General features: G+C 62.2%; 119 protein-coding genes, 1 tRNA gene and 1 pseudogene (2 of these 121 cut by a window edge). 79 read left to right on the forward strand and 42 right to left on the reverse strand.

Going from position 1 to position 112,672, the window contains the following annotated elements; translation table 11 throughout:
- On the forward strand, positions 1–253 hold the final stretch of the coding sequence (locus F4U95_RS03155; RefSeq protein ID WP_150424538.1) for a hypothetical protein. It extends 440 nt beyond the left edge of the window; 253 of the gene's 693 nt are visible here — the last part of the coding sequence; its start codon lies off the left edge, out of view; the stop codon is at positions 251–253.
- A 124-nt stretch (positions 254–377) separates the two neighbouring features.
- On the opposite strand, the gene F4U95_RS03160 is transcribed toward F4U95_RS03155, so the two are convergent.
- The 3 genes from F4U95_RS03160 to F4U95_RS03170 form a co-directional block, all read right to left on the reverse strand.
- The gene (locus tag F4U95_RS03160) at positions 378–1,067 is read right to left on the reverse strand and encodes a pentapeptide repeat-containing protein (RefSeq protein ID WP_120251973.1); all 690 of its coding nucleotides are present in this window, start codon (positions 1,065–1,067) and stop codon (positions 378–380) included.
- A gap of 107 nt (positions 1,068–1,174) precedes the next feature.
- The gene (gene ctrA / locus F4U95_RS03165; protein ID WP_056682290.1) at positions 1,175–1,882 is read right to left on the reverse strand and encodes a response regulator transcription factor CtrA; all 708 of its coding nucleotides are present in this window, start codon (positions 1,880–1,882) and stop codon (positions 1,175–1,177) included.
- A gap of 294 nt (positions 1,883–2,176) precedes the next feature.
- Entirely contained in the window at positions 2,177–3,070 is an 894-nt protein-coding gene (locus F4U95_RS03170; RefSeq protein WP_120249625.1) for a LysR family transcriptional regulator, read from the reverse strand.
- Between the two features lie 107 nt (positions 3,071–3,177).
- Here F4U95_RS03170 and F4U95_RS03175 point away from each other — a divergent pair, with 107 nt between their 5' ends.
- The 5 genes from F4U95_RS03175 to F4U95_RS03195 all read left to right on the forward strand — a co-directional run bounded on the left by F4U95_RS03175 (position 3,178) and on the right by F4U95_RS03195 (position 7,227).
- A complete protein-coding gene (locus F4U95_RS03175) occupies positions 3,178–3,897 on the forward strand; it encodes a pirin family protein (RefSeq protein WP_150424539.1) in 720 nt (239 codons plus the stop codon).
- 116 nt (positions 3,898–4,013) lie between these two features.
- Positions 4,014–4,613, forward strand: a complete 600-nt coding sequence (gene wrbA, locus F4U95_RS03180; protein ID WP_120249623.1) for an NAD(P)H:quinone oxidoreductase — start codon at positions 4,014–4,016, stop codon at positions 4,611–4,613.
- Positions 4,614–5,345: 732 nt separating this feature from the next.
- The gene (locus tag F4U95_RS03185; protein ID WP_150424540.1) at positions 5,346–5,801 is read left to right on the forward strand and encodes a carboxymuconolactone decarboxylase family protein; all 456 of its coding nucleotides are present in this window, start codon (positions 5,346–5,348) and stop codon (positions 5,799–5,801) included.
- Positions 5,801–6,664 (forward strand): sigma-70 family RNA polymerase sigma factor, encoded by an 864-nt coding sequence (locus F4U95_RS03190; RefSeq protein WP_150424541.1) that lies wholly within the window; start codon positions 5,801–5,803, stop codon positions 6,662–6,664. The genes F4U95_RS03185 and F4U95_RS03190 overlap by 1 nt, the downstream gene beginning before the upstream one ends.
- A gap of 83 nt (positions 6,665–6,747) precedes the next feature.
- Positions 6,748–7,227, forward strand: coding sequence for a hypothetical protein (locus F4U95_RS03195; protein ID WP_120249619.1), 480 nt, complete (start codon positions 6,748–6,750; stop codon positions 7,225–7,227).
- Here the strand turns inward: F4U95_RS03195 and F4U95_RS03200 are convergent.
- The gene (locus F4U95_RS03200; protein ID WP_150424542.1) at positions 7,224–8,183 is read right to left on the reverse strand and encodes an acyltransferase family protein; all 960 of its coding nucleotides are present in this window, start codon (positions 8,181–8,183) and stop codon (positions 7,224–7,226) included. The two genes, F4U95_RS03195 and F4U95_RS03200, sit on opposite strands and share 4 nt — an antisense overlap.
- Positions 8,184–8,257: 74 nt before the next feature.
- Here F4U95_RS03200 and F4U95_RS03205 point away from each other — a divergent pair, with 74 nt between their 5' ends.
- The 5 genes from F4U95_RS03205 (at position 8,258) to F4U95_RS03225 (ending at position 12,422) form a co-directional block, all read left to right on the forward strand.
- Positions 8,258–8,935 (forward strand): RluA family pseudouridine synthase, encoded by a 678-nt coding sequence (locus F4U95_RS03205; protein ID WP_120249617.1) that lies wholly within the window; start codon positions 8,258–8,260, stop codon positions 8,933–8,935.
- Positions 8,922–9,326 (forward strand): alternative ribosome rescue aminoacyl-tRNA hydrolase ArfB, encoded by a 405-nt coding sequence (gene arfB / locus F4U95_RS03210; RefSeq protein WP_120249616.1) that lies wholly within the window; start codon positions 8,922–8,924, stop codon positions 9,324–9,326. The genes F4U95_RS03205 and arfB overlap by 14 nt, the downstream gene beginning before the upstream one ends.
- A 73-nt stretch (positions 9,327–9,399) precedes the next feature.
- On the forward strand, positions 9,400–10,611 hold the full coding sequence (locus tag F4U95_RS03215; protein WP_246171477.1) for a glycosyltransferase family 87 protein: 1,212 nt from the start codon (positions 9,400–9,402) through the stop codon (positions 10,609–10,611).
- 32 nt (positions 10,612–10,643) lie between these two features.
- Positions 10,644–11,126 carry a GAF domain-containing protein gene (locus F4U95_RS03220; RefSeq protein WP_150424543.1) on the forward strand — a complete coding sequence of 161 codons (483 nt, stop codon included), beginning with the start codon at positions 10,644–10,646 and terminating at the stop codon, positions 11,124–11,126.
- Positions 11,127–11,303: 177 nt separating this feature from the next.
- Positions 11,304–12,422: an RcnB family protein gene (locus tag F4U95_RS03225; RefSeq protein ID WP_150424544.1), complete on the forward strand. Its 1,119-nt coding sequence runs from the start codon at positions 11,304–11,306 to the stop codon at positions 12,420–12,422.
- A 32-nt stretch (positions 12,423–12,454) separates the two neighbouring features.
- Here F4U95_RS03225 and F4U95_RS03230 read toward each other — a convergent pair whose 3' ends face one another.
- The 3 genes from F4U95_RS03230 to F4U95_RS03240 all read right to left on the reverse strand — a co-directional run bounded on the left by F4U95_RS03230 (position 12,455) and on the right by F4U95_RS03240 (position 17,311).
- Complete coding sequence (locus F4U95_RS03230) at positions 12,455–14,986, reverse strand: sensor domain-containing protein (protein ID WP_150424545.1); 2,532 nt, start codon at positions 14,984–14,986, stop codon at positions 12,455–12,457.
- Positions 14,987–15,126: 140 nt separating this feature from the next.
- The gene (locus F4U95_RS03235; protein WP_120251971.1) at positions 15,127–15,945 is read right to left on the reverse strand and encodes an arginyltransferase; all 819 of its coding nucleotides are present in this window, start codon (positions 15,943–15,945) and stop codon (positions 15,127–15,129) included.
- A gap of 118 nt (positions 15,946–16,063) precedes the next feature.
- A complete protein-coding gene (locus F4U95_RS03240) occupies positions 16,064–17,311 on the reverse strand; it encodes a threonine ammonia-lyase (RefSeq protein WP_150424546.1) in 1,248 nt (415 codons plus the stop codon).
- Between the two features lie 95 nt (positions 17,312–17,406).
- On the opposite strand from F4U95_RS03240, the gene F4U95_RS03245 reads away from it, so the two are divergent.
- Positions 17,407–18,276 carry an NAD(P)-dependent oxidoreductase gene (locus F4U95_RS03245; protein WP_120249612.1) on the forward strand — a complete coding sequence of 290 codons (870 nt, stop codon included), beginning with the start codon at positions 17,407–17,409 and terminating at the stop codon, positions 18,274–18,276.
- On the forward strand, positions 18,273–19,973 hold the full coding sequence (locus F4U95_RS03250; RefSeq protein WP_150424547.1) for an amidohydrolase: 1,701 nt from the start codon (positions 18,273–18,275) through the stop codon (positions 19,971–19,973). Before F4U95_RS03245 ends, F4U95_RS03250 begins: the two co-directional genes overlap by 4 nt.
- A gap of 7 nt (positions 19,974–19,980) precedes the next feature.
- Here F4U95_RS03250 and F4U95_RS03255 read toward each other — a convergent pair whose 3' ends face one another.
- The 16 genes and pseudogenes from F4U95_RS03255 to F4U95_RS03330 all read right to left on the reverse strand — a co-directional run bounded on the left by F4U95_RS03255 (position 19,981) and on the right by F4U95_RS03330 (position 39,922).
- A complete protein-coding gene (locus F4U95_RS03255; protein ID WP_150424548.1) occupies positions 19,981–21,111 on the reverse strand; it encodes a glycosyltransferase family 2 protein in 1,131 nt (376 codons plus the stop codon).
- Between the two features lie 3 nt (positions 21,112–21,114).
- Complete coding sequence (locus F4U95_RS03260; protein WP_150424549.1) at positions 21,115–22,464, reverse strand: sugar transferase; 1,350 nt, start codon at positions 22,462–22,464, stop codon at positions 21,115–21,117.
- 63 nt (positions 22,465–22,527) lie between these two features.
- Positions 22,528–22,827, reverse strand: a complete 300-nt coding sequence (locus F4U95_RS03265; RefSeq protein WP_150424550.1) for a hypothetical protein — start codon at positions 22,825–22,827, stop codon at positions 22,528–22,530.
- Positions 22,824–24,719, reverse strand: a complete 1,896-nt coding sequence (locus F4U95_RS03270) for an XrtA/PEP-CTERM system amidotransferase (protein ID WP_150424551.1) — start codon at positions 24,717–24,719, stop codon at positions 22,824–22,826. Before F4U95_RS03270 ends, F4U95_RS03265 begins: the two co-directional genes overlap by 4 nt.
- 72 nt (positions 24,720–24,791) lie before the next feature.
- Complete coding sequence (gene xrtA / locus F4U95_RS03275; RefSeq protein WP_425505030.1) at positions 24,792–26,306, reverse strand: exosortase A; 1,515 nt, start codon at positions 26,304–26,306, stop codon at positions 24,792–24,794.
- Positions 26,307–26,323: 17 nt separating this feature from the next.
- Positions 26,324–27,550 carry a TIGR03087 family PEP-CTERM/XrtA system glycosyltransferase gene (locus F4U95_RS03280; RefSeq protein WP_150424553.1) on the reverse strand — a complete coding sequence of 409 codons (1,227 nt, stop codon included), beginning with the start codon at positions 27,548–27,550 and terminating at the stop codon, positions 26,324–26,326.
- Entirely contained in the window at positions 27,547–28,620 is a 1,074-nt protein-coding gene (locus F4U95_RS03285; RefSeq protein ID WP_150424554.1) for a FemAB family XrtA/PEP-CTERM system-associated protein, read from the reverse strand. The genes F4U95_RS03280 and F4U95_RS03285 overlap by 4 nt, the downstream gene beginning before the upstream one ends.
- 65 nt (positions 28,621–28,685) lie before the next feature.
- Entirely contained in the window at positions 28,686–29,756 is a 1,071-nt protein-coding gene (locus tag F4U95_RS03290; protein ID WP_150424555.1) for a FemAB family XrtA/PEP-CTERM system-associated protein, read from the reverse strand.
- Entirely contained in the window at positions 29,753–30,598 is an 846-nt protein-coding gene (locus tag F4U95_RS03295; RefSeq protein ID WP_150424556.1) for an XrtA system polysaccharide deacetylase, read from the reverse strand. The genes F4U95_RS03290 and F4U95_RS03295 overlap by 4 nt, the downstream gene beginning before the upstream one ends.
- A gap of 782 nt (positions 30,599–31,380) precedes the next feature.
- A pseudogene (locus tag F4U95_RS25505) lies at positions 31,381–32,299 on the reverse strand (XrtA/PEP-CTERM system-associated ATPase); the annotation flags it as partial.
- A 22-nt stretch (positions 32,300–32,321) separates the two neighbouring features.
- On the reverse strand, positions 32,322–33,866 hold the full coding sequence (locus F4U95_RS03305) for a hypothetical protein (protein WP_150424769.1): 1,545 nt from the start codon (positions 33,864–33,866) through the stop codon (positions 32,322–32,324).
- A 53-nt stretch (positions 33,867–33,919) separates the two neighbouring features.
- A complete protein-coding gene (locus tag F4U95_RS03310) occupies positions 33,920–34,867 on the reverse strand; it encodes an AAA family ATPase (protein WP_150424558.1) in 948 nt (315 codons plus the stop codon).
- Between the two features lie 14 nt (positions 34,868–34,881).
- A complete protein-coding gene (locus F4U95_RS03315) occupies positions 34,882–36,402 on the reverse strand; it encodes an XrtA system polysaccharide chain length determinant (RefSeq protein ID WP_120249600.1) in 1,521 nt (506 codons plus the stop codon).
- Positions 36,403–36,404: 2 nt separating this feature from the next.
- Positions 36,405–37,049 (reverse strand): XrtA/PEP-CTERM system exopolysaccharide export protein, encoded by a 645-nt coding sequence (locus tag F4U95_RS03320; RefSeq protein WP_120251968.1) that lies wholly within the window; start codon positions 37,047–37,049, stop codon positions 36,405–36,407.
- 132 nt (positions 37,050–37,181) lie between these two features.
- Entirely contained in the window at positions 37,182–38,414 is a 1,233-nt protein-coding gene (locus F4U95_RS03325) for a pyridoxal-dependent decarboxylase, exosortase A system-associated (protein ID WP_150424559.1), read from the reverse strand.
- The gene (locus tag F4U95_RS03330; protein WP_150424770.1) at positions 38,411–39,922 is read right to left on the reverse strand and encodes an acyl-CoA ligase (AMP-forming), exosortase A system-associated; all 1,512 of its coding nucleotides are present in this window, start codon (positions 39,920–39,922) and stop codon (positions 38,411–38,413) included. The genes F4U95_RS03325 and F4U95_RS03330 overlap by 4 nt, the downstream gene beginning before the upstream one ends.
- Before the next feature lie 121 nt (positions 39,923–40,043).
- Here F4U95_RS03330 and F4U95_RS03335 point away from each other — a divergent pair, with 121 nt between their 5' ends.
- The gene (locus F4U95_RS03335) at positions 40,044–41,012 is read left to right on the forward strand and encodes a GNAT family N-acetyltransferase (protein WP_425505031.1); all 969 of its coding nucleotides are present in this window, start codon (positions 40,044–40,046) and stop codon (positions 41,010–41,012) included.
- 28 nt (positions 41,013–41,040) lie between these two features.
- Entirely contained in the window at positions 41,041–41,328 is a 288-nt protein-coding gene (locus F4U95_RS03340) for an acyl carrier protein (protein ID WP_120249598.1), read from the forward strand.
- A gap of 25 nt (positions 41,329–41,353) precedes the next feature.
- Here the strand turns inward: F4U95_RS03340 and trxB are convergent, their stop codons facing one another.
- Positions 41,354–42,316, reverse strand: coding sequence for a thioredoxin-disulfide reductase (gene trxB / locus F4U95_RS03345; protein ID WP_120249597.1), 963 nt, complete (start codon positions 42,314–42,316; stop codon positions 41,354–41,356).
- A 633-nt stretch (positions 42,317–42,949) separates the two neighbouring features.
- On the opposite strand from trxB, the gene F4U95_RS03350 reads away from it, so the two are divergent.
- Positions 42,950–44,533: a DUF5677 domain-containing protein gene (locus F4U95_RS03350; protein ID WP_150443112.1), complete on the forward strand. Its 1,584-nt coding sequence runs from the start codon at positions 42,950–42,952 to the stop codon at positions 44,531–44,533.
- A 112-nt stretch (positions 44,534–44,645) separates the two neighbouring features.
- Here F4U95_RS03350 and F4U95_RS03355 read toward each other — a convergent pair whose 3' ends face one another.
- From F4U95_RS03355 to F4U95_RS03370, 4 genes are all read right to left on the reverse strand, one after another.
- Entirely contained in the window at positions 44,646–45,383 is a 738-nt protein-coding gene (locus F4U95_RS03355) for a proteasome-type protease (RefSeq protein WP_120249594.1), read from the reverse strand.
- A gap of 79 nt (positions 45,384–45,462) precedes the next feature.
- Positions 45,463–46,332 (reverse strand): transglutaminase family protein, encoded by an 870-nt coding sequence (locus tag F4U95_RS03360; RefSeq protein WP_150424562.1) that lies wholly within the window; start codon positions 46,330–46,332, stop codon positions 45,463–45,465.
- A 24-nt stretch (positions 46,333–46,356) separates the two neighbouring features.
- Positions 46,357–47,289, reverse strand: a complete 933-nt coding sequence (locus F4U95_RS03365) for an alpha-E domain-containing protein (protein ID WP_120249592.1) — start codon at positions 47,287–47,289, stop codon at positions 46,357–46,359.
- A gap of 175 nt (positions 47,290–47,464) precedes the next feature.
- Positions 47,465–48,874 carry a circularly permuted type 2 ATP-grasp protein gene (locus F4U95_RS03370; RefSeq protein ID WP_150424563.1) on the reverse strand — a complete coding sequence of 470 codons (1,410 nt, stop codon included), beginning with the start codon at positions 48,872–48,874 and terminating at the stop codon, positions 47,465–47,467.
- 179 nt (positions 48,875–49,053) lie between these two features.
- On the opposite strand from F4U95_RS03370, the gene F4U95_RS03375 reads away from it, so the two are divergent.
- From F4U95_RS03375 to F4U95_RS03385, 3 genes are all read left to right on the forward strand, one after another.
- A complete protein-coding gene (locus F4U95_RS03375; RefSeq protein ID WP_150424564.1) occupies positions 49,054–49,902 on the forward strand; it encodes an alpha/beta hydrolase in 849 nt (282 codons plus the stop codon).
- Positions 49,903–50,000: 98 nt separating this feature from the next.
- Positions 50,001–50,077, forward strand: a tRNA-Met gene (locus F4U95_RS03380).
- 105 nt (positions 50,078–50,182) lie between these two features.
- Entirely contained in the window at positions 50,183–50,869 is a 687-nt protein-coding gene (locus F4U95_RS03385; RefSeq protein ID WP_150424565.1) for a helix-turn-helix domain-containing protein, read from the forward strand.
- A gap of 527 nt (positions 50,870–51,396) precedes the next feature.
- On the opposite strand, the gene F4U95_RS03390 is transcribed toward F4U95_RS03385, so the two are convergent.
- The 3 genes from F4U95_RS03390 to F4U95_RS03400 all read right to left on the reverse strand — a co-directional run bounded on the left by F4U95_RS03390 (position 51,397) and on the right by F4U95_RS03400 (position 55,239).
- On the reverse strand, positions 51,397–52,200 hold the full coding sequence (locus F4U95_RS03390) for a DNA adenine methylase (RefSeq protein WP_150424566.1): 804 nt from the start codon (positions 52,198–52,200) through the stop codon (positions 51,397–51,399).
- A gap of 139 nt (positions 52,201–52,339) precedes the next feature.
- The gene (locus F4U95_RS03395; protein WP_150424567.1) at positions 52,340–53,392 is read right to left on the reverse strand and encodes a phage portal protein; all 1,053 of its coding nucleotides are present in this window, start codon (positions 53,390–53,392) and stop codon (positions 52,340–52,342) included.
- The gene (locus tag F4U95_RS03400; protein WP_150424568.1) at positions 53,389–55,239 is read right to left on the reverse strand and encodes a terminase large subunit domain-containing protein; all 1,851 of its coding nucleotides are present in this window, start codon (positions 55,237–55,239) and stop codon (positions 53,389–53,391) included. The genes F4U95_RS03395 and F4U95_RS03400 overlap by 4 nt, the downstream gene beginning before the upstream one ends.
- Positions 55,240–55,403: 164 nt before the next feature.
- On the opposite strand from F4U95_RS03400, the gene F4U95_RS03405 reads away from it, so the two are divergent.
- The 32 genes from F4U95_RS03405 (at position 55,404) to F4U95_RS03560 (ending at position 82,630) form a co-directional block, all read left to right on the forward strand.
- Positions 55,404–56,216 carry a GPO family capsid scaffolding protein gene (locus tag F4U95_RS03405; protein ID WP_246171478.1) on the forward strand — a complete coding sequence of 271 codons (813 nt, stop codon included), beginning with the start codon at positions 55,404–55,406 and terminating at the stop codon, positions 56,214–56,216.
- A 57-nt stretch (positions 56,217–56,273) separates the two neighbouring features.
- Positions 56,274–57,356 (forward strand): phage major capsid protein, P2 family, encoded by a 1,083-nt coding sequence (locus F4U95_RS03410; protein ID WP_150424569.1) that lies wholly within the window; start codon positions 56,274–56,276, stop codon positions 57,354–57,356.
- Between the two features lie 125 nt (positions 57,357–57,481).
- On the forward strand, positions 57,482–58,216 hold the full coding sequence (gene gpM, locus F4U95_RS03415) for a phage terminase small subunit (RefSeq protein ID WP_246171479.1): 735 nt from the start codon (positions 57,482–57,484) through the stop codon (positions 58,214–58,216).
- A 123-nt stretch (positions 58,217–58,339) separates the two neighbouring features.
- Entirely contained in the window at positions 58,340–58,597 is a 258-nt protein-coding gene (locus F4U95_RS03420) for a hypothetical protein (protein ID WP_150424571.1), read from the forward strand.
- Complete coding sequence (locus F4U95_RS03425; RefSeq protein ID WP_150424572.1) at positions 58,594–59,076, forward strand: head completion/stabilization protein; 483 nt, start codon at positions 58,594–58,596, stop codon at positions 59,074–59,076. The genes F4U95_RS03420 and F4U95_RS03425 overlap by 4 nt, the downstream gene beginning before the upstream one ends.
- Complete coding sequence (locus F4U95_RS03430; protein WP_343032313.1) at positions 59,073–59,300, forward strand: tail protein X; 228 nt, start codon at positions 59,073–59,075, stop codon at positions 59,298–59,300. The genes F4U95_RS03425 and F4U95_RS03430 overlap by 4 nt, the downstream gene beginning before the upstream one ends.
- A gap of 3 nt (positions 59,301–59,303) precedes the next feature.
- Positions 59,304–59,636, forward strand: coding sequence for a hypothetical protein (locus tag F4U95_RS03435; protein WP_150424573.1), 333 nt, complete (start codon positions 59,304–59,306; stop codon positions 59,634–59,636).
- A 2-nt stretch (positions 59,637–59,638) separates the two neighbouring features.
- Positions 59,639–60,091, forward strand: coding sequence for a D-Ala-D-Ala carboxypeptidase family metallohydrolase (locus F4U95_RS03440; protein WP_150424574.1), 453 nt, complete (start codon positions 59,639–59,641; stop codon positions 60,089–60,091).
- 20 nt (positions 60,092–60,111) lie between these two features.
- A complete protein-coding gene (locus F4U95_RS03445) occupies positions 60,112–60,483 on the forward strand; it encodes a hypothetical protein (protein WP_246171480.1) in 372 nt (123 codons plus the stop codon).
- 132 nt (positions 60,484–60,615) lie between these two features.
- The gene (locus F4U95_RS03455; protein ID WP_150424576.1) at positions 60,616–61,098 is read left to right on the forward strand and encodes a phage tail protein; all 483 of its coding nucleotides are present in this window, start codon (positions 60,616–60,618) and stop codon (positions 61,096–61,098) included.
- Complete coding sequence (locus F4U95_RS03460; protein ID WP_150424577.1) at positions 61,095–61,766, forward strand: phage virion morphogenesis protein; 672 nt, start codon at positions 61,095–61,097, stop codon at positions 61,764–61,766. Before F4U95_RS03455 ends, F4U95_RS03460 begins: the two co-directional genes overlap by 4 nt.
- Before the next feature lie 81 nt (positions 61,767–61,847).
- Positions 61,848–62,741 carry a baseplate assembly protein gene (locus F4U95_RS03465; protein WP_150424578.1) on the forward strand — a complete coding sequence of 298 codons (894 nt, stop codon included), beginning with the start codon at positions 61,848–61,850 and terminating at the stop codon, positions 62,739–62,741.
- Positions 62,738–63,382 (forward strand): phage tail protein I, encoded by a 645-nt coding sequence (locus tag F4U95_RS03470; protein ID WP_150424579.1) that lies wholly within the window; start codon positions 62,738–62,740, stop codon positions 63,380–63,382. The genes F4U95_RS03465 and F4U95_RS03470 overlap by 4 nt, the downstream gene beginning before the upstream one ends.
- Positions 63,382–64,326: a hypothetical protein gene (locus F4U95_RS03475; RefSeq protein ID WP_150424580.1), complete on the forward strand. Its 945-nt coding sequence runs from the start codon at positions 63,382–63,384 to the stop codon at positions 64,324–64,326. The genes F4U95_RS03470 and F4U95_RS03475 overlap by 1 nt, the downstream gene beginning before the upstream one ends.
- A 19-nt stretch (positions 64,327–64,345) precedes the next feature.
- The gene (locus F4U95_RS03480; protein ID WP_150424581.1) at positions 64,346–64,882 is read left to right on the forward strand and encodes a hypothetical protein; all 537 of its coding nucleotides are present in this window, start codon (positions 64,346–64,348) and stop codon (positions 64,880–64,882) included.
- On the forward strand, positions 64,882–67,044 hold the full coding sequence (locus F4U95_RS03485) for a hypothetical protein (RefSeq protein WP_150424582.1): 2,163 nt from the start codon (positions 64,882–64,884) through the stop codon (positions 67,042–67,044). The genes F4U95_RS03480 and F4U95_RS03485 overlap by 1 nt, the downstream gene beginning before the upstream one ends.
- Positions 67,045–67,048: 4 nt before the next feature.
- Positions 67,049–67,204: a hypothetical protein gene (locus F4U95_RS24535; protein WP_161600362.1), complete on the forward strand. Its 156-nt coding sequence runs from the start codon at positions 67,049–67,051 to the stop codon at positions 67,202–67,204.
- A complete protein-coding gene (locus F4U95_RS03490) occupies positions 67,191–68,732 on the forward strand; it encodes a glycosyl hydrolase family 28-related protein (protein ID WP_150424583.1) in 1,542 nt (513 codons plus the stop codon). The genes F4U95_RS24535 and F4U95_RS03490 overlap by 14 nt, the downstream gene beginning before the upstream one ends.
- 2 nt (positions 68,733–68,734) lie before the next feature.
- A complete protein-coding gene (locus F4U95_RS03495; RefSeq protein ID WP_150424584.1) occupies positions 68,735–68,998 on the forward strand; it encodes a hypothetical protein in 264 nt (87 codons plus the stop codon).
- 188 nt (positions 68,999–69,186) lie between these two features.
- A complete protein-coding gene (locus F4U95_RS03500) occupies positions 69,187–69,378 on the forward strand; it encodes a hypothetical protein (protein ID WP_150424585.1) in 192 nt (63 codons plus the stop codon).
- Positions 69,379–69,391: 13 nt separating this feature from the next.
- Complete coding sequence (locus F4U95_RS03505; RefSeq protein WP_150424586.1) at positions 69,392–69,718, forward strand: hypothetical protein; 327 nt, start codon at positions 69,392–69,394, stop codon at positions 69,716–69,718.
- 408 nt (positions 69,719–70,126) lie between these two features.
- The gene (locus tag F4U95_RS03510) at positions 70,127–70,699 is read left to right on the forward strand and encodes a phage baseplate assembly protein V (RefSeq protein WP_150424587.1); all 573 of its coding nucleotides are present in this window, start codon (positions 70,127–70,129) and stop codon (positions 70,697–70,699) included.
- A gap of 17 nt (positions 70,700–70,716) precedes the next feature.
- Positions 70,717–71,049, forward strand: a complete 333-nt coding sequence (locus tag F4U95_RS03515; protein WP_343032314.1) for a GPW/gp25 family protein — start codon at positions 70,717–70,719, stop codon at positions 71,047–71,049.
- 14 nt (positions 71,050–71,063) lie between these two features.
- Positions 71,064–72,239: a phage tail sheath subtilisin-like domain-containing protein gene (locus F4U95_RS03520; protein WP_150424589.1), complete on the forward strand. Its 1,176-nt coding sequence runs from the start codon at positions 71,064–71,066 to the stop codon at positions 72,237–72,239.
- Positions 72,240–72,281: 42 nt separating this feature from the next.
- Entirely contained in the window at positions 72,282–72,794 is a 513-nt protein-coding gene (locus F4U95_RS03525) for a phage major tail tube protein (RefSeq protein ID WP_150424590.1), read from the forward strand.
- Positions 72,795–72,853: 59 nt separating this feature from the next.
- Positions 72,854–73,162, forward strand: coding sequence for a phage tail assembly protein (locus F4U95_RS03530; RefSeq protein ID WP_150424591.1), 309 nt, complete (start codon positions 72,854–72,856; stop codon positions 73,160–73,162).
- An 8-nt stretch (positions 73,163–73,170) separates the two neighbouring features.
- Complete coding sequence (locus F4U95_RS03535) at positions 73,171–73,302, forward strand: GpE family phage tail protein (protein WP_150424592.1); 132 nt, start codon at positions 73,171–73,173, stop codon at positions 73,300–73,302.
- Positions 73,302–75,728 carry a phage tail tape measure protein gene (locus tag F4U95_RS03540; RefSeq protein ID WP_150424593.1) on the forward strand — a complete coding sequence of 809 codons (2,427 nt, stop codon included), beginning with the start codon at positions 73,302–73,304 and terminating at the stop codon, positions 75,726–75,728. Before F4U95_RS03535 ends, F4U95_RS03540 begins: the two co-directional genes overlap by 1 nt.
- A 4-nt stretch (positions 75,729–75,732) precedes the next feature.
- Complete coding sequence (locus F4U95_RS03545; protein ID WP_150424594.1) at positions 75,733–76,146, forward strand: phage tail protein; 414 nt, start codon at positions 75,733–75,735, stop codon at positions 76,144–76,146.
- Positions 76,147–76,304: 158 nt separating this feature from the next.
- Positions 76,305–77,150 (forward strand): contractile injection system protein, VgrG/Pvc8 family, encoded by an 846-nt coding sequence (locus F4U95_RS03550; RefSeq protein WP_343032315.1) that lies wholly within the window; start codon positions 76,305–76,307, stop codon positions 77,148–77,150.
- Positions 77,151–77,280: 130 nt separating this feature from the next.
- Positions 77,281–80,955 carry a rhamnosyltransferase WsaF family glycosyltransferase gene (locus F4U95_RS03555; protein WP_150424596.1) on the forward strand — a complete coding sequence of 1,225 codons (3,675 nt, stop codon included), beginning with the start codon at positions 77,281–77,283 and terminating at the stop codon, positions 80,953–80,955.
- A gap of 7 nt (positions 80,956–80,962) precedes the next feature.
- Entirely contained in the window at positions 80,963–82,630 is a 1,668-nt protein-coding gene (locus F4U95_RS03560; RefSeq protein ID WP_150443113.1) for a class I SAM-dependent methyltransferase, read from the forward strand.
- 301 nt (positions 82,631–82,931) lie between these two features.
- Here the strand turns inward: F4U95_RS03560 and F4U95_RS03565 are convergent, their stop codons facing one another.
- The gene (locus tag F4U95_RS03565) at positions 82,932–83,396 is read right to left on the reverse strand and encodes an XRE family transcriptional regulator (RefSeq protein WP_150424598.1); all 465 of its coding nucleotides are present in this window, start codon (positions 83,394–83,396) and stop codon (positions 82,932–82,934) included.
- 153 nt (positions 83,397–83,549) lie between these two features.
- Between F4U95_RS03565 and F4U95_RS03570 the strand changes: the two genes are divergently transcribed.
- The 13 genes from F4U95_RS03570 to F4U95_RS03625 all read left to right on the forward strand — a co-directional run bounded on the left by F4U95_RS03570 (position 83,550) and on the right by F4U95_RS03625 (position 90,271).
- Positions 83,550–83,849, forward strand: a complete 300-nt coding sequence (locus F4U95_RS03570) for a carph-isopro domain-containing protein (protein WP_150424599.1) — start codon at positions 83,550–83,552, stop codon at positions 83,847–83,849.
- Between the two features lie 75 nt (positions 83,850–83,924).
- Entirely contained in the window at positions 83,925–84,110 is a 186-nt protein-coding gene (locus tag F4U95_RS03575; RefSeq protein ID WP_150424600.1) for a hypothetical protein, read from the forward strand.
- The gene (locus F4U95_RS03580; protein WP_150424601.1) at positions 84,107–84,385 is read left to right on the forward strand and encodes a hypothetical protein; all 279 of its coding nucleotides are present in this window, start codon (positions 84,107–84,109) and stop codon (positions 84,383–84,385) included. Before F4U95_RS03575 ends, F4U95_RS03580 begins: the two co-directional genes overlap by 4 nt.
- Positions 84,382–84,696: a hypothetical protein gene (locus F4U95_RS03585; RefSeq protein WP_150424602.1), complete on the forward strand. Its 315-nt coding sequence runs from the start codon at positions 84,382–84,384 to the stop codon at positions 84,694–84,696. Before F4U95_RS03580 ends, F4U95_RS03585 begins: the two co-directional genes overlap by 4 nt.
- Complete coding sequence (locus F4U95_RS03590) at positions 84,693–85,181, forward strand: hypothetical protein (protein WP_150424603.1); 489 nt, start codon at positions 84,693–84,695, stop codon at positions 85,179–85,181. Before F4U95_RS03585 ends, F4U95_RS03590 begins: the two co-directional genes overlap by 4 nt.
- A 23-nt stretch (positions 85,182–85,204) precedes the next feature.
- The gene (locus F4U95_RS25510) at positions 85,205–85,492 is read left to right on the forward strand and encodes an ogr/Delta-like zinc finger family protein (protein WP_161600363.1); all 288 of its coding nucleotides are present in this window, start codon (positions 85,205–85,207) and stop codon (positions 85,490–85,492) included.
- A gap of 103 nt (positions 85,493–85,595) precedes the next feature.
- Entirely contained in the window at positions 85,596–85,985 is a 390-nt protein-coding gene (locus F4U95_RS03600; RefSeq protein WP_150424605.1) for a hypothetical protein, read from the forward strand.
- Between the two features lie 94 nt (positions 85,986–86,079).
- Positions 86,080–86,322 (forward strand): DUF2312 domain-containing protein, encoded by a 243-nt coding sequence (locus F4U95_RS03605; RefSeq protein ID WP_150424606.1) that lies wholly within the window; start codon positions 86,080–86,082, stop codon positions 86,320–86,322.
- An 83-nt stretch (positions 86,323–86,405) separates the two neighbouring features.
- Complete coding sequence (locus F4U95_RS24540) at positions 86,406–86,561, forward strand: hypothetical protein (RefSeq protein ID WP_161600364.1); 156 nt, start codon at positions 86,406–86,408, stop codon at positions 86,559–86,561.
- A gap of 1 nt (position 86,562) precedes the next feature.
- On the forward strand, positions 86,563–86,766 hold the full coding sequence (locus F4U95_RS03610; RefSeq protein ID WP_150424607.1) for a hypothetical protein: 204 nt from the start codon (positions 86,563–86,565) through the stop codon (positions 86,764–86,766).
- Between the two features lie 7 nt (positions 86,767–86,773).
- Entirely contained in the window at positions 86,774–87,205 is a 432-nt protein-coding gene (locus F4U95_RS03615) for a hypothetical protein (protein WP_150424608.1), read from the forward strand.
- A gap of 146 nt (positions 87,206–87,351) precedes the next feature.
- Complete coding sequence (locus F4U95_RS03620) at positions 87,352–88,917, forward strand: recombinase family protein (protein ID WP_150424609.1); 1,566 nt, start codon at positions 87,352–87,354, stop codon at positions 88,915–88,917.
- A 127-nt stretch (positions 88,918–89,044) separates the two neighbouring features.
- Entirely contained in the window at positions 89,045–90,271 is a 1,227-nt protein-coding gene (locus F4U95_RS03625; RefSeq protein WP_150424610.1) for an NAD(P)/FAD-dependent oxidoreductase, read from the forward strand.
- Positions 90,272–90,506: 235 nt separating this feature from the next.
- On the opposite strand, the gene F4U95_RS03630 is transcribed toward F4U95_RS03625, so the two are convergent.
- Entirely contained in the window at positions 90,507–91,010 is a 504-nt protein-coding gene (locus F4U95_RS03630; RefSeq protein WP_150424611.1) for a 2'-5' RNA ligase family protein, read from the reverse strand.
- A gap of 90 nt (positions 91,011–91,100) precedes the next feature.
- Here F4U95_RS03630 and F4U95_RS03635 point away from each other — a divergent pair, with 90 nt between their 5' ends.
- On the forward strand, positions 91,101–91,523 hold the full coding sequence (locus F4U95_RS03635; RefSeq protein ID WP_150424612.1) for a sugar transporter: 423 nt from the start codon (positions 91,101–91,103) through the stop codon (positions 91,521–91,523).
- 6 nt (positions 91,524–91,529) lie between these two features.
- Here the strand turns inward: F4U95_RS03635 and mltG are convergent, their stop codons facing one another.
- From mltG to F4U95_RS03650, 3 genes are all read right to left on the reverse strand, one after another.
- Positions 91,530–92,501, reverse strand: a complete 972-nt coding sequence (gene mltG / locus F4U95_RS03640; RefSeq protein WP_120249587.1) for an endolytic transglycosylase MltG — start codon at positions 92,499–92,501, stop codon at positions 91,530–91,532.
- Positions 92,502–92,626: 125 nt separating this feature from the next.
- Positions 92,627–93,886 carry a beta-ketoacyl-ACP synthase II gene (gene fabF / locus F4U95_RS03645; protein ID WP_120249586.1) on the reverse strand — a complete coding sequence of 420 codons (1,260 nt, stop codon included), beginning with the start codon at positions 93,884–93,886 and terminating at the stop codon, positions 92,627–92,629.
- Positions 93,887–94,067: 181 nt separating this feature from the next.
- Positions 94,068–94,301 (reverse strand): acyl carrier protein, encoded by a 234-nt coding sequence (locus tag F4U95_RS03650; RefSeq protein WP_007689016.1) that lies wholly within the window; start codon positions 94,299–94,301, stop codon positions 94,068–94,070.
- A 448-nt stretch (positions 94,302–94,749) separates the two neighbouring features.
- On the opposite strand from F4U95_RS03650, the gene F4U95_RS03655 reads away from it, so the two are divergent.
- Positions 94,750–95,289 (forward strand): hypothetical protein, encoded by a 540-nt coding sequence (locus F4U95_RS03655; protein ID WP_150443114.1) that lies wholly within the window; start codon positions 94,750–94,752, stop codon positions 95,287–95,289.
- A gap of 54 nt (positions 95,290–95,343) precedes the next feature.
- On the opposite strand, the gene fabG is transcribed toward F4U95_RS03655, so the two are convergent.
- Both fabG and fabD read right to left on the reverse strand, forming a co-directional pair.
- The gene (gene fabG / locus F4U95_RS03660) at positions 95,344–96,084 is read right to left on the reverse strand and encodes a 3-oxoacyl-[acyl-carrier-protein] reductase (RefSeq protein ID WP_120249584.1); all 741 of its coding nucleotides are present in this window, start codon (positions 96,082–96,084) and stop codon (positions 95,344–95,346) included.
- Positions 96,085–96,230: 146 nt separating this feature from the next.
- A complete protein-coding gene (fabD, locus tag F4U95_RS03665; protein ID WP_150424614.1) occupies positions 96,231–97,166 on the reverse strand; it encodes an ACP S-malonyltransferase in 936 nt (311 codons plus the stop codon).
- A gap of 180 nt (positions 97,167–97,346) precedes the next feature.
- Between fabD and F4U95_RS03670 the strand changes: the two genes are divergently transcribed.
- From F4U95_RS03670 to F4U95_RS03690, 6 genes are all read left to right on the forward strand, one after another.
- Entirely contained in the window at positions 97,347–98,813 is a 1,467-nt protein-coding gene (locus tag F4U95_RS03670; RefSeq protein WP_150424615.1) for an efflux transporter outer membrane subunit, read from the forward strand.
- Positions 98,803–100,338, forward strand: coding sequence for an efflux RND transporter periplasmic adaptor subunit (locus F4U95_RS03675; RefSeq protein WP_150424616.1), 1,536 nt, complete (start codon positions 98,803–98,805; stop codon positions 100,336–100,338). Before F4U95_RS03670 ends, F4U95_RS03675 begins: the two co-directional genes overlap by 11 nt.
- 20 nt (positions 100,339–100,358) lie before the next feature.
- Complete coding sequence (locus tag F4U95_RS03680) at positions 100,359–101,060, forward strand: ABC transporter ATP-binding protein (RefSeq protein ID WP_150424774.1); 702 nt, start codon at positions 100,359–100,361, stop codon at positions 101,058–101,060.
- 198 nt (positions 101,061–101,258) lie between these two features.
- Positions 101,259–102,464: an ABC transporter permease gene (locus F4U95_RS03685; RefSeq protein ID WP_120249579.1), complete on the forward strand. Its 1,206-nt coding sequence runs from the start codon at positions 101,259–101,261 to the stop codon at positions 102,462–102,464.
- Between the two features lie 351 nt (positions 102,465–102,815).
- Positions 102,816–102,983, forward strand: a complete 168-nt coding sequence (locus F4U95_RS24740) for a hypothetical protein (protein WP_170267469.1) — start codon at positions 102,816–102,818, stop codon at positions 102,981–102,983.
- Positions 102,984–103,219: 236 nt separating this feature from the next.
- Positions 103,220–103,588 carry an RcnB family protein gene (locus F4U95_RS03690; RefSeq protein WP_120249578.1) on the forward strand — a complete coding sequence of 123 codons (369 nt, stop codon included), beginning with the start codon at positions 103,220–103,222 and terminating at the stop codon, positions 103,586–103,588.
- Between the two features lie 56 nt (positions 103,589–103,644).
- Here F4U95_RS03690 and F4U95_RS03695 read toward each other — a convergent pair whose 3' ends face one another.
- Positions 103,645–105,045: a GntP family permease gene (locus tag F4U95_RS03695; RefSeq protein WP_150424617.1), complete on the reverse strand. Its 1,401-nt coding sequence runs from the start codon at positions 105,043–105,045 to the stop codon at positions 103,645–103,647.
- A gap of 294 nt (positions 105,046–105,339) precedes the next feature.
- On the opposite strand from F4U95_RS03695, the gene rpsF reads away from it, so the two are divergent.
- From rpsF to rplI, 3 genes are read left to right on the forward strand one after another with little or no spacing between them, the layout of a single operon-like run.
- Entirely contained in the window at positions 105,340–105,774 is a 435-nt protein-coding gene (gene rpsF, locus F4U95_RS03700) for a 30S ribosomal protein S6 (protein WP_120251964.1), read from the forward strand.
- Positions 105,775–105,787: 13 nt separating this feature from the next.
- Positions 105,788–106,012: a 30S ribosomal protein S18 gene (gene rpsR / locus F4U95_RS03705; protein WP_004212076.1), complete on the forward strand. Its 225-nt coding sequence runs from the start codon at positions 105,788–105,790 to the stop codon at positions 106,010–106,012.
- Between the two features lie 12 nt (positions 106,013–106,024).
- The gene (gene rplI / locus F4U95_RS03710; RefSeq protein WP_150424618.1) at positions 106,025–106,627 is read left to right on the forward strand and encodes a 50S ribosomal protein L9; all 603 of its coding nucleotides are present in this window, start codon (positions 106,025–106,027) and stop codon (positions 106,625–106,627) included.
- Between the two features lie 460 nt (positions 106,628–107,087).
- Here rplI and F4U95_RS03715 read toward each other — a convergent pair whose 3' ends face one another.
- The 3 genes from F4U95_RS03715 to F4U95_RS03725 form a co-directional block, all read right to left on the reverse strand.
- Positions 107,088–107,702 carry an outer membrane protein gene (locus F4U95_RS03715; RefSeq protein ID WP_246171481.1) on the reverse strand — a complete coding sequence of 205 codons (615 nt, stop codon included), beginning with the start codon at positions 107,700–107,702 and terminating at the stop codon, positions 107,088–107,090.
- 235 nt (positions 107,703–107,937) lie between these two features.
- A complete protein-coding gene (locus tag F4U95_RS03720; protein ID WP_150424619.1) occupies positions 107,938–110,079 on the reverse strand; it encodes a TonB-dependent siderophore receptor in 2,142 nt (713 codons plus the stop codon).
- Between the two features lie 197 nt (positions 110,080–110,276).
- Positions 110,277–110,582: a plasmid stabilization protein gene (locus tag F4U95_RS03725; RefSeq protein WP_150424620.1), complete on the reverse strand. Its 306-nt coding sequence runs from the start codon at positions 110,580–110,582 to the stop codon at positions 110,277–110,279.
- A 118-nt stretch (positions 110,583–110,700) separates the two neighbouring features.
- Here F4U95_RS03725 and F4U95_RS03730 point away from each other — a divergent pair, with 118 nt between their 5' ends.
- The 4 genes from F4U95_RS03730 to F4U95_RS03745 all read left to right on the forward strand — a co-directional run.
- The gene (locus F4U95_RS03730) at positions 110,701–111,033 is read left to right on the forward strand and encodes a hypothetical protein (RefSeq protein WP_150424621.1); all 333 of its coding nucleotides are present in this window, start codon (positions 110,701–110,703) and stop codon (positions 111,031–111,033) included.
- Entirely contained in the window at positions 111,030–111,254 is a 225-nt protein-coding gene (locus F4U95_RS03735; RefSeq protein WP_150424622.1) for a hypothetical protein, read from the forward strand. The genes F4U95_RS03730 and F4U95_RS03735 overlap by 4 nt, the downstream gene beginning before the upstream one ends.
- Before the next feature lie 87 nt (positions 111,255–111,341).
- Positions 111,342–112,271 carry a DUF808 domain-containing protein gene (locus tag F4U95_RS03740; protein ID WP_150424623.1) on the forward strand — a complete coding sequence of 310 codons (930 nt, stop codon included), beginning with the start codon at positions 111,342–111,344 and terminating at the stop codon, positions 112,269–112,271.
- A gap of 113 nt (positions 112,272–112,384) precedes the next feature.
- Positions 112,385–112,672: the beginning of an MATE family efflux transporter gene (locus F4U95_RS03745; protein ID WP_150424776.1), read on the forward strand. 1,023 nt of this gene lie beyond the right edge of the window; only the first 288 of its 1,311 coding nucleotides appear in the window; it begins with the start codon at positions 112,385–112,387; its stop codon lies off the right edge, out of view.

Consider the following 112,672-nt stretch of genomic DNA (forward strand, 5'->3'; position numbering starts at 1 on the left):
TGAAACCGCTGGTGCCGCGAGGAACCGTGCCACCGAAACCGCTGGTGCCGCCCGTGATCGGGCGACCGGCACCCTCGCCAGCGCGCGCGACCGGGCCGGTTCGGCCGCCGGCAATGCCGCAGGGCAAGCGACGGGCGCCGTCAACAACGCGGCCTCAATCGACGCCAGCGGCTCGCTGTCGGGTCAGGTCAGCGGCCAAGGCTCTTCGACCGGCGGCACCAGCAGCAACGATACCCCCGATCAGGCGGACTGATTGACCCCGCCGGGGCATGCGGACAAGCGGGCCCGTTCCACACCGCTTGGCCAAAGCCCCTCCGCCTGACGAATGGGCCGGCAGCCTTTCAGGCCGCTGGCCCATTCCCCCTTTTCAGCGTAAATTAGCGCACGTTCAGGCCCAGCTCGCCCAGCAATTGTCCGGCCTGCTCGCGCGAGATCGTCGCGCCCCGAAACAGCCCGGCATTGACCAGCCGCAACCCGCTGATGTCGGCCCCGCGCAGGTCCGCCCCATCGAACCGGCATCCGTCCAGCGTCGCGTCGCGCAGGCTGCATCCATCGAACAAGGTGCCGCGAAAATCGCATTTGGCCAGATCCGCCTGACTGAAATCCACCGCCGTCACCACCTGCTTGCGGAAGGAAAAGCCCGGCAGCCGTGCGTTGACCAGCAGCGTCTCCTTGAACTCCATGTCCAGCGCACTTGCATCGGTCAGGTCCGCGCCGGTCAGCTTGCACCGCTCGAACTTGGAACCGAACAGCTTGGCCCGCCGGAACGCGCCATTGTTGAAATCGCAGGCGGTCAATGCCGCCTCGCGCAGGTCCGCCCCGGCAAAGGTCGCAAACCCACCCCGGCAGGACATCCAGCGCGATCCGTCCAGCTTGGCGCCGGTCAGGTCGGTGCGGCGCAACTGGCACCGCTCGAACGTCCAGCGCGACAGGTCCAGCCCTGACAGGTCGGCTTCATCCAGGTCGCAATCGACCAGATGGTGGGGCAATCCCCCGACCAGCGGCGCGATATCGGCCCGGCCCAGCGTCTGTTCGCTTATGGTGCGATCGGCAAACAGGTCATCCATGCCCCCGCCATAACCGCAAGCCGGGACATGATCCAAGCCGAAACGGAAAAGGCCGGCGATCCTTTCGGACGCCGGCCTTTCCACCCCCCTGGGCAATGCGTGTCGGATCAGGCGACCTTGGCCTGCTCCTCCAGGATTTCGTCCGGATCGCGCAGCACATAGCCGCGGCCCCAGACCGTCTCGATGTAATTGTCGCCGCTGCATGCCAGCGCCAGCTTCTTGCGCAGCTTGCAGATGAACACGTCGATGATCTTGAGTTCCGGCTCGTCCATCCCGCCATACAGGTGGTTCAGGAACATTTCCTTGGTCAGCGTCGTGCCCTTGCGGAGCGAAAGCAGCTCCAGCATCGCATATTCCTTGCCGGTCAGGTGGACGCGATTGCCGTCCACTTCCACCGTCTTGGCGTCCAGATTGACCGACAGCTTGCCGGTGCGGATGACCGACTGGCTATGGCCCTTGGACCGGCGCACCACGGCGTGGATGCGGGCGATCAGCTCTTCGCGATGGAAGGGCTTGGTCACATAATCGTCCGCGCCGAAGCCGAAGGACCGGACCTTGCTGTCCATTTCCGAAATGCCCGACAGGATCAGAACCGGCGTCTGCACCTTGGCAGCGCGCAGCTTTTTCAGCACGTCATAGCCGTGCATGTCCGGCAGGTTCAGGTCCAGGCAGATGATATCATAATCATACAGCTTGCCCAGATCGAGGCCTTCCTCACCCAGGTCAGTCGTGTAGACATTAAACCCCTCGGTCGTGAGCATCAGCTCGATCGCCTTGGCGGTGGTCGGTTCGTCCTCGATCAGCAGCACGCGCATGTGAAGCCCCTTTTGCACCTTCCGGTCAGTAGCAGTCCCGTTCACCCCACCAGAACGGCTTCTGCTCCAATTCATTAACCAAAAAACTTCTGAAGGACAAAGGTTAATTTTTCGCTAACCGGCAGGAATCCACGAGTCGCGCCAATTCGAATCTATTTACAAAGGGTTGAGACCGTAACGGCCCGCCCGGAGTCAAGATGGATTCACCTGCGAAACGAGGCCTCTCGGCCCCATTCGCAGTCCCATCATGGCGCGAACATGCTGAAGGAAATCTTACCCCGGGCCTGATCCGGGTTAACAGCCGTGATGCTTGGTCAGGAAGTCCAGCAGCGCATCGACACGCGCCGGGCGCAGCCGCGACGGCGGCGTCACCAGGTGCAGGCCGAAGGGCGGCGGGCGCCAGTCGGTGAGGATTTCCTCCACCTCGCCCTTGGCCAGCGCATCACCGATGATGAAGTCGGGCAGGCGCGCCACCCCCACCCCCATGCGCAGCGCGGGCAGCATCGCCTCCCCACTGTTCACGGTAATGCGGCCGCGCACCTGCACCACCACATTCTGCTGCCCCGGACCGGCAAAGCGCCACACGTCCGGCGCGGTCGCGTTCGAATAGCAGAGGCAGTCGTGGCTCCCCAGGTCGGACGGATGCTGCGGTCGCCCACGCTCGTCCAGATAGGCGGGCGAAGCGATGACGTGCATCGTCACATCCGCCAGCCGCCGCGCGCGCAGCGAACTGTCGGGCATGTCGGCGATGCGGATCGTGGCATCCAGCCCCATCTCCACAATGTCGATCTTCGCGTCGGACAGATGCAGGTCGACATCGACCAGCGGATGTTCCTTGGTGAATTTCGCGATCAAAGGCGCGATTCGCAGCAGGCCGAACGTCATCGGCGCGCCCAGCCGCACCGTGCCGGACAGGTCCGCCGTTTCGTCGCGCGCAGCCTCTTCCGCCGCCTGCCCCTCGATCAGGATGCGCTGGGCATGATCGGCCAGCCGCTTGCCGCTTTCGGTCAGCGCCAGACGACGGCTGGTGCGGTTGAACAGGCTGGTGTCCAGATGCTCCTCCAGCCGCGTCACCGCCTTGGACACGGTCGCCTTCGACACGCTCAGCGCCTTGGCCGCGTCGGTGAAGCTGCGATGTTCCACCACGGCGGCGAACATCGCCCAGGCCTCAAAGTCAGGTAGTCGCATCGGGAAACAATCCGTTTCAAAGCTGCCGGTTTAAGAAACGACCCTGATGGCTAGATTAGTGGAAAGCAAGCGGAAGCATCTGCCTCCGCAACGAAAGGTAACGCCACATGAGCATCACGACAGCGAGCCGCATCGAGCGCCGCCCGTTCGCGTCGCTTGGCCATGCCGACCATGGCTGGCTGAACGCGCGCCACCATTTTTCCTTCGCCGATTATCATGATGAGGACCGCATCCACTGGGGCGCGATCCGGGTGTGGAATGACGATGAGATCGGCCCGCGTTCCGGCTTTCCGCCGCATCCGCATGCCGACATGGAAATCATCACCTATGTCCGCACCGGCGCGATCACGCACAAGGACAGCCTGGGCAATCAGGGTCGTACGGCGGCCGGCGATGTTCAGGTGATGTCGGCCGGCACCGGCATCCGCCACGCCGAATATAATCTGGAGGATGAAACCACCACCCTGTTCCAGATCTGGGTCATTCCCCGCACACGCGGCGGTCAGCCCTGCTGGGGTGCCAAGCCTTTCCCGAAGGACGACCGTTCGGGCGCGCTTCGGGTTCTGGCCAGCGGCTATGACGAAGACCGCGAAGCGCTGCGCATCCGCGCCGACGCCCGCCTGCTGGGCGGCACGATAAAGGCGGGTGAGAGCGTGACCTACGCGACGGAGGAAGGCCGCCACCTCTATCTGGTCCCGGCAACGGGCCGCATCGAGATTGACGGTCAGCCCTTCGAGGCGCGCGACGGCGCGGCGATCATCAGCGGCGCGCCAATCACCATCACCGCTCAGGAGGATGCCGAAATCGTCCTGGTGGACAGCATCTAACACCCCTTTGGCCCGTCCATCCCCCTCCCCTCGGACGGGCCGGGCCGCTCGCGCAATACCCCTCCCTTGGCGCGGGCGGCCATCCCTTTCCCCACCCATCGAACAGGAGACGCATCATGGCTAAGGTTCTGGTTCTCTATTATTCTTCCTACGGGCATATCGAAACCATGGCGAAGGCCGTGGCCGAAGGCGCGGCCGCTGCCGGCGCGACCGTCGACATCAAGCGCGTACCCGAAACCGTGCCGCTGGAAATCGCGCAGGGCGCGCATTTCAAGCTGGATCAGGAAGCACCGATCGCCACCGTCGCGGAATTGGCGGATTATGACGCGATCATCGTGGGCACCGGCACCCGCTTTGGCCGCATGTCCAGCCAGTTGGCGGCCTTCCTCGACCAGGCCGGCGGCCTGTGGGCGCGCGGCGCGCTGAACGGCAAGGTCGGCGGCGCCTTCACCTCGACCGCGTCGCAGCATGGCGGCCAGGAAGTCACCCTCTTCTCGATCATCACCAACCTGCTGCATTTCGGCATGACCATCGTCGGCCTCGACTATGGCTTTGCGGGCCAGATGGGCGTGGACAAGGTACGCGGCGGATCGCCCTATGGCGCGACCACGCTGGCCGACGGCGACGGCAGCCGCCAGCCCAGCGAAGAGGAACTGGATGGCGCTCGCTATCAGGGCCGCCGCATCGCCGAAACTGCGATCAAGCTGCACGGCTGACGGGCACGCACGCCGTCTAAGGCGTGCGGCATGACAAGAGCCTTGGGTCACATCAAGGCTTTGGAACAGCCGTAAGGGGCTGGCGCATCGGGACTATGCGCCAGCCCCTTTTTGCGTGTGGGGGTGACGGGATGGATGGGTGTGAAGTGGACTAGCCGCTTTTGTTAGCCCTCTCCCGCCTTCGCGGGAGAGGGTTGGGTGAGGGTCTTCCTTCTTTCTGACGTCCGGCCACTGCCTGCAAAAAGCAAGAAAGACCCTCACCGACATCGACTAGGCAGCAAGCTGCCAAGTCTCCGTAGCCTCTCCCGTGAAAACGGGAGAGGGCGAAACACGCATCTGCTCCCCACTCCAACAGCCTTCCAAAATAGGATTTCGCCTGATCTACTCCCCCCTTATGGATCAGGCCGCCCTCACCTCACGCCCCCTTCCCGCCGGCGTCGCCTGTGCGTCGCCCACCAGTCGCGGCCCGGTCGCTTTCATGGCGCGCAGGTGTCGCGCGTCTGTCGCTCCTATGTCGCCCACTTGTCGCGCCCCTGTCGCGCTGGTGGTGCGTCGGGGGCGCTTCGCGAACGTCTTGCGAGCGCTTGCCGCCCAAAAAACCCTGCAACGGTGTGAACTTCGCCCGTCGCGTCCCCAACCGCGTCACCGTCGGGCGAAAAAATCATGCTCCCATGTCACATCCGCCACCGCCATCTCGTCATGTCAGCAGACCCCAAGCGAAAGGACTGCATCATGACCGACAAGATCAACCCCTATGCCGCCGCACCGCAGCTGATGAAGAGCTGGACGGCGCTCTCCGCCACCATCGGCGACAGCCTGGAATCCAGCCTGATCGAACTGGTGAAGATCCGCGCGTCGCAGATCAACGGCTGCGCCAATTGCATCAACATGCACACATATGAAGCCCGCGCGAAGGGAGAGAGCGAACAGCGCATCTACCTCCTCTCCGCCTGGCGCGAAGCCCCCTGCTATACCGACCGCGAACGCGCCGCGCTGGCCTGGACCGAAGCGCTGACCACCCTGTCGCAGGGCCATACGCATGGCGCCGCGAAAGAAGCGCTCAACTGGGAATTTACCGAGGAGGAGCAGGTCAATCTGACCCTGATGATCAACATCATCAATGGCTGGAACCGCATCGCGATCGGCTTCGACCTCTGGTACGACATGCCGATGAAGGCAGCCGCCTGATGGAACGGGGGACGCAGATGGACGCAGCCGCCAGTTTCGACCCGCTGCGTCCCCGCCTCATCCGCGTGGCCTATCGCATGCTGGGTTCCGTCGCCGATGCCGATGATGTGGTGCAGGATGCCTTCCTCCGCTGGATGGGCACCGACCGCACCGACATCCGCGAGCCGGAAGCCTTTTTGCGCCGCACGGTGACGCGCCTCTGCCTCGATCAGCTGAAATCCGCGCGGGTGCGCCGCGAAACCTATGTCGGCCCCTGGCTGCCCGAGCCTCTGTTCGAGCAGGCGGACGAGGATGAAGAAGACGTCACCCTGCCGCTGATGCTGGCTCTGGAACGGCTGTCCCCGCTGGAGCGCGCCGCCTTCCTGCTCCACGATGTCTTCGGGCTGGGGTTTGAGGAAGTCGCGGTCACGATCCAGCGCGATCCCGCCGCCTGCCGTCAACTGGCCGCCCGCGCCCGCACCCATGTGCGCGACGCCCGGCCGCGTTTCCAAGTGGAGAAGCAGCGCGGCATGGACATCGCCACCGCCTTCTTCGCCGCCTCGCGTAGCGGCGACATGACCGGCCTGGGCGCTCTTCTCGCCGCCGACGTCAGCCTGCACAGCGATGGCGGCGGCAAGCGTCCTGCCACCGTCCGCCCGGCGCTGGGCTTTGGTCAGGTCATGCAACTGCATCGGGCGCTGGCGGTCAATTTCCGCAAACATGGATCGACGCTGCTGCGCACCTGCCTGATCAACGGCCTGCCCGGCTTCGTCACGCGGGAGGCCGATGGCGAGGTGCAGACCACTGCGCTCGATATCGCGGATGGCATGGTCCGCGCCATCTACATCATGCGCAACCCGGACAAGCTGCGACATGTCCATTAAGGCTTAACGGGGCACGAACCTTCTTCGTTGAGGGCATGGAAGGCCCCAACACGGATAAGAAAGGCGGGGACGGGAGAAATTTAATGATCGGCGCGATCGGTAACGGCCTCGGCAATGCCTGGGGACAGATAAAGAAGACGACGGAAACCACCGTGGGCGCCGTGGCGGCCACGACGCCCACGCAAAGCAGCACGACCACGCCGGCCCCCACCCCGACGCCCGGAGCGACGGAACCCGCACCCTCCACCACCAGCGCGGTCGTCATCACGGCACCGACGACGACGGAACCGCTGACCTACAGCGCACCCTCCACCGGCCCGCGACAGGTGACGGCCAGCACCGCGTCGCAAACCCCTGTCCGCGCGACGCTCGGCGATCGTCTTGCCGAAACAAATTATTATGCCTCCCCCCAGGCATCCGCCGTCGCCGATCCCATCGCCTCCGCCCAGCGGGAAAAGGATGGCGCGGCACTGACGCAGGCGCAGGTCATAGCGCAGGCCGCCTACAGCATCGTCGCCCGCGCCGGCGTGGACGATCGCATGTCGCTGATCCGGGACAGCTAAAGCAGGATACGGGTCGCGACGCGCGACCGGCGGATCAGGGCGTGGAGGCCGAAAGGCAGCGCCAGCGCCAGCGCGAGCAGCCAGGGCTTGGCCAGATAGGGCGATCCATAATGGATCAGCGCGACATGCAGGTACATGATCACCAGCGACGCCCGCCCCAGCGCCGCGACCGGTCCGGCAAAGGGCGCGATCCGGGCCGACAGGCGGAACAGCAGCAGGCATGTCGCCACCGCCGACCCGATCGACACCAATGGCCAGCCATAGTCCGCGACCTTCATGTTCAGCGTAGGCGCGATCCCCGCCAGCCCGACCAAGGCCAGCAGGGCGAGCGGCCCGATCAGGCCATTATGCCAGCGGACCCGCGGCCACACCGCACCCGCCCACAGAAGGACGAACGCCATCGGCACGCTCAGTAACCCCAGCGGCGACGCCTCCGTGAAGTGGCCCGCTGCATAGGCAAGGATGACGGTCGGCAGCAGGACGAACGCCCAGCGCCGGTCCAGCACGTCGGGCCAGCGCAGCAGTACGGCGTTGAACAACAGGCGCGCGATCAGAAGGCAGGGGACGAACCAGAAAATGGTATAAGGCCCCCGCAGCCAGAAGCCGCCCAGCAGAATCGGCACCAGATCCTCGGGCCATTGATGAAAAATGGGCCGCCCGCCTTTCAGCGGCTCGACGATCTGGTCGATCAGGATCAGCAGGGTCAGGAAAGCGGCATAGGGCCGCATCTGCCCGAATATCTGCCGCCGGGTAAAGGAAGTGATGGAATGGGGCCGGGACAACATGCCCGACAGCAGGAAGAAGAGCGGCATATGGAAACTATACATGGCGTCGCGCACGCCCCCGCGCGTCCACACATGGCCGATGACCACCGCAATGATGCCGATCCCGCGCGCCACATCGACCCAGTCGAGCCGAAATTGCGCCTTGCTTGCGTCATGCCCCCTGTTGTCCATCGTCCCCACCGCCTATAGAAAGCCGCGCGCGCGTCAATTGACCCACTCTTTTTTACTCCGATCGGATACCCCTCTTGTCCCTGTTTGACGACAAAGTCCTGTTCATTGATGGCGAGGCGCTGATCCTCGACAAACCGGCCGGCCTGCCGGTCGACGCGCCGCGCGACGGATCGCTGGCGCTGGAAAATCACCTCGCCTCGCTGACCTTCGGTTTCCAGCGCTGGCCGCTGCCGGTCCACCGGCTGGACCGCGACACCAGCGGCTGCCTGCTGCTCGCCCGCAATCCCAAGGCGCACAAGCGCTTCGCCGCCGCGTTCGAGGCCGGCACGGTCGAGAAACGCTATGTCGCCGTGGTCGATGGCGTGCCTGCGGAAGACAGCGGCACGATCGAATTGGCGCTCAAGAAGATCAGCAGCGAATCGCAGGGCTGGCGCATGATCCCGGCCAAGGCTGGCAAGAACGCCATCACCCATTGGCGCAAGATCGCGGAAAAGGATGGCCGCGCGCTCATCGCCTTCACGCCGCAGACCGGCCGCACCCACCAGATCCGCGTCCACACCCTGCACGGCCTGGGCTTCGGCATCGTCGGCGATCCGGTCTACGGCAATGGAGAGGGCAAGATGCTGCTCCACAGCCGGTTCCTGAGCATCGCGCGCGGAGACAAGCCCGCTGCGGCCGCCACGGCGCCCCTGCCCGACACTTTTACAGCGGCCGGCTTCGGCCCGGATCTGCTGGACGATGCCGGGATTTGATATTCCCGATGACGCGCTGGAGGAGCGCTTCATCACCGGCGGCGGTCCGGGCGGGCAGAATGTCAACAAGGTGGCGACGACGGTCCAACTGCGCGTCGACCTGTTCAAACTGGGCCTGCCGCCCTACGCCTATCGCAAGCTCAAGGAACTGGCGGGGTCGCGGCTGACATCGGCGAACGAGATCGTCATCCAGGCCTCCCGCTTCCGCACGCAGGAAGCGAACCGGCAGGATGCGCGCGAACGACTGAGCGATATGATCGCCAAGGCCCACATCCGCGACGCCCGCCGCATCGCGACCAAGCCAGGCAAGGCCGCCAAGGCCCGCCGCGTCGATGAAAAAAAGGCACGCAGTTCGGTGAAGCAGGGACGCGGCAGAGTGCAGATGGACTGATCCGGCTTTAACCGATTAACCATCTTTCCCACATAAAGGCGATCATCAGGACGCATTTTCGTGGGGATGTACAGTGATCGGATCAAGCCATCAGGATGCGCGTCGTACGACGATCCTGCTGCTCTGGCTGTCTGCGACGTTCCTTGGCCCCTTTCTGATCCTATCGGACCTGATGCAATTGAATGGCCTGCGCCTGACTGAGGCAAAGCTGGTCATCGGCCGCGATTTTCTGAACGTGTGGACCGGTGGGCAGCTGGCGCTGTCCAACAAGTTGGCGCTGCTATACGATTATGATGGCTACCGCTTGTGGCAAGCCGCCATTTTCGGACCGCTCGACCCCTATAATTATTCCTATCCTCCCCACAGCCTGTTTCTGGCGATGCCTTTTGGCGCATTGCCTTATCCCGTGGCGCTCATCGCCTGGACGCTGTTAGGAGCCGGCTTCTTCGCCTGGGCCGCCCGCCCCTATATGCCGCCCCAACTTTCCCTGTGGGCCAGCGTCCTCACTCCTGCCGCACTGGTCAATATCTGGGCGGGGCATTATGGCTTCGTCATCGGTGGCATGTGGCTGCTGTTCTTTTCCATGCTTGCCCGCTTCCCGGCACGGGCAGGAGCGATCGCAGGATTGTTGACGCTCAAACCGCATCTGGGGCTGCTGATCGCGGCCACATTGTTGATCCGCAACGCATGGCGCGCGATCGGCGTGGCGATATTGGTCGCCATCACACTGATATTGGCGAGCGGCGTCATTTTCGGATGGGGCATGTGGCACGACTGGATCGTCGAAACATCGTCGATACAGACGCGCATTCTTCAGGACCACAGCCAGAAATTCTACTTCTTCATGATGCCTTCGGCCTATGTGGCGCTGCGCGGGCTGCCGATCGCCTTTGCTGCGACCGCTCAGATCACCATCGCCGCCTTTGCCCTATGGTGTAGCTGGACCGCGCGGAACGTGCGCAATGAAGACATGGCTTTCATCGCGGCATCCGCAACCGCTTTGATGCTGCCCTATATTTTCAATTATGACATGACGGTCGCCAGCCTGGGCTTTGCCGTCTGTCTGTTCGGCCGATGGAAGACGCTGGGCAAGGCGGAACGCATTGCGCTCTGGCTTGGTTTTGCCGCACCGTTGCTGGTGATGGTCAATAATCTTGTGGCACCTGTCTCCATTGCCGTCGCCATGTTCGTTCAGGTGCGCTGCGCGACCGGGCAATCGCCCATAAATATAGCAGGGCTGATCCGACTGTTCCACCGCCGGGAGCCTGAGCGCGCGACGCCCTAGTCCTGCGCGATTCCGCGTCCTATATGAGCGCCATGTACGACTTTGCATCCACCGCCGCCGACAAGCCCACCCTCTACGCCGACCTGCTTTCGGCCGCCGATGCGCTGACCGCGTCGGAGCCTGATCCGGTCGCCAACATGGCCAATATATCGGCGCTGCTCTGGCAGTTCCTCCCCGACCTCAACTGGGCCGGTTTCTACCGGATGGTGGAGGATGAGCTGGTTCTTGGCCCATTTCAAGGCAAGCCGGCATGCATCCGCATTCCGGTCGGGCGCGGCGTATGCGGAACGGCAGCGGCGACGCGCGAAACCCAGTTGGTGGAGGATGTGCATACCTTCCCAGGCCATATCGCCTGCGACGCTGCCAGCGCATCGGAAATCGTCGTGCCGGTGCTGCATGACGGCCGGCTGGTCGGCGTGATCGACCTCGACAGCCCCCGCGTGGCCCGGTTCGACTCGGACGACGCGCGCGGACTCGAGGCGCTTGCTGCATGCATTGCGGCACGGATCGGCTGATCCGTTAACTCTCTTTTCCTTCGCCGCCACCTCCCGCTTCCGCTTTCCGCCCCGTTTCGGGACAGGATTTCGGGGCGGGAATCATGGATAGCGGCGGATCAGCATGCTAAATGATGCGTTAGGATTTCGGCCTGCGCACCCGGTTCGCACGCCATGCACAAACAGGGAGTGTTAACCATGCGAACGCCAACTCTTTTCCTGCTGGGGGCTGGCGCTGCATTGGCCTGTGTCACGGCACCGGCCGTTGCCGCGAGCGGTGCGGGCGCTGCGCTGCCCGTGATGGGCAAGAGCTGGAACGCCCCGCGTCCCGGTGGTGTCGTACCTCGCCCCGGCACACACGCCCCCCGGCCTGGCGCCTGGAACGGTCAGTGGAACAATGGCGGGCATCGCTGGGGACCGCGCCAGAATGGCCGCTGGTATGCCGGCTGGCGCGCGCCGGGTGGCTGGAACGGCTATCAGCGCCCGGTCTATGGCTATGTCCTGCCGCGCTATTGGGTCAGCCCTAATTATTATATCGCCAATTACGGTGCTTACGGCCTGCCCGCGCCGACTAATGGCTATGGCTGGTCGCGCTATTATGACGATGCGGTCATGACCGATCGCTATGGCCGGGTCTATGATTCCCGCAGCGATGTGGACTGGGGCCGTTACGAGGGCGGCTATGGTCCCGATAGCGACGACGGCTATTATGACGAGCCGCGCCGCGACAACGGCGTTGGTGGTGCTGCCATAGGCGCAGTAGTCGGCGGTGTCGCCGGCAACCGCATCGCCGGGCGCGGCAACCGCACGGCCGGCACGCTGATCGGCGCAGGCGTCGGCGCCGTCGCCGGCATGGCGATCGACAAGGCCGAGGATGGCCCGCGTCGCAACGCCCCGCCGCCGCCCCGCCGTCCCGGTGCCGGCTATGATTATGGCTATGGCGCGGCCGACGATGGCGTGACCACATCCAATGAATATGAAGGCCGCTGGACCGGCACCTGGACCACCGATGACGGGCGGAAGGTGAGCGGCACCTATGACGGCCGTTTCGAAGGCGATGTGCGCGGCGCCGGCGTCGACTATGACGCGCCGCTCTATGCCGGCGGCCCTCACTGGTCGGGCGGCAACGGTCCGGTGTCGGCCAGCCAGGGCGGCGGCTATATCGCCAACGGCTATTATTATCCCGCGCCGATCGTGACGACCGTGACGGTGCAACCCGCCGTCACGACCACGACGACCACCACCTATGTCACGGAAACGGTCCCCTATCGCAAAGCCGCGCGCCGTCGCGCGGTACGGAGCTGTCACTGCAAATAAGCATCGGGGCCGGACCTTCCGGGGTCCGGCCCTTATGGCTGCGAACGGGCCTTTGGCGGTGAAAAGGCGGTGACGGGCTGTGGCCGGCCAAGGTGAAATCCCTGTCCCACGATACAACCTTGGCGCAGCAGGAAATCGGCCTGCGCGGCCGTCTCCACGCCTTCGGCGACGACCTCCATGCCAAAACTGCCGCCCAGCTTGACGATCGCATCCACGATCGCCGCGTCGCCGACATCCTGCTCGATATGACTGACGAAGCTGCGGTCGATCTTCAGCACATCGACAGGATATTGCTTCAAATGGGTCAGTGAAGCGAAGCCGGTGCCGAAATCGTCCAGCGCCACCCGCACACCGGCATCGGAAAAATGTTGCAGCGTATGGCCGACCTGGTCGGCGCCGCGCCCCAGAAACACACTTTCCGTTACTTCGATCTCGAAATGCGTCGTGGGCACATTGGCGCGATCCAGCAGGCTCAGCACCCGGTCGGCGAAATCCCCGCTCGCAAAGTCCGCCGCCGCCGCATTGATCGCCACCCGCCCCGGATCGAAGCCCGACCGCAGCCAGCATTGCAGATCGACGAGCACCGCGTCCAGCATTTGCGCGGTCAATGCCACCGATATCTCGGGATGGTCGAAGGCGGCGGCTATGGTGCCGGGCAGTTGCACCCCCATCCGGGGATGATGCCAGCGCAGCAGCGCCTCATAGCCCAGCACATGCCCGCTGCGCATGTCGATGCGCGGTTGATAGAAAGGGGTGGCGAGCCGTTCGGCAACCACCTGCCGCGCCATGCGGATCATCGAACTGCGCTGCTGCGCCTGCGCGCGCAAGGTGGATTGAAACAAGGTGAGCCGCCCGCGCCCCGCCCCTTTCGAGGCGTAGAGTGCCAGATCGGCTGCCTTCAACAGATCCTCGGCCCGGTCGGCATGCACGCCGAACACCGCACCACCGATGCTGACACCGCAATCGAGCGAACGCCCCTGATGGACATGCGGCGTCCGGACATTGTCGATCAGGGCCGCACTTAGCCGCTCCAGCGCCGCGCTATCGGTCAGCGAGGGCGCGGCAAGGCCAAATTCGTCACCCCCCAGCCGCCCCAACACGGCATCCGCCGGCGCCACCGATGCCAAACGCTGCGCAAAGGCGCAGAGCAGCGCATCGCCTGCGTCATGCCCCATCGAATCATTGGTGCGCTTGAGATCGTCTATGTCGAGCAGCAGCAGGCCGAACGTCCGCCCCTCTGCCTGGGCACGCGCCGCCATTTCCTCCAGCGCCGCCTGCCACAAGGTGCGGTTGGGCAGCCGCGTCATCGGATCATGGGTCGCCGCCCAGCGGATCCGCTCGTCCGCATCATGTTCTTCGGTGACGTCGCGGAAGGTGACGATGATGCGCAAGGGGCGACCGGCATCCGAACGCGTCATCCATCCGGTACTGCGAATCCAGCGCAAAGCGCCTGTATCGGCGCGATATATACGAAGCGTCGCCTCGAAATGCGGCGGCAGCGTGCCGGCGGCGACCGCCTCCAGCATATATTTCAGCCGATCCCGGTCGCCCGGATGCACCAGCGACAGCGCCAGTTCGGCAGTCGCGGGTTGATGCTCGCCTAGCCCCAACATGCGGCGAAATTCGTTCGACCAGGTCCGGACGCCGGTGATACAATCGAGATCCCAAATGCCGAGCCGGGCCGATTGCACGGCCAGACGGAAGCGCTCCTCGCTATCAGTCAGCGCCGTTTGCGCCAAGCGTTCGGCATGAACATCCTCCAGCGTTCCGTACCAGCGCAGTATCCCACCCGAAGGATCACGCCTGGCCGATGCGCGCGCCCGCATCCATCGATAACCACCGTCGCGCAGGCGAATGCGATAATCGATATCCACCGGGGCACCACTGGCCAGATTACCGCTCCATATGGCGACCGTGCGCTGCATATCGTCGGGATGCAGCGCACCCAGCCAGCCGGTACCCAGCGCCTTTTCCGGCATCATCCCGGTCAGGTCGAACCAGCGCGGCCCGACTTCCTCGATGCTGCCCTTGGGACTGGCGGTCCAGGGCACTTGCGGGCTGAGGTCCACCGAGGATCGATAATGTTCGCGGCTTTCGGCCAGCGCCGCAGCCAGAGCGCGGGAATCCCGGTCATGCCGCTCATGCACATCCTCTACTGTGCCGTACCAGCGGGGCGGCCCTGCCCCTTCGACACAAGCCATGCGGATCATGCACCAGCGTTCCTGACCGCCCACACAGCGCAAAGACAAAGTCAGCGCTTGCGGCCTATCGCTGGAACGGGCGGCTGCAAGCAGGATGCGCCTGTCCCCGCCCGACAACAGGCCACGCCAACCAAAGCCGATCGGATCGGCCGCGAATCGGGGACGGAAGCGGCTGCTTTCCCGCTCGATCGCGATCAACCGGCCGCGATGATCCGCAACCCAGCGCAGCAGCGGGGGCGAAACCCGATCGAAAACCGGCGAAAATAGAAGGTCGTTGCGGTGCAGGAACAATTGTTGCGCGGCGAAATCGTCGCCCGGCGTCAACCGTACATCGTGAAATCGCCGATCAGCAAAGCGGTCCATGAGCCGCTCCCGATCTGATGCCTCTCTCTACGCGCATGAAGAGGGAATAGCAAAGAAAGTTAAACAAATTGACTAAAGGGCCAAAACAACACGACCAATATTAATCAATAACTTAGACCAAAGTATAATCGAGGCGATCTCTATTTCCGAAACATGCCGACCAGTTCGACCGGCAGCGGTGGTTCGTCGCGCGGCTGGACGCCGCGAATGGCCTGCGCCTGCTCGTGCGGATCGAAACGCACCCAACCGCTGCGGCTGAGTTTTTCCAGCGGACGATAGCGGACCTTATACTGCATCCGCGGCGACCCATCGACCCAATAGCCAAGATAGACATAAGGCAGTCCTGCAGCGGCGGCACGGGTGATATGGTCCAGGATGATATAATTGCCCAGGCCCGGCCGATGCTCCAGCGTCGTGTCGAAGAAGCTGTAGATCATCGACAGACCGTCACCCTGCCGATCGGTCAGGCAGGCGCCGATCAGCTTGCCGGGGCGGCCATCGACGCCGGGTTCGCGATATTCGATGATATAGCTGTCGACCGGCGTCTGCTCGACCATGTCGGCAAAGTCCATCTCGTCCATCTCGGTCATGCCGCCACCGGGGTGACGATCGACCAGATAGCGCTGAAGCAGCGCAAACTGCTCTTCGGTCGACCAGGGCTTGCACGCCGTGGCGATCAAATCGCTGTTGCGTCGGATCAGCTTGCGCTGAGTCGCATTGGGCTGAAACTCGCTGGCGACGACCCGCACCGACACGCAGGCGGAGCAGTCGGCGCAACTGGGGCGATAGGCGACATTCTGGCTGCGGCGAAAACCGATCCGCCCCAGCGCATCGTTGAGTTCAGCCGCATTGTCGCCGTTGAGTTCGGTAAACACCTTCCGCTCGCTCTTGCCCGGCAGATAGGGGCATGGGCTGGGATTGGTCACGAAGAAGCGGGGAAAACGGAATGCGGCTGTCACGCTCCAGGCTCCCATTCATGGTGACGGCGGGGTTTGCTCATGCTTCGGATATATGCCGTCACCACGCCCCTGTGAAAAGGGCGTTTACCACGAAAAAGCGGGAGCCATCGTCCCGCCCTTACGCAACCTCGATCGGCGCGACCTCATAGCCTGCTTCACCCAGCGCGGCGATCAGCCGTTGAAGGTGCGCCCGGTCCCGCGTTTCGCATTCGACGTCGAGGCTGAGGCCCTTGGCCGGCAGGTTGGTGAAGATACGCTGATGCGCCAGTTCCAGAATGTTGACCGCTTCCTGATCGAAGATGCGGGCGACATGGAACAGCGCGCCGGGACGATCCTGAAGGATGATCCGCAGACGCGCCAGACGGCCCGAGCGCGCCAGATCGCGCAGCAGCACATTGGCCAGCAACCGCGTGTCGATATTGCCGCCGGTCAGCACCAGCCCGACATTGCGACCGACAAACTGCTCGCGATAGGTCAGCAAAGCGGCGAGTCCTGCGGCGCCTGCGCCTTCGACCACCGTCTTTTCGATCTGGAGCAGCAGGCTCACCGCCTCTTCCAGCCGCCGTTCGGTGACCAGCAGGATATCGTCGGCCAGCCGCTCGACCACGCGGCGGGTGATTTCGCCGGGCTGCTTGACTGCAATGCCTTCCGCCAGCGTATCGCCGTCGCAGGCCAGGTCCGCGCCCTTGATGAAATCATACATGGACGGATAGAGTTCGGCCTGCACGCCGACCAGCCGGATATCCGGCTTCATCGCCCGCGCCGCCGTCGCCATGCCCGAAAACAGGCCGCCGCCACCGATCGGGATGACCAGCGTGTCGATTTCCGGCGCGTCTTCCAGCATTTCCAGCGCAACGGTGCCCTGTCCGGCCATGATGTCTGGCTCATCGAAGGGATGGACGAAGGTCAGGCCCTGCTCGACCTCCAGCAGACGGGCATGGGCATAGGCGTCGTCGAACTTCTCGCCATATTGCACAACGGTCGCGCCATGGCCCTGAGTCTGCGTCACCTTCACCGTGGGGGTTGTGGTGGGCATGACGATGGTGACGGGCACGCCCAGCCGCTTGCCATGATAGGCCAGCCCCTGCGCGTGATTGCCGGCCGAGGCGCCGATCACGCCTTTGGCCTTTGCCGCGTCATCCAGTTGCAGCAGACGATTGAGTGCGCCGCGCTCCTTATAGGCGGCGGTGAACTGAAGATTTTCGAATTTCAGATAGACGTTGCAACCCAACATGTTGGAAAGCGTCTGACTAATCAGCGTCGGCGTCTTGACGAGCGCACCCGAAATACGGGTCCGCGCGGCAAGTATGTCATCGACGGTGATGGGCAGCGGCAGGGCGCTTTCGATCTTTGCGAGCGTAGTCATGGCCGCGCCCCTAAACGAAAATTGCGGGCGAAGAAACTGGCACTGTCGGAAAACTGGCCCTATGGCAGGCCCTGCGCACTAAATGTACGAGGCATATGGCTAATATCGCTTTTATCGGGTTGGGCGTCATGGGCGGCCCTATGGCAGGACATCTGGCCAAGGCGGGGCATAGCCTGACCGTCTATAATCGTTCCATCGGCAAGGCGAAGCTGTGGGCGGACGCCTATGGTGGCGCTGTAGCGATCACGCCGGCCAAGGCCGCCGAGGAAGCGGATATCGTCATCAGTTGCGTCGGCAATGACGATGACCTGTCGCAAATCACGCTGGGCCGCGAGGGCGCGTTCCGCACGATGCGCGAAGGCAGCCTGTTCATCGACCATACCACCGTGTCGGCGCGGATCGCGCGGCAATTGTTCGTCGAGGGCGAAAGTCGCGGCATCCATAGCGTCGATGCGCCGGTGTCGGGCGGTCAGGCGGGCGCCGAGAACGGCAAGCTGTCGATCATGTGCGGGGGCAGCGAACCGGCGGTCGCGGCCGCCAAGCTGGTAATGCAGGCCTATGCCGCGCGGATCGTGCATGTCGGCACGGCGGGCGCGGGCCAGACCACCAAGATGGTGAACCAGATTTGCATCGGCGGCGTGTTGCAGGGCCTGTCGGAAGCATTGCGTTTCGCGCAAGCGGCCGAACTGGATCTGGACAAGGTGTTCGAAGCGATTTCCGGCGGCGCGGCACAAAGCTGGCAGATGGAAAATCGCTGGAAGACGATGGCGCAGGATAGTTTCGATTTCGGCTTTGCGGTCGATTGGATGCGCAAGGATCTGGGCCTGGCGCTGGAAGAGGCGCGCGCCAATGGCGCGACCCTGCCGGTGACGGCGCTAGTCGATCAATATTATGCCGATGTGCAGGCGCTGGGCGGCAATCGGCAGGATACCAGCGCGCTGGTACGACGGATCACCCGCGCATGAAGGCGGCATGGCTGGCGGCGATCGCCGCGATCACGCTTCCGTCTTCCGCCATGGCATTCGGCGTCATCGACAATGTGAACGGCATCGCGCTCGACGCCAATGGCAAGGTCGTGCGCTTTGTCGCCTTGCAGATCGACGATGATGGCAAGGTCGAAAAGCTGCTGACGGAGCGGTACAAGGAACCGGAATATAAGCCTAAAAAGCCTAAAAAGGGCCAGCCGTGGCCCGAACGGCCCAAGGCACCCGCGTTCAAGATGGACGCCGGCGGCAAGACGATGATCCCTGGCCTGATCGACGCGCATGGGCATGTCATGGGCTATGGCCTGTCGCTCATCACGCTCGACCTGTCGGACACGCGATCGCTGGCGGAGGCGCAGACGAAGATCCGTGCCTATGCGCAGGCCAATGACAGCCGCAAATGGATCATCGGCACCGGCTGGAATCAGGAACAATGGGGTCTGGGCCGCTTCCCCACCGCCGCCGAACTGGACGCCGCCGTCGGCGACATGCCGGTGTGGCTGGAGCGGGTCGATGGCCATGCCGGCTGGGCCAATAGCGCCGCGATCCGCGCGGCAGGCATTAGCGCGACGACCAAGGCGCCCATGGGCGGCCGGATCGAAATGGCGGGCGGGAAGCCGGCCGGCGTCTTCGTCGACAAGGCGATGGAGTTGATCCAGCGAGTCGTGCCACCCCCGGCGCCCAGGGACCGCGACACCGCACTGGAAAAGGCGCAGCGCGCGCTGCTGGCTGTGGGCATCACCGGCATTGCCGACATGGGGACCAGCATCGAGGATTGGCAGGCTTTCCGCCGGTCGGCGGATCGCGGCGCGCTGCGCGTGCGAATCATGTCCTATGCCTATGGCATCGACAATATGGTGCTGATCGCCGGGCCGGAGCCGACGCCTTGGCTCTATGACGATCATCTGCGCATGGGCGGCGTGAAGCTGCTGCTCGACGGCGCACTGGGTTCGCGCGGGGCCTGGCTGCGCGCGGACTATGCCGATGCGCCGGGCCAACGCGGCCTGCCGATGATCCCCGACACGCAGTTGCGTAATTTCATGAGCCGCGCGGCGATGGACAATTTCCAGGTCGCCGTCCACGCGATCGGCGACGCCGCCAATCATGAAGTGCTGAACGCGATTGAGGAACTGAACGACACCTATAAGGGCGACCGGCGCTGGCGTGTCGAACATGCGCAGATCATCAGCCCAAGCGACCTGCCGCGCTTCGGCCCGCTGGGCGCGATCGCGTCGATGCAGCCGGTGCATGAGGCGTCCGACTGGCGCATGGCGACCGCGCGGCTAGGTGAAGCGCGACTCGACGGTGCCTATGCGTGGAAGACCATGCTGGACAATCGCGTCCCCCTCGCCTTGGGGTCCGACGTGCCGGTGGAAAGCCCCAATCCCTTCGCCGGCATTGCCGTGGCGATGAGCCGCGAGGATGCGAAGGGCGAACCGGCCGGCGGCTGGAAACCCGAACAGCGGATCGGGTTCGACGCGGCGCTCGACGGCTTCACGCGGCAGGCGGCCTATGCCGGTTTTGCGGAGAAGAAGTTCGGCAGCTTGGTCCCCGGCCAGCGCGCCGACTTCCTGCTAATCGACCGGGATATCTCCGCTTCGCGTCCCGCCGACATTCGCCAGACGCAGGTGCTGGAAACCTGGATCGGCGGCAAGCGCGTCTATGTGAAGGGGCAATAGGCCCGGCTTAGCGTGACTGGGCGGGGTTCCACACGGTGACGGTCCGCCCCGTCATCGCTTTGGCCACGCCTTGCAACGTCGCGGCATAAGCGATCAATATATCGACCAGCGCGGCGAAGGGACCGCTCTTCGCCCGTACGCCGATCCAGATGATCAGCGCCACACCCAAAGCCCCCGCCAGATAAAGCGCAGGCGACAGCCGCATGGCCAGCGCCCCGGCCGCCACCGCGCCGATCAGGATGAACAATCCGCCGAACCAGCGCACGATCTTGCGCGAGGCATATTTGAACCGGTCGAGCGCGCCCATGCGCCGCAATTGCGGGCGCAGATGGACATGAGTGTGCCATGCGCGCGCGGCGATCCGCACCTTGCGCCGATATTCGTCCTTACGGGCAGTGACGAGGCGCTCCCGCGCGATCACATCCTTCGCCTTGACGAGCCGCTGGCCGGCGAAGACAACGGCCATGGACACGGTCAGATCGTCCAGCACGCTGTCAGGGAAGTCGGGATAAAGGCTGCGCCGGATAGAGAAGATGGAGCCATCCGCGCCCAGCACATTGCCGGTGCGCGATTCCTCGTCCTTCAGCTTCTCCTCGATCCGCCAGTAGAGCGAACCGACCGAAGCGGTCGCGCTGCCTTCCGCGCCGATATAATGGAGCGAACCCAGCACGCCGCCCACCTGCGGGTCGGCATAGCGCGCCAGCAGATTGTCGATCGCGTCCGGATCCAGCAGCACATTGGCGTCGGTGAAGATCAGCACGTCGCCACGCGCCCGCGCCGCCAGTTGCTTCATGCCATGCGCCTTACCGCTGCGGCCGGGGCCACGGATCAACGTCACGAGGCTGCCCTGCGCGGCGATCAAGTCGCCTGTACCGTCCGACGATCCATCGTCGAAGGCGAGGATTTCCAGCGTGGGATGCCGCGCCTTCAGCATCGCCAGATTGGCCAGCTTCTCCGGTATCGCCGCTGCTTCATTATAGGCGCAGAACAGCAGAGAGGCGCTCGGCACCGCTCCTTCGACAGGCGCTTCGGGCCGTGTCGATAGCAGGCGCAGGATCAGCGGATAGGAAAGAAACGGCCACGCCACCACGGTCAGGCAGAGCAGCAAAATCGCGGCAAGGGTCAGGTTGGTCGCCATCGCTCAATAGGCCTTGTGATGGACCAGAACGCCCAGCGTGGCGACGATGATCCGCAGGTCGCGCCAGATCGACCAGTCGCTGACATATTCCAGGTCGGATTGAAGCCGGTCGATCAGATCCTGATGATGATCGGTGGAGCCGCGATGGCCGCGCACCTGCGCCAAGCCGGTCATGCCCGGCTTGATGCAATGCCGCTCCCAATAGCGCGCATCCACCTCCCAATAGAGGCTGTCGCCCGCCTTGGCGGCGGCGGCATGCGGCCGCGGGCCGACGATGCTCATGTCGCCCTTCAGCACGTTGAACAGCTGCGGCAGCTCATCGATGCTGGTCTTGCGCAGGAAGGCGCCGACGCGGGTGACGCGATCATCGTCGCGCTTCGTCAGTGTAGCGGCCCTATGATCGCTCGCCTCGCTGCGCATCGACCGGAATTTGTAGATGGCGAAGGGACGGGCATCCTTGCCGATACGCGGCTGGCGGAACAGCGCCGGGCCGGGGCTGGTCAGCCGCACGGCCAGCGCCGCCCCGATCAGGATCGGCGACAGCAGGATCGTGGCGACCGTGGCGACGATCAGGTCGAACAGGCGCTTGATCAGGCGATCGCGGAAATGCAGCGGACCGCCCGCGACGATGATCGTCGGCTGGCCGTCAAACTCGTCGATCCGGGCCGGCGCGAAACGCAGCAATTCCGGCACGACAATCTCGCCCCGCGCCGACAGCGACTTGAGCGCCGCCGACCAGTCGGTCATCCGATCGAGCGGACAGGCGACGATCACCCGCTCCGCCATGCCGACCGCCGCCGCCAGCCGGGCCGCCATGTCCGCGTCATGCCGTTCGGGATGAAGGTTGGCGGCATCGGCGTCGATCACATCCATATGCGGCCCCGTCTCGATCGCAACGCCATCCAGGATGACGGCGGTCAGATGCGGCACGTCACCCAGCACAGTGACCGCCAACCGTGCGACCGCCAGCCGCACCAAGGACACCGCGACTGCACCCAGCGACAGCCCTGTGATAAAGGTCAGACGCGACAGTTGCTCGGCGATTTTGCCCAGATAGACGATTAGCAGCATCAGCAAGGCGGCCTGCGCCAGCGCCCAGAGCGCGCGCACGATGCCGCGCCGCACCCGATCGAGCGTGTTGATGCCATAGGCGCCGCCCTGCACCGCCAGCAACGCATAAAGCGGCGCGATCATGGCGAACATCACCAGGCCATGGGGCTTGCCCGGCTCACCCCACAGCGCGCCCAGCACGAACCAGTTGGCAGCCAGAAAGGCGCAGAACAGGCCCGCCATGTCCCCCGCCAGACACAGCGCATAAAGCCGCAGCCGCACGATTTCCTTGGAGACTGTCACCGTTGCGCCCTGTTAATCGTCATGCGCCCCGTTGGCACTGCGGACGATGCGTTGCAAGGGCCGCTATATACAATCGCCGGTGGAACATATCGCCATAAGCCCGATGAACGGCTGCGCCAGAATAACCATGACGGCGTAGGCCGACAGGAGGCCCAGCAGATATTTCTCGTGCAGGCGGGCAAATGGAAGGCCCAGCAGCCAGAAACCGCTCATCCCCGCCATCACCGAAAGAGCAGCCGCGATCAACGCAACGACGCCCCCACTGATGACAGGCCGCACGAGATGCGCGAAGCTGAGCCATACCAGCCACGGTGCGCCCAGCATTACGACGAACCCAAGCCCGTTGCGTGCAGCGTTGCTCATGCCCCGAACAGACGCGTCAGCGACTTGTCCAGCATCAGCAACTGCCACAGCAGCCGACCATGGTCGGAGACGCCCGACCGGTGATCGGCCGCGACCTTCGCCAGCATGGACGTATCGAACCAGCCGGTCTTGGCCAGCGCCGATCCCCCGGCGATCGCCGTCGCCTCGCCCGCCAGTGCGCCACGGAACCATGCGCTGATCGGAGTCACAAACCCCATTTTCTGGCGATAGAGTATGTCCTGCGGCAGGAACGGCTCCATCGCCTTCTTCAGCAGATATTTGCCGCTATTGCCGCGAATGCGCTGCGCCACCGGCAGGCGGGCAGCGAACTCGACCAAGCGATGATCCAGCAGCGGCTCACGCGCCTCCAGGCTGACGGCCATGCTCATCCGGTCGGTCTTGGTCAGGATGTCGCCGGGCAACCAGATACGGATATCGGCATATTGCGCCCGGTCGAGCGGGTCGCGCGCCGGGGCATCGGCCATCGCCTTGATATAGCGGTCTTCCGCCCGATAGGCGCCAAGCCGGCTCTTCATCTCCTGACTGAACAGTCGTTGGCGCAGCGGGTGCGGGGTCACGCCGACCGACGCGGCATAGGCTTCCCCGCCCTCCCCGGCCAATTCCAGAAAGGTGGATTTGGCCCGCAGCGCGCGCGGTGCCCAATCGGCCTTGGGATAATATTTGCCGAGCGTCCCGAACAAGGGCTGGCGCACCGAAGCCGGCATCAACGACCGGAAGCGCTCGCCCTGCATCTGGAAGCGATGGCGGCGATAACCGGCAAAGGCTTCGTCCGCGCCATCGCCCGACAGCGCGACCGTCACCTGCTCGCGCGCCAATTCGCACACCCGGAAAGTCGGCAGCGCGGACGCGTCCGCGAAAGGCTCGTCGAAATGGAAGGCCAGCCGGTCGATCAATCCATAATCATCCGGTGATACGATGCGGGTACGATGATCGGTGGCGAAACGGCGTGCGATGCGATCGGCAAAAGCCGTCTCGTCCAGGCTGGCGACGTCGAAGCCGATAGTGCAGGTCTTGACGGCCTGGCTGGACGCCTCCGCCATCAACGCGACGACGCTGCTGCTATCGACCCCGCCCGAAAGAAAGGCGCCCAATGGCACATCGGCGACCATGCGCGATCGCACCGCCTGCCGCATCAGCGCGACCAGTTCTTCTTCCAGCGCCTCGGGCTTCGCTTTCGTCCGGTCGGCAAAGCTGACGTCCCAATAGCGTTGCGGTTGCGGCAATGGCCGACCCCGCACCAGCCGCAACGTCTCGCCCGCGCCCAGTTTGCGCACGCCCGCCACCAAACAGGCATCGTCGGGCACATAGCCATAGGCCATATAATCCTCGACCGCCGACAGATCCGGCGCGCGCCGCAGCAGCGGATGGGCGAGCAGGCTTTTCAACTCCGATCCGAAGATCAGGCTGCCGTCCGACAGCAGGGCATAATGGAGCGGCTTGACCCCCATGCGGTCGCGCACCAGCCACAAAGCCTGCGCTCGCGCATCGAACAGCGCGAAAGCGAACATGCCGTTGAAGCGCTGCACGCAATCCTCCCCCCATTGGCGATAGCCGTGGAGAATAACTTCGGTATCGCTATGGGTGCGAAAGACATGGCCCTTCGCCTCCAGTTCGGCACGCACTTCGGCGAAATTATAGATTTCGCCGTTGAACACGACCGTCAGACTTTCATCCTCGGTCAACATCGGCTGCGCGCCGGATTCCAGGTCGATGATCGACAGGCGCAAATGGCCAAGGCCTACGCCCGGCGCGGTCCAGATACCGCTGCCGTCCGGGCCGCGATGCGGCATGACGTCCAGCATCGCGCGCACCCGTGCCGGGTCCACGGGCTTGGCCGTTTCGAGATGGAAGATGCCCGCTATGCCGCACATATTCTGGCCTTTAAAGGATCGACCGGCAAATCATACCCCGTTCGGGCTGAGCCTGACGAAGCCCCGACTTTTTCATCGGATACCCACGCTGCGGTCAGCCAAAAGCTGCACGTCGCCCAGATCGGTCAGGAAAGCGCCGATCGCGGCATCGGACGGGCGACCTTCCGCTTCCTCCGCCGACACCAGGATGGCCACGGCGCGCTGATCCTGTCCCAGCAGCCGCGCCTTCATCGTCGCCATCTTGATCGCCGGCCTGCTGCCGGTCGTGGCACCATGGCCGACGCGGTAGAAACTCACCACATGGCGCACGACCGGACCGGGCGCCGTAATCTGTTCGCCGCGCGCATCCGCCGGGGCGCGTGCAGGCGAGGACCAGACCCATTCGCTATTGGGATCGGCCGCGCCCTGGCCAAAGCCCACAAGCTTGCGATCCTCCCCCTGCGCCGCATAGGCCGCGATGGCAAGGTCCACCACCTGTCCACGCCCATTGCTATAGCGGCCGATCACGAAATGGTCGGCGCCATCGAAGCGCGGCTTCCATGGATAGGCCTGCGGCGTGGCGGTCCGCGTCCAGCCGGCGACATTGGGCATGGCCAATACAGGCGGCAACGGATCGGCAGCGGCAGCCGTAGCAGCGAGCCAAAGCGGTGCGGCGACGATCATCGCCAACGCCGTACCTGCGATCCCACCCGCCCGCGATGTACCCTTTACCGCGCCCTGCAACGCACGCGGATCGAACCAGGGATCGCCGGGCTTACGATCGAAAAACGGCCAGGCCGTCGCCATCACCACGACCATGACGATCGCGAAGAAGACCCAGCCATAGACGACATGATCGAAACCCACGGCGGCATCCACCGTCGTCAGATGCGCGACCAATATGGTGGTGAAGGCGCGCACGCCATTGGCCAGCACCGACAGGCTGAGCGCGCCGATCATGAACACCGCGCGGCGCGACCAGCTTGTGAAACAGACGTTGCAGACCAGCGTGCCATAAGCCGTCATGGCGATCAGGAATTTCGCCCCGGAACAGGCCTCCGCCACTTCGAAATAGCCGGTCGGGGTGGTGATGAAGATGCCCTCCATATGCGCCGGCACACCCGACAGGTCGAGCAGCAGCATGGCGAGGCGGGCCGTCAGCAATTGGAGCGGCGGGACGATCTCCTCGCCAAATGGCACCATGAAGAAGGCGTAGAAGAGCGGGAAGAGCAAGGCCCGCGCTACGGCCGGACCCAGCAACGCGATGGTCGCGCCCTGCAACATCAGGACCAGCGCGCCATGACGCACCATCGCCACACCCGCGGCCGCGCCCAGCAGCCAGGCGAAGGCACCCAGCCCCAACCATATCAGCCCCGGCGCCCAGGCGACCGGTTCCAACTGGCGCAGGCCCGGCATCCGCTGCTGCACCAGCCAGGCGATGAGGAAGGGGATGAACATGCAATGGCCGAAGGTGGAGGCGTTCCACCAGATCGACACCATGCTGCGCACATCGGCAAAAAATAGCGCCAATATCGCGAAGGCGACGATGCCCAGCGCGGTCAGATGACCACGCCAGCCTGCCAGATCGGTCAGTGGCAGCCGGTCCATCGGGATAGCGCGATCGGTCACGCGGCCTGCACGCCGGCGGCGGCTTGGCCGAACAGCAGGTCGGGCAGATGGGCAAGTGTGGAGGACCAGCGATAGCGCTCCTCCATCCGCGCGCGGGCGGCCAGGCCAAGGCGCTGCGCGCGCGCCGGATCGGCAAGCAGCGCGACGACTTTGGCCGCCTCTTCCGCAGGGTTGGCCGCTATCAGGAAATGTGCTTCATCCGTAGCGTCGATGCCTTCGGCGGCTTGCGGAGACGCGACCACGGGCCGACCCATCGCCATCGCCTCCAGCACCTTGTTCTGAATGCCGCGCGCGATCCGCAGCGGCGCGACGACGACATCCGCCGCCGCCAGCCAGCCCCGCACATCGGGCACGCCGCCGGTCACGATAACGCCCGGCAGCCCCCCCAATGCTTCCACCGCTTTAGCCGGATTGCGCCCGACAATGGCGAAGCGCGCATCGGCATGAACGGTACGGATCGCCGGCAGCGTCTGGCGCGCGAAACTTTCCACTGCCTCGATATTGGGGCGGTAATCCATCTGGCCGGTGAAGACGAGCAACGGCCCCGCCGCCCGTTCGACCGACGGAAAGCAGGCGGCAGGATCGAAATAGTCGAGCGCCACGCCATTCTCGATGGCGATTACTCGATCGGTGCCAAGGCCGCAGGCCTTGCGGAACAGCGCCGCCTCCGCCTCACTGACGAAGCTGCTGATATCCGCCCGTGCCGCCGTCCGCCGTTCGAAATCGAGCAGCACGCGGCCTTCGCGGCGATTGATCCAGCCCATCGGTCCACCACCTTGCGCGCCATAGCTGGCATATTTGGCGGAATCGAAATCGACGAAATCCATGAGGAAAGGTACATCAGCCGGAAGCATCGGCACGAAATGCGCCATCTGCGCCGAATAGGCGACGACGGCCCGGATCGGCCGTTCCGCGAGAGTCTGCGCCACCCAGCGATGCAGGCCGGGATGATCGAACAGGGATATGAGCAGGGATTGCCGCCTGGCTAGGCCGGTCAGCCCGGCCACGACCTTCGACCGGTTGCGCATCAGCACGCACTGGCTGGTCGTACTCTGCGCCATCTCGCCGGCAAAGCCCATGTCGCGATCGTCATCGGCGAAGCAGCCGACATGGACGGGGGCGACCTCTGCCAGGCGCTTGAGCAGATGATAGGACCGGATCTTGTCGCCCCGATCCGGGGGAAAGGGAATACGGTGGCAGAGGAAGAGGATGTCGCCGCTCATCCAAGCCCTCGCGCGATGTGCGGGCCGATGAGGTTGGCGATCGGCTCCGGCAGTTTCTTCCACAATTCGACCTTGCGCCGATATTGGGGCGAGAGCGGATTGACGTCGCGCGTTTCCTTGCCCGGCGCGGTACGCAGATGATAGCCGAGCGGCTCGCCCTCAAACCCCCATGTCTTCTTCCAGGCGGCGGGACCGGTGCCGACCTTCGACCGGCCGAAATCGAAGATGGTGCAGCCCCGCTCCCTCGCGGCGCGCATCAGGCTGAAATAGAGAAATTCGTTCGATCGCATCGCCCGCGCACCACCTGCCGCGCCATGCCAATAGGGCATGCACGCACCACGATGATAGAGGCTGATCACGGCTGACAGCGGTACGCCATCCTTCGACACCATGGCGATATCGGCATCGTCGCCGAACCGATCCATCACTTGGTCGAACAGCGCGCGGGGGAAGACCGGCGTACCCAGATTATGGACACTGTGCGCATAAAGCCGGTAGTGGATATCCCGCAACCGCTTGTCCCGACCCATTTCGAAGGTCAGGTCATTGCCGATCCCCTTGCGGATTTCGGCCCGGTGCCGCTTGGGCACGGCCTTGAGTTCGGCCTCATCGTCGGCGGACAGAGCACGGGAGAAACCGAGATAGGCGTCGGCCTTTTCCTGCCATGACGCCCCCCTTGGCGTTTCGCCGCCACGCAGTTCCAACGTGTCGCAGCCCAGCCTTTCGGCCATGATCCATGCGGCATCGGCCAATGCCGTCCCCGCCTTGCGATCGGTGGTCAATATGCCGCCATCCACGGCAAAACCGCTGCTCACGAGCGCACGACCGAACAGGGCGGAGCGGATGGATGTGAGCGGCAACAGGCCGACGATATCCTTGCCGAACAGGCGCGCGACCAGCATCTTGGCCTTCTGCCCGGTGCCGGCTTCCACACCCATGACCCAGCCGGGCCGGTGGAAGGGCGTCGAGTTCGGATGCGCCAGCACCCAGGCGTCCAGTTCCGCGACCGTCGCGCTGTCGGACAGCCGCGCTTCGTCGATGATGACGCCCAGACCGGTAATTGCATTCATGGACGTATTTCCCTTGCCACCCGTGCCTGATCCTAACGATCAGGATTGAATATTTGGTGTGTGTTTCAACCAAGACCGCGCGAGATCATCGGTCCCAACAGGTTCGCGACCGGCAGCGGCAACCGCTTCCACAGGTCGACCCGCCGTCGATATTTGGCGCTGTGCGGATTGACGTCGCGCCCTGCCCCATCCGCCGCCCAGTCATGATAGACGCGCGGCACCGGTTCGAAGCCAAAGCTTTTCTTCCAGGCCGCCTGCCCGCTGCCGGCCTTTGATCGGCCGAAGTCGAAATGGGTCATGCCGCGTGCGCGGCCATGGCCCATCAAACGATAATACATCAGTTCGTTGGAACGCAGTTGGCGTGCATCGGCAACGCCCCCGCCCCAATAGGGCATGGCCCGCCCCTGATGGTAGAGGGAGAGGACAGCCGACACCGGCCGGTCATCCTGCCACACCACCAGCAGGTCGGCATCGTCGCCGAAATGCTGCAACACCGATTTGAACAGCTTCGCCGGGAATACCGGCGTGCCCAGATTACGGACGCTTGTCGCATAAACATGATAATGATCGCGCAGCAGCCGATCGGTTCGTCCGACTTCGACGCTGAGCGAAGGATTGGCCAGCGCCTTGCGCAGTTCGGCGCGATGTTTGCGCGGTATGGCCAGCAATTCCGCCTCGTCATCGACCGCGATCGGCCGGACGAAGCCGACATATTCGCCCTCGGCACTGCTCCATTCGCCGCCCGGTGCCGGTCCGCCGCGCAATTCCACCGATATTGCGCCCTTGTCCCGCGCCAATTGGATCGCCGCAGCGGCCAGCGGTGCCAGCGCCCGGTCGTCAGTCACCAGCAGGCCGCCATCCACGGCGAAGCCGGTCGATACCAGCGCGTTCCCGAACAAGCGGCTCTTCACATGATGTAGCGGCAGCAACCCCTTGATATCGCCGGAGGGTGCCACGGCCGCCAGCAACACAGCGCGATGCCCGGTGGCAGCGGTTATGGCGCGTAGCCAGGCGGTGCGGTGAAAAGGCATACCCGCCGCGTGGCTCGCGACGAAAGCGTCCGCCGCCTGTGCCTGCGACGCATCGCCGACATCCAACGTCACGACCGCCAGATCGGCGGCATGGTCAATCATCATGACGCCCGCGCCGCTTCCGCATCGGCCAGCGCATCCACGCGGGTCCAGGCGAAATCGCTGGTCAGGCGACGCAGCTTGGCCGCCATCACCGACAGGTTGCTATAATGGCGCAGGCGCGACCGCAGCGGCGCTTCCGCCACGCGCGGCTGATCCGGGTCGATTTCCCAGGGATGGAAATAGATGATCGCGGGGCGGCCGGCCTGTTCGTTGACCTGGCGGATCGCCCAGCGCGAAAATGCATAGGGCAGCAGGCGGAAAAAGCCGCCACCGCCCGCCGCCAAAGTGCGCTTGCCCCATTTGGCGGTCGTCACCGGCAGTTCGACCAAAGGCGATCCCGCCACCGGTTTCCACGCGAAGCGCGGCGAATCGGGCCAGCCATAATGGTCATGCCGGATCGGCGCGACGCTGGAGGAATAGCGATAGCCTTCCTCCGCCAGAATCGGATGCGCCCAGGGCGTGCGCGGGTCGATGGAAAAGCTGGGCGCGCGATAGCCGGTCACGGCCTGCCCGCTCGCATCCTCCAGGATCGCCCGCGATTTGCGCAGGTCGGCGCGAAACTCTTCGGGCGTGAAGGTGAAGACGCGGGCATGGTCATAGCCATGGCTGGCCACTTCATGGCCCGCTTCGGCAATGCGCCGCATCAGCGCGGGATAACGTTCCGCAACCCAGCCCAGCGTGAAGAAGGTCGCCTTGACGTCCGCCTGCGCGAACAGGTCCAGCACCGCATCGGTATTGCCTTCGACGCGGTGGGTCAGGCCATCCCAGTCGGCACGCCGCAACGTGCGCTCGAACGCGCCGACCTGGAACCAGTCCTCGACATCGACAGACAGGGCGTTCTGCATAGCACTCCAACTTCAACCATTATCGGCAAAACCCGGTCAGGCGGCGACGCCTTCCTGAAGGTCCGCCATCTGCTCCTCACGCTCGACCCAATCGACCAGCAGGGTCAATACCCGGCGCAGCGCTGTATCCTGTTCCTCGGCCCGGAATTCCAGCGACGACAGCCGTTCTTCGATCAGGGTGAAGCAGGCCTTGAGCGCTTCGGGATCGACTTCCGACTGTGCCGCGACCGGCTGAGCGAAGGGCGCATGCGCCTGCATCGCCCGCAGCGAGGCGATTTCGGCGCGCAATGCCTCGATCTCACCGAGCATGTCGGCGCGCAGCGCATCGACATCGGGCGCTTCGATCGCGGCCAGAGGTTCGGCTTGGGCCTGAACATCGGCAATGGGTTCGATTTCGGTAAAGTCTTCTACTTCCGTCACCTCATCCAGGACAGGCTCATCCTGCTCAGCCACGGGTGCGTCCTCATCTTCGTCCTGCCATGCATTTTCCGCGACCGGCTCAACCTCAAAGGCGACCGGGCGCGGTGGCGCGAAAGCGGCGAAACTCGGCCGCGCAAAGGGCGCCACCGTACTCGGCGCAAAGTCCTGCGCCTCCTCTTCCGAAGCGTCCGCCTCCCGCGCATCCGCAGTGTCCGCGATCGGCTCGACGTCCGCGGCCTGTGCCCAAGACGCGTCCAGTTCGACGGCGTCGTAATCCGCCGCGTCATCCTCGGCCGTATTTTCAAAGGCCGGTTGATAGGCGAAGGGCGCGATGGCGATATCGTCCGCGGCCTCTTCCACCTCGACCGGCTCCTCTTGGGTCAGCGCGTCATCAACGGCGACGGGATCGGGCGTTTCGACATCCTCGACCCTATCGAGCGTCGAAGGCACGACCGGTTCCGGCGTCACATCCGTGTCCAGCCCCATGTCGGCGACGACCGCGCCCACGACCTCTTCGTCGATCAGGTGCAACTGTTCGATCGCGCCCAACAGAAGCACGCGGCTGGCCAGCGCATTAAGACGGCGCGGCACGCCGCCGGTCCCGGCATAAAGTGCAGCAAAAGCGCCGGGGGTGAAGGCGGGGTTGCCGCTCCATCCGGCAATGGCCAGACGATGGAGAATATAGGGCTCGATCTCATTGGCCATCATCGGTTCCAGATGATGGGTCGCGATCACGCGCTGGCGCAGCTGCTCCAGTTCGGGTGACTTGATGAGATCGCGAAACTCCGGCTGGCCCAGCAGGAATATCTGCAACAGCGACTGGCCGCCCAACTGGAAATTGGACAGCATCCGCAATTCCTCGATCGCGGAAACGGGCAGGTTCTGCGCCTCGTCCACGATCAGCAGGGTGCGCCGCCCGGCGCGCGCCTGAGCATAGAGATAGCCTTCGACCTGATGCAGGATCGCCGCCTTGGGCTGGCCATCGACCGACAGACCGAAATGCTGCGCAGCAAGGCGCAACATGTCGTCGCCCTCGACCTGCGTCGACACGATCTTGACCGCAGACAGACGGGACGGATCGATCGTCTGCATCAGATGGCCGACCAGCGTAGTCTTGCCCGCGCCGATATCGCCGGTGATGACGATGAAGCCTTCACCCTGCGCCAGGCCATAGCCCAGATAGGACAGCGCCTTGCGATGCGTCGCGCTCTCGAAATAATAATGCGGGTCCGGCGTCAGCTGGAACGGGCGGCCCTGCAAGCCGTAATATTGATCGAACATATCCTCGTCTCCCAAGCCGACGTCAGAAGCTGTAGCGCAGGCCGACCTGCCCCATCGCACTGATGATCGTGTCGAAATCGTCCGCCTTCACCCCGTCCAGCCCCAGCGAGGCCGAAGCCGCCAGGCGGCGCGACAAATTCTTGTAATAGCTGGTGAAAGCGCCATAGTTCAGCACATCGAGGCGATCCCCGCTGGCGTCGAAATAGTTGATATATGTCACCAGGTCGATGCTGTCCGAACTGCTGATGGCATAGTTGACCGACGCATTGCCGTACCAATTTTCATCGCGCGATCCACGGATCAGCACCGTCTGGCCATTGGGCGTGATGAACTTGCGTTGCGAATAGCCGCCGCCAAGCCCCCAGCCCCACGGCCCGCGGCGCAACGAATATTGCGCCGACACGCCACGATAGCGGAAGTTCGCGTCGGTGATGCCCGACAGCGCATCGTTGAAGCACTGGCCACCGCCTGTGGTGGAGAAGGCGCAGCCGGTGATGTCGCCGGTGAAAGGATTGCGCGCCACGTCGAAGCTGCTGCCCGACAGGGCGGCAACGTCGGCATTGATCATGCGGCCGAAGCTGTCGATCCCGTCGAAGACGACGATGGCGACGCTGCTGTCGCGCCCCTGCCACAGGAAGCTGCCCTGATAGGTCATGCCGCCATAACGTTCGCCGACCCGCGCCTGCAAGGTCGTGCGACGGCTGGGCCGCCACAACACGCCTGCGTCCCAGATGATGTCGTCGAAATTATAGATCAGCGCACGCGGCGAGCTTTTGTCCGTCACATAACGGCCGTTGCGGACCAGCGGCATGCCGTTCGCATCCAGTTCCGGCGAACGCTGGCTGATCTCGATCTTCTCATAGCCGACACCACCGACAAGGGCGAGCGTGGGCGATACTGGCACGGTCGCATCGACACGGCCCCACAGATCCTCGAACCGCTGGTCGAGCTGGCTCGCCTCTTCGCGATCATAGCCCGCGCTAGCGGTAAGGCCGATGCCCGGCAGCACCGTATTGGGCGCAAAACCGACCGATCCGAGCAGGCTGTGCGTCCAGCTGTCAGCAAAGGCGCCATTGGACTGCAAGCCGCCGAAATTCTGGTTCACGCTATCATCGACCCGCGTGTAGCCAAGGCGATAGGAACCATTGACGTTGAAGTCGCCAATCTGGGTGGTGTAGGATGGCCCGACATAGCCCGACCAGACCTGGCTGCTGAAGCTGTCGCGCTGCGTCGAGGCGCCCGACAGGCCATCGGTGCGTACGCGCGTGGCCAGGCCGCCGCTCATGAGCGAAAGGCCAGGCGCAAGATTGACATTGGCATGGGCGACGCCGCTGATGACATCCTGATCCGATGTCTGGCTACCCCAGCCGAAGCTGTGATTATATTGCAAGTCGACCACCGCCTCGACACGGCGGCTCTTTACTTCCGCCGTCACGCCAGCGGTGACATTGGTGTAGGTCAGCACGTCGCCCTCGCCCTTGATCGGCCCGGTCACGACTTGGTCCACGCCAAGATAGGGCGTCACATTGAGGCGCTTGCCATCGGACGACTGCGCATGGGCGGGCATTGCAACGGCCAGCGCGGCGAGCGATGCGCCTGCGGTCCAGAGCCGGACGATCTTCACTGGGCTTCCCCCTTGGCATAATAGCTGCCGAAACGACGGCCGCCGCTGTTGAAGCGGACGGCATTGAGCAAAAGCTGAACCTGCGCTCCGCCCTTCAACATGCCCGCTGCGTCGCGCAACGCGCTTTCGGGCGTCTTGTCGGCGCGCACGATCAGCAGCGCGATGGCGGCATGGCTGGCCAGCACGGCGGCGGGCGACGCCGCCAGCAACGGTGGCGAATCAAAGATGACGATGCGCTCGGGACGCCCCTCGGTCAGTCGCGTGAGCAACTGTTCGGTCCGGGCAGAGGCCAGATATTCGGTATCGTCATGGCTGCGCTGCCCGGCGGGCAGGACGGAGAGCGACGGGATGTCGGTGCGGATGACGATATCCTCGATCGCGACCAGCGGATCGGCCAGCGCGTCCATCAGGCCACGGCCCGCCTCCAACCCCAGTTGCGCAGGAATGCCAGGCTTGCCGAAATCGGCATCGACCAGCAGGATTTCGCGATCCTTCTCCGCCGCCAGGCTGAGCGCCAGGTTGATCGCGCAGAAGGTCTTGCCCTCCCCACTATGAGCGGAGCAGACGAGGATGCGGTTGCCGCGGGGGTTGCCGCGCAGTTGCGACAACAGGTCACGCTTGAGCAGGCGAAATTCCTCGCTCATCGTGGTCACCGCGCTGTCGGGTCGCAGGAAGCCGGCTTCGGCCAGTTTGATCCGGTCGATCGACTGCACCGGTCCGGTCCAGTCAGGCGCGCGTGGCGTATAAGCGTTAGTCGCGGCTGACGCATCGGCGACGAAGGCCGCCGGCGCGGCAGGCGGTGGCGTGACCGAAGGAGCAGGCGGCAGATCGGTCGGATCGACCGCCGGTGCCGCGCGACCGCGCAACGCTGCGTTGAAATCATAGATTTCGGTCGCCCGTTCGATCAGCGATCCCCGGCCCTTGATGGAGCTATGCTGGTTCATGTTCCCTGGCTCCTTCACGCCATACCGCGCTGGACGAATTCGACGACGATCAGCAGCAGGCACACGGCCGCCAGGCCCCCGCTTGCGCCGGCAAACCATTTCATGCGCTGCCGGTCGATCGCGACCTGCGCCACGCTCACCGTCTGGCTGATCGATCCGACGACCGGCAGGCCGATCGCCTTCTCCAGCCGCGCGGCGGTCGGGAACGTGCCCTTGAGCTGGCCAAGCGCGAAAGCCACGCCGATACCGGCACCCACGCCCAGGATCAGCACGCCCAGCAACAGCAGCGGCCGGTTCGGCGCCGATGGTGCGGTCGGGGTGCTGGGTGGCTGGATGACACGGAACTGGACGGAACCCGTCTCGGTCTTCACATCACCGCGCAGTCGGATTTCCTCGCGATCGGCGGCCAGCTTGTCATATTGCGCCTTGAGCGCGGCATAGTCGCTTTCGATCTTTTCCTGTTCCGACGCGACGCCCGGCTCATTCACCTGACGCGACATCATGGTGTTGAGATCGCCCTGCAACTGCGCCTTGCGCGTGCTGAGCGCCTGCACCGTGGCGGCGCGATCGGCCTGCATGGACTTGATCGACAGATAGGCGGGGTTGGGCGTGCTGCCGGCTGCGGCAGCCGCACCGCCGCCCGCCTTACGGATGGCGTCGACCTCACGCTGGGCCGCGATAACGTCGGGATGGTTGGCGGTCCAGCCGCGCGCCTTCATCGACGCGAGATTGGCCTGGGCCTGTGCCAGCGGCGACGCGCCGCCCGATGCCGTCATGCCCGGCAAAGTCGCGGGCGTGCCGGCCAGCTGGCCGTTCATCGCGCTCAGCGCGCTCTGCGCCTGGACAAGTTGCGAATCGATGTTGCTGATTTCCGCGCGGGCCGCATCCATACGCTGGCTGATGGAGCCGGCGCCGGGCAGAAGGCCGATATAGCGCTGCGCAAATTCGACGCGGCGCTGATCGGCCGCTTCCAGCTGCTTGCCGCGCGCGGCGATCTGCTGGTCCAGAAAGGCCAGGCTCTGCTTGGTCTGGTTGCGATCGCCGGAGAGGTTTTCCTCCTGGAAGATGTCGATCAGCTTCTGCACCACCTGCTGGGCGATGCGCGCATTGGCACCGTCCGACAGGCCCGAATCGGCCGAAATGGCGCTGATATCGATCATGCTGGGATCGGCCTGCGCCATAACCGTGATGTTCTCGCGCAGCTTCGTGATCTTCGCGGCGATATCGCGCGGACCGGACACCGACTGAGACAGGTCCGTGTCGCGCACGACCTTTTCCAGATTCTCGGCGCTCGCCAACGTGCTGCGCACTCGGTCCAGATCCTGCTGCGACTGGACCTGGGTGATGCCGACCTTGTCCTCCAGCAACGACTGGGTGTTCACATAGACTCGTGCCTTGGACTGATAGGCGTTGGGGATCAGCGCCACGCCCAGCCAGCCGAGCATGCACACACCCCAAGCGACGGCAAGCGCCACCCAGCGGCGGCTCCATATACCATGGAGCAGGACCAACAGTTCGTCATAAAGGCCGGCCATGATCAGAACATGCTTTCGGGGATGATGATGACGTCACCGGGCGACAGCAGCACGTTCGCGCGCGTATCCCCCTTCTTCAGCAGGTCGCCCAGGCGCACCTGATATTCCTTCTGCTTGCCCGTCTCCTTGTCGAAACGGACCAGACGCGCGCGGTTGCCCGCCGCATATTCGGACAGGCCACCGACCGCGATCATCGCGTCCAGCACGGTCATGTTCGCGCGATAGGGAATGGACGCCGGCTTTTCCGTCGCGCCCACGATCCTGATCTGCTGGCTGAACGTGCCGCTGAAATTGTTGACGATCACCGACACCAGCGGATTTTCGATATATTGGGTCAGCGCCAGCTTGATATCGTCGGCCAGCATCTTGGGCGTCTTGCCCACGGCCGGCATGTCGGTGATCAGCGGCGTGGTGATGCGACCGTCGGGGCGCACCTGTACCTTGGCGCCCAGTTCCGGGTTGCGCCACACGAAGATGGTCAGGTCGTCGAGCGGGCCGATAACATATTCCTCCCCCGGCCCCTCCTGCGTCGACACGAAGGAGGCAGGCGGCAGTTGCGGCCCGGACGGCGCGGAGGCGCAGCCCGACAAGGCGACGGCGGGCAGCGACGCACCCATCAAAAGCCTGGAAACCGACACAAAACGCATAATCTCATCCCTTCGTGCGGCCATGCGCCAGCGACCGCCAACGAAGGACAGGCGACCGATCGGCATATGGCTCCGACCACCTTCATGCCGTGAAAGGGTAAAGATACCGTTAGGAGTTAAGTCCTGTGCAAATCAGCCAAGTAAAAGTTCGCGAGGACTTGGATGGCCAAGAAAAGCGGCAGGACTTGCAGAAGCGCCATAGGCACCGGCAAGAAAGATGGCGATCAGGTCGCCTTCCTTCACCGGCGCCAGCGCCACCTTGTCGCCGAGCCGGTCTATCGGGGTGCACAGGCACCCGACCACCGTCACCGGATCGGCGGCGGGCGGCGCGCCGAAGCGGTTGGCGACCGCAATCGGATAGTTGCGCCGGACGACCGTGCCGAAATTGCCGCTGGCCGCCAATTGGTGATGCAGGCCGCCATCGACCACCACGAAAGTCTCGCTTTGGCTGAGCTTCACGTCGATCACGCGGGTCAGATAGACGCCGGCCTCCCCCACCAGCCATCGGCCCAGTTCGATCGCGAAGGCACTGCCCTGCAATATGTCCGGCAGGCTGTTCAATGCGCTGTCCAGCGCCACACCGATCGGACGAATGTCCAACTGGTTATCGCCGGGGAAATAGGCCAGGCCAAAGCCGCCGCCCAGATTGACCAGCGGCGGCGTGGCGCCCACGGCGTCGGACAGGCGGGCCGCCAGCGCGATCGTCGCCGCCTGCGTCTCGATGATCGCCAGCGGATCGAGATTCTGGCTGCCGGCGAAGATATGCCAGCCCTGCCAGTCCGCCCCCGCATCGATCATCCCCCCCGCCAGCGCCGCCGCCCGATCCGCATCCACACCGAACGGCTTGGCCCCGCCCCCCATGCGCATGCCCGACCCTTTCAGGTCGAAATCCGGATTGACCCGCACGGCCAGACGCGGGCGCTTGCCGATCCGGTCGGCGACGGCGAGCGCGCGACGCCCTTCTCCTTCCGATTCCAGGTTGATCGTCACGCCGGCGAAGATCGCGGCTTCCAGTTCGTCGTCCCGCTTGCCCGGCCCGGCGAAGCTGATCCGATTCGGCGCCATTCCGGCCTCCAACGCCATGGCCAGTTCGCCGCCCGACGCGATGTCGAAGCCATCGACCTGGGTACCCATCCGCGCCAGCAACGGCGCATACGGGTTTGCCTTGATCGCATAATGGAGATGCAGCGCGTCCGGCATCGCTTCCCGGAAGCGACGCACCTGCGCCTGCACGATGTCCATGTCATAGACGAACAGCGGCGTATCGCCCGCTTCGTCTACCAGGCTGGCGGCACCGCAACCGCCGATGATCAGCATGCCTTCCTCTTCGGCGAACCAGCCGGGGATCGGCCCCATCGGCTTCATGCGCCATGCTCCTTCGCCAGCGCGACCCGGTCGATCTTGCCATTGGGGTTGCGGGGGAAATCTGGACGCACGACGATATCCTTGGGCTGCATGAAATTGGGCAGTTCGCTTTTCAGATGAATGGCGACGGCCTGCGCGACGTCAGGGTCGGCCGACCGCAGCAACAGGCGCACCGCCTGCCCCAGCCGATCGTCCTTCACCCCCAGCGCCACCGCTTCGGCCACACCGGGCACGGCGACGGCCGCTTCCTCTATTTCGGTCGGGCTGATCCGGTTACCGGCGGACTTGATCATCGCATCGTCGCGGCCGACGAAATAGAGCAGCCCCTGCGCGTCGCGCCGCACCGTGTCCCCCGACCAGACCGCCATGCCGCCATAGCGCGACGCGGCCGGCGCGGACTTGAACCGTTCGGCGGTACGCGCCGCATCGCGCCAATAGCCCTGCGCCACCAAGGGCCCGCAATGGACCAGTTCGCCCGGTTCCTCATCATCGGTCAGGCTGCCGTCCGGGCGCACGACCAATATCTCCGCAAAGGGAATGGCGCTGCCCATCGAATCGGGATGGCTGTCGACCAGCGCGGGCGGCAGATAGGTGGACCGGAACGCCTCCGTCAGGCCATACATGGGATAGAGGTCCGCCTGCGGAAACAACGCGCGTAACTTTGCCACCAGCGGCCGGGTCAACGCTCCGCCGCTGTTGGTCAGCCGCCGCAGCTTTGCCGCCACCGCCTCCGGCCAATCCAGTTCGGTCAGTTGCACCCAGAGCGGCGGCACCCCGGCCAGCGTCGTGATGTCGCGCCGGTCGATCAGTTTCAGCACATCGCGCGGCGTCAGATAATCGAGCGGATAGCCGCAGCCGCCCGCGAACCAGGTCGAAAACAACTGATTCTGCCCATAGTCGAAGCTGAAAGGCAGGACGCAGGCAGTGCGGTCCTGCGGCGTCAGTTTCAGATAATCGGCCACTGCAACGGCACCCAACCAGAGATTGGCGTGGTTCAACATCACGCCCTTGGGCCGGCCGGTCGAGCCGCTGGTGTAGAGGATCGCCGCCAGATCGTCCGTCGACGCCATCGACGGACCGATCGCCGCGCCGCCGCTCATCGCGCAGGCGGCGTCGTCTTCGCGGTGCAACTGGCAACCGGCCGGTACATCACCGGGCAACAGGCTGTCGAGTCGCGCCGCCGTGCCGATCAGCAGCATCGCGCCGCTATCCGCCAATATATGGGCCGTCTGGGCATGTTTGAGCAGCGGATTGATCGGCACATGGACCAACCCCGCGCGCGGCGCGGCCAGCGGCATCAACGCAGCCACCGGTCCCTTGGCGATCCAGCTGGCGACTCGCGCGCCTTTCTCCAGCCCGAACCCGGCCAACCATCCCGCCAGCCGGCCCAGCGTTTCTTCCAGTTCCGCATAATTATAGCTGCCCGACCGACCATCCAGCGCCACGCATGCCGGATCGCCGCGCAGCAGCAGATGGTCGATCGGCTGCACCTGCGCCCCATCGATTATCGGGAATTGGTTAGTCACAGATGCTTAACTCCATGGCGATGTTTTTACTCTATATGTGACCAGTGACTGGGTCGGAGATAGTCGGTTGCGGGGCGTAAGGGAATATCACAGCCTGGATGAGGTGCAGCGGCGGCTGGCCGGCCGACTGGATCGCGCCCATATGACCGGCCTGTTCGACCGGCTGGACTGGTATGCCGCGCTGCATGCCCATTGCATGGCCGATACGCCGCTTCGCATCCTGAAGGCGACGGAAGACGGCCGGGAAGCCTGGCTGTTCCTGACCGCTCCTTCCCCCCGCCAGGTCAGCGCGCTTGCCAACTGGTATAGTTTCGCCTGGGCGCCGGTCTTCATCGGCGATCCCGATCCGGCGATGCAACAGCGGTTGCTGGAAAGCATCGCCCGCCACTTGCTGGCGACCAGCGCCCAGATTGACCTTTATCCGCTGGAGGATAGCGCGCCGATGATGCAGGCGCTGCGCCGCGCCGGCTGGTTCGCGGTGCGCCGGGCGATGGGCGGGCGCCATCTGCTGCCGGTGGCGGGCCGCAGCTTTGCCGATTATTGGGCGTCGCGGCCGGGCAAGCTGCGCAGTCTGGTCAAGCGCAAGGGGCGCAGCAGCCCCTTCACCCTGTCGATCGCCCGCCGGCTGACCGACGATCTGTGGCGCGACTATGTCGATGTGCATGACCGTAGCTGGAAAGAGGCGGAGCCGGGCCTGGATTTCCTGCACGACCTGGCCGAGCGGGAGAGCGCGGCGGGGACGTTGCGGCTGGGCTTTGCCCAACTGGATGGTCGCGCGGTGGCGACGCAATTGTGGACGGTGGACCATGGCGTCGCGCTGATCCACAAGCTGAGCCACGATGCCGCCCATGACCGCGCATCCCCCGGCACCTTGCTGAGCCATGCCATGTTCGAGCGCGCCATCGACGGGGATCATGTGCGCCTGATCGACTATGGCACCGGCGACAACGGGTACAAGACCGACTGGATGGAACAGCGCATCCCCCTCTATCGCATCGACGCGTTCAACCCGCGCTTCGCCTCTGCATGGCTGCCCGCCGCCCGCACCGCCATTTCCGCGCTTGTAGGTTAGGCAGCGAGCCATTAGTTAGTCGGCCATTATGCAGGCGCAAAATTCTCAGCCGGTCGACCGGACAATCGATGTGGACAGCCTGATGCGGGCGTTGCTGCGCGACGTGCTCGGCCTGTCGCAGGACAGGGTCGATGCGTTCGACGCGGACACCCCGCTGTTCGGTGCCCTCCCCGAACTGGATTCCATGGCGGTCGCGGGCCTGCTGACCGAGATGGAGGATCGTTTCGACATCCTGATCGAGGATGAGGATATAGACGGCGACACGTTCGAGACGTTCGGATCGCTGGTCGCCTTCGCCCAGGCCAAGGTCGGCTGAAACAGCCGACCCGCCCGTCGGAGGCTTACGCCTCCACCAGCGCCTCGAAATCCTGTTCCGCCAGGAACTTCTCGACATCCAGCGCGGCCATGCAGCCCATGCCCGCCGCCGTCACCGCCTGACGATAAATCTTGTCGGTAACGTCGCCCGCCGCGAAGACGCCGGGGATGGCGGTATGGGTCGTGCCCTTTTCAACGACGATATAGCCTTCGTCGAGCGGCAGCTTGCCGTCGAACAATTCGGTCGCGGGGTGATGGCCGATCGCGACGAAGCCGCCGTCGGTCGGCACATGCGACTTTTCGCCCGTCACCGTGTCGATCAGGTCCACGCCGACCAGCCCTTCGGGCGTGCCGCCGCCGACGAACTTGTCCACCGCCTTGTTCCACAGCACCTTGATGTTCGGGTGGGCGTGGAGTCGCGCCTGCAGGATCTTTTCGGCGCGCAGGCTGTCGCGGCGGTGGATCAGCGTCACGTCATGGCTGTGGTTGGTGAGGTAGAGCGCTTCTTCGACCGCGGTGTTGCCGCCGCCGATCACCACCACCTTCTTGCCGCGATAGAAGAAACCGTCGCAGGTGGCGCAGGCCGATACGCCCTTGCCCTGAAGATGCTCCTCCCCCTCGACGCCCAGCCACTTGGCCTGCGCGCCGGTGCAGATGACCAATGTGTCGGCGACATAGAGCGTGCCGCTGTCGCCCTTCAGACGGAAGGGGCGTTCGGACAGGTCGATGTCGACGATCTGGTCGTACATCATCTGCGCGCCGACATGCTCGGCCTGCGCCTGCATCTGCTCCATCAGCCACGGCCCCTGTATCACATCCTTGAAACCGGGATAATTTTCGACGTCGGTGGTGATGGTCAGCTGCCCGCCGGGCTGCATCCCCTGCACCACGATCGGCGCCAGACCCGCACGCGCGCCATAGATGGCGGCGGACAGACCGGCCGGGCCGGAACCGAGGATGAGCATGCGGGTGGAATGGGTGGCGGTCATGTCAGGCTTTCAAACTGCGATTCGTGTGGGCGACAGAGATAGGCGGCGGGGACGCGGGTGCAAGCGAAGGATTTGCTTGGGAGGCCCCAAGCGCGACTGCGATGGGGGGATTGCGGTCACTATAACGCGCCACCGGGGTCACGGGCCGGAAGTTCACAGTGTCGATGCGCGATATTTTCGGGGTTTTGCACCGGGGATGCGACAGCAAAGCACCCGCGACGCGACAGCCGGGTCACGCCGGCGCACCGGGAACGCGCCGATCGGGTCACCGCACCGCGACGGTGACGCGCCTTGTAGGTCACGGCTTGGCGGCCCGGTTGTAGGGCCAAGGGTGCGGGCGCGGGGACGAGGCGCAAGGGTTCCATCTGGCAGGATAGATCAGAGATTATCCTACATTGGTAGCAGGAGTTTTTTGGGGGGGATTACGGCAGCGATTGTTTGAGAGGACTGGAGATGGCCGGTAGGGGGAAGTGGGTTTTAGAGCGGAGAAATTGGATTAGCTGACATCTCAAAATGCCCCCTGCTGCGCCTCTGCCGGACACGGTGATGCCGCTTTCTCATAGCCTACCTTGAGAAATGGAGTTAGTGCAAGGTAGGCAAAGCACCAAGTGCTACAATTGCCGTTACCATGTAATGTCCAACGAGGCGTTACGCCAGATGCTGAATGGGATGACCGTGGACCAATCTAAGCGCAAGCCGGTTCTCGAAGATCATGTAGCTGTCAAACGCAAACTCATACCGCGCTTCATGCACGCGCTCGGCGACAAATTGTCCCAATACTCTTGGACACGACAATTAGTCCCAGAAGCAATATGGCTAGCGCTGATCATCGACCGTCATGGATACATCGCGGCACGCAATCTATGCCTCGATCTAATCAAGGCAGCCACAAACACGGCAGCTTCAAAAATTCTTCCTCCCCTCATACCACTTAGTTCCTTTACTAACCTTGATGAAGAGCAGAAATCTGCAATGGTTTCGGAGCTTAACCAATCTGTGCGTCATGAGATTAGCGATGCACTCGCCGCTTTGACGCATATTGCCCCTCATCATCCTTTGGGCTTTCTTGCAGAAGGCTTGGCTCCCGCCGAGTTCGATGGTGAGCGGTTCAGCAAAGTTCTTGAAGATTGTTATGACCGCAGCGGAAAATTGGCTGTGCTTGCGATGGCCTTAGGGCAATGGCTTGGCATGGAACAAGGTAAAGTCCATATAGCGCCACACTTGGTTGAAGACGTCATAGGTCGTTTGCAGGATATTGCGGATTATCCCAACACCGACGCTAGCCTAGACGCGGTTGGTGGAATTCGTGCATCTGCACCTATGCTGTTTATGCAGCCTCCAACCGAGAACGATATGGTCGCGGATGAAGCGGCATGGGTTGGCGAGTTCTGGGATCGCGTCGCCGGCTTCGGTTCGTGCATGTTTGCTGACACTCTGCAAGATGAGACTCTGGAGGATGCTGACGAATTCACGGCATTTGTTGTTAATTATCGTAATGCCGTCCGAGCGGACCTACGCGCTCGATTGCGGCACTGGCGGCTCGATCTAAAACATGTCGAGGTTTTTGAGGTTGTAGCCGCGCTCTTATGCCGACAAGCCACACTAGCAATAGATTTGGGCTCGTCGCCTGCAATTTGGAATCCGCATACTGCGCCCATCATGCTCAGAGCCATGGCGGACGTTTTTATTACGTTGGCCTGGATATTGAAGGATCCTGAAGCGCGCTCGAAGCAGTTCGTTGACGACGGTCTCGGCGCGATTAAGCTCCAGATTGCGCATCATGAGCGTGCACTCGAGACGTACACTGATCCCGCCGAAAGGGAGCAAACGCGGGAGATGATAGAGATGTGGCAATCTTGGTTGGATTCCCAACGCATGAGCCATTTCATTGAGGTCAATCTGGGCAGTTGGTCCGGCATCAGTACTCGTAAAATGGCTGACGAAGCGGGCTTCATAGACTTCTATAATTATGTCTACCAACCGTTCAGCAGCGTTGCCCATTCCAATTGGGCGCATGTTAGTATGTTCAACACGATTTTTTGTGAAAATCCAGCGCATCGGAGACACCGAGCCCCGGCGATTGCGCCGATTGACGGCGATCCTCACTGGTTGTTCCTGGCCACTAAATATCTAAGCAAGACCTTCCATCATTTCGATGAAGTAATGCAGTTGTCCGATATGCCAGATAGCGCGTTCGACTTTATGCTAGCTGAATGAATGTAAGAGCTATCGGCTGGCACAAGTCGCTTGGTTCTGGAATGTCCGTTTCCAAGCACGAAGAAATTGCCCCGAACGGCCAACTTTGGCGCAAACCCGCCCTTAGCCCCCCTCAATCCAACACGTTAGGCAAATCCTCGAACCCCTTGCGCAGGGCTGCGCTCCAGCCCTGGGAGATCATCAGGAATTCCTCATTGTCCGCCTCTATGCGGGTGCGGACGCGGAAGTCGTAGGTGTCGGTGGGGATCACCGTCAGGTCGAGCGGCATGCCGACCGACAGGTTCGACCGCAGCGTCGAATCCATCGATACCAGCACCGCCTTGGTCGCGTCCTCCAGGCTGGTTTCGCGTTGGATGATGCGGTCCAGGATGGGCTTGCCATATTTATGCTCGCCGATCTGGAAGAAGGGCGTGTCTTCGGTCGCCTCGATGAAATTACCGGCGGAATAGATGAGGTAGAGGCGCGGCTTGCCGCCCCGGCGCTGGCCCGCGATCATGATCGACGCGCTGGCGCCCGAACCGCCCATTTCGATGTTGGAACGATAGCGTTGCTGCATTTTCTGCATGGCATCGCCCACGATCTGCGCCACGCGATACATGGTGTCGCAATTGAGGATGGTTTCGACTTCGGGGTCGAACTGGGCTTCCTTGATCGCCTTGCTCAGCGTGGCCTTCACCCCCTGGGTGATGGACAGGTTGCCCGAACACATCAGCGTGATCGCGCGCTCACCGGGCACATGATAGGTGAAGCTTTTCCGGAAACGCGCAATATTGTCCATGCCCGCATTGGTGCGGGTGTCGGACAGCATGACCAGTCCCTGGTCCACGCGCACGGCCACACAATAAGTCACGGCCCCCCGGCCTCCTGTCATTCTGCCGTCGCGATCGGCGAATCGTCGGATATGTCATCCGACGTGCGACCGCTTTGGGTTAAGCCTCAGAGTCGGGCGGGGTAGCCTGCTGCTGCTGCTTCTGCAACTGCCGCTGTTCAACTCCGTCTTCGGCCTGCGCGATACGGACGTCGGCGTCAATCCATATGTCACCTGCCACCGTGACCGAGCCACGGATCGGCGCGGCTTCGTCCGCATCCAGGCCGCTGGCGACGCGCAGATAGCGTTCGGTGACGCAAACGCGGTTGGACGGGTCGAAGCCGATCCAGCCCAGTTGCGGCAGATAGGCTTCGGCCCAGCCATGGGTTTCGTGGAGCGCATCGCCATCCCCGGCCAGCAGATAGCCGGAGACGTAGCGGGCCGGGATGCCGATGGAGCGGGCGGCGGCGATGAAGACCTGCGCATGGTCCTGGCACACGCCAGCGCCCAGCGCGAAGGCTTGCGCGGCGGTCGTGTTCGACGTGGTGACGCCGGCGCGATACTGGACCGCGTCGCTGACGGCGGCGGACAAAGCGTGGAGCGTGGCGAGCGGGCCGTCCTGCTCCGGCAGGTCGCGGGCCATGGCGGCGATGCCGGCCGATGCGCGGGTCAGGCTGGTGTCGCGCAGGAAGTAGCGGGTGTCGACCCGGCTGCTCAGATGGCCGACCACGCCATGGCTTTCGCGCGTGTCGACCAGCCCTTCGGCCACGATGGTCGCATGGTCGAGCCGGTCGTGGCGAATCCAGATCGCCTCCCGCTCGCCATAGCTGTTGGGATGAAAGCCGGTAATCGGCTCGCCATTCACGCTGACCTGCCATTCCAGCACCGTCTGGGCGGGCGTATCGACCGGCATCAGCTTCAGGCGCATCGCGACCCGGCCGGCGCTGGCGGCGTAGCGATAGACGGTCTGGTGGCGAACGAGCAATTTCATGGACGCGCCCTCCCCCTCCTGCGGTCAGCCGAAATGATAGGCCTGCGCGATTTCCGCGCCCAGCCGGTTGGTCATGGACAGGCCGTGCTGCACCGTTTCATGCAGGCCGAAACGGAAGATTTCGCCGCTGTCCAGCTTCTCCAGCGCGGTCACCATTTCCTGCACCGTGTCGTTGCAGGCGGCGCGCGCATCATGCCAGCCGGCCAGGCGATTGAGCCGATAGGCCAGCTGATCGTAGCAATAGGCGACGCTGCGCGGGAAAAGCCGGTTGAGCATCAGGAAATCGGTGATCTGCCAGGGCGTGTAGGTGCCGCCATAGACATGATGATAGGCGCGGCTGCCCGAAAGCGCATGCAGCACCGACGTCCATTGATAATGGTCGCGATTGCCGCCGATCACTTCGGTTTCGGGGAGCAGGACATAATATTTGACGTCCAGCAGGCGCAGCGTCATCTGCGCCCGCTCCAGCGCGGAGCCGGTGCGCAGGAAATCATGGCCTTCGTTGCGCAGCTGACCCGAATGGGCGGCGCCGCGGAAGGTCATGACGCGGGTCTTCACCCAGTCGATCAGCGTGGGAAGCTGCTGCCGCGCTTCGCCGACATCATAGCTGTCGAGCTTGCGCCAGCCTTCGTTCAGTGCCTCCCACATATCCTGCGTGAGCATGGTGCGGGCCGACTTGGCGTTGGCGCGGGCTTTGAGCAGGCAGGAGCGGATCGAGGAGGGATTGTCGGGGTCCAGCATCAGGAAGGAGACGACGTCGCTTTCCGTCACCTGCTGGCCTTCGGGGAATTGATGGCCCGAACCGGTGGCGCGCACGACCGAGCGCCATTCGTCGCGATGATGCGCGCCGGGCAGGATCGCCATACGCTGCCCCATGGTCAGCAGCCGCGCGGTCGCCTCCGCCCGCTCCATATAGCGCGCCATCCAGAAGAGATTTTCGGCGGTCCGGCTCAGCATGGGGTAATTTCCCGGTCAAACATGAACATGGGTGTGCGGAGATTTGCCTCGGAGTGAGGCGAAAATGGTGCTGTTCGAGAACCGGCGCGCAGCGTGCTCAAAGCACGTGAGCACCGGAAGCGCAGAACAGCGCCATTTGCAGCCCGCTCCGGGGCAAATATGCGTGCACCCATCATCAGTCCTGCAAGACCCAGGTGTCTTTGACCCCGCCGCCTTGGCTGGAGTTGACCACCAGCGACCCTTCGGTCAGCGCGACGCGGGTGAGGCCGCCGGGGACGAGGCGGATCTGCTTGCCGACCAGGCAATAGGGGCGGAAGTCCGCATGGCGACCGACCACCGCCGCTGGCCCCAGCGTCGGCACGGTGGACAGGTCGAGCGTGGGTTGCGCGATGAATTCGCCCGGATTGGCCCTGATCCGCGCGGCATAGGCCTCCACCTCGTCCTTCGTGGACTTGGGACCGATCAGCATGCCGTAGCCGCCCGAACCATGGACTTCCTTGGCGACCAGCTCGTGCAGATTTTCCAGCACATATTGCAGTTCGTCGGGCTTGCCGCATTGCCAGGTCTGGATATTGTCCAGGATCGGCTTTTCGCCCAGATAGAAGCGGATCATCTCCGGCACGTAGATATAGACCGCCTTGTCATCGGCTATGCCCGATCCGGGCGCCGAGGCCAGCGTGACGCCGCCATTGCGATAGACGTTGAAGATGCCCGGCACGCCCAGCAGACTGTCCGGACGGAATACCAGCGGATCGATATATTCGTCGTCGATGCGGCGATAGATCACGTCCACCGCCTTAGGCCCCAGCGTCGTCTTCATCCAGACGCGGTCGTCGTCCACGAACAGGTCCGCCGGCTCGACCAGCTCCACGCCCATCAGGTCGGCGAGGAAGCTGTGCTCATAATAAGCGCTGTTGAGCGAACCGGGCGTCAGCACGACCACGACCGGATCGCCCTTGCACGCCGGCGGCGCGACTTCCTTCAGGCTCTTGAGCAATTCGGCGGGATAATCGTCCACCGGCGCCACGATCCCCTGCGCGAACAGTTCGGGGAACATGCGCGTCATGATCTCGCGATTTTCGAGCATGTAGGACACGCCCGACGGGGTGCGGCAATTATCCTCCAGCACCTCGAAACGGCCCGGCCCGGTGCGCACAATGTCGATGCCGACGATATGGCTATACACCTTCCCCGGCGGGGTGAAGTCGGCCATTTCCGCCAGATAGGCGCTGTTGCGATAGATGATGTCGGCGGGCATGATGCCGGCCTTCACGATTTCGCCGCGATGATAGACATCGTGCAGGAAGGCGTTCAAAGCCCGCGCGCGCTGACGGATGCCCTTGTCCAGGATGCGCCATTCGTTCGCGGTGAAGATGCGCGGCAGCAGGTCGAACGGGATCAGTCGTTCGGGATCGCCGCCCTCGCCATAGACGGCGAAGGTGATGCCGATGCGGCGGAAGATCGCTTCCGCCTCATCCATGCGGCGATTGAGTCCGGCTATGCCCGTTCGCTCCACCCACTTCTGCACCTCGTCATAGCAAGGGCGTATCGAACCATCCGGCTCAAACATTTCATGGAAGGGCAAGTGGACGATCCTCCCTCGGCCAGTGGCCGGTTGTGCATTGCAATATGTGTGCGCCGGCCTGTGACGATTGCAAGGCAAAAATGGCGAGAGAGGAAAAGGTTTCCGTGGCCTTCATGATATATGGCGGAAATGCGCATCGATTTCGTTTTTGCGCGCAGCTTTCAGGGAGATAATCGAGGATGACCCACCTGCGCCGGACCTTCGCGTCCTGGACCATCGCCGCGTCATTGGCCCTGACCGGTTGCGCGGGCACGATGCGCGAACAGATCTACAAGGCCAGCGAGGCGCCGATCGACATTGCGCAATGGACTCATGTCCGCCCGCAGACATGGACGGTGAAGACGGCCGACGGGCTGACATTGACCGGCTATTACTGGCCGGGCGACCCGATGGACCGGGACGTCATCCTCTTCTTCCACGGGCGCGGATCGAACCAGGGTGTCGCGGCCCGCTATGCCGAACATCTGACCGGTCGGGGCGATCATGTCATCGTCGTGTCCTATCGCGGATTCGGCGGCAATCCGGGCAGCCCGACCCAGGCGGATATGGTGGACGACGGCCGCCGCTTCATCGCGCAGGCACGGAACGTGATCGGATCGAACGCGCGCATATTCCTGGTCGGCCATTCGCTGGGCGGCGCGGTGGCGCTGCATGTCGCGGCGACGGTGCCGGTCGCCGGCGTCATCACCCTGTCCACCTTCGACAAGCTGGCGGAGTCCGCGCCCGGCGGCATGGGTGCGCTGCTGCCCGACAAATGGAATAATCTGGACGCCGCGACGAAGATCCGGGCGCCGCTGGTCATGATCCACGGCACCGCCGACGACCGGGTCGACATGGATCAGGCCGGCGCGCTGTTCGCCGCGGCGGGCCATCCGACCGACTGGCTGATCGCGCCGGGCGCCGGCCACAACCCGGACATGGCAACGCTCGGCCCGCTGGTCAGCGAGGCGGTGGAGGCAGTGGATGACGATGGGCTGGACGGCTATCCGACGGCGCTGCCGGCCGGATGGGCGGTGCGGCGGAAATGAGCGCGCAACTTTTCTGAAAAAGCGCTGTTGACCACCCCGCATCCCCTGCGTATAGCGCCGCCTCACCGCAGGGCTTGCCGCCCGGCGAGGCCCTTTGGGGCGGAGTAGCTCAGCTGGTTAGAGCAGCGGAATCATAATCCGCGTGTCGGGGGTTCAAGTCCCTCCTCCGCTACCAACGGTAAGATACCTATCCCGATCTTTGCGTTTCTGAGGGGCATATTGTGCTCGCCGAACGCATCACGCAACTGGACTTTTCCGCACATTGTGGAGGATGGCGCTCATGACCGCGCTGTCCTTTGGCGACATCGCCGGTGCTTTTGCCGATCGCAAAGATCCCGATCGCAAGCGGACCCCTCGCCGCAACAGCTACGACATCGACGATCAGCGTGCACAGGTCTTCCAACCAGTGCGTCATGGTTGGGACTGGATTGGCGCTGTCCTTCAGGCATTTGATGAACTGCTGCATGACCAGAGAGTCAGTCGCTACAAGGAAGGCGACCGGCTTCAGGATGGCGACCGCCGAATCTTGCTCAGCTTCCTTAAGCTGATCGATTTTAAGACCGGCCAACTTGATCCTAGCTATCAGGAGCTGGCGGACCGTGCAGGGTGCCATCGCGCCACGGCGATCGAGGCATGCAAGCGGTTCGCGAAGTGGCTGGGTCTTCGCTGGGTACGGCGCACTGTCGTTGCCGAAACGGTTGGCCTTGCAGGCCCCCAGCGTGAGCAGATCAGCAACGCGTTTTTCTTCGACCTCAGTTCCGCCCCCAAGCGGGTCTGGGCGACGTTCAAAGCTGCGCTACGACGCAAGGTCATCAAACGGCGTGGCAAGGCTCCAGAGGGCATGCAGGCGGCACCACGGGTCGATGATCCAGTGCTTGTCGCCGCTTTAAATTCTCTCGGAAACACGCTCGATAATCGGGATAGCGCTAGTCGGGAGTCCCGACACTATCCGTGGGTAGGAATATAAAAGGGCAAAAGGACTCGCTTCGCGAGACGTAGATTTGAGGGGACCACCATCACCGTCGCCCAATTGGGCAAAGAAGCACTCTCGACGGACTGTCGGGAGCCGGTGTCGCTTGCGCGCCACCGGGGGCTGCCCAGGGGGCGCCCAGGTCGAAACGAGCCTAAATCTTCTTTGTCGGGTTTGCCGCGCGATCAGCGCCTTTAGGTGCATCTATTTGCATCAGCGAAGCGACTTCCAAGAATGCAGATCCGCCTAGGACTTGCCCCGGCTCACGGCTCAGGCCGCCACTGCATCAAAAGGGACATAAAAAGAGCGCGGGCGAGGCGGGGGGAAAAGCGCGCTTTCGAGGGTGGCACCCCCTGCCTGCCCCTCTGGGCCGCCGTGGCCCGGGGCGCGGGGTCGCCGCGAGCGTCGGCGGTCGAAGACGACGGCCGACCGGCTCGACAGGCTACGACAGATTGTTGCGCGCAAAAGGAAAGGGCGGCCCGCGCATGCGGACCGCCCTTCATCATCTCAGCATTGGCAACGTGTCAGCCGGGCAGCGGGAAGTTGCTCACGATCAGTTCGGCGACCGGCTTGGCCTGCGCCCCGACCGTGTAGGTGGTAGGGACTTCGGAGACATGGAACCGGGCGAAGGTATCGCGGGCGCCGGGCGTGGCGTTGATGGACAGAAGGAACTTGCCGTTGATGCCCGCCAGTTGGTCGGCCAGCTGGGCGAAGTCGTCACGGGAAAAGACGTCCTGGCCATAGTCCGTTTCGCAACCCCAGTATGGGGGGTCGAGATAGAACAGCGCGCCGTCCCGATCATAGCGCCGGATGAAATCACTATAGGTCAGCTGCTCGATGACGACGCCTGCCAGTCGTTCGTGGATGTCCGCCAGCATCGGCTCCAGCTTCGTGACATTGAAGCGAGCGCCGCCGACGCGATCTACGCCAAAATTCCGGCCCGACACCTTCCCGCCGAACGCGAGGCGTTGCAGATATAGGAACCGCGCCGCCCTTTGCAGATCTGTCAGCCGATCGGAAGGCAGCGCGCGCAGCCGGTCGAACTCGGCCCGACTGGTGACGCGCCATCGCAGCATGTCGATGAAATAGGGGTAATGTTCCTGAAGGATGCGGAAGAAGGTCGCGACATCGCCGCTGATGTCATTGATCGCCTCTGCCCTTGGCCGGGTCGGCCGCCGCAGAAAGATGCCGCCCATTCCAACGAACGGTTCGGCATAGCTGGTGTGCGGGACTTGCCCAATGATCGAAATGAGGCGGCGCGCCAGATTGCGCTTGCCGCCGATATATCCAGCGGCAGGGAACACAGGGAGAACATTTTCTAGTGACATGTAGGATTTTCTCGCTCAATTGATCCACCGCCCCGGTGAGGGGGCGGGGCGGCCGGGGTGGCCAATTGCTAGTGGCGAGAGTGATCCTCGTCGGTGGCCGCGTTGCAGCGCGGTCATCCCCGTTCTCACGGAAATAGGGTTATTCGGCCGCGCGAACTCGCTGGCCGAACCGCACGGCCTCAAAACCAAGCTGGTCATTCAATTCCAGAAATACGGACTGCAACGGCAGGATTTCCAATTCGAAGAAACTGTCGAGCGCCTTGGCCGGATCGCCAAAGCCCCCTGCGTTCGCCGGGATGATGCCCAGCAGCTGGGGCGGGACGCGGTGCGCGGCCAGCACATCGTCGCGCGTCGTATTCTTGATGCCCAGGAATTCGTCCTTTGCCCCGACCTCGGCGATCGGGATGATCTTGATCCCGCTCTCTTTACCTTCGGGCGAGTGGACGAACATGTTGCGGAAGTTGCCCGGCCCCTTCGCCTTTTTCAGTGCATTGCGCATCGCGTCGACGTCGATGTTGGCAAACTGGCCGGTGGCATAGAGGATGTAGCCCGCATGGCTGCCATTCTCGAAATAGCGGCGGCGGAACAGCGTCGCGTTTTCATTGAGCAGGGCGGACTGCAGCGCGGACAGATATTCCGGCAGGCCATAAATTTCCTGATTAATGTCCGGGGCCATCAGCTGGTGGATGGTGCCCGCATCGAATTCGACCTCGTTGCGGTAGCCCGGCACCCACCAGAAACTGCCCGGCGTGACGCCGCGCCGCGTATATTTCGCCAGACAATGGTCCAGACGCATCACGTCGCCCAGGCGGTTGCGGACCTCCTGCACATAGGCGTTGCCCATCACCAGATAGTCCTGCACCAGCCCGGCGAAGGCCTTGCGGGACATCCACGCTGTTGGCTCCAGGCTGGCGGCCAGCATATTGCGCTTGAGGATGATCGCGCTCGAATGGTGCGGCGACGCGCGGAACGCCCGCGCCAGCCCGTCCAGCGACACCGGCGGTTCATACCATCGCTGATTGTGCCAGCATTCCAGCATGTCCAGCATCGTCGCCCGGCTTAGCACCGGCTCAGGATCCCCAAATGTGAATGCTTCGACGGCCTCCGACCGATTGTCATTGGCCGCGACAATCGCCCCCTGCGACGCGGCGGCCGATTCCCGGCGGTTCATCCGGCGTGCGCGCTTGCTCATTCGATTATCTCCATTGTGCCCTTGGGCTGTTCCTTGCCGTCGAGCGGTTCGTTCATCAGGACATGCATCGCCGCCCATGCCAGATCGGCGTGGCCGTCAGTGCCGCCGCGTCCCGCCTTAAAAGTGATGTTGCGCCCGCTGGTCGTCAGCGTCTTCTTGATCGATACGAAGGCGGACACGATGTCGAGCATCCCGCTATCAAAGGCCAAACGACCGCGGCGGATGACATTCTGAGCCTTCATGATCATCTGGGCTTTAATTTCGAGAGAATATTCGATCTTCGCGACCGAGCAGCCTGCCAACTTCTTCGATTTGGCGAGCAATTGATAAACGCCCGCGCCCACGCCTTTGGCGTCCACGCCAAGATATGAGCAATTATAGCGCGAAAGTATCGCCTCGATAAATTCTGCCTGCTGCTCAAAATCTAGGCCGCGCAACTGGTGTCGCTCAAAAATGCGAAATTGACCGCCTTCAATCAACGGCGGCGCTGCAATGACCAAAGCCGCGTTATCGCCATTTTCACTTTCCTGCGGATCATAGCCCGCCCACACTAGGTGCTTGTATGGCCGCGCCGCTTCAGGATTGAAGTCGGGCCAATCGATTAGGCTGTCGCATCCGCAGGCGATCATGTCGTTGAATTTGAAGGCCGACAGCGTGTCGTCCACAAAATCGCACATGAACAGATTGGCGAATTCGTCAGGTGCGTACTCGTCTTCCAGTTCCGCAATGTCGAACAGGTCGCATCCGCCCGCCTCTGCATCGCGAACATTGACGATGTTGCGCCATATCCGGTCGGGGCCGACGCTGCCGATCGCTAGCGCGGCATGGCTGACGTCGATCTTGATCTGCTCTTCTTTTTTACGCCGCCGGTTACGCCGTTCGCCGGTCCAATAGGGATGCGCTGGATGGGCGATGCTCGATGGCGTCGAAAAATAGGTTTTCCGCCACTTCGTGTGGGTCGCCATGCCGGAGGCGACCTTGTTCAGTTCCTCGAATGAATGGACCCAGAAGAATTCGTCAAAATAGAAGTTCCCGTGGCGGCCCTGCGCAGTGCGGAAATTGGTGCCAAGGAAATGCAGTTCGGCCGCCGCTTCCTCTTCTGGCCGCAGATCCGACGTGATCAGCATCGGGTCGCCGGTCAGCGCCACGCCGACAAGCTTGGCAAAGCTGACAATGTAGGACCGGAACTGATGCGCCTGGGCCTTTGATGCCGACAGGAAGATCTGGTTACGGCCTGTCTCGATCGCGTCGATCAGCGCCTCGAATGCAAAATAATAGGTCGCGCCGATCTGTCGCGACTTCAGGATCATGCGGGTGCGCTGATCCTTCGCCTGCCACCAGCGATGCTGATAATCATACAGGCCGTCGAGGAAGATGCGCTTGAGTTCGGCCGCCTGTTCGGCGGTGAAATGGTTTTTCTTGGGCTTCTTGCGCGGGCCACTGTTCCGATTGGCGACCTTGCCGTTCAGATCGCCCGCATGGCCGCCCGGCTGTTCATAGCGGCGGACCTTCGCAAGGCTCTCGATCGAGCGGTTGAGCGCGTCGATCTCGACATAATCGCCGCCGGTCTTCTTGTCTTTGGCGATCAGGGTCAGCAGCCGGATTTCCAGCCCGTCCTCGATCTTGCGGATCGATGGCGCGTCGTCCCAGCGGTCGCGCTGTTTCCATGACTCGATCGTCGGGCGGGCGATGGCCGCGCCCTTGTCGTTGACGACGCCATGCAGCGCGAATTCCTCCGCGATCTGCGTCACACCCCACCCGCGCCAATACAGGCTGCGCGCATGACGGCGCGGGTCGAACTGCCACATGACAGACGGCGCGCCGGGCTGGGGGGATGGTGTGGTCATCGGGGCGGACCATGGACCGCCCTTTAGCGCCTTATCATGGGCGTCCATTTGGATAGCCGCCTGTCCAAATGCAGGGGCTTGAGACTGTCGGCCCAACGGCCCCTTTCTGCGGCTTCCAAGGCCACCGCCTTCGCCGTTACGAAACCAAGGGAACCGGACCGATCATGGCAAAGACCAAATTTTTCCGCGTCGCAGTCGAAGGCGCGACCGTCGATGGCCGCGTCATCGAGCGCGAATGGCTGGAACAGATGGCGGCCAGCTATGCCCCGGCGACCTACACCGCGCGCATCAATTGCGAGCATATTGCTGGGTACAGCCCGGACAAGCCCTTCAACGCCTATGGGTCGGTGCTGTCGCTCAAGACCGAAATGGTCGAACTGACGATCAATGGCGAAAAGAAGGAACTGCTCGGCCTCTATGCCGAGATCGACGCGAACGATCAGCTGGTCGCCATCAACAAGGCTGGGCAGAAACTATTCACCAGCTGCGAAATCCACCCTAATTTCGCGGGCGCGGGCAAAGCCTATCTGGTTGGCCTGGCTGTTACCGACATGCCCGCATCGCTCGGCACCGAACCCCTGAAATTTGCGGCCATGTCGCGGCCGAACGTCTTTAGCGCCGCGCACGAAACCGCGATCGAGATCCTGCCATCGACCGATGGCGCGACCATCGCCGAAGCCGCAAAATCTGGCATCATCAGCGCGTTCGCTACCCTGTTCAAGGCACCGGATAAACCAAAGGAAGAGCCGGTTACGCCGCCTGCACCGGCAAACGACAACAGTTTCGACGTCGCCAAATTTGCCAGCATCATCGGCAGCGAGATCGCGGCGGCAGTGAAGCCGGCCAATGATGCGTTCGCCGCGCTCGGCACGCGGTTCGATGCGCTGGAAGCCAAACTGGCGAAGACGGAAGAGCCACAGAAGTTCAAGCGCGCGCCCGCGACCGGCGGCAACGGTTCCGTCCAGACCGACTGCTGATCCTTACACCACAGCCCATCCGCCTACCGCCCGCACCTATTCCGTCAGGAGCCAACCATGCGTAACGAAACCCGCCTGCTCTTCACCGCCTATGTCAGCCAGATTGCGATGCTGAGTGGCGTTGCCGATGCCACTGTCAAATTCAGCGTCGCCCCGGCTGTCGAGCAGAAGCTGGAAGAAAAAATTCAGGAGTCGAGCGAGTTCCTGAGCCAGATCAACGTGGTCGGGGTGCCGAACCAGACCGGCGAAAAGGTCGGTGTCACCGTCACGCGCCCGCTGGCTAGCCGCACAAACACCGCAGGCGGCCAGCGCCGGACCCCGGCTGACCCGACCGATACCACGGACGACGGCGGCTATACCTGCAAGCAGACTAATTTCGATCATGCGATCAAATATGCGAAACTGGACGCATGGCGTCATCGCCCCGAATTCCAGACGCTGCTGCGCGACGTGATCCTGAAACAGCAGGGTCGCGACCGCATCATGATCGGCTTTAACGGCACCTCGGCCGCCGCCGCGACCAATGTCGGCAACAATCCGCTGTTGCAGGACGTCAATGAAGGCTGGCTGCATAAGATCCGCACCCATGCGGAAGAGCGCGTTGTGGCCGACGGCGCACTGACTGCAGGCGGCACGCAGGCCATCTATGTCGCTTCGGGCGTCGAAGTGGTCGATGCCGACGCCACCAATGTCGGCACCGCACAGGCCGATTTCGCCAATCTCGACGCTCTGGCCTTCGACGCGCTGGATCTGCTCGATCCTTGGCACCGCAGCGACACCGATCTGGTGGTCATCGTGGGCTGGAAGCTGGTGAAGGATAAATATTCCAACCTCCTCCAGGCAGCGGGCGACACCGCAACCGAACATGAGGCGGCGCACCGCATCCTGACCCTGCCCAAGCAGCTGGCGGGCAAGCGCGCCGTGATCGTGCCCTTCTTCCCCGAAGACGCGATGCTCATCACCAGCCTCGATAATCTGTCGATCTATTGGCAGGAAGAAACCCGCCGTCGCCAGATCAAGGACGAACCGGCGCTCGACCAGATCGAGAATTATGAGAGCGTCAACGAAGCCTATGTCGTCGAAGACTATGGCCGCTGCGCCCTCATTGAAAATGTCGTGATGGGCAAGAAACCGGTTTGATCGCCGGTAGCGCCCACCGCCCCCTGATCCCCTCCACCTGACAGGACACGCACATGAGCCTCGCTCGCCGTCACAGGGACCGTATCCTTGCTGCAAAAACCGTTGCGTCTGCTCCCCATGGTGGAGTGGCCGCCGCCCCCGCTGCTGCCCCTCTCCCGGCAGCGGGGGCGGTCAACGCCTCCCCGGCGGACCGCGCCGCCGCGCAGATCGCTTTGCGCTACACGCATGATCTGCGCCGCCTCAAAGAAATCCGTTCGATCGACAAGAAGATCGAGGCCAAGCGGGAAATTCTGCCGGAATATCGTAATTGGGTGGCCGGGATCCTCACGGCCGATGCGGGCGTCGGCACCAGCGTTGCCGCCGAAGTGCTGCCGACCTGCATGGTCTGGCTAATCGACACCGGCGCTTATGCCGAAGCGCTCGACCTCGTGCCGTTCATGTTCAAGCATCGCGTCGATATGCCGTCGCGCTATCAGCGTGACGCGGCGACGATCGTCGTGGAAGAAATCGCGACCGCCGCGCTCAAGGCGCAGGGCGCGGGCGCATCCTTCCCGATTGCCATTCTCGATCGCGTCGCCGATCTGACCAGCCACCTCGACATCCATGATGAAGTGCGCGCCAAGCTATTGAAGGCGATCGGCGTCGAGCAGCTGCAAGAGGCGGAGGATCTTCCCGCCGATGTCGGCATGGCCGCATTGGCGGCAGCGGTGTCCACCCTGAATGAGGCGCAGCGTCTCCATGAACGGGTCGGCGTCAAAGACCGGATCAAGCGCGGCCTCAAGCTGATGGCGGCCATCACCGCCGCCCGCGAAAAGGCCATTGCAGAACAGAATGACGGACAGGGCGGCCCCGCCGCCTGACAAGCTCGCCCCCGGCGCTCAGGGGCGGATCGCGCGATGCGGGAAGGCCTTCGGGCCGCAGGGCCGCACTCTCCCCGATCCTCACCCCTGTAAGCCGGTGGGACGGTGCCAAGGATCACACTGATGCAAAGCCTCATCACCGCCATTGTTCTTGCTGCGATAGTGTTCGCCGTCGTGATTGATGCCCGCGCCCTCGTGGCGGACTTGATTGCCTTTCATCGTTGCTTGTCGCCCAACCTTCCCGCGTCGATCCGTCGCCTGCTGTGGCAGCAATATGCCTGGATAGGCTTCCCGATCGGAAAGGCACTGGCCCTTCTCCTTTGGCTGGCGCTCGCCTTCCTGCTCACCTGTCAGATGGCACGTCTGGTGATGGCGGCATGAGTTTCGTCGCCCGCCCGCCCGCATCCGAAATCGAACAGCCCCCGGCAGAAGAAGCCGACGTCATCAACGACGGCTTTTTCCCGAACATCGACCCGGCGGCGGTGCGTGAAGCGGCGCGGATCCCGACCAGCATTACGCCTGCGCGCCTGCGCGCCGCCATCCTTGGCGCGATGATGACGGTGGAAATCGATCTGCGCGCATTCGCCGCGGCCTCGATCGCCGCCGGTCATGTGTCGCTGGCCGCCGTGCCCGCCGCCCAGCTGGACGGCCAGAGCGTGCAGCTGATCCGCTACAATCGCGCCGTCGCTCTTTATGCAAAGGCCGAACTGATCGACCGCCACCGCGATTTCGATACCACGGCGGCGGGCGGCAGTCAGGCTGACGAGCTCACCCCGACCATCGGCGAACTGCGCCGGGACGCGCAACATGCCGTTCGCGACATATTGGGCCAGAACCGCACCTGCGTGGATTTGATATGATGGCGGCGCAGCAGCGCCTCGTAGCCCGCTCCGGGGACAAGCTGGATCAGCTGCTGTGGCGTGACGCCGGGCTTGGCCCCGGCGAGATTTCGCGCGTTTGCGACGCCAATCCCGGCCTTGCGGATCTTGGCCCCATTCTCCCGCTCGGCACCGTCGTCACCGTGCCTGCCACCGCCGACACCGGCGCGCCCCGCGCGCTTCCCCTTATCCAGCTTTGGGATTGATCCATGGACCTGCGCACCTTCCTCGAAACGGCGGCCGATGTGGTCGGCTCGCTGACCCCGTCGCTGATCGGCTCGGCCGTGGCGCAGGCGTGGAAGCCTGCCTTGTCTTTCCGCCAGCGCTTCCTGCAGTGGGTGGTCGGCTCGACCGTCAGCTATTACGCGACGATCGCCGTCATCGCCGTAACGGGATGGAGCCACTTCGCCGCGCAGTCGATCGCCTTCGCCGTCGCACTTCTGGCCTTCGACGCCACACCCCGCATCGCCAAGGCCGCGATCGACACGCTGACCAGCGTGCCGGGCCGCATCGCCGACCGCTTCCTCCCGAAGAAGGACTGACCATGCAGCTGTCCCCCAATTTTAGCCTGGCCGAATTCACCGCTTCCGCGACCGCCGTTGCCCAGCGTATCGATAACACGCCCAGCGCGGCGCAGATCGTGGCGATGAAGCTGCTCTGCACCAAGGTGCTGGAACCGCTACGCGCCCATTTCGGCAAGCCAATCCATGTAACGTCCGGTTTCCGGTCGCCCAAGCTGTGTGTCGCCATCGGCTCGGCCGTCACCAGCCAGCACGCCAAGGGCGAGGCCGCCGACTTCGAAATTCCTGGCATCGACAATGTGACGGTTGCCACCTTCATCCGCGATCGTTTGCCTTTCGACCAGCTGATTCTTGAAAACTATGTGCGCGGCCAGCCCAACAGTGGGTGGATCCACGTCAGCTATCGCGATGGCCGACTGCGCAAGGATGTGCTGACCTATTCGCGCCGGGCCTATTTCAAGGGGCTGTTGCCATGATTGGCAGATCGCACCTCGTCATGGCCGCCGCGCTGGCCGCCTGCGCCGCAGGAATAGGCGGCTTCCTCTATGGAATCGGCGTCGGCGTCGCACAGGAACAGGCGGCGCAAAAACGAGCCGACGATGCGCGCGATGCTGCCACCAAAAAACTACAGGAGCAGATGGATGCGTCCAGCGAGCGTCACCAGACCAAGGAATATGCCCGACAATCCGACGTCAGGGAGATCTACCATGAAAGCCAGAAAATCGTTGATCGCCCGGTCTATCGCAATGTCTGCGTTGATGCTGACGGCGTCGGCCTGCTCGACCGCGCCGCCACCACGGCCAACAGCGATGATCTCTGGGGCATATCTGGCGACACCCGCCCGATTGCCGACCGTCCAACGGACTGACGCGGGTACCATGACCGGCGCACAATGCATGGGAAGCCTGACGGCCCTCTATGACGTAGCCGGGCAGATCCGCGCCACCCTGATCGAATTGCAGGCGCAGGCCCGCATGGCGAACGCGCAAGGGAACTGACGATGCGCAAGGCCGACAGCCTGCGGCAGTGGCTCACCGCCTTCCTGCCGGATCTGAAAACCCATCCCGACCGCCTCCACATATGGGTGGAAGGTGGCCAGATAGGTACGCGCAAATCGCGCACGCTGTCATTTGCCTATGCCTATACGCTCAAGGTCGGGATCTGGGAATTTGCCGGGGACGCTGACACGATCATGGTGCCGATGCTCGCGTGGATCGAAAAAGAACAGCCCCAGCTGCTGCACCGCTCCGATTCCCAGCCCTTTGGCTTTGAAGCCGAACTGCTCGACAGCGAGGCGTCGGACATCGTGATTTCGATCGAACTGACCGAACCCGTCTTGGTCCTGCCCCGCGAAGATGGCAGTGGGTACGACGTCCAGCATCCGCTGGAGCCTGACTATTCAGGTGGCTTCGGCGATGGCGGCGCGACATTCACGGAGGTTCTGGCGGGCGCGGACGCTGTCTTCCCGGATCCGGGTTCGTGACGGACGATCTGGCCGAAGTCGAACGGATCGCCGGGGCGCTTCTGCGCAGCCTGTCGTCAGGCCAGCGCCGCACCCTCATGCGCCGCATGGCCCGCAGCTTGGCCCAGAGCCAGCGCGACCGCGTCGCCGCCCAGCGCCAGCCCGATGGCAGCAAATTTGAAGCCCGCAAGGAAAAAGCCCCGCCGGTGACGGGCCGTGGCGCAACATGCTTCCTATATCCTGCCGGTGGCGGCGGCGAACCGCGCAAGGTCATCATGAAAAGCTTCGCCTGGGGCAATGGCCGCATGATGACCGGCTTCGATATCGAGGCAGGTGCGATCCGCTCCTTTGAATTCGACAAGGTGGTCAAATGGCTTCCGGTGCCGGACGAACATAAAAATGCGGGCGGCGGGAAGCTGCGCCGCCGGGGTGGTCTGCGCCGCCGCGCCATGTTTCGCCGCTTGGCAAGCGCACGGTTGCTGCGCACCGGTGCCGACGATCGGGGGTTCTGGGTCGGTTTTTCTGGTAAGCTCTCGCAGATCGCGGGCGTTCACCAATATGGCCTGCGCGACAAGCCATCCCTGCGGGCAAAGGCGGTATCATATGCCCGTCGAGAACTGCTGGGCGCGACGACTTCAGACAGCGATCGTCTGCTGGATCTGCTCTACACGCACATTGCCGAAGTCTGACGCGCCCGCTGCATTTGGATAGCTGCCTGTCCAAGTGCAGGGGCATGGCGCACACCCATGGCTTGCCGCGACATGGCCTGTATGAGCGAAGCCACCCTAACCGCCGTCGATCTGTCGCGCCTTCCTGCGCCTGACATTATCGAGGCTCTTGATTTTGAAACGATCCTTGCCGACGCTGTGGCGCGGATGCAGGCGCTCATGCCGACATTCGAAAATCGCGACAGCGATCCGGCGGCAAAGCTGCTGCAACTTTTCTCCTACGCCGCGCAATTGCTGCGTCAGCGCGTGAATGATGCGGTCCGCGCCGTGATGCCCGCATATGCTGTAGGTGGCGACCTGGACAATATCGCAGCCCTTTTTGGTATTGTCCGTTTCACCATCACCCCCGCGAACGATCCGTTGGGGATCCCGGCTGTCATGGAGAGTGACGAGGATTTCCGTCGTCGCATGGTGCTTGCACCCGAAGGCTTCTCGGTTGCCGGTCCAGAGGGCGCGTATATATCCCATGCCTTGTCGGCGTCGGCCGATGTGCTGGACGCCAGTGCGACCAGTTCCAATCCCGGCGAGGTAATGATTTCCGTCCTGTCGCGCACGGGGTCTGGGGCGGCATCACCAGCCTTAATCGAAGCGGTCCGTCTCTTTGCGTCGGATGAAACACGCCGCCCGCTTACGGATAAGGTGGTCGTGCAGTCCGCTGAAATCATCGAATATGCAGTGTCGGCGACGATTACGACATTCAGCGGTCCAGATGCCATGGTTGTCCTTGAATCGGCCCGCGCCGGTCTGGCCCAATATGTCGCCTCCAGCCATAAGCTAGGCCGCGATATTACGCGGTCGGGCATCTTCGCAGCGCTTCACGTCCCCGGCGCGCAAAATGTTATTCTCGCCTCTCCCGCTGACGACATCATCCTGTCGCGTACACAAGCGCCCTACTGCATTGGAATGACGGTGACGCTCACAGGGATGAGCGAATGACCTATCCGACGCTCCTCCCCCCATCCTCTACCGAACTGGAAAAGGCGCTCGAACAGGTCGCCTTTGGCTTGACCGATCTTGCCACACCTGTCCGCGATATCTGGTCACCTACCACATGCCCAATCGCCCTGCTACCGTGGCTTGCATGGGGTCTGTCAGTAGATGTGTGGGATTCGAACTGGACAGAGGCTACGAAAAGGGCCGCCGTTGCCGATGCGATCGCGTTCCAACGGCGTAAGGGTACGCCTGCTTCCCTGCGCACGGTGCTCGACCGTTTTGACCCACTCATTGGCCTAGTCGAATGGTTCGAGGATCGCGACGCGCTAGATCCTTACACCTTCCGCCTGGAATTGCCGCTGCTCTCGCAAAGCGATGTCGTCTACGACGAAAAGCTGGTCGAACAGATCTTGCGCGACATTGCACAGGTCAAACCCGTTCGCGCCCACATGCAGGCGGTCTTTCGCCTGAAGGCTGACGCCGAAGCATGGCTGCTCTCAGCCGCGCAATTGCTGGGTCTTGACCGCATGGAGGCGCAGGCGGACCGCGCATCGGCTCTCGATCCAGAGTGGCTCAATTACCTCACGACCGAGGAAGGCGAACCGCTGCTCGCCGAAGCCGGTCAGTTCATGGAAGTCCAATAATGGCCATTCAGCTGCTCATCACCCGTGGCGGCCTCGACGCGCTCGTCAATGCAGAGGACGGCGAAACCGAGAATGTGAAGGTCGTTTCCGTTGGCCTGAGCAATCGTCATTTCACGATGGCACCGACAATCGAGGTGTTGCCCGACGAATTTAAGCGCCTGACCAGCATTTCCGGCAAGGCGTCTAGCCCGACAATCATTCACATGACCGCCCATGATGTTTCGGCTGACATCTACGATCTGCGCGGCTTGGGCCTGTATCTGGAGGATGGCACGCTGTTCGCCGTCTACAGTCAGGCTGACCCGATTTTTCGGAAAGTCTCGATCGCCTCGTTCATGCTCGCCCTCGACATCGCGTTCGCCAATGCAGGTGCTGACGAAATCGTCTTTGACGATTCGACCTTTCTTTGGCCGCCCGCTACCGAAGAGACGCGCGGCATCGCGAAAATCGCGACACAGCTGCAAGTCGATGCAGGCACGGATGACACCGCCTTTGTCACCGCCTTGAAATTGGCCGCCCGTCTTGCGCCAATCATCGAGCAGTTGGGCCAAGAGGCGGATACGCGCGGCGCTGCGGATGATCAGCTGCGCGAAGATCAGGAGGCCATCACCGAACGTCTCGACGGGACGGAGTTCGCATTGGCCCCCAGCGGCAATTTTTCTGGTCAAGGCCATATGGACTGGCCCGTGGGGGGCCGCAAATTTCGGATTTGCTGGGGCAAAACGAACGTCGCTGGCAAGACCGCGACGACAGACATCTACGACGCGCCGTTTTCGGAGTGCTTCGGCGTCTTTCAGGGCGGTGGGACAGCCGATGTCAATTCGACAGAGGCTTTGCGCGCGTACCCCGGCAGCGGGGCGCAGGTGCTGACGCACGTCAATCTCACCAACGGAACGCAAGGTCTGCTGACCATTCATTGGTTTGCGATCGGCATGGCCGCCTGATGCCTCGCGAGGAAAACGCATGAGCAAGATTTCCGATCTGCCCGAAGCAACCCCAACCGGGGCGGAACGCATCGTGATGGTCCAGCACGGGCGCACGGTCGGCGCGCCTCTTAATGGCGTTATGAGCGCTCTTGCCGAACCCTTTGTCGATGCAGCGCAGGACAGCGCCACGCGCGCTGAACTGGCCGCGCTCGCCGCCCTCCTGTCAAAGCCATTGTTCGATACGATCGCGCTGGGCGAAGCTGCAACGGTTGCAGGCGACATTTTCAGTGTGCGCGCGGGTGGCGAGGATTTTGCGACCCTTTATCGCCGGACGCCGCCCGGTTCAGATTTGCTGGGCAGCTATCCGTCATCGCTGGCTGTAGCGATGCGTGTCCGTTTGGCCGATCTGCAATCAGGGGACGTGGCAAAGGGGGCCGGAATGGTCGGCTTCGATCTCGACGCAGATTATGCCGAAGGCACCGTCGGGGCTGCGCTGAAGCGCTATAGCGACATGTTCGATGACGGGCTGTGGGATGCGACGGCCCGAATCGAAGACGATGGAGCGTGGGGCTGATGAAGCGACGCGCTGTTCCCAAAGATGAAACCGGTGCTTCGGCGTCGATCATGCTCGCCCCCGGCGAAGTCCTGCATGATAAAACGCGCGGCTTCGTGGCGGGCGACGGCGAAGCGATTGGCGGCGACGTCCTTCTCCGCGAAAAACTCGCACCTGTTTCGATCCTGAAGAAGTTGCCTCGCATCCGCTGGGACGAACTGCTGAATCGCACGATTTCGCCCAGCGTAGATCTGACAGGCTATCTTCAGGAAGCGCTGGATGAGTTTGCGGGGCAGACGATCGCGATCCCACCGATGTCGCTTTTCATCCGCAAGACGATGATGGTGCGGGCCGGGACGAAACTGCTGATCGATCCCGGCTGCGTCCTGCGTACCAACACCGCAGCCTGGATCGACAGTGGGATCGAGGAGACGCTGAACGGCGAAACGCGTCCTGACGTCGGCTTCCTCATCGCCAATGCGAACTGGGATGCGGACGAGATATTGGACAGCAGCATCCAGATCGTCGGCGGCAAGTACATCCGGGACGATGCAGGCGCAGGCAATCAGGGTCACGCGATCCTGATGCGCGGCGTGCGCGGCGTGCTGGTCGATAATGTCAGCGTGGAAAATGGCTGGAACGCTACCGCGTTTCTGGCGTGCAGGGACACGATCGTCACCAACAGCTATGCGCATAACGTCCGCAATTGCGGATTCGACGCATGGGAAGGCGCGGGCAACGTCAAGGTCGACAAGGTCACCGTGCGCAACGATCCGGGCAAAGAAATCGCCCAGGGCATTCAGGTCAGCGGCATGGCAACCGATGGCGGCGAGGGTGACAGCTTCGCGTTTCAGGTTACCAACGCTACCCTGATCGGCATCCGATCGCCAGAGGGCTATGCGTCCGCGATCATCGCCAATGCGATCGGCCTCGGATCATCGGTGCGTGGCGGGGTCATCTCCGGCAATGTGGTGGACGACGCAGACAACGGCCTGGTGGTGCAGGGTGATGTCTCCGCCATCACCGGCGACGGTAATGTCCTTCGGGGTGTCTCCAAAGCCCCTGTTCTGGTTATCCCGGACCTGTCCGGCCTGCCGTCCAACATCTCGATCGACGCAATGCTGGTGAACTGTAGCAGCGACAATGCCTTGGGGGCCATCCACGGCAACCGCAACGATGTGCGTATCCGTCTCGTCGGCAGCAATCCTGCAACCCGCACCGTTCGCTTCGAAGGCACCGCGACGAATTGCAGGGCGATCATTCGCGGCCCGGTCAATGAAAACGTGCCGGTGCAGGATGACAACCCGGCTGGAAAAAACTCGGCCACCTGGGACGATGTGGATGAAAGCATCGTTTTTACAAGAGGGTCCGGCGATCCTGACGCATTCACCCATGGCTGGACGTTTCGGCAGCTTTTGCAGGAAGGCGCGACGGGCCATTTTGAAGGGCTGCATATCGTCTGTGACGCACGGGCACATGGCAAGGTCGGCCAGTTCATCGTCGGCATTCAGGGTATGGGCCGGACGGATGCATCTGGCAATGTCTTCGGTGCCGGGGGCTATGCGCAGGTCGGCGTAACGGGTCTCGCCTCGGCAGAGGTTGTTGGTGGCGAGTTCAATGTTGATGTCCGCGCCCCGATCGTGCTGCGCAAGGTCGGAGTGCAGTCTGTCGATGTTCGGACGTCAGTCGGATCTGGATCGGCGATCGATGCGGCTTTTTGGTCAGCGCGTCAGGTCGGTGGCGCCGGGTTCCTGAATGGACTGCAGTTCGGGATCGGCCCGGACAATGAATTTGCTCTCAAAAACGGCACACATAACGCACTGATCTCGGTCAAAGGCGGGTCGGGTGTGTCAATCGGCTATGCGCTCGATGCCAACGATATCACCTTCGTCCAGTCTGCGATCGGCCTGCGCGCTCAGGCGCTGGGGCATGGGATCGGTTGGGGTCTTGGATCAAATGACAATCGTGACGGCGGCGAAATCCGGTCAGATGCCAGCGAGCCTGCGGGCAAGGTCATTTTCACCAACGGCGGTCTCGTCGTTCAAAATGGCAATGGTGCCAACGCATTCGGGGTCACCGACGAAGACGCTAACCCTGTCGCCATTGTGGTCAACGGCTCGCTGAAAACTGTGCGGGCCGCCAACTCGCCGCCCCCCGGTGCATTCATCCTCTACGTGGACTGATGACATGAACGAAATAGAGCAGATTTTGGCACAGCAAATCGGTTCGATGGTTATCGATCTCGCGCGTGCGCAGGCTGGTGCAGCCAAAAAAGACGCGCAGATACAGGAATTGGAAAAGGCGCTGTCGGCTTTAGGGGAGAAAACCGATGGCAAGGCGTAAACTCGCCCGCGCATTTTTGAGCGCGGTGGCACTGTTCATCTTCCCCGACGCTGAGGTCATGTTTGACCAGACGATTGGCGTGATCCGTATGGGTGCGGAGGCAAAGGCTGGCGGCCACATACTGATGCGCGAAACCGACTATGCGGTGAACGTTCGATATTTCGGCGCGAAGGGCGATGGCATAACCGATGACGCCGATGCGATCCAGGCGGCCGACGACTATGCGACATCGGAAGGGCGCGCGCTCTATTTCCCCAAAGGAAAATATGCGGTTCGGCCGAACGGCGTTTTCCGCGGCGGTTGCCCATGGGAGGGTCAGGGCAAAAATGTCTCGGTGATCTGCCCGCTTCAGAACGTGACGTTCCCCAACCTGTCAGGTCTTGTCTCGTGCCAGAACAAAGAAGGTTGCTCGACCAGCAGCATGGGATTTGATCTGACCGGCGGCATCTATCCGTTCGGCACCGGCAACCCCGGAAACATCTACTGGGCAATATCTTTCCAGCTGTGCGAGGATTGGGAATTCACCGACTGCAAGATCCGCGGTATCGGTGCGCAGCGTATCGGCTTGGCGGTCGATGGCGGCACCGGCTTCAAGATCGAGCGTAATCGCTTTTTCGCTGCCCCCAGCCCGCGCTACAATCAGGCGTGTAACATCAGTTTCGCCAGCGGCCTCCCGACCAGTTACAGCTTCAGTGAGAATATCCTGCGCGGCAGCGGTTTTCTCAGCAATGGCGCTGCGGGGGTGCATTATAAAAATGATGTGGCAAACTGGCAGTTTGGTGGCGGCCTAACCTTCGGTCCCAATGTCGGCTGTGAGAATCACATCATCGACAGCTGCCGTGCGGTGGGCGGTAACGGTATCGATATCAACGCGGTGCATCCGGCGGGCTTCGAGATTTGGGCACCGCTCAGCAAAGTTACGAACTGCTACTCGGCCTACAATGCCGGATCGGGTTTCGGCGGCGGAGGCTTCGGAATTCGCGGCGAGAAAAACACGGCGCTGAACAACGGCCAGATTTCAGGTTATGGCGTCGAGCTGGTGTCGATCGTCCATGACGGCGTCAGCTATGCCAGTTCGCAGAGTGTCTGGACCGACAACACATTGGCCGACACCCAGGCGACGCCGACCCAGAAATACGGCTATGCTGAATTCATCGTCGGCGGCCCAGCCATGGTTGCCATCGATATCCACACCAACAAGGTGTTCGGCAACAAAAATGGGAACTACCTCTTCACGCCGGGCCAGCGATCGTTTCGCGGGCCAAGGCTTGTCGCATCGGCGTCATCGACCATCGGTGCGCTTGCGGCCGGTGCTGTCGGATCCCAGGTGGTTACGGTCGCGGGCGCGCGTCCTGTCGACAATGTAACCGTCAATTTCAGCGGCGTGGCGGCAGGCTTCACGATCACCGGCAATTGTGATGGCGACAACAACGTCGTCGTCCGAGTGCGCAACGATGGCGGGGGAACGCTTCCCGCCGGCTCATTCTCGATCGCCGTCGAAAAGACCCCCAACAGTTCGGGATATTAAGCATGTTCAATGTTCGCTACTTCGCTCCAGACGGTACGGAAACCCCGATGGCGGCGCAAAGCTATGAGGTCATTAAAAAGAAGACCAAAGTAACCGTTCGGGTCTGGGACACGATCATGAAGGACGATCGAGCGCCAATAGCCGAATGGACCGGGACAGAGCGGGACGGCAGCGCGCCGGGCGATGCCGTCGTGCTGATCGCCAATCGGTTCGGGACGCCGCTCGAAACGGTGTACATGGAACAGACGAAATATTTGCACATGTAACCCCGCAATGTATCCTCTTCTGCAACATGATTCGCGGCACAATCGGTTGAGGGGCGGTGAGCAACAAATATTTACCGCGTATTGGTAGCGCGTTATACACTGTGTCCAATGCTATCTGGACAATTTGTAACTCGAGCATCGGATTGATAAACCTACCGCAAGATGCCCATGATGCTTGGAGAACAGTCATGAACGTACCACTGGCTTTGCCGCTGATGCTGACATTGTTAGGTTTCTTACTCCTTGCGTGGTCGTTCTGGCCGCGAAAACAGCATGATGCGCCGACTGAAGTGCCTTCTCAATCTGGTTCGCCTAGCTCCCCAGCGGGGACGTTTAATCAAAGCCATAGCGGCGGCGGTGACAACCGCATGCATTTTTAAGAGGAGGGGGGGTATGGATAGACCGATATTTAATCAAAACCACAGTGGGAGTGGCAACAATGTTGTCAATATTGGTCGGCAGAGATTTGAGGTTACCGCTACGATATTAAATGAAATTCTTAGATCACTTAAAGATAATGGGTTTCATCATGCAACTTTCGCCTCGATAGGAGGCGATGCTTCAGACCGCGCAGTTTCGGCAATCAGAGAGTTTTTGGCGCGAAATGGAGTGACGTCGGATTTGACAGTGCGTGCGGGGATAGCAATGATCTCCGGTCACCAACAATTAGGTCCAGTCGAGATCAACGGTAGCCATGTGAGTGTGAATGCATCCCTTTGAAATTTCGCGCTGTCATCCATCGCGCGGCAGCTGGTCTTCGTGCAATGTTGTCTGAGAAGAGGGACTATAGAGTTGGAGCGAACCATGGCGCAGCTTCGGCTGCAGTCCGCTCCACCGCTGATCAGTCGTCCGGGTTTTCCAGCACCTGAAGAGGGCTGCCTGCAGAACTTTCGATATCACCCGCCAGCAGCAATAAAATGCTCTCCACTGCGGTACTGCCCCGGCAATTACATCATACGTCCTCCAACGTTCCTATTTCATTCGCGCTTCCAGGTAGTTTTTAGAGCAGCATGTCATCGGCGGTGATGACTGAGGAAGGCTCCTCGTCGCACGAATGTCTATTTGGACAGCCAGCTGTCCAAATACAGGGGCGCGAACTGTTCTGACACCCGCGTCATGGTCCGCTCCATGGCGTATTCCACAGATCCAGAACAGCAGATCGGCGACGCGATTCAATATGGCGTCGTCGCCACGGTCGATCATGGCAATGCGACCTGCACCGTCACGCTGGGCGAACTCATCACAGGCGAATTGCCATGGGTAGCCCAGCGCGCGGCGGGAACGCGCTGCTGGTCGCCGCCCTCTGTTGGCGAACAGTGTGTCGTGCTGTCCCCCGAAGGCGATCTCGAAAACGGCTTTGTCGTGCTGGGACTTTACTCCAACGCCAATCCGGCTCCGTCTAACGATCCCGACGTCGTCCAGATCGACATGCCCGATGGGGCGACCATCAGCTACAACCATGCAACCCACGCCCTTGCCGTAAGCCTGACCGCAGGTGGCACGGCAACGATCAACGCGCCCGGCGGCGCGACCATCAACGGTCCGGTCACAATTAATGGCCTGCTCACCGTCAACGATGATGTTTCGATCAGCGGCACGGCGACAGCGGGCGAGGACGTCGTAGGCGGCGGCAAAAGCCTCAAAGTCCATAAGCATAGCGGCGTGCAGGCAGGCACAGCTCAGACCGGAGCGCCAGTCTGATGGCCGGGATGTCGCGCATGTCAGGCATTGAGTTGGATGGCATAGATCATATTCGCCAGTCGGTTTCTGACATCCTTACGACGCCCATAGGCTTTCGGGTCGGCCGCCGGGATTATGGCTCGCTGCTACCAGACCTGATCGACCAACCGATGACCGCCGCGAACATCCTGCGGATCTATGCGGCGACGGCTGTCGCCATGTCCCGGCACGAAGATCGCATCCGCCTGCGCCGCGTCGGCGTCGCGGCAGGCGACCGACCCGGCTCGGCAGTCCTTACGATCATCGCGGACCGGACTGACGTCACGCCCGCCAATGCCCGCACCCGCCTCGTCCTGCCTCTCACCCTCTAGCTTAAGGAACCGTCATGGCTTTCAAACATGGTATCACCCTTATCGAAATCGCCGATGGCCCCCGTACACTAACGGCTGTGTCGACCGCGATCATCGGCTTGGTCGCGATTGCGGCCGACGCTGACGCAACTGTTTTCCCGCTCGACCGCCCGGCCCTCATCACCAATGTGGAAGCGGCGATCGGTCTCGCTGGCACGGATGGCACCCTTGCCACGTCGCTGCGCGCCATTGCCGACCACGCCCGCCCGATCATCGTCGTGGTGCGCGTGGCTGAAGGTGATGACGCAGCGGAAACCGCCAGCAATGTCATCGGCACCAGCGATGTCAACGGCCTCAAGACCGGCATGCAGGCGTTGCTGGCCGCGCAGGCGCAGCTGGGGGTCAAGCCAAAGATCCTCGGCACCCCCGGCCTCGAAACGCAGGCCGTCACTACAGCGCTGGGCGTCGTGGCGCAGAAGCTGCGCGGTTTCGCCTATGCCCGCGCGATCGGCGAGACGGTAGGTGCAGCCATCGCGTACCGCGCCCTTTTCAGCGCCCGTGAACTCATGCTTCTGATGCCCGATTTTGTCGCTTGGGACACGGCCAGCGACGCCAATGTCACCAGCTATGCCGCTGCCCGAGCCATGGGCCTGCGCGCGCTGATCGACACCCAGACCGGGCCACACAAGACGCTGTCAAACGTTCCGGTTGAGGGCGTCGTGGGCCTGACCAAGGATATCTATTGGGATATCGAGGATCAGGCCAGCGATGCGGGCTTGCTCAATGCCAAGGAGGTGACGGCTCTGATCCGCACCGACAGCGGGTTCCGCTTCTGGGGCAACCGCACGACCGCTGCACCCGACAGTCAGTTCGTGTTCGAGAGCACCGTGCGCGTGGCCCAGCTAATCGCCGACACCATCGTCAACGGGATGATGTGGGCGATCGACAAGCCGCTGACCCCGGCGCTGGCCAAGGACATCATCGAAACAATCAACGGCTTCTTCCGGCAGTTGAAGGGCGCGGGCGTCATACTTGGCGCAAATGCGTGGTTCGATGAGGCGGCCAACAGCATCGCCAACCTGAAGGCTGGCAAGCTGCGCATCGACTATGATTACACGGTCCCGCCGCCGCTGGAGGATCTGGGGTTCAACCAGCGCATCACCGACAGCTATTTCGCCGACTTCGCCAAGCAACTGGTCGAAGTCGTCTGACGCGAAGCCCATCCGACATCCCATTTTGCATAGGAGCCAGCCATGGGACTGCCCCGCATCCTCAAGAACATGAATTTCTATAACGAGGGCTTTGCCTATGGTGGCGAAGCCAAGACCGTCACGCTGCCCACCCTGACCCGCAAGATGGAAGGGTATCGCGGCGGCGGCATGAGCGGCGAAGTGCAGATCGACATGGGCATGGAGGCCATGGAACTGTCCGCATCCTTCGGCGGCCCGGTCCGCGACGTCCTGCGCCAGTGGGGCGCACCCACGATCGACGGCGTCTATCTGCGCTTCGCTGGATCCTACCAGCAGGACGATACCGCTGCGGTCGACACGATCGAGGTCATCGTGCGCGGTCGCTATTCCGAAATCGAAATGGGCGATCAGGAAGTAGGCGAACCGGGCGAGTTCGGCATCACCATGGCCGTCGCCTATTACAAGTTGGTCTGGAACGGCCGCACCGAAATCGAGATCGACCCTTTGAATATGGTCGAGATCGTCGGCGGCGTGGACCGCACCGCCCAGCAGCGCGCAGGGATTGGCATCTTCTGATCCTTCCGGCCCGGCGCGCAATGCCGGGCCTTTCCCCCTCCTGGCATTTGGAAATCATCATGAGCGAACCCACCGATCCCCTGATCCGTACCGTCTCCCTCGACACCCCGATCCAGCGTGGCGAAACCTCGATCGCCACCCTGCAGCTGCGCAAGCCCCGGTCGGGCGAATTGCGCGGCCTGTCGCTGGTCGATCTGGGCCAGCTGAAGGTGGACGCACTGACCAAGGTGCTGCCCCGCATCACCGTGCCGCCGCTGACCGAAGCGGAAGTCGGCAATATGGAAGTGGCGGACCTTCTCGCCTGCGGTGCGGAGATCGGCAGTTTTTTGCTGCAGAAGTCGCAGCGCATGGATGTCCTCGGTCAGTAGACGACGCGATGGCGGATGTGGCGATCATCTTTCACTGGCCGCCCGCCGCCATGGACGAAATGGACCTGTCCGTACTGATGGGCTGGCGCGAACAGGCCGCCCGCCGTTCCAAGCCCCCTGAAAAAACCGGAAAGCGATAATGGCGGACAGGAATCTTCGTCTTCAGATCATCCTAGAGGCGCTGGACAAGGTCACATCGCCCCTCAAATCGATCACCGGCGCGTCATCCGGCGCGCGCCGGGATCTGGCGAAGACGCAGGCGGAACTCAAATCGCTGGATGCCCTCCAACAGCAGGTCGGGAAGTATAAAGCGGCCGAAACCCGCTTCGCTGACGACAGCCGGAAATATCAGGAAACCCAGACGCGGCTTGCCGCCCTGCGCGAACAGTTGGAGGCGACGGAAAAGCCGACCAAGAAGCTGCGCGATGAATTCGCGCGCACGGAAAAGCAGGCCGCCCAGCTGACTGCGCGAATCGACACCGGCGGCGCTGAATTGCAGCAGCTGTCCGGCAAGCTGTCGGCCGCCGGGATCGACATCGCCGAACTCGCATCTTATGAGGGGCGTCTCGCCGATCGCACGGCCGACGCCAACCACGCCCTGCGCCAGCAGACAGCCAGCCTTGAGAAAATGGACAAGGCGAACCGCAACAGTCAGAAGCTGAACGACATCAGTCAAAAGGCGACCGGCATGGGGCTGGGCATGGTCGCCGCTGGCACCGCCGCCGGTGCGCCGATCGTCATGGCGACAAAGCAGGCGATGACGCTGGAAAGCGCCATGGCCGACGTCCGCAAGGTCGTGGACTTCCCGACGCCCGAAGCGTTCAGCCAGATGTCGAACGACATCCTCGACATGAGTACGCGGATCCCGATGGCGGCCGAAGGCATCGCCCAGATCGTCGCCGCTGCCGGGCGAGCGAACGTGCCGCGCGAGGAGTTGATGCGTTTTGCCGAAGACGCGGCCAAGATGGGCGTGGCCTTCGACAGCACCGCTGAGGATGCGGGCAATAACATGGCTAAATGGCGGACTGCGTTCGGCCTGACGCAGGATGACGTCGTATCGCTGGCCGACCAGATCAACGCGCTGACCAACACTTACGGCGGTAATGTCGGCGCGGTGACCGACATGGTGACGCGCATCGGTCCGCTGGGCAAAGTCGGCGGCCTTGCGGCGGCTGAGATTGCATCCATGAGTCAGGTGTTGTCCAGCGTCGGCGTGGAATCGGAGATCGGCGCGACCGGCATCAAGAATATGATGCTGGCGCTGACGAAGGGGGAAGCGGCGACCAAATCGCAACAGGCCGCGTTCAAGGCGCTGGGCCTCGACGCCGTGCAAATGTCGAAGGACATGCAGACGGACGCGGGCGGCGCGATCACCAATGTCCTCGAACGGATCCAGAAGCTGCCGAAGGAAGCACAGGCCGGGCTGCTGACCGAACTGTTCGGTTCCGAAAGCGTGGCGGCTATCGCACCTATGCTGACCAGCCTCGATCAGCTCAAAACCAATTTCGATATGGTCGGCGACCGCAGCAAATATGCCGGTTCGATGAACAAGGAATTTCTGTCTGCCATCGCCACCAGCGAAGGCGCTGTTGGCCTTGCGACCAACGGCCTGTCGGCGCTCAATATCACCATGGGGCAGTTTCTGTTGCCCACCGTCGTCAAGGTGTCGGGCTACATCAGTTCAGCAACCAAGACGATGCGCGCGTGGGCGCAGGAACACCCGCTGCTGGCCAAGGGCATCATGATCTTCATGGGGGCCGGGGCGGCGCTCCTGATCCTGCTGGGCGGCCTTGCGCTGGCGTTTGCAGCCCTCACTGCCGCTGCTGCGCCTTTGGGCATCGCTTTGGGGCCGTTGCTGTTGATCGTAGCGGCCATCGCCGCCGTCGCCGCTGCCGCCTATCTGATCTACGATAATTGGGGCGCTATCTCCGCATGGTTCGGTGGCCTGTGGGAAGGCATCAAGGCGATGGTCAGCGGGGCGATCAGCTTCCTGATCGACGCCTTCATGACCTTCACCCCGCTTGGCCTCCTGATCGAGGCGTTCGCGCCAGCGCTGGGCTACCTGCGTAATCTCGACTTCGCTGGTTTCGGCCGCAACCTGATTGACGGCTTGATCAGGGGCATCACCAGCAGGCTGGCCGCGCTCAAATCCACAATCGTGAACGCGGCCAGTTCGGTTGCGAATTGGTTCAAGGAGAAGCTGGGCATTCATTCGCCATCGCGCGTCTTTGCCGGGCTGGGCGGCTTCGTCATGGCAGGGCTGGATCAAGGTCTGGCGGCCAATACATCCGGCCCTCTGTCACGCATCACGGATCTGTCAGGCCAGATGACGCGGGCTTTGAGCGTGGGCGCTATGGGAACCGCGATGGCCGCCACCGCGCCCGCTGCCGCGCAATCGCCCGGCAGATCGGCCGCCAGCGCGCCGCCGTCCGCACCCGCAACCTACAACCTCCATTTCCACGGCGTGACCGGCGACCCGCAGGACATTGAAGACGCCGTCGCGCGGGCCATCGAAAAGATCGAGCGCGAACGGCGCGGGCGTGGCTTCGGCGACAGCGGAGATTGATGCCATGCACCTGATGGCCCTCGGCATGTTCCTGTTCGAGATCGGGACGCTTGCCCATGATGAAATGCAGCGCAGGACGGACTGGCAGCATGCGCGCAGCCAACGCGTCGGCGCGCGCGATGCCACCCAATATACCGGCCCCGGCGATGAGACGATCAGCCTGTCGGGCGCGGTCTACGACGAGATTGCCGATGGGCGCGGATCGCTCGATGACCTGCGCGCCATGGCCGATGATGGCGAAGCGCTGCCTTTGCTCGACGGCGGTGGTCTCATCTACGGCAATTTCGTCATCACCGCGATTGATGAGCGCCATGCCTTGCTGATGGCCGATGGCCGCGCCCGGCGCATCGATTTCGCCATCAACCTGCTACGCGTCGATGATCCGGCGGCCCGCAATATCGTCCAGGCACCGGCATGACCGATCGGATCAGCAACATCGCCGACTGGCGCGTCACGATGGATGGCAAGGATCTGTCTGACCGCCTGCGACCGCGCCTAGTCTCCCTGTCCATTTCCGAAAAGCGGGGCGACGAAGCCGACCAGCTGGATATCGTGTTGAACGATACGGACGGGCAATTGGCCATCCCGAAGGAAGGCGCGGTCCTGCATGTGCAGCTGGGTTGGAAACAGGGGCGCGACGTCACGGTCGGCCTGATCGACAAGGGCAGCTACAAGGTGGACGATGTGGCGCACAGCGGCCCGCCAGATCAGATCACTGTTCGCGCGCGCGCGGCCGATTTCACCAGTCAAATCCGCAACCGACGTCAGCAAAGCTGGAAAAACACGACCCTGGGCGCGGTGCTGAAGGACGTGGCCGGGCGCAATGGCCTCACCTTACGCATGGCGGCCGATCTCGCGTCGATCGCGCTGCCGTCGATCAGTCAGAGCCGGGAAAGCGACCTCGCCTTCCTGCGCCGCCTGGGGCGCGAGAATGACGCGGTGGCGACCATCAAGGACAAACGACTAATCTTCGCGCGTAAGGGGGCTGGCAAGACCACCAGCGGCAAAGCGCTGCCGACTCTGACGATCCACCGCACCGACGGCGACCGACATATTTGGCAACGACAAACCCGCGACGGTCAGGAAGGTGTGAGGGCCAGTTGGCATGACAAGAAGAAAGCAAAACGCCAGACGGTGACGATCGGTAAGGCCGATGGCGCGAAAAGCTTGCGCAAAATCCATGCCGACGAGGCATCCGCCCGGCGCGCCGCCATCGCCGAACGAGAACGCATCAAGCGCGCCCCCGCCACCATTGATCTGAAACTGGCCTTGGGCCGCGCCGACGCCATCCCCGAAGCCCGCGTGAAAGTCAGCGGCTACAAGGACGTAATCGATGCGCGCACATGGTTGATCTCGGAAGCGACTCACAGGATCGATAAAACGGCAGGATTTATATCTGAACTTAAAATGGAGGCCAGCTGATCATATAACGCTCGTTCATGCTCAGCGAACAGCAAAATGGCCGCCTGCGCACAAACTTAGAGTGGCGTCGAAATGGCTCATCAGATATGACGAAAATTAACAGCAAATGTAGCCAAATTGGGAGGCCTAAATGCTTGGAGATTCAGACAAAAGTGAAAATTCCGAAAATTCACCCGAAAAAGCCAGTGTTGAATTATTGGTCAAGCAGAAAATATCAAGAAGAAATAAAAAATCAACTGCAAATAACAAGAAATTGGTATCAAAATTTACAGCAGTTGATCTCAACAATGACGATCAATTTCCAGAAAAGTTAAATATCTTGGAAAAAATCGCAGAACCTAATTTTGACGAAAATTTACCTTTAGATTCTGTCAACGTATATTCCGTAAAAGCATTAGAACCAAATGGTTGCATTGATAGATTTTATAATCATGGCTGCACCGGATGGTATTATTCGGGTGATAATTCTGTCTATAATACGATAGTCGCCAAATTGGGCAACGTTCTAATTGGATCTTCGCAAACGGCTATCTTTCGAGAAGACGTCCGAATTGCAGGATTTGGAACCGGCTTGGCTGGATTCAAAATTGACTTCCGCTTTCCCGTTCACGAAAAATTTTTGGATATTATTGAGATATACGCGGTTGATGATCGCACCGGAAAGATGGTTTTCCACCTTAAATCTGCTGCCGACTTCTCCCAGGTTCAGAGTGATTTTGAAAATCATATCAAGAAAGTCGATGGAATCATCGACTACGATTATTATTCAGAGCAATATCCAGAAATTGATGAAAGCGAATGCGCGGTCCACTATACTTGTTTTGGAAGATTTGAAGGACAAAAGCCCAATCAAATATTTGAACCGGATTTCTATGTCAAATTTTCTGAGGCGTACTATCGTCGCGAAGTAGCTCTCGAAGAGGCTTTAGTTGACTATTTGGATGTTGGCCAACGGCTGGGTGCACGGCCGCACCCCTTGTTCGATCCTGATTTCGTTTCTGAAAACAACGAAAATATATCCATTGATGCTGCGCTTCAGGAATATTTGCTGCATCCTGAAAAGGACCAAATTTCCACCAGTCGATTGATATGGAACAAATGGTACGCAAAAAGATATGATGTGAAAAAAGACATACTTTCTCACTTTATCAATACTGGCATATTGAAAGGCTTTTCCCCCAATCCCCATTTTGATTTAAATAAACTTGCCTCGTCAATTGGAAGCAATAACCAAAATTTAATGTCGGAATATGTCATAAAGGAAAGCAAAGAGAATATATCCACACACATTCTTATCGATGCAGAATATATAAATAGTCAGATCGAGGACAAAAACCTTCGGAATAATATTTTAACGACGCTTGAACATTACATAAAGTTTCACAACGAGATCAATCCACATATTCTTTTTGACAATGCGGTGTATCTGACATGTCGTGACGCATCAGATATTTCGGAAACTTTACTGTCAGATTATCTCGATCAGCCCGCACCTGGTCTGAGAACACATTCTCTTTTTTGGGATGAGCCTTATGTCGCGTGGCGCCCAGACGTCGCGGCAGCCAATTGCGCCCCATTGGAACATTATGTTCGGTCCGGTAATCGCGAGCAAGTGATTACCCACCCCCTTCTCGATCACTCGGCTATCGCGAAGCATGTCACGCCAGCACTGGGCGAGACCGTTTTGGAGGCATATTTAAAGAAATTTCTATCAGAAAATATAAGCCCCTATCATGATAGCCCCATCGACAGCAATGTCATAAAAAGAATAAACAAGTGCGCGCTTAAAATTGATGCCGGCCAAGATTTGATAAAAATTGATGATCAAGTGGGGCTTTTCGCCCATGTCTTTTATACTGATCTCTTGGCGGATATAGCGCAAGTAGCAAACAACATGCCTGCTCATGCCAAGGTCTTTATATCAACAAATACCAAGGCGAAATACAAAGAGATAGTTCATGAGTTTCCACGATTGTCGGATCGAGCCTTAGAGGTTCGTATTTCGGAGAATCGCGGGCGTGACATCGCACCCTTTCTGATTGGCTTTGCGGATAGAATTCGAGAGGTTCGTTACGGCCTACATATACATACAAAAAAGTCGCCACATTACGGAAAGGTCTTTGAGAAATGGAGGAAATATCTATTTCACGAACTCGCCGGCTCACGTGAGATCGTCAGCGGCCATATCCGTGCGCTGATGTCGCCCGAAATAGGGATGTCCGCCCCCGTGGATTTTGCGCCGCTAGAACCTCTTCTGAACTGGGGCGGCAATCGCGAGCGAGCAGGCAATCTAATCTCGGCAATGGGTGGCAGACTTTCAGAAAAAATGCCCCTTGAACTCCCGTCAGGATCGATGTTCTGGTTCGATTCAGCTGCGCTGGCTCCTTTGCTCGATCTCAATATGTCGCTTGCGCATTTTGATCCGGAGGCAGGGCAAGTCGATGGGACGTTGGCCCACGTTATTGAGCGTTCATTTTTCCACATCTGCGAACTTTCTGGGCATAGTTTCGTCAGGACGACCACCGCCAACTATGCTGAGGGATACGCGCTGACGAGCAGCGCTATGGATGCAGCGTCGCGACGCCTGCCCAGCGCATGGCGCCGGCATAATGTCCTTCACGATTATCATCCTGAGGCCCGGAATTTTGTTGCCTGCAAAACCGCTGGAGCGCCACGCCTAAACCTGCTTATCCCCACGGCCGACACTTCGGTGGGCTACGCGGGCGTATCGGAAGCCATCAGGCTTTTTGTAGGGGCACTTTCGGCTCTCGGTGAGGGCTGGAGCGGTCGCATCATCATGACCGATGTCCCGCCTAGCAATATGTTCATTCCTCCCAACGGCTTCCGTTTGGTTGAAAGCTTTGAGGAATCTGAAGCAACGAAATATAGCGTCGTAAATGGCTGCGATAAGCTGGGTGAATTTTTGACGCTCAGGCAGAAGGATTTTTTTGTTGCATCAGCTTGGTGGAATGCTTCGCAAGCATTCGATCTAATTAATCAGGCCAACAAGATATTCGGAACGGATGGTATCCACAGAAAGCTTGTCTATCTTGTGCAGGACGATGAAAGAGGTTTCAATGCTTGGTCAACCAAGTTCAAGCTTTGTGATGATACGTATAATCACCTCGATCGAACGATCGCAGTTTTTAATACACCGATTTTAGCAGAGCATTTCGCAAATCACAGAATTTCTGACGGGTCCATCGTCTATAAACCACCAATAAATCACGACCTTATGCCGTCCGATATTTTGCCATACGCGGCGCGAGACAAAACTGTTTTATTATACGCACGCCCGCACGCCGCGCGAAATAGCATCGACTTCCTCGATGCCATCGTCGATGAATGTTATCACAGCGACTATTCCTATTGGAAGGATTGGCGTTGGATCGCCATTGGCGAGGACTTCGATAAAAGCGCATTGAAGAGCGCCAGGCGCATTGATGTGCGCGGGCGAATGTCATTGGAAGATTACAAGTTGCTGCTTGCAAACGCCCGACTTGGCATTTCTTTAATGATATCGCCTCACCCAAGCTATCCTCCGCTGGAGATGGCAGCCCATGGGATGCGCGTCGTGGCAAATTCATATGAGCGCCGCGATCCCGCTGCCGTTCACTCAGGGATAACAAGCTTCAGCGAGTTCGATCCCGTATCCGTTGCAAGATTGCTTAAAAGTGTAGCAAGCCAAAGCGATGATTTGATCACAGAGCCGCTAGTAGATTGGTTCTTCGACGGAAAAACAAATGTCGGTGATGTTTTCAATAATATCGCCGCTTCCATACATCGTTGTATTGAGATGGATTGATATTATTTTGACCGACACTAAAAACGAAAATCCGCTTAAGTCCTTGGCGATACGGCATGGTACCGATAAGTTCGGAATACACGACTATACGGGTATTTATTGGGATCATTTGAAGGATCTGCGCTCCCACCCAATTTCCTTATTGGAAATTGGCGTGGGGGGGTATGACGATCCTCATGAGGGCGGGGCTTCGCTGGCGATGTGGCGGGATTTCTTCCCTCAGGGGAAGATAGTCGGCATCGATGTTTTCAAAAAAGAGTTGAACTTGGGGCCTCGGGTCTCGATTGAGACAGGCTCTCAATCGGATGGAGATTTCCTCCGCGAAATAGCTGAGAGATATGGTCCGTTCGATGTCGTGATCGACGACGGAAGCCACGTCATGAGCGACGTGATCTATTCTTTCCAAAAACTTTTCAGCAGTCTGAAACCCGGTGGATTGTACATCGTCGAAGACAGCCAGACGTCTTTTTTTGAGGAGTTTGGAGGAGGAAGTCGCCAGGATGAAACGACCGTGATAGGGTACTTTTCGCAATTATTTGCGGATATCGATCATCGGGAAAAAGCAGTGAGATTCCCTGCGGAGAAGGCGAGCACTTTTGCCGCGAAGGTCAAGGCTATTTTCCGATACCATAATTTGATAATCCTGTCTGCCGGGCAGAACACCTATCCATCAAATTTTGATCTCCAATCTGCCGATGACGAGTTCATAGATGGCATAGTCGCTGAGCTCACTTCGGAGTCCGGGAAGCCAAACCATAACCGTTTATCTGTCCTCTTCGATTTTTTGCTGGCGGCTGGCAGGCATGATAGCGCCGCTACGGTGCTAAAATCGCTACAACGCCTCCGCCCACGCTCGTCTGGTCATAACCGGAGGAAGCAGCTTTTGGAAGAATCGGCAGCAAGAAAAACAAGGTCCAACACAGCAATGCCGAAAAAATTATGTTTTATGCATATCCCGAAGACAGCAGGCTCCTCGGTGAATGAATATTTCACCGCACTAGTTGGTGAAAACAAGTCAAAATCTTTCGCTGAACATGATGTATATGGCGGGGATACCGTAAAGAATTTATTGGAGAACTTTTCGTTTTTGTCAGGGCATTTATTTTACGGGGCCTTTTCTGACATTGATAAAGATGATATTCTCTTCACGATTTTGCGTGACCCGTATGAACATATTACAAGTCAATTGAAGTGGCTTAAAGGATACTCGCTAGATCATAGGGCGTTGGAGAAATCCGAATTAGCTTCGGAAGTGAGAGAGGTTGTGGACTTGGTCAGTCAAACATCACTGGAAAGCGTGCATGAATTGGATGAACTACTAATTCGACTGCCGCCATTTGGATTTCATCTATTGAATAATATGCAGTCTCGGTTCATCATCGGCGACTCTGGAAATTTTAATCCCCTTAGTCTTAGAGACATCGGATTTGTTGCTCAAAATCTGAAAAGATTTCATTTCGTGACCACTGTTGATGATCTGCCCCGTGTGATGCCTAAAATAGCAGCCGCCGCAGGATATGCTCCTCGAGCCTTCGATCAGCATGTCAATAAGGGCATCATAAGATCGGAAATCGATCTGACCAATAATCTGGTCCGACGAGTGCTGGAGAAGCATATTACTGTAGACCTGCTGCTGTATGACATGGTCAAATCAGGGCAGTTCGGACCCAACTAATATCTCGCGCCTGCGCCGGGCGGCGATAAAAATCCCCTTGATTTGCCGTGTCGCGGTGCCTTCTTTCACGTTTCGAACGACGCCCTTTGAACACCATCGAAAGCTGAGCCTTCTCTTGCAGATGGCTATGCCGTGCAGCCTGTTGCCCGTTTTGTCTATTGATCCCTTTCCTACATGTTCCTGCTTTGCCAATATGAGAACGAATCGGGAACACGCAAAGGCGCGCAGGTGGACTGGAAAGCGATCAGATTGACGCCAGGATGCGAACATGCCTGCACGACATGCACAGTTCGCTGCGCCGCTATGGTCGCGATTCGGGACGATCTGTGGCGGGAGATTGAGGAATTGCACCGCCTGCAAGCGATGCGACCGACGCTTGATCGAGCGAGAGAGGTCCGATCGCTGCAAGCCCAGCTGGCAGCCGCCGAGCGAGAATTTCAGCGGCTTCGTCCTTCGACGCCCCTTCCGGCACCAGCACGAGCAGGCTGCGGAACATATCGCGCAGGGCGACTTCACTAGGCAGGATAACCGGGAGCGAAATCGAAAGGAACGTCGGACGCTGCGATTCGATTTCGCGGGCTTCGGGTTCGGCCTCCGTGTCGGTAAGGCCAGCTAACACCATCACCTCTGCTGGATCGACCCCATAGCGCGTCAAGACCTCTGCTACGGCCCGCGTCAAATCGATTGGTAGCGCCGCTTTCTTGTATCGGTTCGGATCTTCGAAATACTGGTATCGCGAATGGCCGACGCCAAGTTCTTCGGCCATCCTCCTGATGGAAAGCGCTGGCTTCGCGCGTAGGCGCAGGGCTTTAAGTTTCGGACCGACAGCAGGCATGTCTGAAGGTGTACGAAGTTTTTGCACGCTGTCCGGTCAATTTATGTATTGATTGGCGTATACAAATATTATACGCCTTCCGGCATGGAACGTCATACGACTATCTTCGAACACTTCAACGGCATCCGCCCTATGGCGCGTGAGCTTGGAGAACATCCTTCGAACGTCGCTGCATGGAAGCGCGTCGGACGCATCCCGGCAGAAAAGCAGCCCCATGTACTGGCGGTAGGATTGAAGCTGGGCCTGCCCATCACGGCCGAACATGTCGTGTTCCCCCTCGGCCGCCCACACGCCGCCGATGCCGATCTACCGCCAACGCCCGCGCTCGTCCTTTGCGATCGGCCAGCCGATTCGCAACGGTGCGCCGCTGAACCAACCATCTGACGATTTTCAGGAAATGATCGGGCGGGCCTCTACTCCCGCCCGATCGGACCGCCCTTGTATGGAGCAAGACCGGACATGAATACGATCATCAAGGCACCGCCCCGCCGCAACCTGCAAAGCGACGATGCCACCACGAACCGCCCCGAAAACGCGGCGACCGGCAAACGTTGGCCCTATGGTGTCACAGACTGCGCGATCTTCCTCGCCATCGCCATGCCCCTCCTCTTCGCCATGTGCGCCACCGGAAGGCCCGGCGCATGAGCCAGAAGCCCGCAACGGATGCCGAACTATGGCAGCAATCGGAAGCAACCTGCTCGGCACAGTATGATAAGCTGTCTGCCAAGCATGATGACGCTCTGGCGCACCTGAGCCGCCTTGCGGATGCCGAAGCCCACTATCGCAAATCTCATGATCTGTACGGCAGCGATGATCGGCGTACCGGCCGTGCATGGGACGAGATGCGCCACGCGGGGGATGCCGCCCGCGCCCTAATCCTGAGTTCGTTCGTCGCACCTGAAGCTGAAGGCGAGTCATGATGTGTACCGTCATGGTCAAACGCGATGGGTTCGCCATGCCGCTCTACAGCTTCATCGACTGCTATCGCATGGTCCGTATCGATCGCTTCGCCCTGCCCGCAATTGCGGGCGATGCACGCCTGATGACCGTCGATGCCAGCGGCGTCGTTCATGAAGATTGCCGGGCCAATCAGATCGATCTGCGAGACGTTCTCGCCTTCCGCCCGATCGAGGGCCAGCAGGAACTGCAAGCCTGTATCGACTGCGGCACATCGAACGACGAAAGCGACGTCTGCGACGATTGCCATGCCGAACGGAGTTGGGACTGGTGACCAAGGTCCGCGCCCCCCTCTCCTTCTCGCTCGCCATCACGACGGTCATCGCCGTGGTTGGCTGGGCCGACGCCGGGCGCATCACGCGCCGCGCCAACCGCACCCTGCGCCATTGGAGCGAGAGTGACCGGAAGGGCACGCCGACGCTCGATCAGGCCATCGCCCTGGACCGCGCTTTTATTGAGGCTGGCGGCGACTATGCGCCGATCCTCGAAAGCTACGCCCGGCAACTCAACGTCACCCTTGCCGCGTCTATGGCCTGCCATGCCGCGCTGGGCGAAGACATCGCCGCCGTCTCCCGCGAAACCGCCGATGCGATCGGCGCAAGCATCCAGATCATTCAGCCCGGCGCGTCCCCGACCGCCGTGCACCGCGCCATTGCCGAAACGGAAGAAGCCGGGGTCCGCCTGACCCGCCTTCTGGGTCGGCTGAAATCCTTCTTGCCCGGCAATGGGGCCGCGCAGGGATACAGCGGGGGACGCTAAGAATGTCGGGACGATCGGTTCAAATGCCACATGTGACTTGCCCTGCGTGCGGGGGGCGCGCTTTCGCGCGCACCATCGGCAAGCGCAGCGCAACCTACCGGGAACTATATTATCACTGCCGCAACCCCGATGCCTGTGGGCATGAATTCGTCGTCGCAATGGAAGCGGTGCGGACCGTGAAGGTCAGCCGCTACCCTGCCCCCCTTTTCCGCCTGCCCATCAGCGGATGGCACGCGGCAGCCAATGACCGCGCTGCCAACGATGATGATCGCCCGCCCCATCACCCCTCTGCCGATGGCCTAGCCGTCTAGCTTCGCGGGCGTCCGCCCGCCGCCCACACCGACAACCTATCATCCGGCGCACCCCCGCTGCCGGAAACGCCCTTTCCTTGCCCAAAGAACAGGAGTTTCGATCATGCATCACGCCAATCTTTCGCGCTCCCCCGCGCCCACCCCGGTCATTCATCCATGGGACTATGTCGCCATGCGCCGCCGGGCCGCTGGCTTGTCCGTCGGGCAGGTGGCGCAGGCGCTGGGTGGCCGCGCCTACGAACGGCATCTGCGCCTGCTAGAAACGACCGGCATGCGCATCAGCATCGTGGCTGACCTCAATGTCGCCATGCCGTTCAGCGACGATGTCTATCGCCAGTTAGCGGACCTGCCCCCGCACCAGCATCCGCGCCTTTGTCAGCGCTGCGGATGGGACGAACGCACCGAAGTCCCGGACTGCGCGGACGGCTTCACCAGTTGGTCGCGGGACGACACGACGATCTGCACGCGCTGCGAACGGCAGGCGGCCGCATGAACGCCTTCGTCCGGGTCATCCTGATCCTCGCCGCCATCCTCGTCGCGCCCTTCATCATCGCCTGGGCGCTCACCAACCAAAAGGGAAATTGAACATGTCGGAAAAGAACGTCGCAGCGGATCAGCTGCGCTTGATGATCGAGCGTGTCGAACGCCTTGAAGAGGAAAAGAAGGGCATCGGAGACGACATCAAGGATGTCTATCTGGAGGCCAAAGCGACCGGCTACGATCCCAAAATCATGAAGACGATCGTGCGCCTGCGGAAGATGCAGCCACACGACCGGCAGGAAATGGAGGCCATCCTCCAGACCTATCTGGCCGCCCTCGGCATGGAGTGATGTGCAGCGCCCGGCATCCTGCCGGGCGTCCGTCCAACTGCGCCGGATTGACCCCGCGCCACCCGCATAAGGAATACCGTCCCATGGGACAGCACCGCCCCCTCAGCCTCGACCCCGCCGTCGCCCGCATTGTCGAAGCCCTCGCCGACCTGATGGTCGATCGCGACATCACCCGCCTGCGCGCCGCCATGCCCGCCCCCGCCGCCCCGCGCGCGGTGACCACGAGGGAGTGCAGCTGACATGACCAGCCTGTCCGTCGATCACCTCGATCTGCGCCCCGACGAAATGCTGACCATCGCTTTTCATAAGAAGACGGCGAAGTGGTGGGGCGTCGTCGGCCGCGACCGTGGCACACAGCGCGCCGTGGGCGAAGGCGACACGCCGATCGCCGCCTTGGGCGACGTCCTTATCCAGATGGGCCACCGGCCCACCAGCGCAAACTGACGCCGCCATGACCGCGCCCTCCCTCAACAGCCGTCGGCAAGGCAATCGCGCCATCCTCTGCCTCGCGATTCTGGAACGCGCGGCCAATGCTGGCGCGACCTGTCCGACCAATGCCGAACTGGCCGACATGCTCGGTTATGCCAGCGGCAATGGTCCATCCGGTTTGATCAACCTGCTTGAGGTATCCGGCCTCATCGCCGTCCACCGCAGCAACAGCGGCCGTGTCGTCACGATCGCGAAGACCGGCAAGCGCACTGCCGGTGTTATCCTGAAACGGCGTCTCAAAGACTGGTCGGCTGATCAGGATGCAATCATGATGGACGCATTGGCAGCCGACACTGGCTTCACTGCCATCGGCCGCATGATCGGCAAAAGCAAAAGCGCCTGCATCAGCCGCTTCCACAAGATCGCCGCCGCAATGGGGGAGCAAGCCCAGTGATGCGCCGCACGCCTTCAATCTGTGAGTGTGCGACCTGTCGCGCACTGGACCGGGCGCACCCCAACGAAGGCCGTCAGATCGCTATGTTCGCGGCTCCGACGCCGCGCAAAAGCAGGTCTGCGTCAATGAAGGGTACGCGCTGAAACATGCGCACGATCCTCTATGCTCGCTTTTCATCGGATCTGCAAAACCCGCTTTCGACTGCCGACCAGTTGGCGTCGATGCAGGAACGGGCGGCCCGCGAAGGCTGGACCGTCATCGACACCTATTTCGATGATGAGGTCAGTGGCCGCGCCGGGATCAGTGAAATGCAGCGCCCTGGCTTGAATGCCATGCTGGCCCGCGTTGAGCGAGGCGACGTAGATCAGATCTTAGCTGAGGCAACCGATCGTATCGCCCGCCACATCGGTGATGCCCACGCCATTCGCGAACATCTGGAGCACTTCGGCGCGCGCCTGTTTACGCTCAGCGACGGCTATGTCGATGAAATCACCGGCACCATCAAGGGTTTGATGGACGCACGATTTTTGAAGGATCTGGCTGAGAAAATTAAGCGCGGCCAGCGCGGCCAGCATGGGCGCGGCTTCAACGCTGGTGGTCTCGCCTATGGCTATAACGTTGTCAAAAAGATCGGCGATGATGGGGAAATCGTGCGCGGGATCTTGGAGGTAAACGAAGAGGAAGCCGCAATCGTGCGCCGTATCTTTGACGACACGATCGCAGGCGTATCGGCCCGCGCGATCGTCAAGGCTTTGAACGAGGAAGGTGTGCCCTCGCCCGGCGGAAAACTATGGGCGACGAATGTGATTCATGGCGACCGTATCCGGGCCAACGGTATCCTGCGGAACAATATCTATCGTGGTGTCATGGTCTATGGCCGCACGCGCCGGGTCTATCATCCAAAGACCCGGCGCTATGTGGCGCGCGTCAACCCGGTGACCGAATGGCGCTTCATGGAAGTGCCGCATCTCCGCATCGTCTCAGACGAACAATGGGCGACGATCGAAGAACGCTATTCCGCTTTTGACGGCGATATTCGCAAACTGGAAAAGCGCCCTAAGCGCCTCCTGTCGAAGCTCGGCAAATGTGGCGAATGTGGCGGCACATGGACCGTTATCGGTCCCGACAAGTGGGGCTGCTCTGCGCGCAAGGCAAAGGGCATCTGCACCAATACCCGCACCATATCCACGCGGCTCTATGAGCAGCGCGTGTTGGGCCAGATAAAGCATATCTTGCTCGATCCCGAAGCCGTCGCACTCTTTGTGGACCGCTACAATATCGGTATCCGCAAGCGTCAGGCCGAAGCCGGGTCAAATCGCGCACCCTTGGAGCGCAAGGCGGCAGATCTCAAAAGCAAGGTCACGCGCCTGGTCGATGCAATCGCTGACGGCGCGGGCGAATTTCAGGAGGTAAAGGATCGCCTGCGCACCGCCCGCGCCGATCTGGCCGACGTCCAGCGCCAGCTTGCGGCGATGAAAGAAGCAGTACCGCTCGAATTGTCGAGCGATCTGGCCGACCGCTACCGCCTCTACATTGCCGAACTGGACGCTGCCCTTGCAACCGAAGGCACCGCCAGAGAACGCGCAGCAGCAGCGATTCGAGAATTAATCGACACCATCACCCTGACGGCAAAAGCCGATGGCCGTGGCGTAGATATCGAAGTTACCGGCCGCATGGCCAACATCATCAACCTAGCAAAGAATTCGGGATAGGTATCTTTCCGTTGTGAGCGTTCCTCCGCTACCATTTTATTACTGCAACAACGCACATCCTCCTTGCCTCTCCTGGCAAAGCGCGCCAATCACCCTGCCGAATAGGGCAGAAGAGGATATTGGCGGCATGAGCTATTATGACGTTCTGATCGTGGGTGCGGGCCATGCGGGGGCGCAGGCGGGAATCGCGCTGCGACAGGCTGGCTTCGACGGCACGGTCGCCATGATCGGCGACGAGCAATATCCGCCCTACGAACGTCCGCCGCTTTCCAAGGAATATTTCGCGGGCGACAAGAGCTTCGATCGCATCCTGATCCGCCCTGCCGCTTTCTGGGGCGAGCGCAAGATCGACATGCTGCTGGGCAAGCGCGTCAGGAGTGTCGATCCCGAAGGCAAGTTCGTGACCATAGGCGACGAGGAAATCGGCTATGGCAAGCTGATCTGGTGTACCGGCGGCAGCCCACGCATGCTGACCTGCAATGGCGCGGACGCGCATAATGTCCATGCCGTGCGCCGCCGCGACGATGTCGACGCGATGATGGCGAAGATCGACAGCATCAACCATGTGACCATCATCGGCGGCGGCTATATCGGGCTGGAGGCTGCGGCCGTATTGTCGAAGTTCGGCAAGACGGTCGTGCTGCTGGAGGCGCTGGACCGGGTGCTGGCGCGCGTGGCGGGCGAAGACCTGTCGCGCTTCTACGAGGCGGAGCATCGCGCCCATGGCGTGGACCTGCGCACCGGCGCGCGGATGGATTGTATCGAAGTCGCCGACGGAAAGGCGACCGCCGTGCTGATGCAGGATGGCGAGCGGATCGAAACCGACATGGTGATCGTGGGCATCGGCATCATCCCCGAAACCGGCCCGCTGATCGCGGCGGGCGCAGCCGGTGGCAATGGCGTGGATGTGGATGAATTTTGCCGCACCAGCCTGCCCGACATCTATGCCGTGGGCGATTGCGCGGCGCATGCGAACCGCTTTGCCGGCGGCGCGCAGATGCGGCTGGAATCGGTGCAGAATGCCAATGATCAGGCCAAGGTCGCAGTGGCGCATATCCTGGGCAAGGCGGAGGCCTATGACGCCGTGCCATGGTTCTGGTCGAACCAATATGATCTGAAGTTGCAGACGGTGGGCCTGTCGACCGGTTTCGACCAGACCGTCACGCGCGGCGATCCGGCCAGCCGCAGCTTTTCGGTCGTGTATCTGAAGGGCGGCAAGGTGATCGCGCTGGATTGCGTCAACATGGTCAAGGATTATGTGCAGGGCCGCGCCCATGTGATTGCCGGTGCGGCGCTGGACGTGGCGCAGCTGGGCGATGCGAGCGTGCCGTTGAAGGAAGTAGGGCTGGCGTAAGGGTTGGGTGCGGTAGGTGGAGGGCACTTCACTTGCCCTCTCCCGTTTTCACGGGAGAGGCTACGGAGACTTGGCAGCTTGCTGCCTAGTTGATGTCGGTGAGGGTCTTTTTTCCTTATAGAGGTCTGCTGTGGAAGTGCGGAAGAAAAACCCTCACCCAACCCTCTCCCGTGAAAAACGGGAGAGGGCTAAGGCAACCGGACGTCCGCTCCCCTCCTCCCCCGGCCATTACCCCTCACCCCCTGAACATGGCCTTCATCGCCGGTTCCCAAGGGCCGCCGCGATAATGCCAGGCGGCAAGGCCTACGATCTTCAACGGCCGCGGGTGGAAATCCTGGCCGAGCATCGCCGCCAGCGCCTTTGCCTCGACCGGCGCGACCTTGTTCTGGACGGTGATGTGCAGGCGCGGGCGGGCCTGATCCTGCGGCGTCAGCAGGCCCGCAAAGGCATCGGCCAGATCATCGCGCATCGCCATCAGCGCCGGGCTGTCCACACGGAACGCCACGCCCGGGCCCAGCAACATCACCTCCGTCAGCCGCGCAGGCGGCGGCGGCCCGGCGCAGAGCCGTTTGAGGCGGGCGGACACCTCTTCCAGCGCGGAAGGCGGCAAATGGTGGAACAGCGTCAGATGCGCGGACAGGATATTGCGATCCGGCGGAAAATGCGCGCGGCGCAGGCCGTCCGCCCAGGCGAAATCGGCCGCACCCAACAGCGCCGTGACGATGATCGGCGCGCTCATCGGACGGGCTTCCGTCGGCGGCCAAGCAGGCGTAGGATGCGATCATAACGGCTGCGTACCATCGGGCCGTCGCTTCGGGAGGGAGTCATCATGTCGGCACCGCGTTCCTTCATCCTTATCGCCATCGCGTTCCTGCTCTGGAACCTGATGGGGATTGCCTCCTTCGTCATGCAATATCTGATGGACCTGAACGCACTGGCCAAAACGGATCCCGGCGGCGCGCAGATTTTCGCCGCCATGCCTGCCTGGCTATGGCTGGATTATGGCATCGCGGTGCTGGCCGGATTTGGCGGCGCGCTCTTCCTGCTGCTGCGCAAACAGGCGGCGGTGCAGCTGTTCCTGTTGTCGTTGATCGCGGTGGTGGTGCAGTTCGGCTATGTCTTTGCCGCCACGCCGATCATCGCGATCAAGGGCGTGATGGTGGCGACCGCCTTTCCGATCCTAATCTTCGTCATCGCGATCGTGCAATGGCGCTATGCCAGCGCGCAGCGGGCGAAGGGGATCATCCGCTAAATATCGTCAAAGCTCCCCGCGCGCGCGGCGGATTTCGAACCATTTGCGCACATTTTCATTATGCTGCTGGTAGGTGTCGGCGAAGATATGGCCGCCCTTGCCGTCGGCCACGAAGTATAACGCCTTGGTCTGCGCCGGATGCAACACCGCGAGGATGGACAAGCGCCCCGGATTGGCGATCGGCCCCTTGGGCAGGCCAACCATCGCATAAGTGTTGTAATCGTTCACCGCCGCGATTTCCGACTTGCGGATGCGGCGCCCCAGTGGCTTGCCCTTGGTGATCGGGTAGATGATCGTCGGGTCCGCCTGCAACATCATGTTGGTGCGCAGGCGGTTGGCATAGACGCCCGCGACCGTCGGCCGTTCCGCGGGAACGCCGGTTTCCTTTTCGACGATGCTGGCCAGGATGACGGCCTCACGCGGGGTCTTCACCACCAGCCCCTGCCCCCGCTCGGCCCAGAGTTGCGCGAGCAGCTTGTCCATCGCCGCCTGCATGCGTTTCAGCACGGCGGCACGCGGCTCGCCCTTGTCGAAGGCATAGCTGTCGGGCAGAACGCTGCCTTCCTCCGGCACCTTGATATCGCCGGTCAGCTGGTCGTTGGCCATCAACCGCTCGTAGACCAGGATGGAGGGCATCCCCTCGGGTATGGTGACGAGGCGGGTGAGCGTCTTGCCGCCTTGCAGGATGGAGAGGATGTCGCTGTTGCTGGCGCCGGCGGGGATGGTGAATTCGCCCGCCTTGATCGATTTGCCCGCGCCGAAAACCTTGGCCCGCGTCAGGAAAGCGTCGGCGGAGCGCACGGCGCCCGCCTGTTTCAGCAGGACCGCCGCGTCGGACAGGGTCGATCCTTCGGGCACGATGACGCTGACGTCCTGCGTCGCCGGTCCCTGTTCGCTCCAGCCATAGACGAAGCGAAAGCCGATGAAAGCCGCGACGGCGAGGCCTATCAGAAGGACGACGCAGCCCAGGCGGCGCATCGGATTGCCGGATCGTCTTGCCATGGATTAGCACGTTCCCCGGCGAAAGCCGGGGTGCAGTTCGGACGCCGCTGCTGGACCCCGGCCTTCGCCGGGGAACAACGAAACGGGCCGGGCCATCATTGTCAGATCGCCTTCATGATGAGCGAGGCGTTGGTGCCGCCGAAGCCGAACGAGTTGTTCAGAACCGCGCGCACCTTGCGTTCCTTGGCGACGTGCGGGACCAGGTCCACGCCCTTGCAGCTTTCGCTCGGTTCATCGAGGTTCAGCGTCGGCGGCACGATCTGGTCGCGCATGGCGAGGATGCAGAAGATGCTCTCCACCGCGCCCGCGCCGCCCAGCAGATGCCCGATGGCCGACTTGGTGGAGGACATCGACATGGTGGACAGGTTGTCGCCGAACAGACGCTTGACCGCGCCCAGTTCCAGCTCGTCGCCCAGCGGGGTCGAGGTGCCGTGCGCGTTCACATAGTCGATGTCCTCAAGGCTGAGGCCCGACTTTTTGAGCGCCATCTGCATCGAACGGAAGCCACCCGAGCCTTCGGGATGCGGGGCGGTGACGTGGTACGCGTCGCCCGACAGGCCGTAACCGATGACTTCGGCATAGATTTTCGCGCCACGCTTCTTGGCATGCTCATATTCTTCGAGCACGACCACGCCCGCGCCTTCGCCCATGACGAAGCCGTCACGGTTGACGTCATAGGGACGGCTCGCCTTTTCCGGCGTGTCGTTGAAATTGGTGCTGAGCGCGCGCGCCTGGGCGAAGCCGGCGATGCCGATCGGGCAGATCGCGCTTTCCGCGCCGCCCGCCAGCATGACGTCGGCATCGTCCATCGCGATCATGCGCGCGGCGTCGCCGATCGAGTGGGCGCCGGTCGAACAGGCGGTGACGACCGCATGGTTCGGCCCCATCAGGCCATATTTGATCGACACCTGGCCGGAGATCAGGTTGATCAGGCGACCATGGACGAAGTGCGGCGACACGCGGCTCGGCCCCTTGGTGGCCAGCACCTGCGATTCGCTTTCGATGCCCGGCAGACCACCGATGCCCGAACCGATCGAGCAACCGGCGCGCAGTCGTTCTTCTTCCGACATATTGTCCAGGCCCGCATCGCGCAGCGCTTCGCTGGCGGCGGAAATGCCATAGACGATGAAGGGATCGACCTGACGCTGGATCTTGTGATCGACGTCCAGGCTGGCGTCATAGCCATATTCATGACCCACCGGTTTCACTTCGCAGGCGATGCGGCATTTATATTCGCTGGCGTCGAAGCGGGCGATGGTGGCCGCGCCCGATTTGGAAGCAATGATATTCTTCCAGCTGGTTTCGACATTCCCGCCCAGCGGGCTGACCATGCCAAGGCCGGTTACGACGACGCGACGCATATGCTTGCTCCGAAATATTCTCTTTGGCTCAACGCCGTTCCATCTAGTCGCTTGAACCGGATTTGTGAACGGCGCACCAGATACGAAAAGGCTCCCCGCGCTCCGGGGTCACCGGACAGGAGGAGCCATTTCCTAACGCGCAGGGCGGCCCGAGCGAACGACGCGCGGGCCGCAAAACGCCTTACTGCTTGCTGTCGATATAGTCGATCGCGTCCTTGACGGTGGCGATCTTCTCGGCAGCGTCGTCGGGGATTTCGACGCCGAATTCTTCTTCGAACGCCATCACCAGTTCGACGATGTCCAGGCTGTCCGCGCCCAGATCGTCAATGAAGCTGGCGTCCTCGGTCACCTTCTCGGCTTCAACGCCCAGATGCTCGACGACGATTTTCTTTACGCGATCCGCGGTCTCACTCATGAGTGGTCCTTCTTACTGGGTATCGTTGGTGGTTCTGAATAACCGTTAAGGCATTGCCCTAGTGCCAAGCTCCGATAGAGGCAAGAGGCAAGGCCGCCAAGCCCCTTCATTCGCTCTGGCAAGGTTGAAGCCATAAAAACCGCCCTTTTGTCACATGAAAACAGTCGATTTTCCGGAATTTCAGCGACTTCGCGGGCGTGGGGGCACCATGGCGCCCTGCCCCCAACCCGATTCACCTGTCATGCCGCCCCCTGAGCGATCGGTGTCTTTCCTGTCGCTAGCAAGGGCGATCATCGGCCTCCTGCCCCCTTCGCGGCCACCAGCGGTGCGGCAGATTCGCACGCCATGGGGCACCCCGGCGTCTGGACCGCAGGTGGAATGCTGCGTTACCATGGCCCGACCTGATGCTGCGGAGGATATGCTTGTGATATGGGGGTCAGCGCTGCTGATGATGGCGGCCACAGCGCAGCCGGGCGCCGCGCATGCCGCCAGCGCGCAACATCGCGCAGCGCAGAAGCTTGGCCTGCCGGCCGATGCGGTGAACGTTACCCCGGCGACATGGAATGGCCGGCCATGGGTGTTCGCGGACTATCTGACCGGCAAGCCGGACGAGGACGAACGGCAGCTGGTGATGCTGGACGAGCAGATGGCCCGCGCGCCGGTTCAGGTCACGGTCGGCGAGCAGGAAGGCGGCGTGCCCCGCATCCTGGCCATCGGCTTTGCCAATGCGGACCGGGACGAGGCGCGCGAACTGATCGTCATCCTCGCCTGGGACATCCGCCATTATGACGTCAGCGGCACCATGTACGGCATCCGCATATTGGACGACTGGAAGCCGGGCCAGAGCGCGCTGCGCCCTGTCGCGGCGGCCGAGCGATTGTTCAAACAATATGCGTGCGATTGCGGGCGGCGCGACGGGTCGGACACGGTGGCGAAGGTGAAGACCATTGCGGCAGTGAAGCAGGTGCTGAAACGGGCGGGATATTAAAAGGGCCGGAACGCGCAGCGCCCGGCCCCTTTTCCATCCTGTCGCGCGACGCGATCAGATCATCGCCATGCCGCCATTCACATGCAGCGTCTGGCCGGTCACGTAGCCCGCTTCCTTGCTCGCCAGATAGACGACCGCGGCGCCGATATCGTCGCCGCTGCCCAGATCGCCGGCCGGGATCTTCGTCAGGATCGCGCCCTTTTGCGTGTCGTTCAGCGCATCGGTCATGGCAGAGCGGATGAAGCCCGGCGCCACGCAGTTGACGGTGATGCCACGGCTCGCCAGTTCCTGCCCCAGCGACTTGGACATGCCGATGATGCCTGCCTTCGACGCGCAATAATTGGCCTGCCCCGGATTGCCGGTGACGCCCACGACCGAGGTGATGGAAATGATGCGGCCGAAGCGCGCCTTCATCATCGGCTTGGCGGCGGCACGGACCAGGCGGAAAGCGGCTTCCAGATTGACCGAAATGACATCGCGCCATTCCTCATCCTTCATGCGCAGGATCAAATTGTCGCGGGTGATACCGGCATTGTTGACGAGGATATCGACCTTGCCGCCCAATGCTTCCACCGCCTGCGGCACCAGCGCATCGACCGAGGCCGGATCGCTGAGGTTGCACACCAGAGTTTTGTGATCGCCGCCCAGTTCGGCAGCGAAAGCCTTGAGCTTGTCCTCATTGCTGCCCGACAGCGCGAGCGTCGCACCGCGCGCCGCCAGCGCCCTGGCGATCGAAGACCCGATGCCACCGGAAGCGCCAGTCACCAGCGCGGTCATGCCTGTAAGGTCGAACATAAAGATGCCTTTCATCCAAATCTGTTCGTCATTCCCGCGACCCGAAGGGCGACCGCAGGTCAAAGCGGGAACCCATCTCCTGACCTTTCGGCCTGTTGCGCCGTCGGGAGATGGATCCCCGCCTGCGCGGGGATGACGGGGAAGGTTTAAAACGCCGCCAGTGCGCCCTCGATATCGTCCATCGTCACGATGCTGCGCACGGTCGCGTCCGGCGCGATGCGATTGACCATGGGGCCCAGCACCTTTCCGCCGATTTCGACGAATTCGGTCACGCCCGCATCCCACATGGCGGCGACGGATTCGCGCCAGCGGACGCGGCCCGTCACCTGTTCCACCAGACGCGCCTTGATGTCTTCCGGATCGGCGATCGGCGCGGCCAGCACATTGGCGTAGACCGGCAGCAGCGGCGCGTTGATCGCGGCCTTGGCCAGCGCCTCCTGCATCGCCTCGGCGGCCGGCTGCATCAGCGGGCAGTGGAAGGGCGCCGACACCGGCAGCAGCACGCCGCGCTTGATGCCATGGTCCTTCACCAGCGCCACCGCACGCTCGATCGCGCCGCGATGGCCGGAAATCACGACCTGCGAGGGGTCATTGTCGTTGGCGACGGTGCAGACTTCGCCTTGCGCAGCGGCATCAGCCAATGCCTGTGCCTTTTCGATGTCCGCGCCCAGCAGCGCAGCCATCGCACCTTCGCCCACCGGCACGGCGGCCTGCATCGCCTGACCGCGCAGCTTGAGCAAGCGCGCGGTGGTGGCGATGTCGAACGCCTCGACCGCACAGAGAGCGCTATATTCGCCCAGCGAATGGCCCGCGACATAGTCGCCCTTGTCGCTGATCGAAAAGCCGCCTTCCTTCTGCATCACGCGCAGCGTGGCGATGGCGTTGGCCATGATCGCGGGCTGAGCATTCTCCGTCAGGGTCAGGTCGCTGTCCGGCCCTTCCACCATGATGCGGAACAAATGCTGCGACAGGGCGTCATCGACCTCCTGAAACAATGCCTTCGCCGCCGGGCTGGCGTCCGCCAAAGCCTTGCCCATGCCCACCGACTGGCTGCCCTGCCCCGGAAAAAGAAATGCCCGCATGATTATCTCCAACGCAGCGCGCCTGCCGAAAAGCGCTGAAATATAAAATCGTTACACTTTGAGACATAAATGTCATTGAGACGTACATAGCCCTGCGGCAGTCAGAGCATGGACGTCTGCCATTCCCTCGCAGGATGGCGCGTGGCGGCCCCTTTAACGATGACGGAGTGCTAGGAAAAGGTGCGATATCGCTTTGCATGGATCAGCGGGACGGCGCTCATGCTGTCCGCCTGCGCAGCGGGGCCGAATTATCACGCGCCGCAGACGAGTGCGCTGGGCGTGCCGGCCACCTATAGTCAGGGAGATAGTGCCGCACTGAGCGACACCGATCTGGCGACATGGTGGACGCGGCTCAACGACCCGGCGCTCAGCAGCCTGATCGACAATGCGATCGCCAACAATCTGGATATCGTGCAGGCGCAGGCCCGATTGCGGCAGGCGCGCGAGAGCCTGCGCCAGGCCAATGCCAGCTTCCTGCCGCAAGTCAGCGGGTCCGCCACGGGCGGGCGCAACTATAGCAGCCAGGATGCCGGTGGTCGCCTCGACAGCAGCGGCAACCCGATCGGCGGCGGATCGTCCAACTGGTCCAGCAGCTATTCGGCGCGGGCCAATGCCAGCTGGCAGGTCGACCTGTTCGGCGAACTGTCCCGCACGTCGGAGGCCGCACGGGCGGACCTCGCCGCGTCGGGCTATGACCTCGCCAATGTGCGGATGACCATCATATCCGAACTGGTCACCAACTATGTGCAGGCGCGCCTGGCGCAACAGCAGCTGACGATCGCGCGTGAGACGCAGGCGGTGCAGAAGGATAATTATGACATCGCCGGCTGGCGCTTGCAGGCCGGCCTTGTGTCGTCACTGGACGAGCAGCAGGCCAAGGCGCAACTGGCCCAAACCAACGCCAGCGTGCCGCAACTGGAAGCCAGCCTGCGCGGCAGCCTCAACCGCATCGCCGTGCTGACAGGCCAGGCGCCGGGCGAAGCGACCCGCACGCTGGAAACCCCTGCCCCTATTCCCGTCGCGACGACGCAGATCGCGACCGGCATCCCCGCCGACACGCTGCGCCAGCGGCCCGACATACGCAGCGCCGAACGTGCGCTGGCGGCCGCGACCGCGCGGATCGGCGTCGCGCAGGCGCAGCTTTACCCCTCGCTCGGCATCAGCGGCAATATCGGCACCACATCCAACGCCTTCAAAGATTTGTTCAGCCTGATCACTGGCGGCGTCTTCGGCAATGTGGCGCAAACCATTTTCGACGGCGGCCGGCTCCGCTCGCAGGTCCGGTCGCAAAAGGCCGCGACCGACGCCGCCTTCGCCGCTTACAAGCAGAGCGTCCTCACCGCGCTGGAGGATGTCGAAAATGCGATGGCCTCGCTCGACAGCGCGCGGCGGCGCAAGGTCGAATTCGCCACCGCTTACGACGCGTCGAACAATGCCGCCATTTTGGCGCGCAGCCAGTATCAGGTCGGCCTGATCGACTTCCAGACGCTGTCGACCAGCGAAACCACTTTATTGAACGCGCGCAACAGCCTGGCTTCCGCGCAATCCGACGAGGTTCTGGCCATCGCCCAGCTTTACAACGCACTGGGTGGCGGCTGGCAGAACATGGACGATCGCCCCCCAAATGGCCAAAACGATGAGCAATGATGTGACCCCGGACAAGGATCTGAGCGACTTCCTCGGCGAAAAGCCGCAGAAACCATGGCGCAAATGGGTGATCCGGGGCGGCGCGGGCGTCGTCCTGCTGATCCTTATCCTGCTCGTCGCCAGATGTTTTTCGGGCGAGGACAAGCCCAATTACGCGACCCGCGAAGTGCGGCAGGGCGACCTGACCGTCAGCGTCTCTGCCACCGGCAACCTCAAGCCGATCAATCAGGTCGATGTCGGGTCCGAACAGTCGGGCAAGATCACGGCCGTCTATGTCGATGTGAACGATCGCGTGACCAAGGGGCAGAGGCTGGCCGAACTGGACACCCGCCGCCTGGTCGACACGGTGAACCAGAATCAGGCGCAGGTGGCCTCTTCACAGGCCAGCGTCGCGCAGGCGCAGGCGCAGGTCGCGCTGGCGAAAGCCACCCTCGATCGTCAGGAAAGCGTATTCAAACTATCGGGCGGCCGCGTGCCGGCCAAGACCGAGATGGATTCGGCCCGCGCCGATTATCAGGGCGCGCTTGCGAGTTTGCGGTCCGCGCAAGCGCAGGTGCGCGTGTCGCAGGCAGGCCTGTCCTCCGCCCAAACCAACCTGTCGATCGCCCAGATCGTGTCGCCGGTGAACGGCGTGGTGCTGTCGCGCGATATCGAGCCGGGCCAGACCGTCGCGGCCTCGCTGAACGCGCCGGTGCTCTTCACGCTGGCCGAAGACCTCACCCAAATGGAGGTCGAAGTGTCGGTGGATGAAGCGGACGTGGGTCAGGTAAAGGAAGGCCAGAGCGCCAATTTCGCCGTGGACGCCTTTCCCGGCCGCACCTTCCCGGCGAAGGTCACGCGGGTGAATGTCGGATCGAACGCGTCGAGCAGCAGTTCCTCCTCCTCGTCCAGCACGACCACGACCAGCACCACCGGCACGGTCGTCGCCTATACGGCGGTGCTGTCGGTCAACAACAAGGACGAAACGCTGCGCCCCGGCATGACCGCCACGGCGGACATCGTGACGCAGGAATTGCACGACGTGCTGCTCGTCCCCAACAGCGCGCTGCGCTTCAAGCCCAGCGCTGGCAAGCAGGGCGGCGGCATCGCCAGCGTCCTGCCCGGCCCCGGCCGGATGCGGCGCGGCGGCGCCAATCGCCAGGTCAAATTCGGCGCCGGCAGCAGCCAGACCGTCTATGTCGTGGGCGAGGATGGCAGTCCCAAGGCGCTGCAAGTGACCGTGGGCGCCAGCGACGGATCGCGTACCGCGATCACCGGCGGCGACCTGAAGACCGGCATGCGCGTCATCACCGGGCAGTTGGCGGCGGGCCAGCAGGTGCCGGTCGAGGATGATAAGGCTGAAGCTGGGGCCGATACGAAGAGCGACCGCCGCAACGCCAATCCGGCCGCGGACGGCACGCCGGCGAGCGTGGGCAAGCTCGGCAATTCGGGCGATGCCGCGCCGCAGACGGCACCGGTCGCGCCCTCCGATGGACAGGCCGCGCCTGCCGCAACGCGCGGCACCGGTCGCCAGAGCGGAACCTGATCGCCATGGCCCCCGATCCCATCATGTCCTCGCCCATCATCTCGTTGCGCGGCGTGACGAAAGTCTATGGCGAAGGGCCGACCGCGTTTCAGGCGCTCAAAGGTGTCGATCTCGACATCCAGCAGGGCGATTTCGTCGCCGTCATGGGACCATCGGGGTCGGGCAAGTCGACCACGATGAACATATTGGGTTGCCTCGACGTGCCGTCTGGCGGCACCTATTTGTTCAAGGGACATCATGTGGAGGTGCTGGACCGCGATCAGCGTGCGCTGCTGCGCCGCCGCTATCTCGGCTTCGTGTTTCAGGGCTTCAACCTGCTGTCGCGCACGACCGCGCTGGAGAATGTCGAACTACCCCTGCTCTATCGCGGCGAGGACAAAAAGCTGCGCTACGAAATGGGCATGGCCGCGCTCGACAAGGTGGGGCTGAAGGACTGGTGGGATCATACGCCCGCAGAATTGTCCGGCGGCCAGCAGCAGCGCGTCGCCATCGCCCGCGCCATCGTGACCCAGCCCGACGTGCTGGTGGCGGACGAACCGACCGGCAACCTCGATTCGCAACGGTCGGTAGAGATCATGGAATTGCTGACCGACCTCAACAAGAATAGCGGCATCACCGTGCTGATGGTGACGCATGAGCCGGACATGGCCGCCTTCGCGCGCACCATCGTGCATTTCCGCGACGGCCTGGTCGAAAGCATCGAAGCGGGGGTGGCGGCGTGAGGATGATGTCCGCAAAACCTTCGCCCCTTGGGGGAGAAGGATATGGAGCCTTGGCGAGGAACGAGCCTAGGCGGAGTTGGATGAGGGGGCTGCGCCTTGACCGGACTTCGGCGCCGATCACCCCTCTCCAAGTTCGCCTAGCCGCTGAAGCGGCAAGGCTTCCTATCCTCCCCCCTCACCGGGAGGAGGAGAAATAAGATGCTAGGCACCACCGTCATCCTCGCTTTTCGCGCGATCAACCGGCACAAGCTGCGCAGTTTCCTGACCACGCTGGGCATCATCATCGGCGTGGCGGCAGTCGTCACCATGGTGACGCTGGGCAATGGCGCGACCGCAGCGGTGCGGGAGCAGATCAGTTCGCTGGGCGCCAATGTGCTGCAACTGCGCCCCGGACAGGGCTTCGGCCGCGGCGGCGGCGGGCCGCGTCCGCCCGACTTCAAGGAACGCGACCTCACCGCCATCGAAAACCAGCTGACCGGCGTGCGCGCCGTGGCGCCGGTGGTCCAGTCCAGCGGCACCGCCATCTATGAAGGCAATAACTGGTCCACCACCGTCTACGGCACCACATCGGCCTATTCTGAGGTGCAATCGTGGAAGGTGGCGGACGGCCGCCTGTTCCTGTCGGAAGAAGAGGAAGCGGGAAAATCCGTCTGCATCATCGGCAATACGGTGCGCACCAACCTGTTCCAGGGCGCCGAGCCGGTCGGGCAGCGGATGCGGATCAAGGGCGTATCCTGTCAGGTCGTGGGCGTCCTTGCCACGCGCGGCCAGGGCGGTTTCGGCGATCAGGACGATGTCGTCGTCATGCCGATCAAGTTCGTGCAGCGACGCTTCACCGGCGACCGCGACATTTCGCAGATCATGGTCGCGGTCGACGACGCCTATGATACCAGCACGGTGCAGGCCAGCCTTGAGGAACTGATGCGCGAACGGCGCAAGATCAAGGACGGGCAGGAGGATAATTTCAACGTCTTCGACACCAAGCAGATCAGCGACACGCTGACCGGCACGACCACCATCCTGACCCAGATCGTCGGCGCGGTGGCGGCGATATCGCTGCTGGTCGGCGGCATCGGCATCATGAACATCATGCTGGTATCGGTGACGGAGCGGACGCGCGAAATCGGCATCCGCCTCGCTATCGGCGCGGTCGCGCGCGAGGTGCTGATGCAGTTTCTGGTCGAAGCGATCGTCCTGTCCTGCCTGGGCGGGCTGATCGGGCTGTTCCTCGCCCTCATCGCTTCGGTCGCCATCGCCCCGCTGATGCAGGTGCCCTTCCTGTTCGACGTGAAGGTCAATGCCATCGCCTTCCTCTTCTCGGCGGCGATCGGCGTGGTGTTCGGTTACTTCCCGGCCCGTCGGGCGGCCGCGCTCAACCCGATCGACGCCTTGCGGCATGAGTAGGTGAGCGCTGACGACGAGTTTCTTTCATCCCTTCTCCCTTGGAGGGAGAAGGATACGCAGCCTTGGCGACGAAGGAGCCTAGGCGAAGTTGGATGAGGGGGATTGGCGCAAGGCTGACCTGTTTCCGCAAGGTCGCTTCCCCCTCACCCAGCTACGACTAAGGCAGCAAGCTGCCAAGTCTGCGCAGCCCTCTCCCTCAAGGGAGAGGGATAAATTATGTCGGCTCTTCACCCCAATACGCCCCGTTACATTTTCCGACAAACGCCCCTGCCCTGCGGCACAGTCCTGCGACATCCCTCCTCTAAAGCCCTTTCCATACCGCCACCCCGGCGGCGTGGAAGGATCAACCCCATGAAGACCATCGCCCTCAGCCTTGCCAGCAGCGCGCTGGTCCTTGGCCTCGGCCTCTCCGCCATGGCCGCAGCGCCCGCCAACGGCGGCGCCCCGGTGATCGAGGGCAAGGACAGGCCCATCCTGCTCGCCCGCATGGTGGTGAGCGCGACGCCACTCCCGAACTGATCGCCCTCTTCGTCAGCGCGCAAGCCTCGCAGCCCATGCTGCGGGGCTTTTTGATTCAGGCACGCGAATTCCGCGCGAGCCCGCCCTTCCTGAACAACGGTTCAGCTTAAATTTCAATATGTTACATTTTCCGACAATATCACCCCGTCCGCGACACATCTGCGCGACAAGCGCCGCCTATCTCTGTCTTCGACGCCACGGAAAAGGCGCCCGTAACACGGCAGAAGGAGCAAGACATGTTCAAGAAGATCCTCATGGCCCTGGCCACCACCACGCTGGTCGCCAGCCCCATCGTCACCGCCCAGGCGCAGGCCGCCCCCAACCGTCACGAGGTCAGCCGCACCACCGTCCAGCACAAGGCGAACGGTCGCACCGTGGTCAGGAAGCAGACGGTCGTGCGCAAGGATACGCATCGCCGCTGGGCCAGGGGCCAGCGCTTCGACCGTCGCTACGCCACCAATTACCGGGTCGTGAACAATTATCGCGACTATCGCCTGTCGGCCCCGCCGCGCGGCCAGCAGTGGGTCCGGTCGGGCAATGACGCGGTGTTGATCGCCATCACCAGCGGCCTGATCGGCGCGGTCGTCGGCAACGCGATCCGTTAAGCACCGCCATAAGGTAAAAAACGCCCCGGAACTTCGCTTCCGGGGCGTTTTCGCGTCTAGACCAGACCGGTCAGATAATAGAGCGCGATCACCACGAAGACGGTCAGCGTCTTGATGATCGTGAGCGCGAATATATCCCTATAAGCCTGCCGATGGGTCAGGCCCGTCACCGCCAGCAAAGTGATGACCGCGCCATTATGCGGCAGGCTGTCCATCCCCCCGCTCGCCATGGAGGCGATCCGGTGCAGCACTTCGCGCGGGATGCCGGCCGCGTCGCCCGCCGTGGCGAATTGCTCCGCCATCGCGGCGAGCGCGATCGACAGGCCGCCGGACGCCGATCCGGTAATGCCCGCAAGCGACGTCACCGTGATCGCTTCGTTGACCAGCGGATTGGGAATGGCGCGCAGCGCATCCTTGACGATCAGGAAGCCGGGCAGCGCCGCAATCACCGCGCCGAACCCATATTCCACCGCCGTGTTCATGCCGGCCAGCAAGGCGCCACCGACCGCCGCCTTCGATCCTTCGGCAAAACGCTGCGCCACGGTGCGGAAGGCGAAGAGCAGGATGGTACCGATGCCGAGCAGCAGCGCGCCCTCCACCGCCCAGAGCGCCGACAGCTGCGCTACCTTGACCGCGACCGGCTCCGCCATGCCGGGCAGCGACAGCGTCACCTCCGGCCCGTTCACCCAGCGCGGGATAGCCAGCGTCAGCAGCAGATTGCCCACGCCCACCACCAGCAGCGGCAACAGCGCGATCAACGGATGGACGCGATCATCCTCGTCCCGCTGCTCCGGCTCGTTGACCAGCGTTTCGGGCGCGCCATAGCCCTCTCCCGCCGCCAGCATCGCCCGGCGCCGCCAGCCCAGATAGGCAAGGCCACTCACCGCGATGAACAGAGATCCGATCAGCCCTAATATCGGCGCCGCCCATGTGGTGGTGCCAAAGAAGCTGGTCGGGATGATATTCTGGATCTGCGGCGTGCCGGGCAGCGCATCCATGGTGAAGGTCAGCGCGCCAAGGCCGATGGTGGCGGGCACCAAGCGCTTGGGAATGTCGGCCCGCCGGAACATCTCGGCCGCGAAGGGATAGACGGCGAAGACCGCGACGAACACCGATACGCCGCCATAGGTGAGTAAGGCGGTCACCGCCATGATCGCCGGAATCGCCCGCCCCGCGCCGATGAAGCCGATCACCGCCGTCACGATGGCGCGGGAAAAGCCCGATATCTCCACCAGCTTGCCGAACAGGGCGCCCAGCAGGAACACGGGGAAATAGAGCTTCAGGAAACTGCCCACCCGATCCATGAACAGGCCGGAAAAGGCGGCCGGGACGGCGACGGGATCGGTCAGGAATACAGCCAGCATCGCCAGCAGCGGCGCCATCACGATGACGCTCATCCCCCGATAGGCGGCGATCATCAGCAATATCAGCGACAACGCCGCAATGGCTACGGACACGATATTCCTCTCCCCATTGTTCCCCGGCGCAGGCCGGGGTCCAGTCCCACGACCTGAACTGGACCCCGGCCTGCGCCGGCGAACAACTTGGCCAAACGCCCTTCGTTAAGCAAGATAAGCCGGCGTCACACGGAGCCGCCAAGCCCCTTGCCTTTCCCGCCCATTTCGGCCATAGGCGCGCCTTCGCATCGGCTCCGGGGTGACTCGGTGTCATCGCGAAGCATTGAGACGACAGCCGGAGGGGCGTTCCACATGGGGTGGGCGTCAGCGATCGGCCAACAGATGAGGCATGACATGGCTCTTTACGAGCACGTCTTCCTTGCGCGCCAGGATCTGGCACAGGCGCAGGTAGATGCACTGGCGGAAACCGCCACGAAGATCGTCGAGGAAAACAACGGCAAGGTGACCAAGGTGGAAACCTGGGGCCTGCGTTCGCTCGCATACAAGATCGCCAAGAACCGCAAGGCGCACTATGTGCTGCTGAACATCGACGCCCCCGGTGACGTCGTTGCGGAACTGGAGCGCCAGACGCAGATCAACGAAGACATCATCCGTTACATGACCATCAAGGTCGATGAACTGGAAACCGGCCCGTCGGTGATGATGCGCAAGCAGGACCGCCCCGAGCGTGGTGACCGTGGCCCCCGTGGCGATCGTGGTCCCCGTGGCGATCGCGAAGATCGTGGCCCGCGCCGCGACCGCGAAGAAGCCGCTCCGGCTGCTGAATAAGGAGATCTGAATCATGGCACGCCCGTTTTTCCGCCGCCGCAAGAGCTGCCCCTTCGCCGCCAAGGATGCGCCGAAGATCGATTATAAGGACGTTCGTCTGCTCCAGGGCTTCGTGTCCGAGCGCGGCAAGATCGTCCCCAGCCGCATCACGGCCGTTTCGGCCAAGAAGCAGCGCGAACTGGCCCAGGCCATCAAGCGCGCCCGTCACCTGGGCCTGCTGCCCTACATCGTGAAGTAAGGGGAAAGACCCATGGAAATCATTCTCCTCGAACGCATCGAGAAGCTGGGCGCGATCGGCGACGTCGTCACCGTGAAGGACGGTTACGCACGTAACTTCCTGCTGCCCAACAAGAAGGCGCTGCGCTCCAACAACGCCAACAAGCGCGTTTTCGAAGCCAACCGTGCGAAGATCGAAGCCGACAACGCTGCCCGTCGCACGGACGCCGAAGCGGCTGCCGAAGGCGTCAACGGCAAGCAGATCGTCCTGATCCGCCAGTCGTCGAACGCCGGCCATCTTTATGGTTCGGTCGCGGTTCGTGACGTCGTCGACGCGCTGCACGCCGATGGCGTGACCAACGTCACCAAGGCGATGGTCGTTCTGGAACGCCCGATCAAGACGCTCGGCGTGTTCGACGTCAAGGTCGCGCTGCACCCCGAAGTCGCCGTGACGATCACCGTCAACGTCGCCCGTTCGCCGGAAGAAGCCGAGCTTCAGTCGCAGGGCGTGGACGTGATGGCCGACCTGTTCGAAAAGGACGAGGCTGGCTTCACCGAAGATTATGATCCCAATGCCGAACCGGGCGAAATCGCTTCGGTCAGCAACGACGAAGAAGAGACGGCTGAAGAAGCCTGATTGCCTTCATCGGATCAAACGAGAAAGCCGCCCCGCAACGGGCGGCTTTTTTGTTGGGTGCGATGAGTGGCGATTTACGAAAACCTCCGTCATGCCAGCGAAGGCCGGCATCGCAGGCACGCGCACGCGAAATAGATCATCGGGCATCCATTGCCGACCAGATCAGCCGTGCATGACGACCCATAGAGCCGCCAGGGCCAGCGCCAGCACGAACGCGATGATCATATAGGTGGCCAGCGTGCGGGTGGCGGTCTTGGGTGTCTTTTCTATATGGTGGGGCATCGGCATTCCTCTTTGATGACAATATCCTACCAACGCGCGCCGCCGCGACATGATCCGACCGGCATGACCATCGGATGGCGTTGGGGAAATGAGACAAGCGGCACCCCGCCCCTCTCCAACGCAAAAGGGCCGGAGGATCACGCCCCCGGCCCCTTGGCTTACCCGCGGATAGCGCTCGTCAGAAACGAACGCCGCCGGTCACCGCAACCTCCTGGCGAGAGGCAGACAGGCCGGTGTCGATCCCGGCCAGCTTGAAGTCGCCATAATCGCTGTAGCGATATTCGACGCGCGCGAAGTGGTGCACGTTGGTCAGTTCCACGCCCCCGCCCAGACGCCAGCCTGCCATCGTATCGCTGTCGCTGAGCGTCAGGCCCGCGCCGTCATTATAGGTCAGCTTCGTGCGGGCGTTGGTATAGCCGCCCTTGGCATAGAGAAGCACATTGGGCGCGACGGGGAAGCCGATGCGCGCGCCGATATAGAGGTCGCGACCGGCGGCCAGCTTCGCGCTGTCCCCCACGAAGAGAAGGTCGGTGTAGCGCTGCTGCGTCGTGCTGTCGCTGGCTTCCAGTTCCAGCCCGATCACCGCGCTGCCCAGATCCACGTCATAGCCGGCGGTCACGCCATAGAGCACACCGTCATCATCGGCGCCCATCCCTTCATATTCCAGGCGGACATTGTCGTAGCCGGCCAGCACGCCCAGCTTCACGCCGCCGAAATTGCTGGGTTCCTGCGCAGCGGCAGGCGTGGCGATGGCGACCGCAGCGATCGCTGCGGGAAGAAGAATGCGGATCACAAAAGTCCCCCTTGAGTGACGAACGCCCGCTTGGCAGGGCGCGCCCCTCCTTTGGCCCGCCCACGGTAAAGGAAGCGCTAAATAGAGATGACAAAGGCTGATATCCGCAGCTTTATCGCGGCCAATGTTGCCACATGCTTTCTCGACAATGCTTGCCCATGAACCGGCCCAACAAGAAAGGGCGCCCTCCCCAATGGAAGGACGCCCTTTCGATTATCGTGCGATCTTTGCGCGATCAGAATTTATAATTGGCGCTGACCGTGAAGTTGCGCGGCGCGCCATAGCGATACTGGCTGAAGAAGCCCATCTGGCTATAATATTTCTTGTCGAACAGATTTTCGATATTGCCCTGGATCTGCAACTGCTCCGTCACCGCATAGCGCGCCATCAGATTGACCAGCGTGTAACCGTCCTGCTGGAAGCGGAACGGGGCGGCGGTGACCGGGTTCAGCCCTTCCGAATAGGCCTTGCTGCGGAAATTGATGCCGCCGCCAACGGTCAGGCCGGTCAGAACGCCCGGCAGATCATAGGTGGTGAAGATCTTCAGCAGCTTGCGCGGCTGAACGGTGTTCGCGGCCACCCCGTCGCCATCTTCCGCCTTGAACTGGCTGTAGCTGGCATTGAGGTTCCAGCCCGGCAGCGGCTGGCCGGTGGCTTCGATTTCGAAGCCCTTGCTGGTCACGCCCTGCGCCGCGACATAGGTTTGCTGCGGGCCGCTGGGAGTCGTGATGATCTCGCCGATCTGGCCGACATTGTCCTGCTCGATGCGGAACAGCGCGACCGAGGTTTGCAGCGCATTGTCGAAGAAATTGCTCTTCAGGCCGATTTCATAGGCATTGCCGTCCAGCGGATCGAGCAGGTTCAGATTGCGATCGTACAGATTTTGCGGCTGGAAGATCTTGGTGAAGCTGGCGTAGACGCGATGGTTGGACGTCACGTCATACAGCGCGCCGACATAGGGGATGAACACATTGTCGTCACCATAGTCGCTCGGGCCGGTCCAGGCGAAACCCTTCTGGTTCCAGCTGGACAGGCGACCACCCAGGATGATCTTGAACGGATCGGCCACGTTCAGGCGGAATGCGCCATAATAGCCGGTCTGTTCGATCCGCTCCTGCTCGTTGCGGGTCGCGACCGTGCCCCATGTGGGTTCGGGGAAGTCCGCCCCGCCCTCACCGATGACCGGCACATTGGTCGCCCAAGGGAAAGGCGCCACATAATTGTCGGTGTGGCGCTTCAGCACGCTGTGCAGCGCGCCGACCACGACTTCATGATCGCGGCCGAACAGGCTGACTTCGCCCTTCAACTGCGCGTCGAAGCTGTTCTGGATGCTGATGCCTTCGGCCTTGTAGGGATTGCTGAACTCGATCGTGCCGGTCGCCTTGTCGACATTGCCGTACAGATAGAGAAGCTCGCTCGAATTGGTGGTCCGCAACCGGTTATAGTTGACGGTCAGGTTCCATTTATCGCCGATCTCCTGACGGATCGTCGCAAAGATATTCTGGTTGGTCGTGTTCCAATGGGTCCAGTCCGCCGCCGTGCTCTGCGACCGGGGCAGATCGGTGGTGGTGCCGTCGGTGTAGAAGGTCGGCAAAGCGCCCCAGGTCGCGCCCTTGGGCTTGCTGTCCTGATGGCTGATGCCCGCGCGGATCAGGGTCGTGTCGGTCACATCGGCATCGACGACGCCGTACAGCACCCATTTTTTCTTCTTCTGAAGGTCGATATAGCTTTCGCCCTCTTCATAGCGGCCGACCACGCGCGCGCGGATGCGGCCATCGGCGGTCAGCGCGCCGCCGACGTCGGCCGATACGCGCCAGGTGTTCCAGCTGCCGATGCTGGCATTGACATAGCCGGTCAGGTCGGTGGCGTCGGCATGTTTGCGCACCAGATTGACCGAAGCCGACGGATCGCCGGCGCCCGACAGCAGGCCGGTCGCGCCGCGCACGACCTCGATCCGCTCATAGATCGACACGTCGATGCTGGTTTCGCCATTGCCGCCCGACAGCGTCCAGGCCGCCGGTACACCATCGACCTGCGTGTTGCGGATTTCAAAGCCGCGCGCGTAGAAGTTATTTCGGACGTCGTCGACTTCATTGGCCGACACGCCGACGCTGTTGGTGATGACGTCCTTGATGCTGATCAGATTCTGGTCGAGGATGCGCTGCGCGGTCATGATGCTGACCGACTGCGGGGTTTCCTGCACGGTCAGGCCAAGGCCGGTCGCCGTGTCGATCTTGTTGGGCAGCGTATAGGTGCCGGTGACGACGATCTCATCCTCAGCCGGTGCCGCGGCGGCGGCGGGTGCCTGGGCGGCGGCCGGCATCGCAGCGAATGCGGCGACCGACGCGCTCAACAAAAGAGAAAATTTCCGGATCATGATGCAACCCCCGATGTAGATTTTCGGCGCTGCCGTCAGTCGGGGACCGGACCCCGCACTGCGGCATAGCGCGTGACGGGGTGGCCGATAGAGATATTAATAATGTTTCGCAATATTAGCTTTGCACATATTTGGCCGCTACCTGCACTATTTTGCGACACAGTCGCATTTGCGCCACATGAAACAAGCGTATGGGGTCAATGAGCAGCGCGCTTTCGCCGTGTTTCCCAGCCCTTCTTCGCCGCCGCCGATCGATCCGCCGTCGAACGCCGGGCCGATGCCACGCCACCCTTGCGGTCGCCTTTGCGTGATGCGGCATGGCTGTCGGGCTTGCCCCGGCCGGACCCGGACTTGTTACCGCCGCCTGAATCCTTGTTCACCGTCGCCCATGCTCGCGCCTGCGCTTCCCTATGGTCGACGCCGCGATCCTCGTAGCTCTGTTCGATATGCTGCGCCTTGCGCTTCTGCTTGTCGGTGTAGCTGCTCTTGTCGCCCTGCGGCATATCCTGTCTCCTCATGGCTTCACACCTGTCCAACTCGCTGTCGCGGCCGCCGTTCAATTCGCTTCGCCAACGTTATGAACGGCGGGAACGGCAACCGCCGACACGCGTTCGATCCCATATGGAAAACCGCTCCCTCATCGAACGTTTGGCGCGCCATCTGGCGGCCGCGCAACCGGACGCATGGCCCGCACGGGTGGAGGATGCCGCCAGCATCCTGGCCCTGATCAAGGAACCGGACGCGGCGATGCGCGCGTCGGGCGATACCGAAATATGGAGCCTGATGATCGACGCGGCGCTGCGCGAACGCTGGTCCCTGCCCCAAGCGGGTGCACATGAGGACGATGCCGGCGGATCGGACGAGGAAGGCGAAATTCGCCTGACGCGCGATGCGGTGAGCCATGACCGGGCCGATTGGGTCCACCTCCACCATGGGCAGGAGCAAAAGGCATGAAAGGGCTGCTGAAACTCGCCATCGTCACGGGGCTTGGCGCCTTCGCCTATAAGGGCTGGCGCGACTGGATGGGCACGGGCGAGCCGGCGGACACGCCCGGCGACTCCGGTTTCATTCGCGAGGCGGGACCGCAACAGGGGATAGCCCCTGCCGACTGGGACATGGTCGACGAACAGTCCGACGAAAGCTTCCCGGCCAGCGATCCGCCCGGAAATTATTGAAGTTCAGCCGTTCCTTGCCCCCCGCATGCGCGCCCTCTATGAAGCGCAGCGGGCGCGCCCTGCGCCTGCAACAGGGGAAATATTGATATGCCTTCGGGTCTGATCGCGCTGCTCGACGATGTGGCGGGCATTGCCAAGCTGACCGCGACCTCGCTGGACGATGTCGCTGCGGCTGCCGGCCGGGCCGGTACGAAGGCTGCGGGCGTGGTGATCGACGACGCCGCCGTCACCCCCAAATATGTGATGGGCCTGACCCCCGACCGCGAACTGCCGATCATCTGGAAGATCGCCAAGGGATCGCTGCGCAACAAGCTGCTCTTCCTGTTGCCCGCCGCGCTGCTGATGAGCGCCTTTGCGCCCTGGCTGCTGCCGCCGCTGTTGATGCTGGGCGGCGCCTTCCTCTGTTTCGAGGCGGTGGAAAAGCTGCTGGAGGCGGCCCAGGGCGGTCATGATGTCGCGGAAGAAGCGGCACAGACGCACAGCTCGACCGAATTGGAAAATCAGAAGGTTTCCAGCGCGATCCGCACCGATTTCATCCTGTCGGGTGAGATCATGGCGATTTCGCTGGGTACGGTCGCGGCCGAACCGGTGTGGGAACAGGCGCTGATCCTGGTGGTCGTCGCCATCCTGATCACGGCGGGCGTCTATGGCGTGGTCGGCCTGATCGTTAAGATGGACGATATCGGCCTGCACCTCGCCAAGAAGGATGGCGCGGGCACGCAGGCATTCGGCCGCGCGCTGGTGAAGGCGATGCCGGTGCTGATGTCGATCCTGGCCGTGGTCGGCACCGCCGCGATGCTGTGGGTCGGCGGCGGGCTGATCGTGCATGGCCTGCACGAATTCCACCTCGACCTGATCCCCGGCGCGATCCACCATGTGGCAGAAGGCGCCGCCCATGCGGTGCCGGCGATCGGCGGTTTTCTCGACTGGCTGGTCAACGCCATCGGCGGCGCAATCGTCGGACTGGTGATCGGCGGCATCATCGTGGGCGTGCTGCACCTGTTCAAAAAGCACTGAGGGCTTTAGGGGACGGACAACTCACCCTCCGTTCCCTTTCCGGATTGCCCAAAGTGACTCATGCTTCCCCCTGGCGTATCGAGGCCGGCGCGCTGATCGCGCTGGCGCTGCCGATGATCGCGGGCAATATCGCCTGGTCGGCGATCGCCGCGACCGATCTGCTGCTGCTCGGCCGCATCAGGGCGGAGGCGGTCGCGGCCGGCGCGCTGGCCATCAACCTGTTCCATGCGCTGCTGCTGTTCGGCATGGGGCTCGTCACCGCCGCCTCCCCCCTGATCGCCAGCGAGCGCGGCCGTCGCCGCCACAGCGTGCGCGATGTGCGCCGCACCGTTCAGCAAACGCTGCGCGCCGCCCTCTTCTTCGTGCTGCCGGCCTGGCTGCTGCTGCGGGAATGTGAGGCG

Origin of the sequence: Sphingobium limneticum, from assembly GCF_008710165.1 — a bacterium.
Taxonomy (GTDB): Bacteria; Pseudomonadota; Alphaproteobacteria; order Sphingomonadales; family Sphingomonadaceae; genus Sphingobium; species Sphingobium limneticum.

Bases quoted from the DNA above. Each gene is read 5' to 3' on its own strand.
- F4U95_RS03160 (WP_120251973.1), bottom strand. From the start codon at position 1,067: ATGGATGACCTGTTTGCCGATCGCACCATAAGCGAACAGACGCTGGGC.
- ctrA (WP_056682290.1), bottom strand. From the start codon at position 1,882: ATGCGCGTGCTGCTGATCGAGGACGAACCGACCACCGCCAAGGCGATC.
- F4U95_RS03170 (WP_120249625.1), bottom strand. From the start codon at position 3,070: ATGCGACTACCTGACTTTGAGGCCTGGGCGATGTTCGCCGCCGTGGTG.
- F4U95_RS03175 (WP_150424539.1), top strand. From the start codon at position 3,178: ATGAGCATCACGACAGCGAGCCGCATCGAGCGCCGCCCGTTCGCGTCG.
- wrbA (WP_120249623.1), top strand. From the start codon at position 4,014: ATGGCTAAGGTTCTGGTTCTCTATTATTCTTCCTACGGGCATATCGAA.
- F4U95_RS03185 (WP_150424540.1), top strand. From the start codon at position 5,346: ATGACCGACAAGATCAACCCCTATGCCGCCGCACCGCAGCTGATGAAG.
- F4U95_RS03190 (WP_150424541.1), top strand. From the start codon at position 5,801: ATGGAACGGGGGACGCAGATGGACGCAGCCGCCAGTTTCGACCCGCTG.
- F4U95_RS03195 (WP_120249619.1), top strand. From the start codon at position 6,748: ATGATCGGCGCGATCGGTAACGGCCTCGGCAATGCCTGGGGACAGATA.
- F4U95_RS03200 (WP_150424542.1), bottom strand. From the start codon at position 8,183: ATGGACAACAGGGGGCATGACGCAAGCAAGGCGCAATTTCGGCTCGAC.
- arfB (WP_120249616.1), top strand. From the start codon at position 8,922: ATGCCGGGATTTGATATTCCCGATGACGCGCTGGAGGAGCGCTTCATC.
- F4U95_RS03220 (WP_150424543.1), top strand. From the start codon at position 10,644: ATGTACGACTTTGCATCCACCGCCGCCGACAAGCCCACCCTCTACGCC.
- F4U95_RS03225 (WP_150424544.1), top strand. From the start codon at position 11,304: ATGCGAACGCCAACTCTTTTCCTGCTGGGGGCTGGCGCTGCATTGGCC.
- F4U95_RS03230 (WP_150424545.1), bottom strand. From the start codon at position 14,986: ATGGACCGCTTTGCTGATCGGCGATTTCACGATGTACGGTTGACGCCG.
- F4U95_RS03240 (WP_150424546.1), bottom strand. From the start codon at position 17,311: ATGACTACGCTCGCAAAGATCGAAAGCGCCCTGCCGCTGCCCATCACC.
- F4U95_RS03245 (WP_120249612.1), top strand. From the start codon at position 17,407: ATGGCTAATATCGCTTTTATCGGGTTGGGCGTCATGGGCGGCCCTATG.
- F4U95_RS03250 (WP_150424547.1), top strand. From the start codon at position 18,273: ATGAAGGCGGCATGGCTGGCGGCGATCGCCGCGATCACGCTTCCGTCT.
- F4U95_RS03255 (WP_150424548.1), bottom strand. From the start codon at position 21,111: ATGGCGACCAACCTGACCCTTGCCGCGATTTTGCTGCTCTGCCTGACC.
- F4U95_RS03265 (WP_150424550.1), bottom strand. From the start codon at position 22,827: ATGAGCAACGCTGCACGCAACGGGCTTGGGTTCGTCGTAATGCTGGGC.
- F4U95_RS03270 (WP_150424551.1), bottom strand. From the start codon at position 24,719: ATGTGCGGCATAGCGGGCATCTTCCATCTCGAAACGGCCAAGCCCGTG.
- xrtA (WP_425505030.1), bottom strand. From the start codon at position 26,306: ATGGACCGGCTGCCACTGACCGATCTGGCAGGCTGGCGTGGTCATCTG.
- F4U95_RS03280 (WP_150424553.1), bottom strand. From the start codon at position 27,550: ATGAGCGGCGACATCCTCTTCCTCTGCCACCGTATTCCCTTTCCCCCG.
- F4U95_RS03285 (WP_150424554.1), bottom strand. From the start codon at position 28,620: ATGAATGCAATTACCGGTCTGGGCGTCATCATCGACGAAGCGCGGCTG.
- F4U95_RS03290 (WP_150424555.1), bottom strand. From the start codon at position 29,756: ATGATGATTGACCATGCCGCCGATCTGGCGGTCGTGACGTTGGATGTC.
- F4U95_RS03295 (WP_150424556.1), bottom strand. From the start codon at position 30,598: ATGCAGAACGCCCTGTCTGTCGATGTCGAGGACTGGTTCCAGGTCGGC.
- F4U95_RS03305 (WP_150424769.1), bottom strand. From the start codon at position 33,866: ATGCCCGCCCATGCGCAGTCGTCCGATGGCAAGCGCCTCAATGTGACG.
- F4U95_RS03310 (WP_150424558.1), bottom strand. From the start codon at position 34,867: ATGAACCAGCATAGCTCCATCAAGGGCCGGGGATCGCTGATCGAACGG.
- F4U95_RS03315 (WP_120249600.1), bottom strand. From the start codon at position 36,402: ATGGCCGGCCTTTATGACGAACTGTTGGTCCTGCTCCATGGTATATGG.
- F4U95_RS03320 (WP_120251968.1), bottom strand. From the start codon at position 37,049: ATGCGTTTTGTGTCGGTTTCCAGGCTTTTGATGGGTGCGTCGCTGCCC.
- F4U95_RS03325 (WP_150424559.1), bottom strand. From the start codon at position 38,414: ATGAAGCCGATGGGGCCGATCCCCGGCTGGTTCGCCGAAGAGGAAGGC.
- F4U95_RS03340 (WP_120249598.1), top strand. From the start codon at position 41,041: ATGCAGGCGCAAAATTCTCAGCCGGTCGACCGGACAATCGATGTGGAC.
- trxB (WP_120249597.1), bottom strand. From the start codon at position 42,316: ATGACCGCCACCCATTCCACCCGCATGCTCATCCTCGGTTCCGGCCCG.
- F4U95_RS03350 (WP_150443112.1), top strand. From the start codon at position 42,950: ATGTCCAACGAGGCGTTACGCCAGATGCTGAATGGGATGACCGTGGAC.
- F4U95_RS03360 (WP_150424562.1), bottom strand. From the start codon at position 46,332: ATGAAATTGCTCGTTCGCCACCAGACCGTCTATCGCTACGCCGCCAGC.
- F4U95_RS03365 (WP_120249592.1), bottom strand. From the start codon at position 47,289: ATGCTGAGCCGGACCGCCGAAAATCTCTTCTGGATGGCGCGCTATATG.
- F4U95_RS03375 (WP_150424564.1), top strand. From the start codon at position 49,054: ATGACCCACCTGCGCCGGACCTTCGCGTCCTGGACCATCGCCGCGTCA.
- F4U95_RS03385 (WP_150424565.1), top strand. From the start codon at position 50,183: ATGACCGCGCTGTCCTTTGGCGACATCGCCGGTGCTTTTGCCGATCGC.
- F4U95_RS03390 (WP_150424566.1), bottom strand. From the start codon at position 52,200: ATGTCACTAGAAAATGTTCTCCCTGTGTTCCCTGCCGCTGGATATATC.
- F4U95_RS03395 (WP_150424567.1), bottom strand. From the start codon at position 53,392: ATGAGCAAGCGCGCACGCCGGATGAACCGCCGGGAATCGGCCGCCGCG.
- F4U95_RS03400 (WP_150424568.1), bottom strand. From the start codon at position 55,239: ATGACCACACCATCCCCCCAGCCCGGCGCGCCGTCTGTCATGTGGCAG.
- F4U95_RS03405 (WP_246171478.1), top strand. From the start codon at position 55,404: ATGGCAAAGACCAAATTTTTCCGCGTCGCAGTCGAAGGCGCGACCGTC.
- F4U95_RS03410 (WP_150424569.1), top strand. From the start codon at position 56,274: ATGCGTAACGAAACCCGCCTGCTCTTCACCGCCTATGTCAGCCAGATT.
- F4U95_RS03420 (WP_150424571.1), top strand. From the start codon at position 58,340: ATGCAAAGCCTCATCACCGCCATTGTTCTTGCTGCGATAGTGTTCGCC.
- F4U95_RS03425 (WP_150424572.1), top strand. From the start codon at position 58,594: ATGAGTTTCGTCGCCCGCCCGCCCGCATCCGAAATCGAACAGCCCCCG.
- F4U95_RS03430 (WP_343032313.1), top strand. From the start codon at position 59,073: ATGATGGCGGCGCAGCAGCGCCTCGTAGCCCGCTCCGGGGACAAGCTG.
- F4U95_RS03435 (WP_150424573.1), top strand. From the start codon at position 59,304: ATGGACCTGCGCACCTTCCTCGAAACGGCGGCCGATGTGGTCGGCTCG.
- F4U95_RS03440 (WP_150424574.1), top strand. From the start codon at position 59,639: ATGCAGCTGTCCCCCAATTTTAGCCTGGCCGAATTCACCGCTTCCGCG.
- F4U95_RS03445 (WP_246171480.1), top strand. From the start codon at position 60,112: ATGGCCGCCGCGCTGGCCGCCTGCGCCGCAGGAATAGGCGGCTTCCTC.
- F4U95_RS03455 (WP_150424576.1), top strand. From the start codon at position 60,616: ATGCGCAAGGCCGACAGCCTGCGGCAGTGGCTCACCGCCTTCCTGCCG.
- F4U95_RS03465 (WP_150424578.1), top strand. From the start codon at position 61,848: ATGAGCGAAGCCACCCTAACCGCCGTCGATCTGTCGCGCCTTCCTGCG.
- F4U95_RS03470 (WP_150424579.1), top strand. From the start codon at position 62,738: ATGACCTATCCGACGCTCCTCCCCCCATCCTCTACCGAACTGGAAAAG.
- F4U95_RS03475 (WP_150424580.1), top strand. From the start codon at position 63,382: ATGGCCATTCAGCTGCTCATCACCCGTGGCGGCCTCGACGCGCTCGTC.
- F4U95_RS03480 (WP_150424581.1), top strand. From the start codon at position 64,346: ATGAGCAAGATTTCCGATCTGCCCGAAGCAACCCCAACCGGGGCGGAA.
- F4U95_RS03485 (WP_150424582.1), top strand. From the start codon at position 64,882: ATGAAGCGACGCGCTGTTCCCAAAGATGAAACCGGTGCTTCGGCGTCG.
- F4U95_RS24535 (WP_161600362.1), top strand. From the start codon at position 67,049: ATGAACGAAATAGAGCAGATTTTGGCACAGCAAATCGGTTCGATGGTT.
- F4U95_RS03490 (WP_150424583.1), top strand. From the start codon at position 67,191: ATGGCAAGGCGTAAACTCGCCCGCGCATTTTTGAGCGCGGTGGCACTG.
- F4U95_RS03495 (WP_150424584.1), top strand. From the start codon at position 68,735: ATGTTCAATGTTCGCTACTTCGCTCCAGACGGTACGGAAACCCCGATG.
- F4U95_RS03500 (WP_150424585.1), top strand. From the start codon at position 69,187: ATGAACGTACCACTGGCTTTGCCGCTGATGCTGACATTGTTAGGTTTC.
- F4U95_RS03505 (WP_150424586.1), top strand. From the start codon at position 69,392: ATGGATAGACCGATATTTAATCAAAACCACAGTGGGAGTGGCAACAAT.
- F4U95_RS03510 (WP_150424587.1), top strand. From the start codon at position 70,127: ATGGCGTATTCCACAGATCCAGAACAGCAGATCGGCGACGCGATTCAA.
- F4U95_RS03515 (WP_343032314.1), top strand. From the start codon at position 70,717: ATGTCAGGCATTGAGTTGGATGGCATAGATCATATTCGCCAGTCGGTT.
- F4U95_RS03520 (WP_150424589.1), top strand. From the start codon at position 71,064: ATGGCTTTCAAACATGGTATCACCCTTATCGAAATCGCCGATGGCCCC.
- F4U95_RS03525 (WP_150424590.1), top strand. From the start codon at position 72,282: ATGGGACTGCCCCGCATCCTCAAGAACATGAATTTCTATAACGAGGGC.
- F4U95_RS03530 (WP_150424591.1), top strand. From the start codon at position 72,854: ATGAGCGAACCCACCGATCCCCTGATCCGTACCGTCTCCCTCGACACC.
- F4U95_RS03535 (WP_150424592.1), top strand. From the start codon at position 73,171: ATGGCGGATGTGGCGATCATCTTTCACTGGCCGCCCGCCGCCATGGAC.
- F4U95_RS03540 (WP_150424593.1), top strand. From the start codon at position 73,302: ATGGCGGACAGGAATCTTCGTCTTCAGATCATCCTAGAGGCGCTGGAC.
- F4U95_RS03545 (WP_150424594.1), top strand. From the start codon at position 75,733: ATGCACCTGATGGCCCTCGGCATGTTCCTGTTCGAGATCGGGACGCTT.
- F4U95_RS03555 (WP_150424596.1), top strand. From the start codon at position 77,281: ATGCTTGGAGATTCAGACAAAAGTGAAAATTCCGAAAATTCACCCGAA.
- F4U95_RS03565 (WP_150424598.1), bottom strand. From the start codon at position 83,396: ATGGCCGAAGAACTTGGCGTCGGCCATTCGCGATACCAGTATTTCGAA.
- F4U95_RS03570 (WP_150424599.1), top strand. From the start codon at position 83,550: ATGGAACGTCATACGACTATCTTCGAACACTTCAACGGCATCCGCCCT.
- F4U95_RS03575 (WP_150424600.1), top strand. From the start codon at position 83,925: ATGAATACGATCATCAAGGCACCGCCCCGCCGCAACCTGCAAAGCGAC.
- F4U95_RS03580 (WP_150424601.1), top strand. From the start codon at position 84,107: ATGAGCCAGAAGCCCGCAACGGATGCCGAACTATGGCAGCAATCGGAA.
- F4U95_RS03585 (WP_150424602.1), top strand. From the start codon at position 84,382: ATGATGTGTACCGTCATGGTCAAACGCGATGGGTTCGCCATGCCGCTC.
- F4U95_RS25510 (WP_161600363.1), top strand. From the start codon at position 85,205: ATGCCACATGTGACTTGCCCTGCGTGCGGGGGGCGCGCTTTCGCGCGC.
- F4U95_RS03600 (WP_150424605.1), top strand. From the start codon at position 85,596: ATGCATCACGCCAATCTTTCGCGCTCCCCCGCGCCCACCCCGGTCATT.
- F4U95_RS03605 (WP_150424606.1), top strand. From the start codon at position 86,080: ATGTCGGAAAAGAACGTCGCAGCGGATCAGCTGCGCTTGATGATCGAG.
- F4U95_RS24540 (WP_161600364.1), top strand. From the start codon at position 86,406: ATGGGACAGCACCGCCCCCTCAGCCTCGACCCCGCCGTCGCCCGCATT.
- F4U95_RS03610 (WP_150424607.1), top strand. From the start codon at position 86,563: ATGACCAGCCTGTCCGTCGATCACCTCGATCTGCGCCCCGACGAAATG.
- F4U95_RS03615 (WP_150424608.1), top strand. From the start codon at position 86,774: ATGACCGCGCCCTCCCTCAACAGCCGTCGGCAAGGCAATCGCGCCATC.
- F4U95_RS03620 (WP_150424609.1), top strand. From the start codon at position 87,352: ATGCGCACGATCCTCTATGCTCGCTTTTCATCGGATCTGCAAAACCCG.
- F4U95_RS03625 (WP_150424610.1), top strand. From the start codon at position 89,045: ATGAGCTATTATGACGTTCTGATCGTGGGTGCGGGCCATGCGGGGGCG.
- F4U95_RS03630 (WP_150424611.1), bottom strand. From the start codon at position 91,010: ATGAGCGCGCCGATCATCGTCACGGCGCTGTTGGGTGCGGCCGATTTC.
- F4U95_RS03635 (WP_150424612.1), top strand. From the start codon at position 91,101: ATGTCGGCACCGCGTTCCTTCATCCTTATCGCCATCGCGTTCCTGCTC.
- mltG (WP_120249587.1), bottom strand. From the start codon at position 92,501: ATGCGCCGCCTGGGCTGCGTCGTCCTTCTGATAGGCCTCGCCGTCGCG.
- fabF (WP_120249586.1), bottom strand. From the start codon at position 93,886: ATGCGTCGCGTCGTCGTAACCGGCCTTGGCATGGTCAGCCCGCTGGGC.
- F4U95_RS03650 (WP_007689016.1), bottom strand. From the start codon at position 94,301: ATGAGTGAGACCGCGGATCGCGTAAAGAAAATCGTCGTCGAGCATCTG.
- F4U95_RS03655 (WP_150443114.1), top strand. From the start codon at position 94,750: ATGATGGCGGCCACAGCGCAGCCGGGCGCCGCGCATGCCGCCAGCGCG.
- fabG (WP_120249584.1), bottom strand. From the start codon at position 96,084: ATGTTCGACCTTACAGGCATGACCGCGCTGGTGACTGGCGCTTCCGGT.
- fabD (WP_150424614.1), bottom strand. From the start codon at position 97,166: ATGCGGGCATTTCTTTTTCCGGGGCAGGGCAGCCAGTCGGTGGGCATG.
- F4U95_RS03675 (WP_150424616.1), top strand. From the start codon at position 98,803: ATGAGCAATGATGTGACCCCGGACAAGGATCTGAGCGACTTCCTCGGC.
- F4U95_RS03685 (WP_120249579.1), top strand. From the start codon at position 101,259: ATGCTAGGCACCACCGTCATCCTCGCTTTTCGCGCGATCAACCGGCAC.
- F4U95_RS24740 (WP_170267469.1), top strand. From the start codon at position 102,816: ATGAAGACCATCGCCCTCAGCCTTGCCAGCAGCGCGCTGGTCCTTGGC.
- F4U95_RS03690 (WP_120249578.1), top strand. From the start codon at position 103,220: ATGTTCAAGAAGATCCTCATGGCCCTGGCCACCACCACGCTGGTCGCC.
- rpsF (WP_120251964.1), top strand. From the start codon at position 105,340: ATGGCTCTTTACGAGCACGTCTTCCTTGCGCGCCAGGATCTGGCACAG.
- rpsR (WP_004212076.1), top strand. From the start codon at position 105,788: ATGGCACGCCCGTTTTTCCGCCGCCGCAAGAGCTGCCCCTTCGCCGCC.
- rplI (WP_150424618.1), top strand. From the start codon at position 106,025: ATGGAAATCATTCTCCTCGAACGCATCGAGAAGCTGGGCGCGATCGGC.
- F4U95_RS03720 (WP_150424619.1), bottom strand. From the start codon at position 110,079: ATGATCCGGAAATTTTCTCTTTTGTTGAGCGCGTCGGTCGCCGCATTC.
- F4U95_RS03725 (WP_150424620.1), bottom strand. From the start codon at position 110,582: ATGCCGCAGGGCGACAAGAGCAGCTACACCGACAAGCAGAAGCGCAAG.
- F4U95_RS03730 (WP_150424621.1), top strand. From the start codon at position 110,701: ATGGAAAACCGCTCCCTCATCGAACGTTTGGCGCGCCATCTGGCGGCC.
- F4U95_RS03735 (WP_150424622.1), top strand. From the start codon at position 111,030: ATGAAAGGGCTGCTGAAACTCGCCATCGTCACGGGGCTTGGCGCCTTC.
- F4U95_RS03740 (WP_150424623.1), top strand. From the start codon at position 111,342: ATGCCTTCGGGTCTGATCGCGCTGCTCGACGATGTGGCGGGCATTGCC.